We start from the raw sequence: 114,033 nt of genomic DNA on the forward strand, positions 1-114,033 counted from the left end.
ATCTGGAACGTGGCCCGATGAGGCTGACCGGGATCGCGGGCCTTCCGACCTACAACCGCGGGATCGCCGACCACCAATATCTCTTCGTCAACGGGCGCCCGGTGAAGGACCGCCTGCTGACCGGCGCGGTGCGAGGGGCCTATTCCGACATGCTCGCGCGTGACCGGCATGCGGTGCTGGCACTGTTCCTCGACCTGCCGCCGGAAATGGTCGACGTGAATGTCCATCCGGCCAAGACCGAGGTGCGCTTTCGGGATTCACAGGCCGTGCGTGGTTTCATCGTATCGGGTCTGCGCAATGCCCTCGCAACTGGTGACAAGCGCAGCGCTCAGTCGCCCGATGCAGGTGCCATGTCGCGCTGGCAGCAAGAGCCTGTGCACGAAGAGCCTTCTCCGGCGCTCCGCTCGATATTCGAAACCCGCGACTGGTCGGCGCCGCAGCAGCGTATCTCCGAAGCCCCCCAGCAATGGCGCGGGGCCGATACCGATGTGATGGCCGAACCGCGTGGCCGCGCGGAGGAGGCGGCACCGGTCGCGGCCGAGGCACAGGACTTTCCGCTCGGTGTAGCCCGCGGACAGGTGGCGAACACCTATATCGTGGCCGAGGCGAAGGACGGGCTCGTCCTCGTGGACCAGCACGCCGCCCACGAACGCCTCGTGCTCGAACGGCTGAAAGCGGCCGGCGCGGAAGAGGCTGTTGCGAGGAGCCAGGCGCTGCTTATTCCCGAAGTCGTCGAGCTGGAAGAAACCAGCTGCGATCGTCTCGAAGAAGCCGCCGAGACACTTGCCACACATGGCCTAACGATCGAGCGTTTCGGCCCGTCTGCCATGCTGGTGCGCAGCCTCCCGCATGCCATTGCGCGCACGGATCCCGAGAAGTTGTTGCGCGATATCGATGACGACCTAGCGCTGAATGGTGAGGCACTGCACCTCGGCGAAAAGCTCGACCTCGTGCTCGCGACGATGGCTTGCCACGGCTCGGTAAGGGCAGGGCGCACTTTGCGCGTCGACGAGATGAACGCTCTCCTGCGCGAAATGGAACGCACCCCCAGATCGGGTCAGTGCAACCACGGTCGGCCGACGTGGGTCAAGCTGTCGATGGAAGACGTAGAGAAGCTTTTCGGGAGGCATTGATGCGCTGGACCTTGGTATTCCTCACCGTCGCAATCGCTGCATGTGGCCCCACGCCCGAGGAGGAAGAAACGGCGCGAAAGCAAGCTGTCGCCGAGGTGGAGGCCAACCAGGAGCCGCCGCCGGAGCAGCTCACTCTCGATCCCATTCGCTATCGCGAGATCGAGAAGCACCAGCTCTACGGCGCCGGATGCAGCCTCGTGCCTGATGGCGGTGGACTGGGCGCGGTGGTGCTGGCCTTGGCCGAGGAAGGCTTCCTGATCCGCAATGGCGAATTGTTGAGGTTTGCCGCCGATGCCGGCAGCGCCGAATTGCCGTACCTTGCCCGCCAGAGATATACCGGGCGCGAATACAGCTTCACGCTCGATCTCGACGAGGACGAGGGCAAGCAGAGCGGCGTGGAAACCACAGATTATCGAGGGCGGCTGACGGTGCGCGATAGTTCGGAGCGCGTGGTTTACCAGGCCGAGGGCCTGACCCAGTGCGGGGCTTGATCTAGTCGGCGCCGTTGGGGTCGCGCGTCCGGATGAGGCCGTTCGACACCATCTCCAGAACCAGGACATCGTCCTGGTTGAATGTCCGGATTCGGCTTTTGAAGATGCCCATCTCGGGGCGTGACGCACTGCGCCGCTTCTCGATAATCTCGGTCTCGCAGCGCAGCGTATCGCCCGGATAGACCGGCTTGATCCACCGCAGGCTGTCGACGCCGGGCGAGCCCAGTCCCGCCGACTTCTCGCCCTTCATGTTCTCGACCATCATGGCCATTGTCATTGAGCAAGTGTGCCAGCCGCTGGCGGAAAGGCGCCCGAAATGGGTTTGCGCGGCGGCATCGTCGTCGAGATGGAAGGGCTGTGGGTCGTATTTCGAGGCGAAATCCATCACCTCTTCTCGTGTCACCTCATAGCGACCGAAACTGCTCTTGCTGCCGACTTCGATGTCTTCGTAGAACTTCATGGCCACTGCTGTGGCCTAGACCATGGGGCGAAGCAACATCCAAAGACCCATGCCGATCATTGCCAGGTTCTCGGTAAGCGAGACAAAGCCCAAAGGCACATTGGCGCTGCCGCCAACACAGGCGCATTTGATATCGCGCTTCTGGACATAGACTGCATAGAACACGCTGACCGCGCCCACCGTGCCGATGAAGAGTGCAATCGGGATCGAGAGCCATGGCAGGATCCGGCCCGCCATCAGCACGGCCGCCGTCGCCTCCAGGAACGGGTAGGCATAGGCATAAGGCACCCATCGCCGACCGAGCAGGTCGTAGCCGATGAACATGCTGGAAAACTGCTCGACATCCTGCAGCTTGAGCATCGCGAGCATGGCCATGGAGAAGGCTATGAACCATTCGGCTGTGCGGATTGTGAAGGGCGCCTGATAGGTGAAGAGGCTCAACGCCACTGCCAGCGCAGCACCCACTGCGAAGACCGCGATAACGGGCGTGTAGCTGGTGTCGCCGTCCTTCTTTCGATCAAGCCCGAAATGCTTGCGCAAATCGGTGTAGCCGCCGATCCTCTCGCCATCGAGAAAGGCTTGCGGAGTAGTTTTTACTCCGTGCTCTTCCTTGAAGGCATCGGTTGCCTCGCGCGAAGTGAGGGGATGGTCCTCGACCGTGTAACCCTGTCGTTCGAGCAGCCACTTGGCCTTGATGCCATAGGGACAGACGTGCTTGTCCATCACCATCCGGTAGAGTTTCGCGCTCTTGTCCATGACGGTCAAATATACCCCGTGGGGGTATCATTCAAGGCGTCATGCGCGGAACTTGGGCACCCCGGCGTCGCTGTCGAGCTCCGGAATGATCCGATAGCGCGCCTGGATAAGGCTGTAGATGCCGAACAGTAGAAGGCCGATCGCAGTGAGCGTGAAGACGAATCCTTCTCCAGCAAGGCTGGCAACCGCATCGCCCAGCGTCTTGATCTGCTCCGCACCGCCCGACATGAAACCGGCCTTGAACAGCGACCAGCCGATGACCGCATAGACGACCGCACGGGCGCTGTAGCCGGCGAGGCCCAACCAGCGAACCGAGCTGGGCGCCTGGGCACTGATGCGCTGCATGAATTCGCCGGTAATCCCCTTCTTCGCCTGGAATGCCGCAGCGATGAAGAGGGCCAACCCGAGCAGGCCGATCAGCACGCCTCCGAATTCCATCGAGAGCACGCCGGACGCCGCTTCCTGGGCTCCGCCGCCTCCGCCGGAACCACTCGCGGAGCCGGAATTCTTGCCGGCGAACTGATAGGCGGAATAGGCAAGGGCGAGGTGGCCGATGCCGCTGCCGGCGTGACCGATGCGCTTGGCCCATCCTTTGGTATCGGACCCGTTGTTCTCGACATCGAAGAGCGGCGAGCAGAAGCGGAAGAGGGCGTAGGCGAACAGGCCGACGACCATGATCCAGAGCAGGACATTGCCGCCCGTGAAGTCGTCGATCGCCCGGAAAATTCCGTTGGTCCCCTCGGCGATCTTGTCTGCGCTGGTAAGGGCCACGAGGCCGAGCACGAAATACAGGATAGCGCGGCTGAGATACCCCACGCGAACCAGCCAGTTGAACTTCTCGGACTTGTCTACCACCAGAAAACTCCCCTTGTTTGAAGGCCTAACGGCAGGGGAGGGCGATGCGTTCCGGCTTGACTGCTACTTGTCTTCGGCCAGCGCCGAGAAAAGCGTGTCGTGCGGGCTGTCACCCTGATCGCTTGGCGGCAGGCCGATGAGGTGCCGCAGCAGCGGAGCAACCGCGGTGTTGTCGAAAATCGGCAGGGTCGTGCCGGACCGGAAATCCGGGCCGTTGCCGATGAAGATGGCCTCCATTTCCGGGGCGAAATTGTCATAGCCATGATTGCCACCGGTCCAGCTCGAACCGGGCGCGCTTGTGGTGATTGTCCAGCCTGTTTCTGGAAGGCAGAAATAGGGCGGGATGCGCCGGTGCGTGCCGTAATTATAGCGCTCCGGAATGTCTTCCTTTGCCCAGCATGTCATGTGCTCGTGATCGGCGAGGATCGCCTCGCGGAATGCCGCTTCACTGCCTTCGGTGGGTTCGAAGGTCGCATAGGCCCCCGCTTCGACGAGGCGGTAGAGCGAGCTGTCGAGCACCTGGTCCAGCGCGATCACACGTTCGGAACTGGTCGGGGCCATACCGTGGTCCGACACCACAACGATGTTGGCCGGCTGCCCTAGTGCTTCGAGACCGGACATGAGGTTGCCGACATGCTGGTCGACATCGCGCAGCGCCTCGTCCATCTCCTTGCTATCGGGGCCGCCATCGTGTCCGGCCGTATCGACGGTGTCGAAATAGAGCGTCACGAACTCGGGTCGGATGTCGGCGGGGCGGCGGAGCCAGTCGAGCACCGAATTCACGCGCTGTGTGTTCGATATCTGCATCGAGAACTGCTGCCAGTCGCTCGGCAGAATACCATCGTCGACCGGACCCCATCGCTTCGCAGTGCCACCCCAGGGGACAGCAGATCCCGGCCAGAACATCGCCGCGCTGCGGATACCGGCTTGCTCGGCCTCGACCCACAACGGCTTGGCCTCGCCCCACCAATAGGGATCGACATTGGCCTGCGTAAAAACGTCACCCGGCCGCGAGGCATCTTCCATGCGGTTGGCGGTGATGCCGTGATTGTCAGGCACCAGCCCGGTCACCAGCGTGTAGAAATTGGGGAAGGTCTTGGTTGGGAAGGATGGGCGCATGGGCGCGCGGACACCGTTCTCGGCGAGACCCGACAGGGTCGGGGTCAGCCCGCGATCGAGAAACGACGGATGAAAACCGTCGATAGCCACAAGGATCGTAACCGGCTCGCGCATCTCCATCTGCGCCGCAACCGGGGCAGGGGTGCTTTCGAGCGGCTGCGTACAGGCAGGCAGCACGGACACCAGGGCGACCATGGCGGCAGAGAGAAACGCTTTGTTCATCGTCGAGATCAACCCTTTGTATTGCATTGTGCTTCAGTCATGCCTGACCGTGGAAGACTTGGCGGTGCGCCTTGGCAGCTATGCCCGTGGGTGCAACACCAAGCTGGGGATTTTATCAAGGGGTCGATCCATGAAATTTCTGAGAATGCTTGCGGCGCTGTGCGCCTTTTCGCTCACGCCGCATGTCGCGGCGCAAGACGATGCCGGCGAACCGGCCATGACGCCGGAGATGGTGGAGTGGATCGAGCAGCTCGATCCACAGAGCGGTACGGTCTCTATCGAAGGAGCACAGGCGACGCTCGATCTGGGCGAGGACTATATCTACTATGGGGCTGGTGACACGCGCCTGATCCTGACCGAGGCATGGGGCAATCCGCCCGACGCAGCGATCGGTGTCCTCGGCATGGTTATGCCCGCCGGTAGCACTCCGTTCGACGATGCCTGGGGCGCTGTCATTTCGTTCGACGATGTCGGCTATGTCGAGGACGACGATGCCGCCGAGGTCGACTACGACGAGCTCCTGGAACAGCTCCAAGAAGAGACCGCGGCATCAAACGATGCACGGCGGGAAGCGGGCTATGAGGCGATCGACCTGGTGGGATGGGCGGCACGCCCGGCTTACGACCGTTCGACCCACTCCGTCGTCTGGGCCAAGAACCTCAAGTTCGAAGGCTTCGAAGGGCCCAACACGCTCAACTATGATTTGCGGACGCTCGGTCGTTACGGCGTGCTCAGCGTCAACATGGTCTCGAGCATGGACCAGCTGGATTCGGTGCGCATTGCCGCCAACACGCTCGCGCAGCATGCCAAGTTCGATGCCGGGGCGCGCTACAGCGATTTCGATCCGACGAGCGACCGGGTGGCAGAATACGGCATCGGCGGGCTGATTGCCGCAAGCGCGGGCGTCGCAGCGGCCAAGAAGCTGGGCTTCTTCGCGATCCTCTTGAAGTTCCTCAAGCCGATCCTCATCGGTCTGGCGGTCCTGCTTGCTGCATTCCGCAAGCAGATCGGCAGGCTTTTCGGCTTCAAGAGCGAAGAGGACTATGAGGCGGAATGGGAAGAAGAGGTCGCAGCCCAGAAAGCTGAAGCCGAAGTCCAGCAGGCTCCCGACCGGCCCGTTTTCGGTCGCAAGGAAGTTTGAGCTATCCCGGGCCGCAGTCGCAAGTCTGCGGCCCGAATTTCTTGACCGTCGGCCCTAAACGTTGAACTTGAACAGCATCACGTCGCCGTCCTTGACCAGGTATTCCTTGCCTTCCTGGCGCAGTTTGCCCGCTTCGCGCGCGCCGCTTTCGCCGTTCAGCGCGATGTAGTCTTCATAGGCAATCGTCTCGGCGCGGATGAAGCCGCGTTCGAAATCGGTGTGGATTTCGCCGGCGGCCTGCGGGGCCTTGGCGCCTTCGGGGAAGGTCCAGGCGCGCGATTCCTTGGGACCGGCGGTGAAGAAGGTGTTGAGGCCGAGCAGCTTGTAGCCAGCCTTGATGACCCGGCTGAGACCGCTTTCCTCAAGGCCGAGCTCGGCGAGGTATTCGGCGCGGTCCTCCGCTTCCATGGCGACGAGTTCGCTCTCGATAGCCGCCGAAACGACAACCGCCTGCGCACCTTCTGCTTCAGCCTTTGCGAAGACGAGCTCGGAGAAGGCATTGCCCTTGGCAGCATCCTCTTCGCCAACATTGCAGACGTAGAGAACCGGCTTGGCTGTCAGCAGCTGTGCCTGGCGCAGGACGCGCGCTTCTTCCTCGTCGTTCGGTTCGGTCAGGCGGGCGGGCTTGCCATCGCGCAGCAGGGCCAGCGCCTGCCCCAGCACGCTGGCAGTGATCTTGGCTTCCTTGTCGCCTGCCGTTGCACGCTTCTCCGCAGCCGGGACCCGCTTTTCGAGGCTCTCGAGGTCTGAGAGCATCAACTCGGTCTCGACCACTTCGGCATCGGTGATCGGATCGACCTTGTTGGCGACGTGCTGGATGTCGTCATCCTCGAAACAGCGCAGGACGTGGACGATGGCATCCACCTCGCGGATATTGCCGAGGAACTGGTTGCCGAGCCCTTCGCCCTGGCTCGCGCCCTTCACGAGGCCCGCGATATCCACGAAGGCGAGCTGCGTCGGGATGATCTTGGCCGAACCCGCAATCGCAGCGATCTTGTCCAGCCGCTCGTCGGGCACGGAGACTTGGCCCACGTTCGGCTCGATTGTGCAGAAGGGATAGTTCGCGGCCTGCGCAGCCTGCGTCTCGGTCAATGCATTGAAAAGGGTGGACTTGCCGACATTCGGCAGGCCGACGATCCCGCAACGGAAACCCATCGATAACTCCGGAAAATATGTGTTGCGCGCGCCCTTAGCGGGTCTGCGCCAAGAGGGAAAGCGCGATGGCTCGACAGTATTGCGCTTGGTGATAGTGTGCGCAGCACTTCAGGGGAGATACCGAACATGCGCCACCTCGCACTTGCCGCGTGCCTTGCTGCATCCACCGCTTTGGTCCCGGCCGTCTTGTCAGCCCAAGAAGACATGGTCGAAGTCGAAGCAAGCGTGACCGACGGTGCGATCGTCGTGACCTTGCCGGCGCCTGACGACAGCGGAGTTGCTGCACGTTATCTCTATGCCGCTCAGATCGAGACGGGCGTGGGTTCGGCGGCGACCAGCGTTGACCGGGGAGCGCCACTGTCGACCGGGATCATCCGCTTCCGCCGGATTGGCAAGAAAGTCATTGCCGAGCTCGAGAATACCGGTTTTTACGCGCCAAACGGCAGCGACCTGCAACAGGCATCGATCGAGAACAGCTTCCCCACGGCGACGCTTTGGTCGGGCGACATCACCGAAACGGGCAGCGACGGCAGTATCAGCTTCGACTTCGCGCCCTTCCTGGCGATGGATCACTTCGGCTTCGCACAGCAACTGGGTGAGGGCTACTCCCTGAGCAAGGAGGGGTCGCTCGCCGATCCTTCGCGGGTGAAGGTCTTCCCCGAGAATGCCGAATTCTCCGCGATGCTGACTTTCAAGGCGAAGCAGGCCGATGCGAGCCTGCGCAATGTCTCCCCGGATGGTGGTACGATTGCCCTATGGGTCCGGCACTCGCTCGTCGAATTGCCACAGGACCCGATGCAATTGCGGACCGACCCCTACGGCTTCGCTTTCGGACCGCAGCGATACGATTTCTCTGCCCCCCTCGGGCACTCGATGCTGCAGAAACTCGTCGCGCGTCACAGGCTGGAGAAAGTCGATCCGACCGCTGCCCGTTCGCCGGTCAAGGAGCCGATCATCTTCTATGTCGATGGGGCCGCGCCCGAACCGGTGCGACAGGCACTGATCGATGGCGTTGGCTGGTGGGCAGAAGCCTTCGACGAGGCAGGGTTCGTCGATGCCTTCCAGGTGGAGGTACTGCCGGAAGAGGTGGATCCGTTCGACATTCGCTACAATGTCGTGAACTGGGTCAATCGGGCGACGCGAGGATGGTCCTATGCCTCCAGTATAGTCGATCCGCGCACAGGTGAGATGGTCAAGAGCAGCGTCATGCTCGGATCGCTCCGCGTGCGTCAGGACATATTGATTTTCCAGGCTTTGATGGGGGCCGGGCTGACGAATACGGGCGACCCCAACGATCCTGTCCCGGTGGCGCTGGCACGCATACGCCAACTCGGTGCGCATGAGGTTGGCCACGCACTCGGCCTCGCACACAATTTCGCGGCAAGTTCGCAAGGGCGCTACTCGGTGATGGATTATCCCGCGCCGCGTGTCGAACTGGTCGATGGCAAGGTGTCGATTGCCGACGCCTATGGGGAAGGCCTCGGCGTCTGGGACAAGTTCGCCATTCGCTATGTCTACGGAGCTCGGACCGACGAGGAGGCCCGCGCCATGGTGCAGGAGGCACAGGCGCAGGGACTCCGGTTTGTCGGAGATGCGGACGCGCGCGGAACCTCGGCCGCAAATCCGCAAGGGTCGCTATGGGACGATTTTGCCGATCCGGTTTCCGAACTTGGCCGCGTGATGGCGGTGCGCAAGGCAGCGCTCGCCCGGTTCGATGTCGATGCGATCCCTGGCGGACAGGATCTCGCCTCGCTCCGCCGGGCTTTCGTGCCGATCTGGCTATTGCACCGTTACCAGGTCGAAGCTGCAGCCAAGGCGTTGGGCGGGATGGTCACGCCGCACGGGCTGGCTGGTGATAGTGTGGTGGTCAGGCAGGTTGCGGCGGCCGACCAGCGCGCGGCGCTCGATGCCTTGCTGGATGCAATGTCTGTGGAGGCCTTGAGCGTCCCGGCGCGCCTGCAGCCGCTGCTCTCCTACGGGCCGGCGACTGACTACGATTACTCGACATCCATCGAGATCATGCCGATGGCGGGCGGGCCTGTGTTCGATACGCTGCGCGCGACCGAAATCGGTGCGGTGCATGTGCTCGACAGCCTGCTCGACCCGCAGAGACTGAACCGGCTTGAAATGCAGCATGCGGGCGACAGCGGGGTGCCATCGGCGCACGATGTCGCAATGCGGTTGATCGCGCGTGCCGATGGTCTCGCGGCCGAAGGTGCGGTGGGCCGGAGGATCGCCACGACCATCGCGCTCGATCTGGCCAAGACGGCGAGGGAAGGCGCTCTGTCCCGCTCCATAGCGTTCCAGATCGAAGGCCAGCTCGCTCGCTGGGGCGAGCGGCTCGCGCGATCCAAGGGCGGAAGCGAGGAAGCCGACTGGCGGCGCGGATTGGGTGCGATGCTGACCGACGGTGACCGTCTTACGCGGGCCCTCGCCGATAGAGCGCTGCTACCCGATGTGCCGCCGGGAATGCCTATCGGCTGAACGAATGCTCAGACGTTGTGTACTGCCTTTATGAGGGGACCGTAAGGACTTTCGCCAAGCCAGCCGACCTGTACCTTTGCGCTGACTTCGTTGATCGGAATTTGTGGCTTCGGCCCGGGATGAACCGGCTTGCGCAAGGGGCGAGTTCCAGCAGGCATGGCGATGATCGCGGCAATGGCGTTCGGAATATCCATCGGATCGGTATTGCCGCCACCGCCACCGCCGCTGCGACGCATTTGTTCGATCATCGCCGTATAGCCGGAAGTATGCTTTTCTTCCGCTCGTTCCAGTAGCTCCAAGGTGAGTGCGTTGGCATTGTCCCAGATCTCGGTCGGATATCCGCCCGGCTCGATGATCGTGACCTCGATCCCATGAGGGACCAATTCGTAGGCCATCTGTTCGCTCATCGCCTCGAGCGCGAATTTGGTCGGCGAATATTGCCCGAAACCCGGAACCATCACGCGTCCAAGTTGCGAGGTGACGTTGAATATCTGGCCGGACTTGCGGGCGCGCATCCCGGGGAGTGCAGCGCGTGCGAGGCGATGCGGTCCATAGACGTTGGTATCGAATAGCAGGTGCGTGGCTTCCATGTCCTGGATTTCGATCGGGCCTGCAGTCGAGATGCCTGCGTTGTTGACCAACACATCGAGCCCGCCACCAGCCAGCCGTTCCGCCTCGGCAACGCCGGCGACCACTTGGGCATCGTCAGTCACGTCGATCTCGATGACGTGGAGATCGAGCGATTCCGTTTCGGCCAGGGCGCGCAATTCGTCAGCTTCGGGGCGAGGGAGATTGCGCATCGTTGCGAAAACCTTGGCGCCTTTGCGCGCAAAGCTTTCCGCCATCAGCCTGCCAAAGCCCGAGGAACAGCCGGTGATCAGCACCGACTTGCCGTTCATATCTGTATCGTGCGAGGCTCCGTGTTCGTGCGAACTCGCGGTCGTTGCGGCCAGTGCGCCGGTGGCGGCTACGCCTGCCAGCAGTGTACGGCGATTGATCTGGGGCATGGGGGTCTCCTCTCGAACGGGTGCGACCCTCAGCAAATCATTCCTGCATGCGCAGCGCAACATCATTCATGAAGCGCGCGTCGTCGCCCTTGGCAAGCCAGTCTGCTTCCGCACCGATCGCGCCGAGCATGTCGGCAAGGCTGTCCATCTCGCTCTTGGCGTAATTGCCGAGCACGTGGCCGGTCACCCGGTCCTTGCTGCCCGGATGGCCGATCCCGATCCGCACGCGGCGAAAATCGGGCCCCAGATGCTGGTTGATCGAGCGCAGGCCGTTGTGCCCCGCAAGCCCGCCGCCGCGGCGGACCTTCACCTTGAAGGGCGCGAGATCGAGTTCGTCATGGAAAACGGTCAGGTCCTCGATATCGAGCTTGTAGAAACGCATCGCCTCGCCAACCGCGCGGCCGCTTTCGTTCATAAAGGTCGCGGGTTTCAGGAGAATGATCTTCTCGTTGCCGATCCGCCCTTCCTGCACCCAGCCGGAAAACTTCTTCTGCACCGGACCGAAGCCATGGATTTCGGCCAGCGCGTCGCAGACCATGAAACCGATATTGTGTCGGTGCATGGCATATTGCGGTCCGGGATTTCCAAGGCCTGTCCAGATTTGCATGTGTGCCACCTAGCCCGACCGGGCCGAAAAACAAGAACGCCGGCCTCTTTCGAGACCGGCGCCCTGGTGATTTCCGCAAGGGAGGAGCGAATTAGTCTTCGCTCTTCTCTTCCTGCTCTTCCGCAGCATCGGCGTCTTCGCCCTGCTCGGTTGCGGGGACGCCGTCGGCATCCACGTCTTCTTCACCCTCGGCGGTCGTGTCGCCTTCGCTCTTCTTGAGAGCGGACGGTGCGACCAGCGTGGCGATGGTGAAGTCGCGGTCGGTGATGGCGCTTTCGGCGCCAGCCGGTAGGGTGACTTCGCTGATGTGGATCGAATCGCCGACTTCCTTGCCAGTGACGTCGATTTCGATCTCGCCAGGGATCTTGTCGTTTTCGCAGATCAGGTCGAGTTCGTGGCGAACGATATTGAGCACGCCGCCCTTCTTGAGGCCCGGCGAATCTTCTTCGTTGATGAAGACCACGGGAACATGGACTTCGATCTTGCCGCCCTTGGCGAGACGGAAGAAGTCGACATGCTCGGGGCGGTCGGTGACGGGATGAAGCGACACGTCCTTCGGAAGCGTTTTCACCTTCTTGCCACCCAGTTCGATCTCGACGATCGAGTTCATGAAGTGGCCGGTGCCGAGCTGGCGGACCAGTTCCTTGGCTTCGACGTGGATCAGGGTGGGTTCTTCCTTGCCGCCATAGATGACAGCGGGGACACGGCCTTCGCGACGCAGTGCACGGGAGGCTCCCTTGCCAGCCCGTTCGCGCGTCTCGGCCGGAAGTGTCAGAGCATCGCTCATGTCGCTTACCTTTCGAAATGCATTGATTTACACCTTCGGTCCGCCACGCCTCCAGGGATGACCATGACGCCGAAGCGCGCGCCTATAGCGTGTGCGTCGCGAAAAGCAAGCGAGGCGTGTGCCGCCTTAGCCGTTACTGGATGCGCGTAATAACATTGCCTTTGCGCGCGAGGAAGTCCTGCACACTCTTCTCGCCAGCGAGGTGGGCAGAGCCGACCGCGATGAAGACAACGCCGGGGCGGTTCATGCGCGCATCGATCCATTCGGCCCAGCGCTGGTTGCGATCATAGAGGAGGGCCTTGGCCAGGACCGGGTCGGTCATTTCCTCATTGAGCAGCTTCACCAGCTTAGCCGTATCGCCCGCGCGCCAGAAGTTCACCATCTCGTCGACGCTCGCCACCATCCGGGCGGGATCTTCAGCCGAGGAGATCATCATCTCGATCTGGCTGGCGAGCGGCAAGTTGTCGAGCATGCCGATCTGTTCGTCCATGGTCTCCAGCGCGCCGCGGTCCATTTCCGGTCCGGCGAGCACTTCGAGAACCTCCTCGACGCCGCTGTTCGGATCGTACCCGGCCTGGATGAGCGGCAGGAGCGAGAGATTGATTCCCACGAACCACGGCTTGTAACCGTCGAAGGCAGGTGCCGGGATGCCAAGGCGAGCCAAGGCACGCTCATAGGTCTTGCGCTGACCTGTGCCGAGAAGGCTCCGTAGCGTCCTTCCGCCGCCGAGAGCGGCCCTGCGCATGATGCTCGCCTGGGCCGCCGGTGATTTCCCTGCGTCTGCCGGGATTTCGGTCATCAGCATGTCCGAGGATGCGAGCGCGCGCTCGATCGGTTCGTTGTACCACGTAACGTTGCGCGGAAGCAGGTGGATCGTGCCAAAAAGATAGATCGTGGTGTCTTCGTCCGCCACCGCCCACAGAGCCGGACCTTCGCCGGTTCCCGCGTCTTGCGAAAGGGCAGCTGCCCCGAGGTTCTGCGACTGCGCCTGCTCCTGCGGAAGAGCGGGAGTCGCCGGTGCGAATGCCAGCGCCAGTGCAGCGCAGTACCTCGAGATCAGTCTTTTCATATTAGCCCCTTGAATTGCGGGGCTTTGTTACTGGATTCGGGTTACCGAGATGTTACGCTCTGCCAGGTAATCCTGCACGCTCTTCTCGCCCGCAAGGTGACCCGCGCCCACGGCCATGAAGACCGAGCCTGGAGTGTCGAGCCGTTCGTCGATCCATGCAGCCCAATTGGCGTTGCGGGCGTAGAAAAGGCGCTCAGTGAGAATCGGATCCGCCTCTGCCGTTTCCTGCAGCATCTCCGCGAGTTGATCGATATTGCCGACTTTCCATTCATCGATGATGCGACCAAGCATTGCTGCGCCTTCATCCGGGTTTTCGACTGTCTCCAGGAGGAAGGGAATCTGCGCCTCGATTGGCAGGGAGTCGAAGATGTCGAGCTGGAATTCGACAGTTTCCAGTGCGTCGCGTTCGGTGCCTTCGGGAACGGATCCCTCAAGCACGGTTTCGACCCCGTTTTCTCCGGAGATGCCCGCCTTCTGGAGGGTGATCTGGACGAGATTGATGGCCGCGAACCAAGGTTCGAAGCGGTCCAGAGCCTCTGCAGGAACACCCATCTTGGCAAGGCCTGCCTCATAGGCGGTCCTTTGTTCGTCATTCATGAGGCCGCGCAAGGTTTGACCCTCTGGCAGCATCGCCTTGCCCAGCACAAGCGGACCCATCGACGCCATGGATTCGGGCGTCATGTCGATCTCGGTGACGAGGGTCTGCGAACTCTCAATCGCCGACTTTACGGGGCCGCTGTTCCAGTCGACATCGGCGGGAAGGGCATGGACCGTACCGAATATGTAGATCGTTGTGTCCTCGTCGGCGACCTTCCACAGGGCGGGTCCTTCGCCAGTGGGAACGAATGCTTCGGCGACCGGTGCCGGCGCGTCGTCCGTGCCGGTTGCGCACGCCTGTAGCCCGAAGGCGAGAGCCGCGGCTGACAGCGTGGTGGACAGGGTTCGTTTGAGGTTACGCATATGAAATCTCCTCGGGAGTTGTCTAATCTAAGATGGAAGCAGGTCTCGCAGTTTCGCGAGCAGGAAGCTGGCGATCATGCCGCCATAGGAAAGCAGGAACACGCCGAAGGCATGAGGGTAGGGCGCAAAGCCGCCCGCGTAGAGCATGACCCAGATCGGATAGCCGCTGATGACCGCAATGCAGCCGCCGGCAAGGCCAACCATGTTCTGTTTGCGCAAAAGCTCGTCGATCTGCGTGAAACACCAGACAGGAAAGATCACGAAGGCGAAGAACAGCGCAACCGAAATGGCGATGGCGAGATTGGGATCGAGCGAGAGGCCTGCAAAATCGCGGGAGAAGAAACTGCCTTCGCCCTCCTCGGACAGGGCCAGGACCAGCCCGATGGCTCCGCCGATCGCGACAGAGGCGAGCATATATATGACCATCCGCATCTGTCTGCGGCGGGTGTTGGTTTCACCGGGATTGCGTTCGGTTGGTTCGGTCATCGGTCAGTCCTCTGAGAACTCGAAAATGTCTTCGATCGGCATGTCGAACAGGCGCGAGATACGAAACGCGAGCGGGAGCGAGGGGTCATGCTTGCCGGTCTCGATCGCGTTGATTGCCTGGCGCGAGACGTCGAGCCTGCCGGCCAGCTCTGCCTGGCTCCACTCGCGTTCCGCCCGGAGTACCCTCAGACGGTTCTTCACAGGCCGGTTCCCCGGGCACGGTAGGTGAAGTAGCCAATCGACCAGCTGCCCAGCATGAGCGCCTGTACCTGGTTCAGACTTGGCTCCCCCAGCCAGCGACCGAGCAGGAGGTCATTCGACCACGCGAAGGAGACGATCAGAGAGGTCATGATGGAAACTACTGCCGCATTGGCCATGATCTGGAAGGTGTATTCCTCCGAACGCTTCCGATCGAGGCTACTCAACCTTGTGACGACAAGGGCAATCACGATCATGAGAGCTGCGGCGGCGATCCCGGTCAGCCAGGGGTCGGGAGCATAGGCCGGCGAAGGGGTGGTGTCGAAAGAATCGGCTACCAGCCCGATGACGCCGATCAGGCCCATCAGGCCGAAGCTTATGTCGGCCACCTGCGCTTGGCGATCTCGGTTTATCGTGCCGGACATTTGCCTTCTCCTTGTCATCCGCCGCGATTGCGGCGTGCGACCACGGTGTCATGTATACCTGACTATATGTCGCGATTCGCTGACAATGTCAAGAACACCTGACACAATGTCGAGAGGACCTGTCTATGTGCAGGTCCTACTGCACCCGTTTCACCTCGAATCCGCGTTCCTCCAGCATCGATTGCACGGACAGATCGCCGGCGAGGTGAGCGGCGCCCACGGCGAGCAGGACCGAGCCGGGCCGTTCAAGCCGTTCCTCCAGCCACAGCGTCCAGGCGCGGTTACGGTCTTCGAGAAGCACTTTCTCGAGCTGGCGCTCGTATGGCGTTTGGCCCAGTCCCAGCTCGCCAAGAGTTTCGGTCTTGCCCTGGGCCCAGAGATGCTCGCCGGCGAACGGATCGCTATTCTCGTTCCCCTGTTCTTCGAGCCCGAGGCCAAGCGTATCGAGGTTCTCACCGTCCCAGACCAGCAGTTCCTGCTCGAGCTCGAACAGCAGCAGCGCTTCGTCGATGGCGAGAAGGTTGTCGAGAACCTTGATCGCGTCCTCGATTGAGCCGATCGGCTTCCCGGCCTCGGCGAATTCTGCCTCCAGTATCGTCTCGACGCCATAGTCGTGGCGCGATCCCTGCTGCTCCATCAGTTGAATGCCCACGCTGAGGATTGCGAGGAAAGGAGGCAGCTTGTCGAAAAACTCCTGCGGCATGCCCCCGAGCTCAGCGATCTTGAACCATTTCTCTGCGGCATCCGCGGTGAGGCGCTCCGATGTGGGCTGCCGGGTGAGCGAATCGGCAACCAGCTTCATTGCCCATGCTTCGGTCTTGGCATCGAAGTCGTCATCGCTGCTTTCGACCACCAGTTCATCGACCCCGGCAACCACCGCATCGAACGTGTCAGTCCGCCAGCGAAACTTGCGCGGAAGCACGTGAAAGGTGCCGAACATGTAGATCTTGGTGTCCTCGTCCTCCAGCAACCAGATTGCTGGGGCCGGTTCGTAGTCCTGTACAACTTCGGGATCGTTGTCCTCGTTCGCGGCTTCCGCGACGTTCGTAGGTCGCTCCTTGGCCGCCGGGAGGTCCTTCTTGAACTGCTCGTCATTCGGCGCAGCGTGCAGGCCTGCCTGTCCAAATCCCAGGCACGCAGCGAGAAGGAAAGCGATGAATTTTTGCATTGGACCCCCGATACTTCGTCTCCCCGACATATTACGGACTGTCGCTAACCGCAAACTTGCTGCGCTGCGGCATTGACCGTTTTTCACGCTTCCGCCATTGCGCCGCTCCATGGACCGTAATCCGCGCCAATCCTTCCAGGACATGATCCTCGCGCTCCACGATTTCTGGAGCGCGAACGGGTGCCTCATCCTGCAGCCTTACGACATGCGTATGGGCGCGGGCACCTTCCACACCGCCACAACGCTTCGCGCGCTGGGGCCGGAGCCGTGGAACGCGGCCTTCGTGCAACCCTGCCGCCGGCCGACTGATGGGCGCTATGGCGAGAACCCGAACCGCCTGCAGCACTATTACCAGTACCAGGTGATCCTGAAGCCGAGCCCGGCGAACATCCAGGACCTCTATCTGGAAAGCCTGCGTGTGATCGGCATCGACCCGCTCAAGCACGATATCCGCTTCGTTGAAGACGACTGGGAAAGCCCGACGCTGGGCGCTTGGGGCCTTGGCTGGGAAGTCTGGTGCGACGGGATGGAAGTCACCCAGTTCACCTATTTCCAGCAGATGGGTGGCTTCGACTGCAAGCCGGTTGCTGGAGAGCTGACCTACGGCCTCGAACGCCTCGCCATGTACATCCAGGGCGTCGACAACGTTTACGATCTCGATTTCAACGGGCAGGGTGTGACGTACGGCGACGTCTTTCTCGAGAACGAGAAGCAGATGTCGAAGTGGAACTTCGAAGTCGCCGAGACCGACGCGCTGTTCGACCTGTTCAACAAGGCCGAGGCCGAGTGCAAGAACGCACTCGCGCACAATGTCCCCATCGCCGCTTACGAGCAGGCGGTCGAGGCTAGCCACATCTTCAATCTCCTCCAGGCGCGCGGCGTGATCAGCGTGCAGGAACGTGCGAGCTACATGGGCCGGGTGCGCGATCTGGCGCGCGGATCGTGTGAAGCGCATTTGGAGAAAGAAGCCGCGGTCTGGGCCGAGAAGTATCCGGAGTGGTCGAAATGAGCGACTTTCTCCTCGAACTGCGTAGCGAAGAGATCCCTGCCCGCATGCAGGCCGGTGCCCGCGCCGAACTCGAGAAACTGTTCCGCCGCGAGATGGACGCTGCTGGTGTCGAAGCTGGCGAGATCACTGTCTGGTCGACCCCGCGCCGCCTTGCGTTGATCGCACGAGGACTGCCGGAAGCCACGGAGGCAGTGAGCGAGGAACTGAAGGGCCCGCCGGTCGGCGCTCCCGACGCAGCGCTCGAAGGTTTCTGCCGCAAGGCGGGTGTCGACAAGGGCCAGCTCGAAACGCGCGATGTGAAGGGTAGGGCAACCTACTTCGCCGTGAAGAACATACCGGGCCGAGCCACGAAGGACCTGCTGGCCGAGGCGATCCCTGCGGTCATCCGCGACTTCAGCTGGCCCAAGTCGATGCGCTGGGGCGCCGCTTCGATCAGCACCGAGAGCCTGCGTTGGGTTCGCCCGCTGTCGGGTATCGTCGCGCTGCTGGGCGACGATTTGGTCGAGTGCGAGATGCATGGCGTTACGTCCGGCGCTGTCACGCTGGGCCACCGCTTCCACCATTCCGGTGACATCACCATCGGTAACGCCGACGACTACGCGATGAAGCTTCGCGCCGGTCATGTCATTGTCGATCACGAGGAACGTCAGGACCTGATCCGTTCGGGTGCTGCAAGAGTTGCGAGCGAAGCAGGCCTCAAGCTGGTGGAGGACGAAGGTCTCGTCATCGAGAACGCCGGCCTCACCGAATGGCCCGTCCCGCTGCTGGGCCGCTTCGAGGAGGATTTCCTCGAAGTCCCGCCCGAGACGATCCAGCTCACTGCACGCGTGAACCAGAAGTACTTCGTCTGCGAGGACGACAAGGGCGAACTCGCCAACGCCTTTATCTGCACCGCCAATATCGAGGCCGAAGATGGCGGGGCTCGCGTGGTCGACGGCAACCGCAAGGTTCTCGCCGCCCGCCTGTCCGACGCGCGCTTCTTCTGGGACGTCGACCGCAAGAAGACCCTCGCCGAGCACGCTCGGGGTCTGGAGCGGATCACCTTCCACGAGAAGCTGGGCACTGTCGCCGACAAGGTCGACCGCGTGGCAAAGCTGGCTGATTGGCTGGTCTTCGACGCCAAAGCACCCAACGGCGATCACAAGCTGGCGCGTCAGGCCGCCGAACTCTCGAAGGCCGACCTCGTCACCGAAATGGTCGGCGAATTTCCTGAATTGCAGGGTCTCATGGGCGGCTATTATGCCAAGGCGGAAGGCCTTCCGGTCGAAGTATCAGAGGCAATCCGCGACCACTACAAGCCCGTAGGCGCGAGCGACGAGGTTCCGACCGCACCGACGACGGTTGCGGTCAGCCTTGCCGACAAGCTGGACAACCTCCTCAGCTTTTTCCGCATCGGTATCCTGCCGACCGGCTCGAAGGACCCCTTCGCACTTCGCCGGGCGGGGCTTGGCTATTTGCGACTGGTGCAGGCGAACGGCCTAAAACTGGAACTGGACCAAGTCGTCCATGCATGGGCTAGCCAGCGCGTTGCAGGTTTGCCCGAAAAACTCGGTGAATTCCTGCTCGACCGCCTCGCCGTGCAACTGCGCGATGAAGGCGTACGACACGACTATGTCCAGGCCTCGCGCAGTTGGCAGGGCCGCCCCGACATGCGTGTCGACCGCGTTGAAAGCCGGGCGAGGGCGCTTGCAGCATTCCTCGACACCGAAGACGGCACCAACCTGCTTGCCGGCTATAAGCGTGCTGCCAACATCCTCAAAAAGGAAGACTGGCACGGCATCGAAGGCGAAATCTCCCGTACTGGGGAGGAAGATCCGCTGGCGCTGGTCGACGATCCCGACATGCGCGCCGTGGTCGAAGCCAAGATGGCCGAGCGCCATGCGAAAGAGCTTTCCTACGAGTTCGAACCTGCCGAAAAGGCGCTCATGGATGCTCTGGCAAATGCGGAACCGGCGGCGGCCCAAGCCATTGAAGCGGAAGATTTCTCCGGCGCAATGGCGGCACTCGCCAGCCTTCGCGCACCGATCGACCGCTTCTTCGACGAAGTGACGGTAAACGCAGATGAAGAAAACAAGCGGGCACATCGCCTGGACCTGCTTGCGAACTTCCGTGCTGCAGTGCACAAAGTCGCCGACTTCAGCCGGATCGAGGGCTGACGATTTGATCTTTAGGACCGTGTTCCAAGTGTTCCACGGTTCAGACTAGCAGGGATGGACATGAACGATACGGTCTTCACCTTCGGCGGCGATGCTCCGCATTCGAATGCGCGGCAGAAGGACAAGACGGTCACCGGCGGCAAAGGGGCAAACCTTGCCGAAATGGCGAGCATCGGCCTGCCGGTCCCTCCCGGCTTCACTATCGCAACCGAGGAATGCCTGAAGTATCTCGCGGGCGGCAGCGACTTCAGCGAGAAGCTGCGCTCGGACGTGATGCAAGCGCTGGCCCATGTCGAAAGGACGGTGGGCAAGGGCTTCGGCGACGCTTCCGATCCGCTGCTCGTATCCGTCCGCTCGGGTGCGGCGATCTCGATGCCGGGAATGATGGACACGGTCCTCAATCTCGGTCTCAATGACGAGACGGTGCAAGGCCTTGCTCAGACCAGCGGCGATGAACGCTTCGCCTGGGACAGCTATCGCCGCTTCATCCAGATGTATGGCGATGTCGTGCTCGGCGTCGATCACGGGCTGTTCGAGGAAGCTCTCGAGATCGCCAAGGAAGATAATGGCTATTACGCCGATACCGAGCTTTCGGCAGAGGAATGGAAGACCCTCGTCGCCGAATACAAGTCGATCGTCGAAGACGAACTGGGCAAGCCGTTCCCGCAGGACCCGGTCGAACAGCTCTGGGGCGCGATCAGCGCTGTGTTCGACAGCTGGGATACCGAACGCGCCAAGGTCTATCGCCGCCTGAACGACATCCCGCACGACATGGGCACGGCCGTGAACGTGCAGGCGATGGTGTTCGGCAATATGGGCGACAGCAGCGCCACCGGCGTCGCCTTCACCCGCGATCCGTCGACCGGCGAGAAGGCCTATTACGGCGAATGGCTGGTCAACGCGCAGGGCGAGGACGTGGTGGCGGGTATCCGCACGCCGCAGTATCTGACCAAGGCTGCCCGCGAGGCGGCCGGAGCCGACAAGCCGAGCATGGAAGAGGCCATGCCCGAAGCCTTTGCCGAGTTGGCGCGTCTCTTCGACCTGCTCGAGCGGCACTACACCGACATGCAGGACATCGAATTCACCGTGCAGCAGGGCAAGCTGTGGCTGCTCCAGACGCGCAGCGGCAAGCGCACCGCCAAGGCGGCGCTCAAGCTGGCGGTCGACATGGTGGGCGAGGGGCTGATCGACGAGCGGACCGCGATCCTGCGCGTCGATCCGATGGCATTGGACCAGCTGCTCCATCCGACGCTCGATCCCGATGCACCGCGGGATGTGCTGACGACGGGTCTTCCGGCATCGCCCGGCGCAGCCAGCGGCAAGATCGTGCTCGACGCCGACACCGCAGAGCTATGGGCCAATCGCGGTGAGAAGGTCATTCTCGTGCGCGTCGAGACCAGTCCGGAAGACATCCACGGCATGCATGCTGCCACCGGCATCCTGACGGCGCGCGGCGGCATGACCAGCCACGCCGCCGTGGTTGCGCGCGGTATGGGTCGCCCGTGCGTTTCGGGTGCGTCCCAGGTCTCGATCGCGCGGGAAGGGCGTACGCTCACCATCGGCAATCGCGAGTTGAAAGAGGGCGATGTGATCACGCTCGACGGCAGCAACGGCCAGGTGATGGCAGGCGAGGTCGCGACCATCGAGCCTGAACTTGCAGGCGACTTCGGTACGCTGATGGAATGGGCGGACAAGCACCGCCGCATGCGCGTGCGCACCAATGCCGAGACCGAGACCGACTGCCGCATGGCGCGCCAGTTCGGGGCTGAGGGCATCGGTCTGTGCCGCACCGAGCATATGTTCTTCGACGCCGACCGCATCAGCGCCGTGCGTCAGATGATCCTCGCCGACAACGAGGCCGGTCGCCGCGAGGCGCTGGCCAAGCTCCTGCCCGAACAGCGCGCCGACTTCGTGAAAATCTTCGAGGTCATGACCGGCCTGCCGTGCACGATCCGCCTGCTCGACCCCCCGCTCCACGAGTTCCTGCCGCATGGCGATGCCGAGTTCGAAGAGCTTGCGAAGGTGACCGGCAAGAGCGTCGATCAGCTGAAACGCCGTGCGGGTGAATTGCACGAATTCAACCCGATGCTCGGGCATCGCGGCTGCCGCCTCGGGGTAACCTATCCCGAAATTTACGAGATGCAGGCGCGCGCGATCTTTGAGGCGGCTTGCGAGGTCGCGAAATCGAGCGGCGAGGCGCCGGTGCCCGAAGTGATGATCCCGCTCGTGGCCACGCGCAAGGAACTCGAACTGCTCAAGGCAGTGGTGGACCGTGTCGCGGGCGAGGTGTTCGAGACGTCGGGCTGCAAGGTCGACTATCTTGTCGGCACTATGATCGAACTGCCGCGCGCCGCACTGATGGCTGGCGAGATCGCGGAAGTTGGCGAGTTCTTCAGCTTCGGCACCAACGATCTTACCCAAACGACCCTAGGCGTCAGCCGCGACGATGCGGGCCGTTTCCTCACCGACTATGTCGACAAGGGCATCTTCGCCCGCGATCCCTTTGTCAGCCTTGATGTCGATGGGGTTGGGCAACTGGTCGAGCTAGCCGCCGAACGTGGTCGCAAGACTCGCGAGAACATCAAGCTCGGCATTTGCGGCGAACATGGCGGTGATCCGGCCAGCATCGCCTTCTGCGAGCAGACCGGCCTCGATTACGTCAGCGCCTCGCCCTACCGCGTGCCGATTGCCCGGCTTGCAGCGGCACAGGCAAGCCTTCGCTAGTCTTTCCAGCCGGTTAGAGTCAGTATCTCGAAATTCTCGACCACGCGGCCCTGGTCGTTACGGGCCATGAGAAACGCCTCCCGAGCTCTTCCCAGCGCGGCCTTGCCAAGGGGTGGAGGCGTGTTGGCAAGCGAAGAAGAAAGTCCCTGGTCTCGCAGGTCGGAGACCAGCCTGTCGAGCGATCGATAAGCTACCTCAAGGCTACGGCTGTCGACCACCTGCCGCTTGAAGAGCGCCCTCTGCATCAGGGCCGAGGCCGCTGCATTGTCGATGAGCGGATGCATCCGCGCTGCAGGTCGATCGGGCTCCGCCGCGATCATCGCCCGGCGCAACTCGGCAAGGCTACCCGCACCGATCACCGAGGCGATGAGCATGCCGCCTTCGGCCAATGCTGCCCGCAGGTGCAGGAGCGCTCCGGGCAGATCGTTCACCCGGTCGAGCGAGGAGAGGCTGACGATCAAGTCGTAGGGTCCGCCTGCAAGGGGCTGTTCCTCGTCGACGGTCCGGACGTTCTCCTCCTCGACCAGCGACCCCCGGCCGCGCAAGGAAAGCGCGAGGGTGTGCGTCCAGTCGCCGATCACCAGCACTCGCGCGGGTTCGAACCGCATGAACTCGAGCCGGTCGAGCACGTCCTCGACCATATCGTCCAGCACATAGCGCGCGGCGTCGCGTTGCGACTGGCGGACCATTGCGCGGCGATAGCCCGCCTTGCGGCGGTCACGACTGAAAATGCGGGGAGGGCTCTTCGAATCCATCGCGCGACCACCTGCCCCGCTTGCCAGAACCATGCAAGCCGTGCAGCAGGAAGTAATGGGGAGAATAACCACGTTGCGACGGGCACTTGGCGATGGATTGGCGCCGTTCGTGGACATGGTCTACCCGCCGCGCTGTCCCGCTTGCGGGGAAGGGATCGGAGACCAGGGAGGGCTGTGCGCGGCTTGCTGGTCTGATCTCGCCATCCCGGGTGATCCCAGCTGCACCGCCTGCCAACGCCCCTTCGGCGAGGCCGGCCCGCCCGAAGGCTCGATCTGCGTGCCCTGCATGGCCGATCCGCCAATCCATGACGGGATTGCAGCCGGCACGCTCTATACCGAAACCTCGCGGAAACTGGTGCTGGCGTTGAAGCACGGACGCCGGATTGCGCTCGCCCCGATGCTGGCCAGGCTGATCGCAGCGCGGGTTCCGCGTGGCGACGAAGAACGCCTCGTCATTCCCGTTCCGCTTCATCGCTGGCGGCTGTGGCAACGCGGCTTCAACCAGGCAGCACTGCTCGGGCGCGAGCTCGAAAAGGCAGGATACGGTGAGTTGCTGGTGGATGGTCTTCATCGGACGAAGCGCACTCCCAGCCTCGGCGGAATGGGCGCGAAAGCCCGCGCCAAGGTGCTGTCGGGAGCAATCGTGGTCCCGAGACCCGAACTTGTCCGGTCGCGCGATATCCTGCTGGTCGACGACGTTCTTACGAGCGGCGCGACGAGCACGGCCTGCGTGAAGGCACTCAAGAAAGCGGGCGCCAAATCGGTCGTCATCGCCTGCTTCGCCCGCGTGCTGGACGAAGCCGTGCAGCATTCCCGATAAACGAAACGCCCGGAGTCCGAAAACTCCGGGCGCCACGTGACGAAATTTACCGGGCCTGTCTTGCGACTAAGTGCAGCCCCCCAGCATGCACCAGACCCTATCCCTCATCGTTACCGGATGCGCCGCTTGAAACCCCCATGCGGCTGCGGATCCGGGACCCCCTTGAACCTGGCGCTTCTCTGGCACCGCGTCCTGGCGGGCAGGCCTCACAAAACCTGCGAGTAGGTACATCTCCCAAGTTCGGCTTTCATCAAACAGCGAATAGGCGCTACTGTTGATTTTGGACACTCCTTGTGGTGATCCTGCAACAACCTGTCGCTTCTATACAATTTTGTGGAGCAATCGTGTCTTCCGAACCATCAACTCGCGAAACCGGATCGGTCTTCATGCCCAAGTTCGATGCAAGTGGGCTGCTCAGTGCGGTCGTGCAGGACAGCCAGAGCGGTCGAATCCTCATGGTCGCATTCATGGACCATGAGGCAGTGGACGCCACCATCGCGACGGGCATCGCCCACTTCCACTCGCGTTCTCGCGGAAAGCTCTGGAAGAAAGGCGAGACCTCCGGAAACGTGCTTCAGGTCGAGGAGATTCTCGTCGATTGCGACCAGGATGCGCTTGTGTTGCGCTGCAAGCCTGCGGGGCCGACCTGCCATACCGGGGCCACCAGTTGCCTTTACCGCAAGCTTGAAGATGGCATTCTCCAACCCGTCAACTCTTGACGCTTACGTAAACGTTGGGGTAGGGGACGGTCATGAACCAGCCGTTTCCCCATGCCGAGAATGATCGCCGCCATGCAGGGGCGCATCTCGATCGGCCCGACAAGCTCGAACGCGAACAATACTCTATTTCCGATCTCACCAGCGAGTTCGGTTGTACCGCGCGTGCGCTCCGCTTTTACGAGGACGAAGGCCTGATCGCTCCTTCGCGCGTCGGCCTGACCCGCATTTACTCCAAGCGGGACCGTGCGCGGCTCGCCTGGATAATGCGCGCCAAGAATGTCGGCTTTTCGCTCACAGAGATCCGCGAGATGATCGATCTCTACGATCTCGACGATGGCCGCGCCGAGCAGCGCCGTGTCACACTCGAGAAATGCAGGAAGCACGTCGCCAAGCTCAAGGCCCAGCGCGCTGACATCGATAGCTCGATCAAGGAACTGACCGAGTTTATCTCGCTTGTTGAAGAACAGGTCGAATAGCTTTCCAAACCTCCCCGGCGAGACGCCACCACAACGATACTCTCTCCAAGGACAAACAATGCCCACCTATACCGCACCCACCCGCGATACGCGTTTCATCATCAACGAAGTGCTGGAACTTGCCAGCTACGGAAACCTGCCCGGTTTCGAAATGGCGACCGACGATGTGACCGACGCGGTCATCAACGAAGGTGGCAAGTTCTGTGCCGAAGTTCTCGCACCGCTCAACCGCATTGGCGACGAGCATGGCTGCGTGCGCAATGACGATGGCTCGGTCACCACCCCTCCGGGTTTCAAGGAAGCCTTCGACCAGTTCCGCGAGGCAGGCTGGGGCACGATCGCCCATGACGAACAGTTCGGCGGGCAGGGCATGCCGCATGTTCTCGGCTTCGTGATGGAAGAATTCATCTCTGGTGCCAACCAGGCTTTCGGCATGTATCCGGGCCTCACCAATGGCGCGATCTCGGCGCTGGTGGCCAAGGGTTCGGAAGAGCAGAAGGCTATGTATGTGCCGAAGATGGTCTCGGGCGAATGGACCGGCACCATGAACCTGACCGAGCCGCATTGCGGCACCGATCTCGGCATGATCCGCACCAAGGCGGTGCCGAATGGCGACGGCTCCTATGCGATCACCGGGACCAAGATCTTCATCTCGGCCGGCGAACACGACATGAGCGAGAACATCATTCACCTCGTCCTCGCCAAGACCCCGGGCGCGCCCGACAGCACCAAGGGCATTTCGCTCTTCGTGGTGCCCAAGTTCATTGTGAACGAGGACGGCACTCCGGGCGAGCGCAACGGCGTGATGTGCGGCTCGATCGAACACAAGATGGGCATCCACGGAAACTCGACCTGCGTGCTGAATTACGACGGCGCCAAGGGCTGGATGGTCGGCGAGGAGAACAAGGGTCTCGCCGCCATGTTCATCATGATGAATGCCGCGCGTCTTGGTGTCGGCATCCAGGGCCTCAGCCAGGCCGAAGTCGCCTATCAGAACGCAGTCGCCTATGCGCTCGACCGTCGCCAGGGCCGCGCTCTGACCGGTCCGGCAGAGCCCGAAGCGCAGGCCGATCCGATCTTCGTCCACCCCGACGTTCGCCGTATGCTGATGGACGCCAAGTCCTTCACCGAAGGCATGCGTGCACTGGCCCTGTGGGGCGGCCTGCTCGTCGATTTGACGCACAAGGCGCAGACGGAGGAAGAGCGCGAGGAAGCCGACATGCTGCTCGGCCTCATGACCCCGGTCATCAAGGGCTACGGCACCGACAAGGGCTATGAAGTCGCCACCAACATGCAGCAGGTCTTCGGCGGCCACGGCTACATCGAGGAATGGGGCATGAGCCAGTTCGTCCGCGATGCCCGCATTGCCCAGATCTACGAAGGCACCAATGGCGTGCAGGCAATGGACCTGTGCGGTCGCAAGCTTGCCAGCAAGGGCGGCGCTGCGATCCAGGCCTTCTTCAAGCACGTCGGCGACGAAATCGCCGCGGCCAAGGAGGTCGACGAACTGAAGGACATGGCAGAGCAGCTCGAAAAGGCGCTCGGCCAGCAGCAGGCTGCGACCATGTGGTTCATGAACAATGCGATGCAAAACCCGAACCACCTCGGCGCGGGCGCGCATCACTACATGCACATCATGGGCATCGTGACGCTCGGCCTGATGTGGTTGAAGATGGCCAAGGTCGCCGCCGCCAAGGTCGGCAGCGCGGGCGACGAGAAGGCGTTCTACGAACAGAAGCTCGCCACGGCGCGCTATTACATGGATCGTTACCTGCCCGACGCCGGCGCCCTGCGCCGCAAGCTCGAAGCAGGCAGCGACAGCCTGATGGCACTGGGCGAGGACGCGTTCGCTACGGCCGCATAAGTCCAAGCCGCAGCATCACGCTGCTGGCCGATTGACGAGTTTGAGACGCGGGGTACCCCTTCCATAGGGCATCCCGCGTTTTGCCGTGATACTCGGGATTGAAAGAGCCGATGCGAGGCTAGCGTCGGTGGGGCGTGTAGGAAAATGGGATGTCTGCAAATGGGTGGAAAGCGGACGTTAGCTCTGAACTCGAAATGGATGGTTCGGGTTTTGCCGAACGAACTCTTCGACATCCTTCAGACGCTCGGGATACGGCTCGACATCTCGCCAACCAGTGTTGGGAAAAAATCGAAAGCCAGCACTCCAAAGCCTCTCGACTTTTTTCCATTGCTCTATGTCCGATTTCTTCGGTGCCTTAAACGCTCTGCCCATGCAGTGTGCTGGTTCTGCGCATTGAGGACAAATGGCCGCGCTATTTTCGGACAGTTTCCAAGACTTTCGGCACTCGAAACACACGTGAGCGGTAAGGTAATCCGGCCCACGATGCGTAGGCGGCACACTTGGACCGGGAATAGACCGGTTGCCAATCTCTTTGCGAATTTCCATGCGCTCAGACTTGGAGGGCGGTTTCTTCACTCGGAGGCAGATGCCCGAACATCTGAATGGCCGCAATCGGGTCGTTAGCTGTCGTTCAGTATTCCCTTACTCCGTCGGCAGGAAATCCGGCACCGAGAGATACCGCTCGCCCGTGTCGTAGTTGAAGCCCATGACACGGGTGCCCGCATCGAGCTCCGGCAGCTTCTTAGCAATCGCCGCGAGCGTCGCACCGCTCGAGATGCCGACCAGCAAGCCCTCGGTCGCCGCGCATTTGCGGGCCCATTCCTTAGCATCTTCCGGCTCGACCTGGATGGCACCGTCGATGGCTTGGGTGTGCAGGTTCTCAGGGACGAAGCCCGCACCGATGCCCTGGATCGGGTGGGGGCCGGGCTGGCCGCCGCTGATGACCGGGGAGAGGGTCGGTTCCACCGCATAGGCTTTCATGCTCGGCCACGTCTCTTTCAGCACTTCGGCACAGCCGGTGAGGTGGCCGCCGGTGCCGACGCCGGTGATCATCACGTCGATCGGGCTGTCGGAGAAGTCGGCGAGGATTTCCTTCGCCGTGGTGCGCTTGTGGACTTCGAAATTGGACGGATTGTCGAACTGGCTGGGCATCCATGCGCCTTCGGTCTGTTCGACCAGTTCCTCTGCGCGCGCGATGGCGGCCTTCATCCCGCCTTCCTTGGGCGTGAGGTCGAAGGTAGCGCCATAGGCCAGCATCAGGCGGCGGCGTTCGAGGCTCATGCTCTCGGGCATGACGAGCACCAGCTTGTAGCCCTTCACCGCAGCGGCGATGGCAAGGCCGATCCCGGTGTTGCCGCTGGTCGGCTCGATAATCGTGCCGCCGGGCTTCAGCTTGCCCGCCTTTTCAGCATCCTCGACCATGGCAAGCCCGATACGGTCCTTGATCGATCCACCGGGATTGGCGCGCTCGTTCTTCACCCAGACCTCGTGATCGGGGAAGAGGCGCGCGAGACGGATATGCGGGGTGCCGCCGATGGTTTCGAGTACGGATTGGGCTTTCATGGCATCTGCTCCTGGAGCTTTTCCTCTGGGGGTCGTTCTTGTAATTCTTCAGGCGGATCGAAGGTCCGCGTGGTCCTGAGAACCGGGAATAGTTTCGTCCATGCCGCAACGGTCACGATGGCGCCTGCGCCGCCGGTAACCACTGCTGCTACCGGACCTATCGCATAGGCGAGGCTGCCGGAAAAGAAGTCACCGAATTCATTCGAGGCGCTGATGGTCAGAAGGCTGACCGAAGAGACCCGGCCGCGCTTCTCGTCAGGCGTATGCAGCTGGATCAGCGACTGGCGGATATAGACGCTGAACATGTCCGCCGCACCGACGATGAAGAGCATGGCGAGGCTCAATGGCATCGATGTCGAGAAACCGAAGACGATGGTGGCGAGGCCGAATATGGCCACCGCCCAGAGCATTTTGGGTCCGACGTTGGTCTTGAGCGGACGGAAGGAGAAGTAGAGCGCCGTGATCGCTGCCCCGACGGCAGGAGCCATGGCGAGCTGAGCAAGGCCGGTCTCGCCGACCTCGAGGATATCGCGCGCATAGACCGGGAAGAGCGCCGTCGCCCCGGCAAGGAATACCGCAAACAGGTCGAGTGTAATCGCGCCAAGCACCATCTTGTTGCGCACCACGTAACGCACGCCCTCGACCATGGCATGAATTGGCCTTTGGTTTTGCGGGCGCGGCGGCTGCGGGACCTTGCCGATGAAGGAGAGCGAGGTGATCGAAACGAGGAACAGCCCAACCGCTGCGGCATAAGGCAGGGCGGGGAGAACCGCGTAAAGATAGCCGCCAAGCGCAGGTCCCACGATCATCCCAACCTGCCAAGATATGCTCGACAGCGCGATCGCGTTGGGCAGGATCGCCTTGGGGACGAGATTTGGGGCGAGCGCGGAGAATGCAGGGCCAGCAAAGGCGCGGGCAACTCCGAGCAGCACCGCGATCCCGAAGATCCACGGCAGGCTGAGCGTTCCACTCCACGTCAGCCAGGCAAGCAGGGCAGCACACACGAGCTGCAGGGCCACCATGAGGCGCCCGAGGTTGCGTCGGTCGAAATGGTCGGCAGCCCAGCCGGAGAAGGGCGTCAGCAGGAAAAGCGGGACGAATTGCAGGAGGCCGATCAGGGCGAGTTGGCCCGAAGCCTCCGCCACACCCATGCCGCCATCGCGGGCGATATTGTACGTCTGCCACCCGATGATCAGCATCATCGCATATTGCGCCAGCGTCATCGTGAGGCGCGAAATCCAGTAGGCTCGGAAGTTTGCTATCCTAAGCGGCGATGTCTCGGGGGAGGGCGCGGTGTCGGACGTCACCCCAAACGCATGGCAGGCGCCCCTTCGCTTGTGAAGAGACGCCTGCTTGCTCGTTTAGAAACGAATGTTGGCGCTCAGCGCATCTTCCGCAGGCGCGGATTGGGCTGGATCGTGTCGATCAGCGAAAGGAAATCGTCGACGCGGATGATACGCTCGAACTGGAAGCCCGCGCGATTGTCGCGGCACCAGATGCAATAGGCTTCGATCCGTCCGATAACCGGCAGCCGCACCACGACGCGCTCGCCGCGTGCGATGTTCTCCGCATCGTCGATCATGAAGCCGTTCGCAGAGATATTCGCGATATGCATGCGCATATCACCCTTGCCGTAATGCTCGGCAATGACCGGGTGGTCGACCGGGTGGCGCGCCATGCGGCGCTGATCGGTGACGCTGAGTTGTGCTCCGGCGCTCATGCGGTGTGAACCCTTTTCTATGTTCTCAAGACCGTCCCCCTATTCGCGCAGAAAGCCGAATATTTGGTAAACCGGGTCGAAAGATCGTCGAAAAGCGCGTTGTCCCGAGGCCGATCAGCGGCGGATGATGGCGTGCTTCTTCTTGCCCAGCGAGAGCTTGAGTTCGCTGCCTTCGGCGACCTCCACCAAGTGGCCCGGATCGGACACGGCCTCGCCATCGATCTTCACCGCGCCTTCGGCCAGCTTGCGCTTCGCCTCGCCATTGGAAGCGGTGAAGCCGAGCGCGGTCAGGACCGCGCCGATGCGCATTCCTTCAGGCCCGACATCGATCGCAGGCAGGTCTTCACCAGCGCCGCCACCGGCGAAAGTCTCTGCTGCGGTTCGTGCGGCCATTTCCGCCGCGTCGCGCCCGCGGACCAGCGCCGTGACCTCGTTCGCCAGCACGGTCTTGGCATCGTTGATCTGCGCACCCTCGAGCGATTCGAGACGGGCGATTTCGTCAAGCGGCAAGTCCGTAAACAGGCGCAGAAAGCGGCCCACGTCGCGGTCGTCGGCATTACGCCAGTATTGCCAGAAGTCGTAACTCGGAAGCTGCTCTTCATTGAGCCAGACAGCCCCGGCGGCAGTCTTGCCCATCTTCGAACCATCTGCAGTGGTCAGCAGCGGTGTGGTGAGTCCGAACAGCTCGCTCCCGTCCATGCGCCTGGCCAATTCCATACCGTTGACGATATTGCCCCACTGGTCGCTGCCGCCCATCTGCAAGCGGCAGTCATATCGCTGCGCCAGCTCGCGGAAGTCGTAGGCCTGGAGGATCATGTAGTTGAATTCGAGGAAGGTCAGCGGCTGTTCGCGCTCGAGCCGCAGCTTCACCGAATCGAAGGTCAGCATGCGGTTGACCGTGAAATGCGGACCGACATCGCGCAGCAGCTCGATGTAGCCCAGCTGGCTCAGCCACTCGTCATTGTTGACCATTACCGCATCGGTCGGCCCGTCACCGAAGGTCAGCAGACGTTCGAACACCTGGCGGATGCCCGCAATGTTTGCCTCGATGCCGTCATTGGTGAGCATCTTGCGGCTTTCGTCCTTGCCCGAAGGATCGCCCACCTTGGTCGTGCCACCGCCCATCACCACGATCGGCTTGTGGCCGGCCTGCTGGAGGCGGCGCAACATCATGATCTGCACCAGGCTCCCGATGTGCAGGCTGGGCGCGGTGGCGTCGAAACCGATGTATCCCGGCACGATCTGTCGCGCGGCAAGGGCGTCCAGTCCCTCCGCATCGGTAATCTGGTGGATATAGCCGCGCTCTTCGAGCAGACGCAGGAGATCGGATTGGTAGGTGCTCATGATGGAGCGCCCGCTAGCATGGGGATTCGGCTTTGGAAACGCATGAACTTGTCCCCCACCCGGCCTATCCGCCGCTGGAGGTGACCTCGGTTGCGGCGCGGATCGTTTCGCGCGACGAAAACTGGTTGCGGTTGCGCTGGCGGATTGAGGGATCCGGGAAGCTCATGGTCCCAGGCTTTGCCGGGAAGGGCAGGGCTGACGAGCTGTGGCGCACCACATGTTTCGAGCTGTTCCTCAAGCCCGAGGGCAAGGATGCCTATATCGAGTTCAACCTCTCGCCATCGGAGCGTTGGGCGGCCTACAACTTCACTTCCCGCCGCGACGGGATGACCGACCGGCCGGTCCCCCGAGAGCCCGAATGCACCATGCGTCAGGGTAGCAGCTTTGCGATATTCGACGCGGCGATCCCCGCTGCAGCCCTGCCGGATGGCGAATGCGCAGCGGGTCTGACCTGCGTTCTTGAGGAAGAAGGCGGGATCAAGAGCTTCTGGGCGCTCGGTCATCCACAGGATGAGCCCGATTTCCACGATCCGGCTTGCTTCACCGCGCGGCTTGATGCACCGACAACCGCATGAAATTCGGCATAGACGGCCTGATCACCGACAGCGAATTGCGCGCCCCGCTTGAAGGCAAGCGCGTCTCGCTGATCGCCCATCCCGCTTCGGTTACGGCACAGCTCGACCACTCTCTCGATGCACTGATCGCGCGTGGGATCAACGTGACTTCCGCCTTCGGACCGCAGCACGGCCTCAAGGGCGACAAGCAGGACAATATGGTGGAGACCGCAGACGAGACCGATCCGCGCTACAACATACCGGTCTTCAGTCTCTACGGGGAGGTGCGCCGCCCGACCGGCCAGATGATGTCGACTGCCGACGTCTTCCTCTACGACCTCCAGGATCTCGGTTGCCGCATCTACACCTTCGTGACGACGCTGCTCTACTTGCTGGAGGAAGCAGCGAAGTCAGGCAAGTCGGTCTGGGTTCTTGACCGGCCCAACCCGGCAGGCGGCCCGGTCGAAGGCACGCTCCTGCTCGAAGGGCAGGAAAGCTTCGTCGGTGCAGGGCCGATGGTGATGCGGCACGGCATGACCATGGGCGAAATGGGCCACTGGTTCGTCGAGCACTTCAATCTGGACGTCGACTACAAGGTGATCGAGATGGAGGGCTGGAAGCCGGGCAAGTCACCCGGCTTTGGCTGGCCGCAGGAACGCGTCTGGATCAATCCGAGCCCCAATGCCGCAAACCTCAACATGGCGCGGGCCTATGCCGGAACGGTGATGCTCGAGGGGACCACGCTGAGCGAGGGCAGGGGGACGACCCGCCCCCTCGAAGTCCTGTTCGGCGCCCCGGATGTCGATGCACTTGCGGTGCGCGAAGAAATGCACCGGCTAGCACCCATCTGGTTGCGCGGCTGCCATTTGCGCGAATGCTGGTTCGAACCGACCTTCCACAAGCACGCAGGAACGCTCTGCAACGGGTTGATGATCCACGCAGAAGGTCCGTTCTACGATCATCACGAATTCAAGCCATGGCGGCTGCAAGCGCTCGCTTTCAAGGCGATCCGCAATCTTTATCCGGATTACGAAATCTGGCGCGACTTTCCCTATGAATACGAGTTCGACCGGCTCGCGATCGACGTCATCAACGGTGGGCCCTCGCTGCGCGAATGGGTCGACGATGCTGAAGCCGACCCGCAGGATCTCGACGATCTTGCCGGAGCCGACGAACAGCAGTGGCGCGAAACCATTGCGCCGCACCTGATCTACAGCTGATCAGGCGGTTTTCTGATTGGCGAGACCAAGCTCACCAACACGAAACTGATGAGCATAAGGAGGTACCAGCTGCCCAGCTTGGCGACCGAAACCATCTCCCAGCCGTCTTCCTGCCCGGGATAGTTCCAAGCATTGGCGAAGGTCGCGATATTCTCCGCGAACCAGATGAACACCGCCACCAGCAGAAAGCCGAGCAGCAGCGGCATCCAGCGATGGACGCGCCAGTTGCGAAAATGGACCTTCGTGTGGCGGAATAGCCAGAAAGTGAGCGCGAAAAGCGCCAGCCTGATATCGGGCAGCCAGTGATGGGCGAAGAAGTTGACGTAGATGGCCACTGCCAAGGCGTAGGTCGCCCAGCGCGCAGGATAACCGGAGTAACGAAAATCGAAGATGCGCCAGACGCGCGCGATATAGCTGCCGACGCTGGCATACATGAAGCCGGAAAATAGCGGGACGCCAGCGATGTGGAGGAAGCTGTCTTCAGGGTAGATCCACGACCCCGCGGCCGTCTTGAACAGCTCCATCACCGTCCCGACGATATGGAAGATCAGGATTACCTTGGCCTCGTCCCAGGTCTCGAGCCGGAACAGCAGCATCCCGGCCTGTATCGCAATCGCAGCTAGAGTGAGAAAATCGTAGCGGTGGAGGAGAGCGTCGTCGGGATAGAAGAGATGGGTTGCCAGCAGAAGGGCCAGCAATAGTGCGCCGAAGAGACAGGCCCAGCCTTGCTTGAACCCGAACAGCAGGAATTCGTAGAGCCACAGTCGCCATCCGCTGCCGGGATCGAAGGACTCGAGGCGCTGCCGGATTGCCTCGAAGCGTGTGTGCTTCAACCGTTCACCCCTGCTTGCGGCTCAATTCGCGCATGGCATCGTCCAGCCCGTCGAGCGTGAGCGGGTACATCCGGTCGTTGACAAGATGCTTCATCACCTTGGTCGACTGCGAGTAGCCCCATTGCTTTTCGGGCACGGGATTGAGCCAGACAGTGGCGGGATAGGTGTTGACCACGCGCTGCATCCAGGTGGCGCCGGCCTCCTCGTTCATATGCTCGACGCTGCCGCCCGGGTGGGTGATCTCATAGGGGCTCATCGCCGCGTCGCCGACGAAGACGATCTTGTAGTCATGCCCGTATTTGTGGAGCACGTCCCAGGTCTTGGTCCGCTCCTGCCAGCGGCGGCGGTTGTCCTTCCACACGCCTTCGTAAAGGCAATTGTGGAAGTAGAAGAACTCAAGGTTCTTGAACTCGCTGGTCGCGGCGCTGAAGAGCTCTTCGGTTACCTTGATGAAGGGGTCCATCGATCCGCCAACATCGAGGAACAGCAGCAGTTTAACCGCATTGTGCCGCTCCGGCCGCATGTGGATGTCGAGCCAGCCCTGCTTTGCCGTACCTTCGATCGTGGCATCGAGATCGAGTTCGTCTGCGGCACCTTCGCGTGCGAAACGGCGCAGGCGGCGCAGCGCCATCTTGATGTTGCGGGTCCCGAGTTCCTTCGTGTTGTCGAGGTTCTTGAACTCGCGCTTGTCCCACACCTTGATCGCGCGCTTGTGCTTGCTCTCCCCGCCGATGCGCACGCCTTCAGGGTTATAGCCCGAATTGCCGAAGGGAGAGGTGCCACCCGTGCCGATCCACTTGTTGCCGCCCTGGTGGCGCTTTTCCTGCTCCTCGAGCCGCTTCTTGAGCGTTTCCATGATCTCGTCCCAGTCGCCCAGGCTCTTGATCTTCGCCATCTCTTCCTCGGAGAGAAACTTCTCGGCGACGGCCTTCAGCCAATCTTCCGGAATATCGACCGGATTCTGGCCATAATCGGTCATGATCCCCTTGAAGACCTTGGAGAAGACCTGGTCGAAACGGTCGAGGAGGCCCTCGTCTTTCACGAAGGTGGCGCGGCTAAGGTAATAGAAGTTCTCGGGCGATTGGCCGATCACTTCCTTGTCCAGCGCCTCCAACAGGGTGAGGTGCTCCTTGAAGCTTGCGGGAATACCTGCGGCGCGCAGCTCGTCGACGAAATTGAAGAACATGGAATAGCCCTATCGCGCAGCGCGGTTCTGCGCCAGTCCCTGCGCGCGCGTCAGATGGGAAATAGGGACAGGTTTAACGTGTCGCTAACCATTACTGCCTAGGAGGTGGACCCAGAAAAGACCAACGAGGGGTCACACGACAATGGAATTGAGCGCAATCGATGCACGGGGAGCATCGGCTCTTGATCGCATTCCCGAAGCCTGCGGCAAGGTAACTGTCGGCTGTTCCGACGTTGCCGGCATCGTCCAGGCAGTTCTCGATAGTTCGGGCGTCCTGCGTGCCGAGCATATCGAACTGCAGGGTACCGTCCGCGAACTGGAAGCAGACCAGCGCAAGGTTGCCGAAGCCAGCGACGAGGCGCGCATCCTGTCCGCCCGCGCAATCGAACGCCTCAACGAGGGTACGGCGCAGATCCAGTCGTCGCTATCGCAGATCACCAATCTCCTCGACCTCGTCGAGACCCTGGCCACGCATGTGACCGGATTTGCCGCGGCCATGGACCAGGTGAAGCGCTGCTCGCAGGACATCGAGCAGATCGCGGAGACAACCAATATCCTCGCCCTTAACGCTACGATCGAAGCAATGCGCGCTGGCGAGGCGGGACGCACCTTTGCCGTCGTGGCGAATGAAGTGAAGACTCTGGCAGGTGAAACCCGAAAGGCCACCGACGAGATTTCGGACGTAATCGAAACGCTCGGCAGCGAAGCCTCGATGGTGATCGAGCGCATCGAAGCCGGTGCTAAGGCCTCCAACGAAGCCAAGACCTCGGTTGCCAGCATTGATGCCACCATCTCCGGCGTGAGCCAGCTGGTGGAAGAAGTCGACCAGCAGAACGACCAGATCACGCGCGCTACGGGCATGATGACCGAACACGTCGACCGCGTTTCTTCGGTCCTCAACAGCTACGACCGTGCTGCCAACGAGAACGAGCAGCGGCTCGAAACCGCGCACGAGCGGATCGGAGAGCTGGAACTGACTGCGAGCGAGATGTTCGATCGCATCGTCAAGGCCGGGCTTTCACCGCAGGACAGCCAGCTCGTCGAGCGGGCCGTCAATCACGCGGCCAACCTCGCCCGTATCGCCGAAGAGGCGATCGACAGTGGCGAGCTTACTCTCGACGAGTTGTTCGACGACAAATACGTCCCAGTTCCAGGCACCAATCCTCAGCTCTATCGCAGCAAGGCTAGTGATTGGGCGGACCGCAAATGGCGCCCGGTGATCGATGCCGTCGTCGCCGAAGGCGGGCCGGTGAAGATGTGTTCGCCTGCCGACATGAACGGCTTCCTGCCGACCCATGTGTCCGAGCGATCGCGCAAGCCCACTGGCGATCTCACCCATGACACGAACTATTGCCGCAACGGGCGCATCATTCTCGAGCCTATCGATAAGAAGGCAAAGCAGAACTCCGACGACTACATGATGGCGGTTTATCGCCAGGAGGGTGACGGGAAGAACTACGTCGTGGTTCGCAACGTCTATGTACCTCTCGTCATCAAGGGCCGTCGATGGGGAGATTCCGAACTGGCATATACGCTCGGCTAGGGCAGGGAGCCACTGCAGCTTCGCCCGCAAGAATGCCCTTCCGTTCCGTCGGCATTCCATCGGCTGAAATCCGCAAAGGATGGTCAAACCTCGGTTAACCATTTTCGGTTACGAGATCAGGGTCGCGAAGAAATCCTGGAGTAGCTCTTGGACATTGCACCTTTCGAGAAAGACACCGCGCGGATCCTGGAAGATATTCCCGAAAGCTGCGGGAAGGTTGCGCTAGGGTGCAGCGAGGTTGCAGGTATCATCGATGCGGTGAGCCAATCCTCCGCGAACCTGCGCAGTGAACATGCGAAACTCGCGCAGACCATCTCGGAACTTGAAGCGGATCAGGATCGCGTAGCGCAAGCGAGCGACGAAGCGCGGTTGCTGTCCGAACGAGCCATCGTGCATCTGGGGGAAGGCACCAGCCTGATCCAGTCCTCGCTGGGCAAGATCAATTCCGTGCTCGAACTCGTCGAAACGCTTTCCCACCATGTCACCGGCTTCGCCGCGGCCATGGACCAGGTGCGGCGTAGCGCGAAGGATATCGAGCAGATTGCCGAAACGACCAATATCCTAGCCCTCAACGCGACCATCGAGGCAATGCGGGCGGGGGAAGCCGGCCGGACATTCGCGGTCGTGGCCGGCGAAGTCAAAGCGCTGGCCAGCGATACGCGCAGGGCCACCGACGAGATCACTGAAACGGTAGAGGCACTGGGTCTCGAAGCGGCGAACGTCATCGAACGGATCGATATAGGCACGAACGCCAGCGATGGTGCCCGCCAGTCCGTCAGCGAGATCGAGCGCTCGATCGTGGGCGTCGGCGATCTGGTGGAGGAGCTCGACAAGCAGAACGACCAGATCACGCGCTCGACGACCACGATCAGCACTCATGTCGACCGGGTACGGGGCGTGCTGGACAGCTTTGATGCTGCAGCCCGCCAAAATGAGGAAAGCCTCGGTCGATCGGTCGAGCGCATGCGCGCACTCGAAGGCACTGCCAGCGACATGTTCGATACCGTCGTCAGCTCGGGACTGTCGCCGTCGGACAGCGCGATGATCGATGTCGCCACGCAGTATGCCGAGAGAGTGAGGGCCGTCACTGAACAGGCGATTGCAGAAGGAAGGCTCCAGCGTTCGGCTCTCTTCGACCAGGATTACGTCGAGATTCCCGGCAGCAACCCGGTCCGCTACCAGACGTCGCTCACAAGATGGGCGGACGAGAACTGGCGACCGATCATTGATGATTGCCTCTCGCGCGGTCGACCGATCAAGATGCTTGGCCTGTCCGATACACAGGGCTTCATGCCGACCCACGCCACCGAGCGATCGCGCAAGCCGACCGGTGATCTGGAACACGACACTGTCTTTTGCAGGAATGGGCGCAAGATCCTTGGCGTTTCAGAACGACGGGCCAAGTCGAGCAATGCACCGCATATCATGGCGGTACATCGGCAGGAGGCCGCCAATGCGGGCTTCTACGTCGTACGCACAGTCTATGTCCCGATCCTGATCGCCGGCGAGCGCTGGGGCGATGTCGAACTGGCATATATCCTCGACGACAATGCCTGGCCGAAGCAATAACTACGACACCTGACCGTCTTCGCGAGGCGCCCGGACTTCAGGCCAGTCCGTTCATTCCTTGTCTGCGTGTTGCATACCAACGCGTCGAAGCGTGAATGGCCATCGCCAGCCAGCCCAGGGCGATCGTAGTGGTCGCCAGGGGTGCGAGCCCGAAGGGATCGAGCCCACCGGGGATCATGAGCAGTGGTGCCGGAATACAGAGCACCATCAGGACCCAGCGGCGCAACTTGGCAAAGGCGATCGCGGCGCCCGCGCAGGTTACGGCAAGCAATCCGAACTTCGTCCAGACGAACCAGGGAAGGAATGCTATTTCTCCGAGTACGTCGGCGCCGCTCAGGAAATCTCCCACCATCGAAAACATGATCGCGTTCTCGACTGCATCGGCCATTGCAGCGACAAGGCCGAGAACCCCGAAAATAAGCCAGCCCCGGTGCTGCAACTCCCGCGCCATGCAGGAGAAGAATGAGAAGATAAGCAGGCCGTAGGACACCATCAGGAGATAATCGATGGCATTGCCAGTATTCATCCCGCGCACCCGTGCCTCGCGCAGGGGATCACCTTGCTCGCCAAAAATATGGACCAAGTGACCGGGCCGGTCGGCGAACTCGAGCAGGAGCACTGGCCGGATATCACTGCCGTGAAGCGGGATAGCCAGTTCGGAGGGAAAATACTCCCTCATCACCAATAGGATGGCGATAGTCGCGAAGAAGAGGATGACCGTCAGGCGATGGCTTGCAAACCGTCCTGACATTGCGACCTGACCCTCCCAGAACTCAGCTTGGATTGCGCCGGGCCATGAAGGCGAGGCGTTCGAACATCATCACGTCCTGCTCGTTCTTCAGAAGCGCACCGTGCAGGGGCGGGATGGCGCTGTTCGGGTTGCTGTCTTGCAGCACTTCCAGCGGCATGTCCTCATTCAGCAGCAGCTTGAGCCAGTCGAGCAGCTCGCTCGTGCTCGGCTTCTTCTTGAGGCCGGGGACGTCGCGCAGCTCATAGAAGATTTCCATCGCCTTGGTGACGAGGTTCTTCTGGATGTCGGGGAAGTGCACTTCGATGATATCGCGCATCGTGTCGCGGTCGGGGAACTTTATGTAGTGGAAGAAGCAGCGGCGCAGGAAAGCGTCGGGCAGTTCCTTTTCATTGTTCGAGGTGATGACCACGATCGGGCGCTCTTTGGCCTCAATCCGCTCATGCGTCTCGTAGACATCGAAGCTCATGCGATCGAGTTCCTGCAACAGGTCGTTCGGAAACTCGATGTCGGCCTTGTCGATCTCGTCGATCAGGAGGACGGGAAGCTCGGGCGAGGTGAAGGCTTCCCACAGCTTGCCCTTCTTGATGTAATTCGAGATGTCGTGGACGCGCTCGTCACCGAGCTGGCCGTCGCGCAGGCGAGCCACCGCGTCATACTCGTAGAGACCCTGCTGCGCCTTCGTGGTCGACTTCACATTCCATTCGATCAGCGGCGCATCGATGGCCTTGGCGATTTCATGTGCGAGGACCGTCTTGCCGGTGCCAGGTTCGCCCTTCACCAGCAACGGACGGCGGAGCGTCACTGCTGCGTTGACTGCGACCTTGAGGTCGTCGGTCGCGATGTAGGAGCTGGTACCTTCGAAACGGGTGGGTTCGGACATGAGTTTTCCCTTGCAACTTTACGTGTGCGTTAGGGGGTGGACCGAATGAGGGCAAGACCTGCGTTGTGCAGCATGGCGGCCGACATTGTGAAAACTGCAGGAAGAGGCGGCTAATCCTCGCGGGTCATGGAGAAGTAACGCAGGACATCGATCCGGCGACCCATCATGTCCCCGGTGAAGTGGAGCAGGCCGAAGCCATGGTTCTCGCTGGGAAAATTGGTGATCACCTTCATGTTCATCGTGCCCATGCCATAGAGGTCGTAGGTGATGTCACCAATGAAGCCCGGCATGTCCTCCCAGTCGCAGGGAAGCTTCTCGGCAACATCGACTTCCTCGATCTTTCCATCGATCTTCATGTGGAAGTCGGTCGGCAGGTGTTCGGCAATTTCCTGTGGCTGCAGCTCCATCCGTTGCGGGCCCTGGTCGTTGATGCCCAGCATCACCAGCACACCGTCCCCGCCATACTCGAACTCGATGTCCTCCTCATCCTCGCCCGAAAGACCTATCTCGCGCGATCCTACCGTACCGCCTCCATCGCGGTTCACGGCTTCCCACTCTCCGGCCAAAGGCTGCGCGATGTCCTTTGCCAGCTTGTTGCAGAGGTCACCCGGGATGACGAACTCCTCATCCTTTTCCTCGGACACGGCAGCGGCGGGGGCCAGTGTGACCAAAGCGGCGATTGCAATACTCAGGCTGCGCATGATGCCAATCTCCCTGCAGGATCGTTGGGAGAATATCTCACAGAGCCGCAGGCCGCGCAAATCGCGCCGGTTCCATCTGGCGAGTGTAATCTGTAGCCCTATTCGAACGAAGTGCGGAAGCAGGACCATCCAGGAGCAACCAATGCCGACCGAGAATATCGCCATCCGTACCGACGCAGGTCATGAACTTACCGGCTCGCTCGAACTGCCGACAGGGCTGGTACGCGGGGCGGCGCTGTTCGCGCATTGCTTCACCTGTACGAAGAACAGCAAGGCCGCGGTGGCGGTGGCGCGAGCCCTGGCACGCGAGGGGATCGCGACGCTGCGTTTCGACTTTACCGGCCTTGGCGGGAGCGGCGGTGACTTCGGGCGGGCCGGTTTTGCTGCCGATGTGTCGGACCTTGTGTCGGCGGGCGAAGAACTGCTCGAGCGCTTCTCATCGCCGATTCTCCTCATCGGCCACAGCCTTGGCGGCGCGGCGGTACTGGCTGCGGCGGACGAGCTGGGTTTCGACAGGATCGCCGCGATCGCTACGATCGGCGCGCCTTCGGACGTGCCCCATGTCCTCCACAATATCGACGGTGATATCGAAGCGATCCGGAAGGAAGGGCAGGGCGAAGTCAGGATTGGCGGGCGTGAATTCACGCTCGGCCGCGAGTTCATCGAGAAGGTCGAGAACACCGACCTGCTCGCCGAGGTTGCACGGCTGAGGAAACCGCTGATGTTCCTCCACTCGCCGACCGACGCCGTGGTCGGCATCGCGCACGCCAGCGCGCTGTTCCAGGCGGCCAAGCACCCAAAGAGTTTTGTCAGCCTCGAGGGGGCGGACCACCTGCTGCTCCGCGAAGAAGACGCGCAATTCGTCGCTAGCGTGATCGCAGGCTGGGCGCATCGCTACCTGCCGCTGCGAGAAGATTGGCCCATGCCCGAAGAGGGGATCGTCGCCTGCACTGGTCATGGCAAATTCGGCACCGAGGTCCACACCACCTCGCACCGCTTCGTCGCAGACGAGCCCAAGAGTTATGGCGGGGATGACACCGGCCCGACGCCCTATGACCTGCTCAACGCAGCGCTCGGTACCTGCACGGCGATGACGATGAAGATGTATGCCGATCGCAAGGGCTGGCCGCTTGAGGGTGTTAGCGTCGAGGTCACGCATGTGCGCAACCACAAGGAAGAATGCGATCATGTCGAGGCGATGGAGGACGGCAAGCAGATGCAGGCGCTCAATCGCGTGATTTCGATCCGCGGTGATGACCTCGACGACGAGCAGCGCGCGAAGCTGATCGAGATAGCCGACAAGTGTCCGGTACACCGTACGCTCGAGGGCGAACTGCATGTTCACACCGAGGCGAGCCAATGATCATCATTACCGGATCAGCGGAAATCCCGGAGGAGAACCGCGAGGAAGCCTTCCGGCTCGGCTGCGAACACTCCGCCCGTTCGCGTGGCGAACCCGGTTGCCTCGCGCATAATTGCTATCAGGATCTGGAATCGCCGGGTCGGATGCACTTCTTCGAACAATGGGAAAGCGTTGAGGCGGTCAGGACGCATTTTGCCGTGCCTGAATCCGGCAATTTCATCAGGCAAGTCATGGCGCTGGCGTCGGCACCACCGGAGATCGCAATCTACTCAGCCGAAGCGGTCGACCTGCCCGCCGCTTAAGCGTCGATCATGTCGCGGTCCATATCGCCCGCGTTGTTCTGGATGAAGTTGAAGCGGTGCTCGGGGTTCTTGCCCATGAGCTCGTCGACCAGCCGCGCAACTCCTGCGCGGTCTTCGAATTCCTGAGGCAGCGTGATGCGCACGAGGCTGCGGGTTTCCGGGTCCATGGTGGTTTCGCGCAGCTGCGCCGGGTTCATTTCGCCGAGGCCCTTGAAGCGGCCTACGTCGACCTTTTTGCCCTTGAAGACCGTTTCCTCCAGCTCCTTGCGGTGCTCGTCGTCGCGGGCGTAGCGGCTCTCCTTGCCAGCGGTCAGGCGATAGAGCGGGGGTTGGGCGAGGTAGAGGTGCCCGCCGCGCACAATCTCGGGCATTTCCTGGAAGAAGAAGGTCATCAGCAGCGTCGCAATGTGTGCCCCGTCCACGTCCGCGTCGGTCATGATGATGATCCGGTCGTAGCGCAGATTTTCGGGGTCGCAGTCCTTGCGCGTCCCGCAGCCCATGGCGAGGCTGAGGTCGGCGATTTCGCTATTGGCGCGGATCTTGTCGGCGGTCGCGCTGGCGACGTTGAGGATCTTGCCGCGGATCGGCAGGATTGCCTGCGTCTTGCGGTTACGGGCCTGCTTGGCACTGCCGCCTGCCGAATCGCCTTCGACGATGAATAGCTCCGTCTCGCCATCGCCATCGCCCGAACAATCGGTCAGCTTGCCTGGGAGACGTAGCTTCTTGGCATTGGTCGCGGTCTTGCGCTTGATTTCGCGTTCCTGCTTGCGGCGCAGGCGTTCGTCCATCCGCTCCATGACCTGTCCCAGCAGCGCCTTGCCACGTTCCATATTGTCGGACAGGAAATGGTCGAAATGGTCGCGCACCGCATTCTCGACGAGGCGTGCCGCTTCGGGCGAGGTTAGGCGGTCCTTCGTCTGGCTCTGGAACTGCGGATCGCGGATGAAGACCGACAGCATGACCTCGGCGCCGACCATGATGTCGTCCGCCGTGAGGTCCTTGGCCTTCTTCGTGCCGGTAAGTTCGCCGAATGCGCGCAGCCCCTTGGTCAGTGCAGCGCGAACACCTTGTTCGTGCGTTCCCCCATCGGGCGTCGGCACGGTGTTACAATACCAGCTTGTCGATCCGTCGGAATAAAGCGGCCAGGCGATGGCCCATTCGACGCTGCCCTGCTTCAGGCCCTGATCGTTGTCGGGGAAGTCCTGCTTGCCCGCAAACGGCTGCGCCGTAACGCATTCGCGCCCGCCGAGTTGTTCGCTCAGGTGATCTGCAAGACCGCCTGGAAATTTGAAGACGGCTTCGGCAGGCACTTCCTCCGAGGCGAGGCTTTCCGCGCATTTCCAGCGGATCTCGACCCCGGCGAAGAGATAGGCCTTCGAACGGGCCAGCTTGAATAGCCGTTTGGGATTGAACTTGCGGTCGCCGAAAATCTCGGTGTCGGGGACGAACGTGACAGTCGTCCCGCGCCGGTTGGGTGCGGAGCCAATCTCCTCGATCCCACCCTTGGGCGCGCCCTTGGAAAATTCCTGCGCATAGAGCGTCTTGTCGCGCGCCACCTCGACGCGGGTATAATCGGACAGTGCATTGACGACGCTGACGCCCACGCCGTGGAGGCCCCCGCTGGTGGCATAGGCCTTGCCCGAGAACTTGCCGCCCGAATGGAGCGTGGTGAGGATGACTTCGAGCGTCGACTTGCCCGGATATTTCGGATGCTCATCGACTGGCATACCGCGACCGTTATCGGCGATGGTGATGCGGTTGCCTTCATCGAGGCGGACTTCGATCCGGCTCGCATGCCCGGCAACCGCCTCGTCCATCGAGTTGTCGAGCACTTCGGCGACAAGGTGGTGCAGCGCCCGATCGTCCGTGCCGCCGATATACATGCCCGGGCGGCGGCGCACGGGTTCGAGTCCCTCGAGGACTTCGATGGAAGAAGCATCATAGTCGCCGGAGGATGTCGGCGTGTTTTCGAACAGATCGTCGGACATGGCTTCAGGCTATATCGCGTGCCTTCGCCCCGGCAAGGAGGCGGAGAATGTTATCCGCCTGTCAGAAGCCGCGCGGAGCTGCAGAGACGGTTTCCACCGAAGCGTTGCCCACCTGGCGCACTTCGAATGCCCGCTCCACCACGCCGTTGCGCTGGAAGCGGAAGGGGCCATCCACACCGTCGAAACCGCCAGACTGGAACAGGATACTGGTTGGGAATGGACGTCCGACCTTCCAGTCGCGCGCGGCGCGCAAAGTCAGGAGGACCGCGTCATATCCCAGCGTGGCAACCCGATAGGGCTGCCCGCCGAAGCGTTCCTCATAGCTGCGCACGAATCCGCCGTAACGCGCATCGCTGACTGCCGAGAACAAGGCCCCACGAAGCGATGGCGAGCGCAGGACAGCTCCGTCGCCGCTCCAGCGTTCGGTGCCGAGGATTTGGAGGTCATCGAACTTGACCGCACCGGCCCCGCGAATGGAATTGCTGCCGCCATCCGCGATCAGGACCGTATCGAAGCCGCCGCGCTGCTTGAGGCGGCCTGCAGCGCTGACGACCGAGGTGTTGCTGGGCGTATAACGCTCGCTAGCAACCAGGGAGCCGCCGTGGCGCGTGAGTGCCGAACGCAGTGCAGCCTCAGCGCGATTGCCGTAATCGCCCTCGGGCGCAAGGATGGCGAATTCGCGCGAACCCTTGTCGCCCGCATATTCGACGCTGCGGGCGATCGACTGTTCGGGGATGTGGCCCATAACGAAGACGCCCGGTCCGGCAACGCTGGCATCATTCGAGAAACTGATGATCGGGACATTGGCCGAGCCCGCCTCTGCTCGGACCGACACGACATTGCTGCCCAGAAGCGGGCCGAGGATCAGCCGGTTGCCGTCCGCAATCGCCTTGCGCGCCGCAGCCTGCGGGCCCTGTGCGGTATCATAGGTGGTGATCCGCAGATTGTTCGCATTGGTGTCGAGTATTGCCATGGTCGTCGCATTGGCGATCGACTGGCCGACCTCGCCATTCTGGCCGGATAGCGGGACCAGCAAAGCGACGCGATGAAGCTTGTCATCCTGCGGGAGAGATGTCGAACTCGGCTCTGGCGTCGGAGTGCCGCTTGTGGGCGTCTCGGCACCCTTGGGAATGACCGCACAGCCCGAAAGCAGCACAGCGCCCGTCATCATCACCATGTTGCGCCGGTTCACAAATCCGCGTGTCATCTTGCCGCGTCCCTCATTCCTAGTTCATGGAAGGCACGTGAGCGAACCACTGCCTAGCCCTGACGAGGCCCTTACACCGGGACTCTACCTTGTCGCCACCCCTATCGGTAATCTTGGCGATATCACGATGCGCGCAGTCGATGTGTTGCGACGCTGCGACGGCGTGGCCTGCGAAGACACGCGCGTGACGGGCAAGCTGCTGAAGCATCTCGGTATCTCGAAACCGCTGTGGCGCTACGATGACCATAGCGAGCATCGCGACCGTTCCAGGCTGGTCGAATCGATGCGCGAACGGGCTGTGGCGCTCGTCAGCGATGCAGGAACGCCGATGATTTCGGACCCGGGCTACAGGCTGGTCAACGACTGCCGGCTCGAGGGAATTCCGGTGACCAGTATACCCGGCGCCTGCGCCGCTGTGGTCGGTCTCACGCTGTCAGGCCTCCCGAACGACCGCTTCCTGTTCGCCGGCTTCCTGCCTGCAAAAGACAAGGCGCGTCGCGAAGTGCTGGAAGAATTTGGGTCAATCGATACGACGCTGGTCTTCTACGAAACGGGTCCGCGACTGCTGAAATCACTGGCTGCCTTGCGAGAAGTGATGCCGGAACGCGAGATTGCCGTGGCCCGCGAACTGACCAAGCTGCATGAGGAATGTCGCCGCGGGCTGGGGGATGGGCTCATCGCCTATTACGAGGCCAATCCACCCAAGGGCGAAATCGTACTCCTCGTCGGTCCGCCCGAAGAGCAGGTCGCCAGCAATACTGATGCGGAGGCTATGTTGCGCGAGGCGATGGAGACGATGAAACCCTCGCAGGCTGCTGGCCATGTAGCCAAGGCCACGGGCCTCGACCGCAAGACGCTTTATGCGCGCGCGATGGAGTTCAAGGCTGAATGAAGCGCCAGCTGGCCGAGCGGCAAGGGCGATCGGGCGAGGCGCGGGCGGCACTCTGGCTACGCGCGAAGGGCTGGCGCGTCCTCGACCAGCGGGTGAAAACACCGGCAGGTGAAATCGATCTCGTGGCGAAACGTGGAAAGCTGGTGGCGTTCGTCGAGGTCAAGTGGCGCAAGGAGCGCAAGGACCTCGACCATGCTATCGACGAGCATCGCCTGGCGCGGGTTGCGGCTGCTGCGGAAGCGGTCGGGCATCGCTACGTCACCGAAGGCGAGGACATGCGGGTCGACGTGATCCTGCTTGCACCGGGCGCATTCCCTCGCCACATCGCCAATGCCTGGCAGCCATAAGGATTACCCATGAGCCTACGCGTAGCCGTCCAGATGGACCCGCTGGAGAGCATCAAGATCGCAGGCGACAGTTCGTTCGCGCTGATGCTGTCAGCCCAATCGCGCGGTCACGAGGTGTGGCATTACGACGTCAAAACGCTGGCGTGGCAGAGTGATGGCACTCCGGCAGGCAGGATCACGGCCCATGCCGCGCCGGTAACGGTGCAGCGCGTCGAAGGCGATCATTTCACCGCTGGTGAACGCCGGCGGATCGACCTTGCGAAGGATATCGACGTTGTCCTGATGCGGCAGGACCCGCCGTTCCATCTCGGCTATATCAGCTCCGCGCTGCTGCTAGACCGGCTCAAGGGCACGACACTGGTGATCAACGACCCTCGAGAGGTCGTGAATGCGCCTGAAAAAATGTTCGTGCTCGATTATGCGCGGTTCATGCCGCCGACCATGATCGCGCGGCATCTCGATGACCTTCGTGCCTTCCAGCAAGAACATGGATCGGTCGTCGTGAAGCCCCTCCACGGTAATGGCGGAAAGGCCATCTTCCGGCTCGATGCAGAGGGTACAAACCTGTCGGCGCTAAGCGAGGTCTTCGATCTCACATGGCCAGAACCGCACATGCTTCAGCCCTTCCTCCCCGAAGTGAGCGAAGGCGACAAGCGCATAGTCCTTGTCGATGGAGAATATGCCGGTGCAATCAATCGCTTCCCCGGTGAAGGTGAGTTCCGTTCGAACCTCGCTCAGGGCGGCCACGCCGAAGCGACCGACCTCACCGACCGCGAGCAGGAGATCTGCAAGGCGATGGGCCCCGAGCTCAAGAAGCGTGGCCTCGTCTTCGTCGGGATCGACGTGATCGGCGGCAAATGGCTTACCGAGATCAACGTGACATCGCCCACCGGCATCGTTGCGATCGACAAGTTCAACGGCACCGACACGCCGGGCCTGATCTGGGATGCGATCGAGCGGCGTCACGCAACGATGTGATCAGTCCTTCTCGCGCGGGTGGGCGCTGCGATAGGTTTCGAGCAAGCTCGCCGCGTCGACTTTGGTGTAAATCTGTGTTGAGCCGAGGCTGGCGTGGCCGAGCAGTTCCTGAAGGCTCCGCAAATCCGCGCCCGCGCCCAGCAGATGTGTCGCAAAGCTGTGGCGCAATGCGTGGGGCGTCGCGGTATCGGGCAGGCCCAGCGCCTTGCGGGCTCGCGCGGTGGCTTTCTGGACGACGCCTTGGGAGAGCGGCCCTCCCTTGATGCCCCGAAAGAGCGGCGCTTCCGGTTCGATAGGCCAAGGGCAATGCCTCACGTACTCGCTTACCGCCTCGCGGATCAGCGGTACGAGCGGCACCACGCGCTGTTTGTTTCCTTTGCCGGTTACAGTCAGCGTCTCGCCGAGTGGAAGGGCGCTCCCCTTGAGCGCAAGTGCCTCGGAAATACGCAATCCGGCACCGTAGAGCAGCAGAAGCACGGCCCGATCGCGCGCGCCGACCCATTCGTCGGCCGCCAGATCGTCGACCGTCTTGGCCAGCGCGATGGCGTCATCGGGCGTGACCGGTCGTGGCAGGCCCTTCTTCAGCCGTGGCCCGCGAAGGCGCGGCGGCTCTGTGACTTCATGGCCCGCCTGCGCCCTTGCAAAGCTGATGAAGGCCTTGAGAGCGCTGAGTTCGCGCGCCGCCGAGGCGTTGGACAAGCCATCGCTGCGCCGTGAAGCGAGATGGGTGCGCAGTTTACCGGAGGACAGGGTGGCGATTGCCTCGAAAGTACCAAGGTCGAGCCGGGTCAACAGTCGCTCGGCGGCCTTGTGATAGGCGCGCACTGTATGCGGCGAGCGGCGCAATCCGAGGGCGAGGTGATCGTGCCATGCGCCGAGGATTTCCTGGCGGCTCACTGCGCCACCAGTTCTTCAGGGACCAGCTCGCCAAGCAGGGCGTCGAGCAGGGGCATGCCCGCATCGGTGACGGCAAGGTGGTCATCCTCCCGCGCGATAAGTCCCAGATCGCTGTAGAGTGCCAGTTTCTCAGAGTTCACCAGTCCTTCGCGAGGGATCGAGAAGCGTCGGGACAGATCGGCAAGGTCGATCCCCTCGGTCAATCGCAGCCCCATAAGCAGCGCCTCTGAAGCCTGTTCGCGTATGCCAAGACGCCGCTGCTCGGACATGCCGCTTCCGTGCCGTTCGACCGCGGCGAGGAAGTTCTCCGGCTTCTTGTGCCGCAAGGTAGCGATCCCGGCCCGGCGGCCGTGCGCGCCCGGACCGATGCCGTGATAGTCGCGGTAGCGCCAGTAGGTGAGGTTGTGTCTGCTTTCCTCGCCTGGCCTCGCGTGGTTGCTGATCTCGTATGCCGGCAAACCAGCCTTCGCGGTCATTTCGCGGGTGAGGGCGAAGAGATCGGCAGCAGGGTCGTCGTCCAGCGGGTCGAACACGCCGCGCCGCACATCGGTGGCAAAGCGCGTCGTGGGTTCGATGGTGAGCTGGTAGAGCGACATATGCGAAGTGCCGAGTTCCAGCGCTTCAGACAGTTCCTGGTGCCATTGCTCCGGCGTTTGCTCCGGTCGGGCATAGATCAAGTCGATGGAAACGCGGCTGAAATGGCGGTTTGCGGTCTCGATCGCTGCCAGAGCCTCTTCGACCCCGTGCAGCCGACCGAGAAAATGCAACGCCTCGTCCCGCAAACTCTGCACGCCGAGCGATACGCGGTTGATCCCGGCGCTGGCAAGGTCGGCGAAATTGGCTGCCTCCACCGAGCTTGGATTGCCCTCCAATGTGATCTCGATGTCGGGTGCAAAGCCCCACAAGCGCTCGGCCTCGCGCAGGAGTGACGCCACGAGCTTTGGCGGCATGAGGGAGGGAGTTCCCCCGCCAAAAAAGATACTTATCAGCGGTTCGTGAGAAACGGTCGCATCATACTCCGCGCGCATATCGGCAAGCAGGGCGGCTTCCCACGCAGCCATATCGGTACGTTCGCGTACATGGCTGTTGAAGTCGCAATAGGGGCACTTCGCGAGGCAGAACGGCCAGTGGATGTAGAGCGATTGCGCCAAGTTGCATTTCACCGGAAATTAAGCGAGGCAACCGTCAATAAGTCGCCATGAACGGGTCGAAAATCATCCTCGCGGCCGTCGCCGCAGCATCCGCGCTCTCTGCCACGGGGCTCACTGTCGCCGCAAGTGCGCAGGAGAGAGTTGCATACAACCCTGCACCGCAGCGTGCCATGTATGAAAACCGGATGAGCGACCGGCTCGCGGTTCGCATGCTGGCCGCGCACAATCGCGAACGCCAGCGACTTGGCCTGCCGAAACTCAAATGGAACCGCGCGCTGGAGCGTGAGGCAAGGGATTGGGGTCACGTCCTCGCACGCAAGGGCCGCCTCCAGCATGCCGATCAGCGCGTGCGGAACGGTACAGGCGAGAATCTGTGGATGGGCACGCGCGGACAGTGGGACGTGCTGGTCGGGATCGAGCTGATGCTCGATGAGCGGCGCCTCTATCGCCACGACAACTTCCCCAGGATCTCGCGCACTGGCCAGTGGAAGGACGTGGCGCATTACTCGCAAATTGTCTGGCGCGACACGCAGGAGGTCGGCTGTTCGGTGGTCAACGACCACGGGTGGGATGTGCTTGTGTGCCGCTATTGGCCCGCCGGCAATGTCTGGGGCGAGAGGGCCTACTGATCCCGCATCATCGGGCGCAATCCTTGATGGTTAATTTCAACTTTCCTTAACGTTCCGGGTCCAGCTTGAAGCCATGAAACGGCGCCACATATTCTCACTCCTGCTATCGACCGCGCTTATCGCAAGCTGCGGTACAGAGGATGGCTCTTCAGGTCCTTCGACAGGGGGCGGGTCGGGCAGCGGCACTCCTGCGCCGAGCCCGACACCCAGTCCGTCTCCTTCGCCAAGCCCGTCCCCGTCGCCAACGCCCACTCCCACGCCGCCGAGCACGGGCGACGCGCGGCAGGATTCGATGCTATCGGTCATGCTCGCCACGCATAACGAGGCGCGGGCCGAAGTTGGCGTACCCGACCTCGTCCTCGACAACGACCTCAACCGCCAGGCACTGGCCTATGCCGAGGAAATGGCCCGCACCGGCATGTTCCAGCACAGCAAGGGCAGCGACCGGCCCGGGCAAGGCGAGAACCTGTGGGCCGGCACCGCCTCGGCGTTCCCCTATGAACGCATGTCGGGCGCATGGATCGACGAGAAACGGTTCTTTATCGATGCCGAATTCCCGAACGTCAGCACCACCGGTAACTGGCAGGATGTCGGGCATTACACCCAGATCGTGTGGCGCGACACGACGCGGTTCGGTTGCGGGATTGCGACTGGACTGGGCCGTGATTGGCTGGTGTGTCGCTATTCGCCTCCAGGCAATGTCCTCGGGCGGCGCGTCTTCTAGCGATCAGCTGCCGAACTGCTCGGCAACCAGCTTGGCAAAGGCATCGGCGCGGTGGCTGATCGCGTGCTTCTCCTCGGGCGCGATCTCGGCGAAGGTTTGCTCACGGCCCTTGGGGACGAAGACCGGGTCGTAGCCGAAACCCAGCTCGCCGCGGGGCGGCCAGGTGAGTGTGCCGGGCGCCGTCCCCTCGTAAACGGCCTGCTCGCCATCGGGCCATGCGAGCGCGAGGACACAGTGGAAGGCGCAGCTGCGATCGACATCGGCGCCCTTCTGCTGGAGCATCCCTTCGACCTTGCCCATCGCCATATACCAATCGCGGCCAGGCTCACCCTCGAAATGTTGTCGCTCTGCCCAGTCGGCTGTGTAGACACCGGGACGGCCGTCCAGCGCATCGACTGACAAGCCGCTGTCATCGGCGAGGGCCGGGAGGCCAGAAGCCTCCGCCGCAGCCCGCGCCTTGATCAGCGCATTCTGGACGAAAGTCGTCCCGGTTTCCGGCGGTTCGGGCAGGCCAAGCGAGCCGGCGGAAATGCACTTGACCCCATAGGGATCGAGAAGCGCGGAAATTTCCTTGAGCTTGCCCGCATTATGCGTGGCGATCACGAGGCTGCCCGAACCGAGACGGCGTGTCATTTGCGAGGCCTTCCTTTTCTTGGCAACCCGTACGTGGATAATCGCGCCTTGGCGAAATCGATGACGAGTGGATCAACCTGCGACTTGGGAATCAGGTAAGCCTGCATGCTATTGGGGTGCATCAGAAAGACGTTCTCATCCTCATCCCACATGTAGAGATCAGCCCATTTGGCGCGCGCGCTTCCTGACTCTTGAGAGACTGAAAATCCCTCTTCGTCCAAGAGGTACTCCTGCCTTTCTCCAAGGCTGGCGGTTTGGGAATATATCTTCCGAGATCTTCTTGGAAGGGTCAGGTAGGTTAAGCCAAACACAAGTCCCAACATTAGAATCATCAGCGTTAGGAAACTTGCGATCTCGAACGCACTTGCCCCACTGGTCAAGAGGAGCACGACTAACAATGAGGACCCGACGAGCCCGGCCACGATGCAGGTTCGCAGCGATTGTCGATTTAGGCTCATCCTGCGCCACATCTGGAGATGCTCCTCCTCTGTGATCGAAATCTCGGCGACTATTGGCGCATTGGTCAACGCGTTGCCTCGTCCTGCGCGCGGAAGATGTCGGCGCAGCCCATTTGGGCGAGGCGCAGGAGGCGCAGGAAAGCTTCCTCGTCATAGGGCGCGCCTTCGGCGGTGGCCTGGGCCTCGGCGATCTTGCCGCCTTCGATCAGCACGAAGTTCGCATCCGCATCGGCATTGCTGTCCTCGGGATAATCGAGGTCGAGGACCGGCGTGCCATTGTAGATGCCGCAGGACACGGCTGCGACCTTGGCGGTGATTGGATCCTCGACGATGTCGCCCGACTTCATCAACTCGTTGACGGCAAGGCGCAGCGCGACCCATGCACCCGAAATCGAGGCCGTGCGAGTGCCGCCATCGGCCTGGATAACGTCGCAATCGAGCGTGATCTGCCGCTCACCGAGCTTTTTGTGATCGACCACGGCGCGCAAACTCCGTCCGATAAGGCGCTGGATCTCCTGTGTCCGTCCGCTCTGCTTGCCCTTAGCCGCTTCGCGCTGGCCGCGCGTGTGCGTGGCGCGGGGGAGCATCGAATACTCGCCCGTCACCCAGCCTTCGCCCTTGCCGCGCAGCCACGGCGGAATGCGTTCTTCGACGGAGGCCGTGCACAGTACCTTGGTCTCGCCGAAGCTGATCAGGCAGCTGCCCTCGGCGTGCTTGGTGTAACCGGTCTCGATGGTGATGGCGCGCATTTCGTCGGGCGCGCGTCCTGAAGGTCGCATGTTTTCTCCAATGCAGTCGAATCTCTGGCGAGCGGGTTAGGCCCAAGGCACTTGAGGCCGCAAGGGGAGTGGTTAGATAGGGCACATGAATTCTCCGCCGCTCACCGATTTGTCAGACCGCGCCCGAGAGATTTTCCGGCTCGTTGTCGAAGGCTACCTCGAGAGCGGCACACCGGTTGGCTCGAAAGCGCTTGCGGGAGAGGGTGGGGTGAACCTGTCGCCCGCCTCGATCCGCTCGGTCCTCGCCGAGCTCGAACAGCGGGGCTTGCTGGCGGCGCCGCACACAAGCGCGGGCCGGATGCCGACCGATAGCGGCTTGAGACTGTTCGTCGATGCCATGATGCAGGTGGCGGAGCCCACCGCAGCCGAACGTGCGGCAATCGAGCAGCGCCTCGCCGAACCGGGACCGATCGAGCGCGCGCTTGAACGGACGAGCGCGCTCCTGTCCGATCTCTCGGGTGCCGCGGGCATGGTCATGGTTCCCCGCCGCGAACCGCGTCTGGCGCAGGTGAGCCTCACCGCGCTTGATGCGAACCGCGTGCTGGCGGTCCTCGTTGGCGAGGACGGACAGGTCGAAAACCGCATCGTGGCGCTCCCGGCGGAGGCCCTGGGGACGTCGCTTGAGCAGGCGAGCAATTTCCTCACCGCCAAGGCTGCTGGCCGCACACTGGCAGAGGCGGCGCAACTGGTGGCGCACGAGATCAGCAGCGGTCGCAGTGCCCTGGACGAGGCAAGCCGCGACCTTGTCGAGCGCGGTATTGCGACCTGGACCGAGGATGCTTCGAACCGCCCGGTGCTGATTGTGCGCGGGCAGGCGAACTTGCTCGACGAAGGTGCGCTTTCCGACATCGAGCGCGTACGCTCACTCCTCGATGACCTCGAAAACAAGCAGTCGGTAGCAAGTCTCCTCGAAAGTGCGCGCGAGGCCGAGGCAATGCGCATTTTCATCGGCAGCGAGAATCGCCTGTTCTCGCTTTCCGGGTCTTCGGTGATCGCCGCGCCCTATCGCGACAGTGAGGGAAAGGTGGTCGGAGTGCTGGGTGTGATCGGTCCGACGCGGTTGAATTACGCGCGGGTCGTCCCCATGGTGGATTTCACGGCCCGATCATTGGGCAAGAGAATAGGCTGACAGGGTTTCCAGGTGAACGACGAGAACACGAAAGAACCGCAGGACAAGGCGGTCGACGAAGAAGTAGCGCGCGAGATGGAAGGCGTGCCGGAGCACCTGCGCGAAGGTGCGGGTGATGAAGAAGCAGCGGACGAGGCGCTCGAGGATGCGCTCGCCAGCCTGCGCGGTGATCTCGAGGCGGCGAAGCAGGACGTGCTTTATGCGCGCGCCGAAACGCAGAATGTGCGCCGCCGGATGGAGAAGGACGTTCAGGACGCGCGCAACTATGCCGCTACCGGCTTTGCCCGCGATATCCTGAGCGTGGCCGACAATCTTGCCCGCGCCCTCGATGCGATTCCCTCGGATCAGCGCGAAGACGACAAGCTCAAGGGCTTCATTGCCGGGATCGAAGCCACCCAGCGCGAGCTGGAGAAGGTCTTCAACCAGAACGGCATCACGCGCATCGCCGCCAAGGGCATGCCGCTCGACCCGAACCAGCACCAGGCCATGATGGAAATCCCGACCGACGACGCGGAGCCGGGTACGATCGTGCAGGAAATGCAAGCAGGGTACATGCTGAAGGACCGCCTCCTGCGCCCCGCCATGGTGGGCGTGGCAAAGAAGCCGGATTGATACCCAACCCTATTTCATGCAGTTTTTTGGCTTCCTCGTCTTCGCGATTGCCATAGCTGTAGTTTGGTATCTGGCGAGGTTGGGTCAGTCACATTCAGCAATGGCTGCTGATCGTCCCGACATCCCCTATCGCGCGTTCACTACAGAGTTCGACCTGGAAATCAGAGCAGAGGAGCTTCCCGATCTTCTCCTCGCAGATGGAGAAGTGGACGTATTGCCACGCGGCAAGGGTCCAACGGAATTTGAGGGGCGCCTCCGAGAAATGCAATCGGCGCACGCTGCGGCAGTTGCTTGTCTTGAGGAGGTTTCTCCGCCGTTGCCTATTAATACATTTGTCTTGCTCGACATGTCTGGATCTATGGCCGAGCGGATGCCCCGCTTGGTTGGCGAACTGAAAGCTCTCCATGAATGGAGCGTAAATCGCGGATTTCCTTTGGCCATTGGTGGATTCACGACCAGAGGCTGGCGTGGGGGGCTAGCTCGAGAGAAATGGATAAATAGTGGAAGGCCTGACTATCCGGGACGGCTATGTGCACTGCTCCACTTGAACATCGCGGAGTCTGGAGTGAGCGCGCATGATGACGCATGGCACGCGATCATACGCGCTGACGCATTACGTGAGAACATTGACGGCGAAGCCATTAGGTGGGCCGCAAGGAAGTATCCAAAGGGCAACTCGGCGCACACCATTCTAATTGTCGTCTCAGACGGAGCCCCAGTCGACGACAGCACTTTGATGCAGAACGGCCCCAACTATCTATGGCGTGATCTCGAGGCCGCGATTTGCGAGATTGAGGGCCGCACTGACATCTCACTAAAGGCAATCGGAATCGACCACCGAATCGACGACCTGTACGAGGATTCGACGTTCATATCCGATGAGGATGAGTTGGTTGCTGCTCTGTTGCACGCTTTCAACTCGCAGAATGCATGAACGCTTTGTTCGGTGTGACCTTTCGCAGATCACACCGAAGCAAACCTAATCAGACGACCTGCGCGCGGTTTTCGTCGCGGTGCTTCTTCAGGTACTTCATGAAGGGCGTGCCGCCGGTACCGACATCGGGGTCGTTGCCCGCGATCGAACCCGCCTGCTTGTTGATATAGCTCGCCGCGTATTCGAGGTGCCGCGTGCGGAAGCGGGCCGATTGTTCGAGGCAGGCGTTGAAGGCGTCCTTCAATTCCTGATTGTCACTGGCAGACACGAAATCGCGCAGCGTCGATTGCCTCGCGAGATCCTCGATAAAGCGGCGATGCTCGACCGGGCGGTACTGGTGCAGCTCGTCGAGGAACTGGCGCAGCGGATCGTCGCTATGGCCGACCTGGAAGAGCGCATCCATTGCCGGGACGATCGATGACTGCGATCCGGTCTGGCCGCGGAAAGCCTGTGGCTTGCCGTCGAACTTGTCGATACCTTCGTAAACGAGCCCGCCACCTTCGAGTGCAGGATTGTTGGCCCAGCCATGGATGTAGGGCCGCACGCGGTGGAAGTAGATGTAGGGATCGCACTGTTCGGGCATGCGCGCGAAATGCTCGTAGATGCGCTCCCACGCATCGTCCATTTCCCTGAGCAGGCGAATTGCTTCCGCCTCATCGCCATCTCTGGCGATGGTCACCAGCCGGGTGGCATTGTCGAGGAGCACGCCTGCCTCAGCTTCGATCGCGACATGGACCAGCACGAACCAGTTCTCATCCGCGCCGCCGAGGAAATTCTGGTGCATGACGATGTTGTCGAGCGTGATTGGGCCCGATTTGTCGAGGCGATACCAGTTGTCGAGCACATAACCCGAATAAGGCAGGAGCGGGGCCTGACCGAGCCGGTCGGCCAGCGCGCACATCGGGCGGCTGAGGTTCGCTGGCAGGTGCTTTGGCGGAAGCGGTTCGCCCCAGACATAGGCCTGCACGAGGAAGGAATAATGCACCATCGCGGTGCGGACTTCTTCTTCAGGGGCGGTCTTCGCCCATTCCCCGATTTGAGGATCGGGCAGGGCGTCGAGCCAGTGGCGCACACGGCCGGACGTCAGCAGGTCGGTTAGGATTGCTCCGGCTTCCACGATCGGCGTGAAGCGTTCGGGAAGGGTAATTTCGTCAATTTCGTAATGCGAAAGGTAGCCGCGCTCGCGGCTCATACCGTAGTCTTTAAGCTCCATTGTGATGACTCATCGCCGGGCGCGGGTTGGGCCGCCCGGTCAACGCGTGCATTCGTATCCATTGAAACCGGTTTGCTCAAGCCGGAGCGGTGGATAACCCATTCCGTAACGTCAATCGAGCAGGCGCGCCATCTGCAGATTGCAACGCTCGTAAGGCGTCGGCCAAAGTTCCCCGCATTCCAAGCTGCGGAATCCCTTGCGTTCGTAAAGCCGTGTGGCGGCCCCGAGCCGGTCATTGGTTTCGAGCCAGATGGCATCGAATCCCTGCTGCCGCGCTGCATCGAAGAGGAAGTCGAGAACTGCAGAGGCAACGCCGCGTCCCTGCGCGGAGGGATCGGTCGCCATCTTGACCAGTTCGAGCCATTTGCGTCCGTCTTCGGGAACATGATGCGGCGGAACCAGCGCACCGCAACCCACGATACTCCCGTCGAGTTCCGCGATTGCAATGGTGCCGCCGGGATCGAGAATTGTCGCTCGCGGATCGTCGAGCTGCTTGCTGTCGCTTTCCTCGACGCCGAAATGTTCCCTGATCCAACGCAGGTTGAGCTCGCGGAACTTCGCGGCATCTCCTGGCGCGAAATGGCGGATCGATACGGTCATCGGGATGCTCCGGGGAAGTTCACCAGCAGATCATAGGCAGCGGCATTCTCGACACCCGCGAGCTTCACCCCGTTGCGGAGCCAGAAGGCGTGTTTCACGATCTCGGCCTGCTGCTCGATCCCGTAACGCGTCAGAGACCAGCCGGGCTTGAGCGCATAGTCGTAACGGGCCCACGGCATGCGATGGGTAACCAGGTACCACGCACCCTTGGTTTGTGTCTGCCAGACATGCACCAGCTCGTGGATCAGCAGGCCCTGCCGGATAACGCTCTCCTTCGAAAAATCCTCGCAATAGGCGTCACCCTTGGGGTGGAAATGCACATGGCCGCGCGGGGCCATGGTGATCCGGCGGGGCTGGAAAGGAAACCACTTGCGCCGTCGGATAGTCACACGATCATAGTCGATCGCGTCGCCGAAGACAGTGCGGGCCAGCGCGATCTCGCCCGGGGTGAGGGGACGTTCGCCGCCAACCGGACAGCTGGACGGAACCGGCTCCTCATGGCTATCGACCCCGAGCGTGTCGCGCAGATCGTTCAGCGATCATCCCCCGCGGCGCGAGCCGAGGCTTCGAAGGTGTGGCGCTTGCCGCCCGCGACGATGAGAGTGACCTTGGTCGTATCTCCGGCTGCAAAGCCCTCGGCCAGCTCGAAAGCCATCACATGCTTGCCGCCCGGCGCAAAGGTTTCTTTCCCACCAGCTTCGACAAGGATCGGCGGCGCTTCGCCCATGACCATCTGGCCGTCATATTCCATGCTGTCATGCACCTCTGCCCGCGCAGCCTTTTCCACCTCGGCGCTGCGGAAAGCGAGGTTGCGGTCAGAATTGTTGGCAAGCTCGAAATAGATGGCGGCGGGATTGCCAGCCACCGGCGGCAGGACAAGCCGCGCATCGGAAATCTCGAGCCCTTCGATCGTCTCGGCACCAGCTTCTGCGGCAGGCTCGTCTGCAGAACCACCACCACATGCAGCCAGCCCCAGCGAGGCTCCGGCGAGCAGGAGTGCGGCATAAATCGGCTTCTTCATTGCGAATTTTCCCTCTCGTGACAGGCCGAAAAAACTAGCGCGGTGCATCCCTTGTGCCAAGGAAAAGCGCTCCTATATCGCCCCTGTAATACACCGTTTTATCGAGCTGCCGACCGGTTTCGCCAATTACGGGAAACCAGCTGAGCAGCGTCCAACGACCTGTAAGAGATGGGGAAACCATGAGCAAAGTAATCGGTATCGACCTTGGCACCACCAACAGCTGTGTCGCCGTGATGGATGGCGGCAAGCCCAAGGTCATCGAGAATTCCGAAGGCGCGCGTACCACGCCCTCGATCGTTGCCTTCACCAAGGACAACGAGCGCCTGATCGGCCAGCCGGCAAAGCGCCAGGCGGTCACCAACCCCGACAATACGCTGTTCGCGATCAAGCGCCTTATCGGCCGCCGCTTCGACGATCCGATGACCAAGAAGGACATGGACCTCGTCCCCTATGACATCGTCAAGGGCAAGAATGGCGATGCATGGGTCGAAGCCGGTGGCGAGGAATACAGCCCCAGCCAGATTTCGGCCTTCATCCTCCAGAAGATGAAGGAAACCGCTGAGAGCTATCTTGGCGAGAACGTCACCCAGGCGGTCATCACCGTTCCGGCATACTTCAACGACGCGCAGCGCCAGGCGACCAAGGACGCCGGCCAGATCGCCGGTCTCGAAGTCCTGCGCATCATCAACGAGCCGACTGCCGCCGCACTCGCCTATGGCCTCGACAAGCAGGATGGCAAGACCATCGCGGTTTACGACCTCGGTGGCGGCACCTTCGACATCTCGATCCTCGAGATCGGCGACGGCGTGTTCGAAGTGAAGTCGACCAATGGCGACACCTTCCTCGGCGGTGAAGACTTCGACAGCGCAATCGTCGAATGGCTGGCCGACCAGTTCAAGAAGAGGGAAAACATGGACCTGCGGACCGACAAGCTCGCTCTGCAGCGCCTCAAGGAAGCCGCGGAGAAGGCGAAGATCGAGCTGAGCTCTGCGCAGACCACGGAAGTGAACCTGCCCTTCATCACCGCGCGTATGGAAGGTGGTTCCTCCACACCGCTGCACCTTGTCGAAACGATCAGCCGTTCGGACCTCGAAAAGATGGTCGGCGACCTGATCAAGCGCACGCTTGAGCCTTGCAAGAAGGCGCTGGCCGACGCCGGCGTCTCGAAGGACGAGATCGACGAAGTGATCATGGTCGGCGGTATGACCCGCATGCCCAAGGTTCGCGAGACGGTCGAGGAATTCTTCGGTTCGAAGCCGCACACCGGCGTGAACCCCGATGAAGTCGTGGCCATGGGTGCTGCCATCCAGGCCGGCGTCCTGCAGGGCGACGTCAAGGACGTGCTGCTGCTCGACGTGACCCCGCTTTCGCTGGGTATCGAAACGCTTGGCGGCATCATGACCAAGATGATCGATCGCAACACGACGATCCCGACCAAGAAGAGCCAGACCTACTCGACTGCCGAAGACAACCAGCAGGCGGTGACGATCCGCGTGTTCCAGGGCGAGCGCGAGATGGCTCAGGACAACAAGCTGCTCGGCCAGTTCGACCTGGTCGGTATCCCGCCCGCACCGCGCGGCGTGCCGCAGATCGAAGTCACTTTCGACATCGACGCCAACGGCATCGTCAACGTGTCGGCCAAGGACAAGGGCACTGGCAAGGAACAGCAGATCCGCATCCAGGCCTCGGGTGGTCTGTCGGACGCCGACATCGACCAGATGGTGCAGGACGCGGAGAAGTTCGCCGACGAGGACAAGAAGCGCCGCGAAGGTGCTGAGGCCCGCAACCAGGCCGACAGCCTCGTCCACGCGACCGAGAAGCAGCTCGAAGAGCATGGCGACAAGATCGACGCTTCGCTGAAGAGCGAAGTGGAAGAGAAGGTTGCAGCGCTCAAGACCGCGCTCGAAGGCGACGATGCCGCTGGCATCAATGCCAAGGCTCAGGACCTGTCGCAGAGCGCGATGAAGATGGGCCAGTCGATCTATGAGCAGGAGCAGGCCAAGGCTGCTTCGGACGCACCGGAAGGCGGCGACGCCGGTTCGGATGCTCAGGAGGAAGAGGTGGTCGACGCCGAATTCTCCGAAGTCGACGAAGACGCGAAGAACTGAGACGCCTGATGAAACCAACGCCCCCACCGGTGCCGATGCGCTCCGGTGGGGGTTAGGTTTTGGGACGGGGACCCCATGTCAGCCACTGAAATCGATTTCTACGAACTGCTCGGCGTGAGCCGTGACGCCGATGGTGCGACGATCAAGAGCGCCTATCGCAAGCTCGCGATGAAGCACCACCCGGACAAAAATCCGGGCTGCACCGACAGTGAAGCCAAGTTCAAGGCGATCAGCGTGGCCTATGATTGCCTCAAGGACCCGCAGAAGCGCGCGGCCTATGACCAGTATGGCCATGCCGCGTTTCAGAACGGCGGCCCCGGCGGCGCGCATGGGAATGCCGATTTCGGTGACATCGGCGACATCTTCGAGACCATCTTCGGTTCCGCCTTCGGTGGCGGTGGACGGTCTCGCCCCCGTCGCGGCGCGGACCTGCGCTACGACATGCAAATCGGGCTCGAGGATGCCTTCCACGGCAAATCGACCGAGATCGAGATCGAGGTCAGCAAGGCCTGCGACACCTGCCATGGTTCGGGCGCACAGCCCGGTACGCGGGCGCGGACCTGTAATTTGTGCGGCGGACAGGGCAATGTGCGGGCGAAGCAGGGCTTCTTCGTGGTCGAAAGGCCATGCCCCAACTGTCACGGCGCAGGCGAGGTTATCACCTCACCCTGCCGCGATTGCCGCGGGGAAGGGCGGGTCGACGTCCCTCAGAAGCTTGAAGTCGATATCCCGCCCGGCGTCGATACCGGCACACGCATCCGCCTGTCGGGCAAGGGCGAGGCTGGGCCGCGCGGCGCACCTGCGGGCGATCTCTACATCTTCGTCCACGTGCAACCGCACGAGATTTTCCAGCGCGAAGGCACAACGCTCGCCACGCGCGTTCCGATCAGCTTCACCAAGGCGGCGCTCGGCGGATCGATCGAGATCCCCGGCATTGATGGCGAGGAGCTGACGCTCGAGATCCCCGCCGGCATCCAGTCAGGCAAGCAGCTGCGCCAGCGCGGCGCCGGCATGCCTGTCCTTCAGGGACGCGGTCGCGGCGACATGGTGGTCGAGATCGCAGTCGAGACGCCGACCAAGCTCAGCAAGGAACAGCGCGCAATTCTCGAACAATTCCGGGAGACCGAAACCGGTGACGAATGCCCGCAGAGCAAGGGCTTCTTCGATAAGATCAAGGACGCTTTCGGGGCTTAGTGGCCGAGATCGCCGCGTATCCCGATCTCGGGGTCGTGGATGCCGGTCATCATGTCGTCGACGACGCCGGACGTTTCGTAGGCACGCTCCTGAATGGCCGACACGGCGAACTCGCGAGCGACCGGCGTCACAATTCTCAACGCCGCGACCTGCCGCCTGTCCGGGGCCTCATCGGATACGGGCGCAAGGCAGTCAGTCTCCAGCGAGACATGAGTCTCGGCTTCGGGCTTCACAGTCACATGGCAGATGATTTCCTGGTCCGTGTTCATGCGTTGGATCACGACCTCGACTTTGTCGGCACCAAGCCGCTCGCCGGAAATACGCAGGCCACCAAGCCCCGTCCCGAACACATCATCGCTCTGCCCATCAAGGGCTGCTAGCGCCTCCGACTGCGAAGCTTCAACAAGCACAGTGTTGAGTTGGTCGGGTTCGAAGGAGAGGGCGGCATAGGCAAGGAGACCGATGCCACCTAGCGCCCATACCGGGAGACTATCCACCTACTCGGCTCCCCAGCCGGCATCCTGCAGTTCCATCTGGCTTGCTGCCTCGGACATCATTGCCTCCGCGTCCTCGTCGGTATCGTAGACACCGGCCTGCGCGCGGTCGTAGTTTTCGAGCGCTTCTTTCGTGTTCGCATCGAGGTTCTTGTGCATTACCCCGGCCTGTTTGAGGACCACAGCGCCATAGTTGAACGGCCTGCCTGACAGGTGGGCGTCGACGAACTCCATGACCGAAGCTTCATCGAGTTCCTCCATGGTCCTCGATTGAGACGATGACCCCGCACCACGATTGCAGTCTGCCTGCACCTTCGTGCTGCTGTCGTCGACAGCGGTGAACTTGAGCAGACAACTGCGCGAGTATTCTCCGCCATTTGATGAAGACAGCGACAGGCGAACGCTATCGTTCACAATGCCATTGCCGCTGATGGTCTGTGTGGCACCTGTCGGGTTCGGCTTGTAGGAAATGGTTGCGCTTCCCAGTTCGGCGCGAAGCTGAGCCGGAGTCATGGAGTATACCCCGGGTTCTTCTCCGCAAGACGCGAGCAGGATGCTCGTCAGCAATACGGGCGCAAATCCCTTTAATACTTTCATCGTCAGATCTCTCACAGTTTCAGTATGTAATAGATTGAAAAAGTTGAGAGAAGGTTTTTACTTCAGACGATCGACGACTTCATTGCGGATTTGCCCGATGAGTGACGACGAACAGCGAGACGCTGCCTCTTCCTCATCCAGGATGGCCAGGAATGCGCGCCGCTTGAAATCGCGGCAGGCAGGCTCCGGCAGGTTGTGATCGATGGTCGAGCAGACGATGTCGATCATCCGCTCGGCCCCGTGGAGGCGGCCCCAGAGATAGTCGTTCTCGCGATAGGCGCGGCTGAAGAAGGCTCCGAAATTGTAGAATTCGATCCCGCGCAATGTCGCCAGCGTTCCACCTTCGCGAATGCTGCGGGCATCGTCCGGGCTGATCCGGTCTACCTTCACTGGGTCGAATTCTGTCAGACCCTCGTTCCGGAGTAGTGGGAGCGTCGCCACGTCGTAGAAGGGAAAGCCGAGATAGGCGAACAGCATGCGGCGCTTGAGGTTGGCGGGCATGTCCGCCAGCGCTTCGGCCAGCATCTCCTCCGCCCTGTCGTCGATATCGGGAAGGAGGCGCTTATCCTCGACCAGGTCGAGCAAGGCTGACGGATCGCCAAGGGCACCCTCGGCCGCTTCGGAGAAGGTATCGCCGAGGGCCCGCAATCCCTCTTTCTCGAAATAGAGTGACAGGATCTGGTAGATCGTCTCGCGGCCGGCCTCGAGAGCGTCGTCAGGTATCTCAGGATCGGCTTCCCAATCCCGCGCGAGGCGGCGGGCGAGCAAACGCAGGCGGCGAATGCGAAACCCGATGTCATGTTCGCGGAAGAACATGATCGCCTCGGGCGTGGCGCCGCCCTTTTCGCTCGCCAGGTTATCCAGCCCCCGGCGGCTCAGTTCGGCCCGCAGCGCGTCTTCGATCGGGGCATGGTCCGTAAGGTGCAGCGTGGGTGCCGCTTCCCAGGCGAGCTTGGCAAGTCGGGTGACGATCCCGCTCACCTTGGCCTGCGCATAGGACTGGAAGGCATAGCCTGCCTGTTCCGCTGCGGCCTGCTGGGCCTTCTGGCGCCAGGCCTTGAGCCGTTTGGGCGTCGGGTTGTCGAGGAAGAGCGTGTAGCCGAACAGCTTTTCGACCGTCCGCTCCACCTCGGGTCGAAGCGCGGTCACGATCCGCGTCAGGCGCTGTGCTTCTCGGCTATTTTCCTCGAGCTGTTCGAGGTTGTCGCGGATCGGCTGCTCGCGCGGGATGGTCGACAGCGAACCGAAAATGGCCGGGAAGAAGCCAACGTCCCCCTTGCGCCGTGCATGGCGTTCCCCGAAGCGGTCGGGGCGCGGATCGACATAGACGAAGCGGCGATCCACCTCGCGCTGGGCCGGGCGACCACGCAGGGCAGCCATCGCGCCGCCAAAGGGCTTGTTCACCAGAACCGACCCGTCGATCAACGAGACATTGTCGATGTTCTCCCGCATGACATGGACGGGCATGATCTGCTCGAGGAACTCCTCGCGGGACTCCCAGTCGTGTCCCAGTTCCTCGGACAGCCGGTCGATCTCTCCAACCTTCAGGGGCGGGAAAGCTCCCGGGAAACTGGCGGTGGCGCGCGCGGCAAAGACCATCTCCATAGGATCGGCGAGGTTCTGCCCGCCCATTGCCGGCGTAAGCTGGCGAAAGGCGATCGGCATGCGATGTTCGCTGTCCTCAACCACCGGTGGGCTGTGGAGGCGCAGCAGCTCGAGATAGCCGTGGAAGTCCGTTGCCGTCACGAACAGGTCGAGCGGGTGGCGCGGCGGGAGAAGCGGGGCCTCACGTGGCGAGGCGGCCATGGACTCGAAGGCACGGGCGAGGAGTTTCGAGAAGCCCAAGCCGGAGAAGGGCGGTTCGAACCAGCGCCCGCGGATGAGGTGCGAAACCTTGCGGCGGACTTCTGCGCGCGTTTCGGGAGCGACTTCGTTCGCGATTTCGGTGCCCGGTCGGCTCAGGAGCCAGGATGCGAAGGGCTGGGCCCATATCTTCCCGCCCGACCAGCGCAGCTTCGCATCGGGATCGGTCAACTCGTCGACATCGGCGACTTCGAGCCAGAGATCGGTCAGTGGTTCCAGGCTCTGGCCGGAGAAGATGGCCTGGGCAAGGAACACCGCGTTGATCCCTCCCGCGCTCGCCCCGCTCGCGATATCGGGCAAGACCCGCAGGCGAAGGCCCTCCCGCGCCTCGATCTGGGCGAGCAGGTCGAGATAGACCGCGTGGACACCGCCCCTTTCGCCGTGCCCGGAGTGAAAGTCTCGGCTCGCACGGGCAAGTTGCCAGAGCTCGCGCGTAACGCCGTGCATGTAGACCGCCAGGCTGATCCCGCCGTAGCAGATGAGGGCGATCCGGAGTTCTTTCTGCCGCATTGCCTTATCGTTGTGCACACTTGGCCCCGTAAGGCAATTGCGTTCTGCAAATGTTCTGCTAGGGAATCGGCATGGCGAAGCCGAAGAAACGTTATGTCTGTCAGGCCTGTGGGTCTGTTTCGCACCGCTGGCAGGGCCAGTGCGCAGACTGTGCCGAGTGGAACACGCTGGTCGAAGATGCACCCGCAACGGTGTTCTCCCTGAAGCACGATTTGTCGAGCGGGGGCAGGGCGGTCGAGTTCGTGGATCTCGACAAGCCAGGCGAGATCCCGCTGCGCCAGAAGACAGGGCTTGCCGAATTCGACCGAGCGCTGGGCGGCGGGTTGGTACCGGGCAGCGCCATACTGATGGGCGGCGATCCGGGCATCGGCAAGTCAACCTTGCTGCTGCAGGCCGCCGCCAAGGTGGCGCGCGAAGGGCACGGCGTGGTCTATGTCAGCGGTGAAGAAGCGGCCGGCCAGGTTCGCATGCGCGCCGGTCGGCTTGGACTGGCGGATGCCCCGGTCAAACTCGCGGCGGCTACAGGCGTGCGCGACATCCTGACCACGCTGGGCCAGATGGAAACGCCCAAGTTCCTCGTGATCGATTCCATCCAGACGATGCATTCGGACACGATCGAGGGGGCGCCCGGCACGGTCAGCCAGGTGCGCGGCTGCGCCTTTGAGCTGATCCGCTATGCCAAGGAAAACGGCGTCGCGCTGGTGCTGGTCGGGCACGTGACCAAGGATGGCAATATTGCCGGGCCGCGCGTGCTCGAACACATGGTCGACGTGGTGATGAGCTTCGAGGGCGAACGCAGCCACCAGTATCGTATCCTGCGCGCACTCAAGAACCGCTTCGGCGCGGTCGACGAGATCGGCGTTTTCTCGATGGCAAGCGAAGGGCTGGAAGAGGTGGCCAACCCCTCCATGCTCTTCCTGTCAGGGCGCGAGCAACCGATGGCGGGTAGCTCGGTATTCCCGGCGATGGAGGGTACGCGTCCCGTACTGGTCGAGATACAGGCCCTTATCGTCCGCCTGCAATCGGGAGCGACACCCCGTCGTGCTGTGGTGGGCTGGGACAATGGCCGACTTGCCATGTTGCTGGCTGTGCTGGAATCGCGCTGCGGTCTGTCGTTCAGTTCGGCGGAAGTCTACCTGAACGTTGCGGGCGGCTATCGCCTTTCGGACCCGGCCGCCGACCTTGCGGTCGCGGCGGCGCTTGTCAGCGCGCTGGCGGACAAGCCGCTGCCCGATCGCAGCGTCTGGCTGGGCGAGGTCAGCCTTGCCGGCGAGGTCCGCCCGGTCGCGCATGGCGGCATCCGTCTGCGCGAGGCTGCAAAGCTCGGATTTTCCAAGGGCTTCGGCCCGACCGATGCGAAACACGGTTCGGCGGAACTCGACTATGCGGGGCTGGGACAACTTTCCAACCTCGTTGACCGGGTGGTAAGCAGTTAATAAACCCATAAGCCCTAAGGGTTAGTAGGGCGATATGACGGGTTTCGATTTTCTGATCCTCTCCATCGTGGGCGTAGCCGCGATCGGCGGGTTCATGCGCGGGTTCCTGCAGGAAGTGCTTTCGGTGCTTTCGTGGGTCCTTGCGGCATTTGCCATTCGTTTCCTGCATACCCCTTTCACCATCCAGTTGCAGGAATTCATCGGGTCGAGCGTCACTACCTCGGTGCTCGCCTTCACTTTCCTCCTGCTCATTCCCTATGCCGCGATGAAGGTCATCGCGAACAATGTCGGCAAGGCTTCGCGCAGTTCGGTGCTGGGCCCGATCGATCGGGTGCTTGGCTTCGGCTTCGGCGCTCTCAAGGGGCTCCTGATCGCCATCATTGCCTTCTCGGTGCTGGTGCTCGGTTATGACGCCGTGTGGGATTATCGTGGCCGTCCCGTCTGGATCACCACCGCCCGCACCTATGAGCTGGTCGATGCAGGCTCGCGTTCGCTGGTCGAGGTGCTGGCGCAGCGGCGCGCAGCACTGCGCGGCGAAGAGGTTGAAGAACCCGCAGAGCCCGAAGCGCAGTGACCGACAGGCCCGGCGGCGCGCTATACTCCCCGCAATTGCTGGCGCTCGCCGTGGAGTTGGCGCAATATCCCTTCAAACCCGACGCAGCCTATCTCGGAGAGGCGCATTCACGCAGTTGCGGCAGCTCCATCGAGCTTTCCTGCAACGCAAATCTTCATGGCCTTGGCCTCCGGGTAACGGCCTGCGCAGTTGGACAGGCTGCTGCGGCGATCTTTGCACGTCATGCTGTCGGTCGCGATAGCGACGCGATCGGCGTGGCCCTCTTGCAGATCGAGCAATGGCTGGCCGGCGCACCCGATATCCCTGCTTGGCCCGACTTCGGTGCATTGGCGGCGGCGCGGGAATATCCTGGCCGGCACGGCGCCATTCTCCTTCCGTGGAAGGCTGCCCTCGATGCGCTTTCCAAGCAATCGGTGACGGGCTAAGTCGGCGAACCAAGCTCAAGAGAGGGGAACCGGGCGAATGGCAGGCGGCACGACGGCATTGCAACGCGAACCGAGTGACAAGGAAATTAAGCTCGTCATCGGTGCAAGCAGCGCTGGCACGATCTTCGAATGGTACGATTTCTTCATCTACGGCACGCTCGCCTACATACTGAAGGACGCATTCTACGACGTCGATAACGAGACGCTGGGCTTGTTGCTGGTCTGGTCGACCTTCGCTGTCGGATTCGCATTCCGCCCGATTGGCGCGATCCTGTTCGGGTTCCTCGGGGACAGGCTGGGGCGCAAGTACACCTTTCTTGTCACGGTCACCCTGATGGGTATCGCAACGGCCGGCGTCGGCCTTATCCCAACGGTTGCCACCATCGGCATCGCCGCGCCGATCATCGTGATCATCCTGCGGGTCTTGCAGGGGCTGGCGCTTGGCGGCGAATATGGCGGGGCGGCAATCTATGTTGCCGAGCACGCGCCCCCGGAAAAGCGGGGTTTCTATACCAGCTTCATCCAGGCCAGCGTGGCAGGCGGCTTCGTCCTTTCGATCGCAGTCGTGCTCGCGTGCCGCTTCCTCATCCCCGAGGATGATTTCGCAGCGTGGGGCTGGCGCGTCCCTTTCCTGCTCTCGATCATCCTGCTTGGAATTTCGCTGTGGATGCGGCTCAAACTGTCGGAAAGCCCGGTCTTCCAGGCCATGAAGGAAGCCGGAGAGACCGCGCATAATCCCTTCGTCGAGAGCTTCACCTATCGGGGTAACAAGAAGCGGATTTTCGTGGCCTTGTTCGGCATCACCGGCATTCTCACGACGATCTGGTATACCGCATTCTTCAGCGGGATGAGCTTCCTGCGCGGTCCGATGCATGTCGACGACCTGACGGTGGAACTGATCCTCTTCGTCTCCGGTTTGATCGCGATGACCTTCTACATCATCGTCGGCAAATGGTCCGACCGCGTGGGTCGCAAGAAGCCGATCATCATCGGAGCGCTCGCATCTCTGGTGTTGCTCTTTCCGGCGTTCTGGACGCTGGGCAGCCTTGCCAACCCAGCTCTCGCAGACGCAGCGAAGCGAACGCCGATTACCGTTGCCGGACCCGACTGCTCGACCGATCCCTTTGCCGATCTCTTCGACCGGGAGCAGAGCGATTGCGGCAAGATCCTCGAGACCCTCACCGCATCGGGCGTTCCCTACGAATTGAGCGAAAGCGACGCCATCTCGCTGGCTGCTGGCGGCGAGGCCGTCGCGATCGATCCGGCGTGGTTTACCGACGGTACCGCGCGCCGTGATGGCATCCGCACGGCACTGGGCGACTACGGCTTCGATTTCAGCAAGCAACAGCCCGGCTTCGCGAATATCCTCGGGATTGTTGGAGTACTGCTCGGCCTCGGCGTGCTTTCTGCACTGACTTACGGATCGGTTGCGGCACTCTTGTCCGAGATGTTCCCGGCCAGGATTCGGTACAGCTCGATGTCGATCCCCTATCACATCGGTGCAGGCTATCTCGGTGGCTTCCTGCCCCTGATCGCAGGCGTAATCGTGGCCAGCACCGGCAATATCTATTCGGGGCTCTGGTACACCTGGATCGTGGTTGCCTTCGGGGTGGTGGTTGCCTGGTGGGGCATTCCAGGCGGCCCTCCGCGTGATTTCGAAGAATCGGGTGAGGTGCCACCCGTCAGCCCTGCCACACCGTGATCGAAGCGCCCCCGGCCACCCTCAGACTCGCGATCGACCGCGAGGCGCTCGCAGCGAACTGGCGCATGCTCGACGCAATGTCGGGCGGCGCTCGGGCGGGGGCAGCGGTGAAGGCCGATTGCTACGGTCTAGGAGTGGAGCATTGCGTACCGACGCTGGTCGAGGCGGGTTGCCGCGACTTCTTCGTCGCTCATTGGAGCGAAGTCGCCCCGCTTCTGGAGCACGTGCGAGCGAAGCAAATCGCCGTGCTCCACGGGCCGATCAACCGCGCCGAGGCGAACTATGCCCGCCAAACCGGCGCGATCCCGGTCATCGATTCCATCATGCAGGCGAAGCTCTGGACGGAGACCGGCGGTGGACCGTGCCATCTAATGGTCGATAGCGGGATCAACCGGCTCGGAGTCGCGCTTCACGAGATCGGCGATCCGGCCATTCAGGCGCTCAACATCCAGGTGCTGATGAGCCATCTCGCCTGCGCGGACGAGGACAGTCCGAAGAACGAGCAGCAGCTTGCGGGTTTCCGTGATATCCTGGGTGCAGTCTCACACCGCGAGGCGAGCCTTGCGAATAGCGCCGGGATAGCGCTCGGCGGCGCATATCACTTCGACCTGACCCGGCCTGGCCTTGCTCTCTATGGCGGCGTGCCGCGTACCGAATTCACCGATTGCATCCGGCAGGTTGCTTACCCGCGCGCATCAATCTTGCAGGTGCGCGCATTGGAGGCAGGACAGACAGTCGGCTACAACGCCACCTTCACCGCGCCTGCCAAGATGCGGGTCGGCGTGCTGTCGCTTGGCTATGCCGATGGCATCTTGCGCAGCTGGGGAGGGGCCGCTTTCCAGAGCGGAGAGAAGGTGCTTCCGATCCTCGGCAAGGTTTCGATGGACATGATCGTGGTCGATCTTGCCGAAGCGCCCAATCTTGCCGAGGGCGACTGGGTGGAGCTACCCTATTACCTGCCCTATGCTGCGCGGCAAACTTCTGTTTCGCAATACGAATTGCTTACCGTTCTGGGACACCGCTTCCAACGTTAAGCCAAGCGTGTTGCGCTGCACATTGTGCAAGTGCTAAGCACCCCGCGTTGCACAAAACAGGGCGCCACCGGGGGAGTGAATACATGGCAAAGCGGACCGCCGAAGGCGAACCGATCATCATCAAGAAGTACGCCAACCGGCGTCTCTACAACACCGATACCTCGAGCTACATCACGCTCGACGATCTGGCGAAGATGGTTCGCGACAATGTCGATTTCCAGGTCCTCGACGCCAAGACCGGCGACGACATCACCCACACGATCCTGACGCAGATCATCGTCGAGGAAGAAAGCAGCGGGGCACAGCAAATGCTTCCTGTCAGCTTCCTGCGCGATCTGATCTCGATGTACGGCAATTCGATGCAGTCGATGATGCCGAGCTATCTCGAAGCGAGCATGGCCAATTTCCGCAAGAATCGCGAACAGTTGCAGGCTGCTTTCGCCAAGGGCATCGAAGCGAACCCGCTGGCCAAGATGGCCGAAGCCAACTTCAAGATGATGCAGAACGCCGCCGAAGCCTTCATCCCCGCGACCCGCAAGAATGTCGATAGCGCCAAGAAGGAAGCCGATAGCGAACTTGCCCAGATGCGCGAACAGATGGCCGCGATGCAAAAGAAGCTCGACGAGCTGAGCAAATAGTCGACCCCGCTGGCACGAGACGCTAGGGGCGGGCGCAAATTCAATCTTGAAGTGAGATTCGCCCCGTGGCTCAGATCCGCCATGCACTAAACACCAAGCGCGAAGACGATTTCGCGGCGTGGTACCAGGAAGTCATCTCCGCTGCCGAAATGGCCGAGGAATCGGGTGTTCGCGGCTGCATGGTTATCCGGCCCTGGGGCTACGGCATCTGGGAGCGCATGCAGCGCCTGCTCGATGACCGGATCAAGGCGACCGGCCATTCGAACGCCTATTTCCCGATCTTCATCCCGCTCTCGAACTTCGAGCGCGAGGCAGAGCATGTCGAAGGCTTTGCCAAGGAAATGGCAGTCGTCACGCATCACCGCCTGATTGCGGGGCCCGATGGCGGGCTCATCCCCGATCCTGAAGCCAAGTTGGAAGAACCTTTGGTGGTTCGTCCGACTTCGGAGACGATCATCGGGGATGCCATGGCGCGCTGGGTACAGAGCTGGCGCGATCTGCCCCTGAAGCTCAACCAGTGGGCCAATGTCGTGCGCTGGGAAATGCGTACCCGCATGTTCCTGCGCACCAGCGAATTCCTCTGGCAGGAAGGCCACACGGCGCATGTCGACGAGGCTGAGGCCAAGGAGCACACGCTCACCATGCTCGAAGTCTATCGCGCCTTTGCAGACGAGGATCTCTCACTGGCCGTGATCGCGGGCGAGAAGCCCGAGAACGAGCGTTTCCCAGGCGCGGTCGAGACCTGGTCGATCGAGGCCATGATGCAGGACGGCAAGGCCCTGCAGGCCGGTACCAGCCATTATCTCGGCACGAACTTCGCTCAGGCCAGCGGGATCAAGTACCAGAACAAGGACGGCGGCGAGAGCTTCGCCCACACCACCAGCTGGGGCGTCTCGACCCGTATGGTCGGTGGTGTCATCATGACGCATGGTGATGACGATGGCCTGCGCCTGCCGCCCAAGATCGCGCCGCAGCAGGTCGTCATCCTGCCCATGCTGCGCGACAAGCCCGAAGACGAGGCACTGATCGACTATTGTGAGGTCCTGCGCGCAACGCTTGCCAGCCAGCACGTCCTCGGCGAACCGCTGCGCGTGCTGCTCGATACCCGGCCCGGCAAGGCTGCGGCCAAACGCTGGGACTATGTCCGTAAGGGCGCGCCCATCATCGTCGAGGTGGGTGGGCGCGACATGGAAAATGGCGCCGTATCGATGCTGCGCCGTGACCGGCTGTGGGACGCTGAAACGGGCAAGCCTGCCTTCCAGACGCCGACGCGCGAAGTAGCAGGCCAGACCATTCCCGACGTGTTGGCCGATATCCAGGCTGCCTTGCTCGTCGAGGCGCAGGAACGGCGCGATGCCAATCTCACACGCGGCGTGACCGATTTCGCCGAGGTCGAAGAGCACTTCTCCGCGTCACGCTATCCGGGCTGGGTCGAGGTCCAGTGGTCGAAGCCCACTGGCGATGCGCTGGAAAAGGTCGTCGAACGGCTGAAGGAGCACAAGCTCACCATCCGCAACGTGCCGATGGATGCGGCGCCCGTCGACGGGGCCTGCATCTTCACGGGCGAGGCAGCAGTCGAGCGCGTCCTCTTGGCGAAGGCCTACTAAGCAGGGCGTTAAAGCGCAGCCCTGCCTTCAGGCCGACCAGCCTATTCCCCGCTGGCCAGTTTGCGTTTCAGCGCATCGGCGTTGACCGGTCGGCCGAGGAAATCCTCGATCAGTTCCGCTGCGGGCTTGCTGCCTCCACGCCCAAGGACCAGTTCGCGATAGGCGCGCGCCGTTTCGGGATCGCGCAGGCCTGCCTGCTGGAACCGCGAGAACAGATCGGCAGCAATCACACGCGACCAGCCATAGGTGTAATAGCCCGCACTATATCCGTTGAGGTGGCCGAAAGCTGCTTCGCTGTGGGTGTCTGCGGGTATCTCGTAGGGCGCGAAGGCTCCTGAATACTCCTTGTAAGCGCCGGAAATCGCTTCGGCAGAAAGGTCATCCGGCGCACCCATGTGATAGCGCAGCGAGGCATTCGAATACCCCAACTGAGTGGCTTCGTAGATGCCCTGACCGAAATAGCGCGCAGCATTCATCCGATCGACGAGCGAGCGCGGGATCACTTCGCCCTGTTCGTTGCGAGCGAACTTCGCGAGCGTATCGTAATCGTAAACCCATTCCTCGAGCATCTGCGAGGGCGCTTCGGTGAAATCGCGCTCGTTCGCCACGCCGCTGAGGCCCGCCCAGCGCTGGTTTCCGCCAAGGATCGAATGGATGAGATGGCCGAATTCGTGGAGGAAAGTCTCCACCTGCCCGTGTTCCATCAATCCGGTGTCGTAGCCACCCTTGGGCAGGTTCATCGTGAGTACCGAAACGGGCAGTGTTTCGCCCGAGATACCCTGACGAAGCGCGATATGGTTGGCGTGCTTGTACTTGCCGTCACGCGGATGGGAATCGAGGTAGAAGCGGCCGATGACTTCGCCATTGTCCACGATTTCGAAGCTTTCGACATCGGGGTGCCAGAGCGGCGTTTCCCATGGCCTGATTTCATAGCCGAACAGATCTTCGGTAAGTTCGAAAACGCCCTGCCGCACGTTGTCGAAGGTGAAATACTGCCGGACTTCCTGCTGGTCGAGATCGTACTTCGTCTTGAGTGCATGTTGCCGGGCGATTCCAGAATTGAACCAGCTCAGTTCCTGACCGGGTCGGATTTCGGCGAGCGCCGCCCGGTATTCGGCCAGGTCCCGGGCCAGGGCCGGCTGTGCCGCCTGGTCGAGATCGACCATGTGGGCGATGACTTTCTCGGGCGTGTCGAGCATCCGGTCTTCAAGCAGCAGCGTGGCGAAGTCCGGGCGTCCCAATAGTTCGGCGAGTACCTGTCGCTTGGCGAAAATCTTGCCCAGCAGTTCGCTGTTCGCAGGGTAGGCCCGCGAGAAATAGACGCGCGCCAACCGTTCGCGCAGCGCATCGCTCTGCGCATAGGACATCACAGGCGAGAAGTCGGGTCCATCGGTCGAAATCTCCACCAGCCCATCGGGACCCGGCGGGTGGCTGGCAATCCAGTCTGCGGGCAGCCCTTCGAGTTCAGCAGGCAATGCCTTGATGGTTCCACGCCCGTTGGCAATATTCTGGCTGAACTCGCTGCCGAGATCCGTTAGCTCTTTCTGCAGCGCTTCGATCTGCGCGCGCTTGGCTTCGTCAAGGCTTACGCCAGCCCGATCATAGCCTTCGATCACCTGTGCAAGGTAATATTGCGTCGCCGCGTCTTCGCTACTTGCGTCGATGGCGGCGAGGCGATCGTAGGCTTCTCGCGAGAGGCCGAATGCGGTGCCGACCTCGCTTAGCCTGGTGTAGCAGGCGATTCCGGCGGCTCGTTTGTCTGCCGTGCTTGCCGATTGGCTGTAGCTGTAGAATTCGGCGCCGGTCGAATAGGAGAGGGCGGAGATCTCGTCATAGGCGACGAGAGTGTCCGCCACGGTGTAGGGGCCGGCGCTGCTTTCGAACTCTGCGATGCGTCGTTCCACTTCTGCGAGAAGGTTATCGCATCGTGCATTCAATGTCTCGGCATCGGCTGCATCGGCCTTGATCGGACCGGCAAATGCCCCGGCAGTGCGGTCCATCCCCAGCGCTGGTGCGGCATGGAAGGTGGTAGCGAGCAGCAGGGCTGCGATCTGCATGCGCATAACTTGACCCCCTCAAAAATCCATTCGATTTTGAACCAGCATGGCATAGGTGATGTGGGAAATGCTGCCAATGCGGCTCGTCGAGCGAGGTTGCACCCTCGTCGGCTTGCGCGGGCCATTGTGCAGGACCATATGACGCCCATGAAAAAACAGAACAGAACCGGGAGGCCGCAAGGGCTCCCCTCGAAGACACAGATACTCGAATTCATCCAGAGCTCCGACCGTCCGGCAGGAAAGCGCGAAATCGCCAAGGCCTTCGGCATCAAGGGGCAGGAAAAGATTGCGCTGAAGAAGCGTCTCAAGGACATGGCCGAGGAAGGCCTGATTGATGGTCGGAAGACGGCCTTCCACAAGATGGGCGGGCTGCCCAAGGTGACTGTCCTCAAGGTCACCGAGATCGAGGATGGCGAACCGATCGCCACTCCCGAGAGCTGGGATCCGGATGCGCCGAACAAGCCGCCGCGGATCGTGGTCAAGGAAAGCAAGAAGGTTGCGGCACTGAAGCGCGGCGACCGCTTCCTTGCGCGCACCGAAGAGCGCGGGAAGGGTTGGATTGCCCATCCGATGAAGAAGCTCCCCGCGCGGACAGAGGGCATGATGGGGGTCGTCGAATTCGATGGCGGCGGCAAACCCTGGCTCGCGCCGGTCGACAAGCGTGTGCGCAACAGTGCACCCATCGGCGATGTTGGCGCAGCGAATGAAGGCGACCTCGTACTTGCCGAACTCATGGGCAAATCGCCCCGAGCGAAGGTCAAGGTAGTCGAGGTGATCGGCGATCCGCTGGCGCCCAAGAGTTTCAGCCTGATCGCCATCGCCAAGCATGGCATTCCGCATATCTTCCCGCAGGAAGCGCTCGACGAGGCGCAGCGCGTGGCCGAACTGCCGCTCAGCGAGGACAGGCGCGAAGACCTGCGCGATGTGCCGATCGTGGCCATCGACCCCGCTGATGCGCGCGACCACGACGATGCGATATGGGCCGAACCCGACGGCGAAGGGGGCTTCAAGGCGATCGTCGCGATTGCCGATGTCAGCTTTTATGTCCGCCCAGGCGGCGCGCTCGACAAGGAAGCAAGGAAGCGCGGCAACTCAGTTTATTTCCCAGACCGCGTTGTACCGATGCTCCCCGAGCTGCTCAGCGCCAACATCTGCTCGCTGGTCGAGAACGAGGACCGCGCGGCGATGGCCTGCCACATCCGTATCTCGCCAGAGGGCAAGGTCACGAAGTGGCGCTTCACCCGCGCCATCGTACGGCTTGCGGCGAACATCGCCTATGAGGACGCGCAGAAGGCCATCGACGACGGCAGCGCTGACGAGGTGTTGAAGAACCTCTGGGGCGCGTGGAAGCTGCTGCACAAGGCCAGGGAGGCGCGTGATCCTCTCGACCTCGAATTGCCCGAACGGCAGGTGCGCCTCAACGATGCGGGCCAGATCGAGGAGATCGCCATTCGCGAACGCCTCGATGCGCACCGTGTGGTCGAGGATTTCATGATCGCGGCCAATGTCGCTGCGGCCAAGGCGCTCGAAGAAAAGGCCGCACCCGTGGTCTACCGCGTCCACGAAACGCCGAGCCGCGAGAAGCTGATGTCCTTCAAGGAATACCTCGCCAGCCAGGGCCGAAGCTTCGCCATGGGGCAGGTCATCACCCCCGGCCTGTTCAATCGCATGCTCAAGGACATCGTCGATCCGGCGGAAAAGGCGCTGATCATGGAGGCGGTGCTGCGCAGCCAGACGCAGGCCTATTACGGTCCGGCCAATGCAGGCCACTTCGGCCTTGCGCTCGGCAGCTATGCGCATTTCACCTCGCCGATCCGCCGCTATGCTGACCTGTTGGTCCACCGCGCGTTGGTCGATGCCTACAAGCTCGAGCAGCCCAGACCCAAGGGGAATATCCCGGAGAGTTCGGGCCTGTCGGACAGGGACAAGACCGCGCTCAACCAGATTACCGATGCAATCAGCCAGACCGAGCGCCGTGCGATGGAGGCCGAGCGCGATACGATTGATCGTTATGTCGCAGCATGGCTCTCGGGCCGGGTGGGCGAGGTGTTCGACACGCGCATCACCGGCGTTCAGGGCTTCGGCTTCTTCGCCACGATCGAGAACCTTGGTGGAGACGGGCTGGTGCCGGTCACCACGCTCGGCCGCGAGTATTTCCGCTATGACGAGGGCGCCCGCGAACTCGTGGGAGAAGACACGGGCACGACCTATGCGGTGGGCGATCGGCTCAAGCTGCGGCTTGCCGAATCCAACCCTCTCACGGGTGCGCTCAAGTTCGAACTGCCCGACGGCGGCGGCGCGTCCATCGAGAAGCGCGGGGATCGCCCGCCGCCGAAGAAAAAGAAGTTCCACAAGGGCAAGGGCGCACCTCGCCAGCAACATGCGCAGGGACAGCGTGGTCGCCCGAAGAACATCCGCCACCAGGGGCGCGGGAAGAAGCGCTAGGCGAGCTCTTCCAACTGCTCGCGGCTGAGCGAGCCGGGCACGATGTAGAGCGGGCAGGGCAGGTCGTTCGCACGCGAGGCGAAATGCGTCACCAGCGGATCCTTGCCGCCGTCCTTCGCCGTGCCGAGCACCAGCGCCGCGATCGAGCCGTGCTCGTGGAGATACTTGCCGATCACCTCGGCCGGTGAACCCGGGCGCACGGCGATTACCGGCATCTTCCCCATTTCTGCAAAGATATTACCCGCGGCATTGTTGGCCATCACCTCGGCCCGCTCGCGCGCTTCCTGCTCGATCGTCGCCTGCACGCCGCCGAAGGCATTGAAGGTCTGCTGCGGCACCAGCGCGAGGATATGCACCGAACCCCCGGTCTTGCTCGCACGCATGGAAGCAAAGCGCAGCGCCTGCTTGGCTTCCTCGGTCTCGTCCATCACGACCAGGTATATTCTCAAAGGTCCCGCTCCCGTATTTGCCCATGCGGTTACCCGCTAATTCGTATTCTGCGCAAGAACCTTGCGGGCGACGGGCAAATTGGCCAGAGACCAGCGAAACAACTTCCCAGCGAGGACGTAACGTCAACAATGCCCACGCCGATCAAGATGCCCGCCCTGTCGCCCACCATGGAAGAGGGCACGCTCGCCAAATGGCTGGTGAAGCCGGGTGACACGGTTTCCGCTGGCGACATCATGGCCGAGATCGAGACCGACAAGGCGACGATGGAATTCGAAGCCGTGGACGAGGGCACGATTGCCTCGATCGCTGTCGAAGAAGGTACCGAGGGTGTGAAGGTAGGCACGGTCATCGCGATGCTTGCCGAGGAGGGCGAGGATCTGGACGAGGCTGCGGCTGCGGATAGTGGAGCCTCCGCGAAGGCGGAGGCCTCAGGAAGCGAAGACAAAGCGTCGGATAAGCCGACGGAGACCCCCGCCTCCGCGGGGGATCAGGCAAAGGCCGCACCTGCCGCTCCGAAGAGCGACGACGGCAACCGCATCAAGGCGTCGCCGCTCGCCCGCCGCATTGCCGAGCAGAAGGGTCTCGATCTTTCGAGCATTACCGGCTCAGGTCCGAGCGGCCGCATCGTGAAGGCCGATGTCGAGGATGCGAAGCCCGGCGCTGCTCCTGCCAAGGAAGCTGCTGCGGCCCCCACACCCGCTCCGGCCAAGCCCGCCACCATGGGCGGCGACCTCGACGCGCCTTACGAAGCGCAGAAGCTCAACAACGTCCGCAAGGTCATCGCGCGTCGCCTCACCGAAGCGAAGCAGACCATCCCGCATATCTACCTCACCGTGGACGTGCGCCTCGATGCGCTGCTCAAGCTGCGCAGCGAACTCAACAAGAGCCTCGAGGCGGACAGCATCAAGCTGTCGGTCAACGACCTGCTGATCAAAGCACAGGCCCGCGCTCTGCAGCGTGTTCCGCTGTGCAATGTCAGCTTCCAGGGCGAGGAGCTCTACCAATACACGCGCGAGGATATCTCGGTCGCCGTGGCCGCGCCTTCGGGCCTTATCACGCCGATCATCCGCGATGCCGGCCGCAAGGGCCTCGCGCAAATCAGCACAGAGATGAAGGAGCTTGCAGGCAAGGCACGCGACGGCAAGCTGCAGCCGCATGAATTCCAGGGCGGCACCGCCTCGCTCTCCAACCTCGGCATGTTCGGCACCAAGCAGTTCGACGCCGTGATCAACCCGCCGCAGGCGATGATCCTCGCTGTCGGTGCAGGCGAGCAGCGTCCGCACGTCATCGACGGCGCGCTGGGCGTCGCCACCGTGATGAGCGCCACCGGCAGCTTCGACCACCGCGCCATCGACGGCGCGGACGGCGCGCAGTTCATGCAGGCCTTCCAGCAGCTGGTGGAGAACCCGATGGGGCTGCTGGTTTGAGCCACGCATGGCGAAATTTAGCTCTCATTTCGCGAGGCCTAGTCGCTGCCGTCCTGTTCTTTCCGGTTGCTTTCTTGGCGATGATGTTGATCGCGGGCTTGGTCGCCGGAGCGAGCGGGAATGACATTTTCACCTCACCCTTGTCGTTTGCATGGGTGCTATCCAGCTTCGCAGCAATCGGATACGCTTTTTATGGCAAGCGCGAATGGCTACGCTGGATTGCTTTGGTTATTCCACTTGGCGGAGTGATCTATGGGTTCTCCTGACCGCTCCCCTCTCATCCGCGTCACGGCCATGCCGGCCGACACCAACCCCTATGGCGGGGTGTTCGGCGGGTGGCTGATGAGCCAGATGGCGCTCGGCGCGGGTTCGCTCGCGAGCCGGGAGGGGAAAGGCAAGGCGGTGGTCGTCTCGGCAAGTGACTTCGCCTTCCCCGGCGCGATGGAGGTGGGGGACGAACTCTCGGTCTATTGCGACATCGCGGCGAGGGGCAACACCTCGCTCACCATCACCGCCGAAGCCATCGCCCGCGAGCGCAATGGCGAGGCCGAGACCAAGGTGGCGCAGGGCACGTTCAAATTCGTGCTGCTCGACGAAAACAACCGCCCTCGCGCCGTGGCGGAGCGGTGGGCGTGAGCACTGTCCTACTCGGCCCCTCGCATGGCATGGCGGGAACCATGACCCGCACCGCAGCCCACCCGAATACCTATTCCATTTCCCCTCACGGCTTTCCCGCGCTTTTTAGCGCCAGGACCGTGTTCCATCTGTTCCATCCTGTCGGACAAACCGAAGGCTAAATCCAAATGGCTACCAATTACGACGTCATCGTTCTCGGCTCCGGACCCGGCGGCTATGTCGCGGCAATCCGCTGCGCGCAGCTGGGCCTCAAGACCGCCATTGTCGAACGCGAACTACTCGGCGGCATCTGCCTCAACTGGGGCTGCATACCGACCAAGGCGCTGCTGCGTTCGGCCGAGATCCTGCACTATGCGCAGCATGCCAAGGACTACGGCCTCAAGATCGCGGGCGAGATCGAGGCCGATCTCGAAGCGGTCGTTAAGCGCAGCCGCGGCGTGGCGAAACAGCTCAACCAGGGCGTCACGCACCTGATGAAGAAGAACAAGATCACGGTGCACATGGGCGATGGCACGCTGACCGGCCCGACCAGCCTCACCGTGAAGGGCGAGAAGGGCGAGGAGAAGCTCACCGCCAAGCACGTGATCGTCGCCACCGGCGCGCGTGCCCGCGACCTGCCGTTCGCCAAGGCCGACGGCAAGCGCGTGTGGACCTATCGCCATGCCATGACGCCACCTGAAATGCCGAAGAAGCTGCTCGTGATCGGCTCGGGTGCAATCGGCATCGAGTTTGCCAGCTTCTACAACGACATGGGCTGCGATGTGACCGTGGTCGAAATGCTCGACCGCATCGTGCCGGTGGAGGACAAGGACGTCTCCGCCTTCCTCGAGAAGAGCCTGGCCAAGCAGGGTATGACGATCATGACTGGCGCTGGTGTCGAAGCGCTCGACGTCTCCGACAAAGGCGTGAAGGCCAAGATCAAGGACAGCAAGGGCAAGGTTTCAGAGACCGAGTTCACCCACTGCATCACTGCCATCGGCATTGTCCCCAACACCGAGAATGTGGGTCTGGAAAAGCTGGTCGAAATGGACCGCGGCTTCATCCAGATCGACGACTACGGTCGGACGAAGTCGAATGGTCTGTGGGCCATTGGCGACTGCACGCCCGGGCCGTGGCTGGCGCATAAGGCGAGCCACGAGGGCGTCACCTGCGCCGAGGCCATTGCCAAGGAGCTGGGCAACAAGGACGTCCACCCGCACCCGCTCGACCGCGGGAACATCCCGGGCTGTACCTACTGCCACCCACAGATCGCCAGCGTCGGCCTGACCGAAGCGAAGGCCAAGGAAGCGGGCTACGCGGTCAAGGCGGGCACATTCCCCTTCATCGGCAACGGCAAGGCCATTGCGCTGGGCGAGGCGGAAGGCTTCGTGAAGACCGTGTTTGATGCCAAGACCGGCGAACTGCTCGGCGCGCATATGGTCGGTGCGGAAGTCACCGAGATGATACAGGGCTTCGTCGTCGGCAAGACGCTGGAGACCACCGAGGCGGAGCTGATGAACACCGTCTTCCCGCATCCCACGATCAGCGAAAGCATGCATGAGAGCGTGCTTGCGAGCTACGGGCGCGCGCTGCATATCTGATGTGTTCTGAGGGGAGGGCGAGAATACAGTGACCGGGTTCCTGATCCTCGCCTTCCTGATCCTCGTCGCAGGGATCGTCGCCGTGCCGCTCGCGAGCCGGTTCGGGCTCGGTTCGGTGCTTGGATACCTTCTTGCGGGCATGGCGATCAGCCCCGTGCTGCTGGCGCTGAACGTCGACGTCGAGGCGCTACAGGTCTTTGCCGAATTCGGCGTGGTAATGATGCTCTTCATCATCGGCCTCGAGATGGAGCCCAGGCGCCTGTGGGCCATGCGCGGAAAGCTGCTCGGGCTCGGTGGAGGGCAGGTCCTCCTCACCACGCTCGCGATCACCGGCATCGCCTTGCTCAACCAGAACCCCTGGCAGACCGCGCTCGCCATCGGCATGGTCCTCGCGCTCTCCTCGACGGCCATCATCGTCCAGACCTTGACCGAAAAGAACCTGATGAAGAGCGAGGGAGGGGAGGCAAGTTTCTCGGTCCTCCTCGTGCAGGACGTGGCGGTCATTCCCATCCTCGCACTCTTGCCCGTCCTGGCGATGCCGGAACTCTACGATGGCAGCGGCGGCCATGGGGAGGGCGGGCACGGCGGGCTCGACCTGACGGCCGCGATGCCCGTGTGGCTGGCAGCCTTGTCCCGCGTTGCTGCAGTGGCAGCCGTCATCGGCATCGGCATCTTCGCGATCCGACCGCTGTTCCGATACATCGCGGCAGCCAATTTGCGCGAACTCTTCACTGCCGCCGCACTGGGAGTAGTGATCGGCATTGCACTTCTCATGTCCCTGGTCGGCCTGTCGCCGGCCCTTGGGGCCTTTGTGGCAGGGGTCGTTCTGGCAACAAGCGAGTATCGACACGAGCTCGAAAGCGACATCAATCCGTTCAAGGGCCTCCTTCTCGGCCTGTTCTTTATAACGGTGGGTGCAGGGATAGACTTCGTCCTTGCGGGCGAGATCTGGCGCGAGGTCGTGTTCTGGGCCGTGGTGACCATCGCGGCGAAGTTTGCCGTGCTGCTGCTGGTGGGTTGGCTCTATGGACTGCGCCGTCAGGCACTCTGGTTGTTCTGCCTCAGCCTGCCTCAGGCAGGCGAGTTTGCATTCGTGTTGATCGCCTTCGCCGTAGGCAATGCGGTTTTTCCCGAGCAGCTAGCCGATCTGTTGCTGCTGATCGTGGCGCTGACGATGCTGGTCACACCGCTGCTCTTCATCCTCTACGACAAGGTCATCGCCCACGCCTATTGCACCGAGGACGAACGCGAGGCGGACGAGATCGAGGAGGAAAACGAGGTCATCATTGCGGGCCGCGGGCGTGTTGGCGGGATCGTCGATCGCATGATCCAGGCGGCAGGATTTTCTACCACCGTCATCGACTACGACAGCAAACAGCTCGAGATTGTCCGCAAGTTCGGTTTCCGGACATACTTCGGCGATGCCACGCGGCCGGATCTGTTGCATTCGGCAGGGATCGAGAAGGCCAAGCTGCTGGTCGTCGCGCTGGATGAGCGCGAGCAGATCGACAAGCTGGTGAAGCATGTCGCCCAGCATTATCCCAAGGTCCACATCATCGCGCGCGCGATCGATCGCAACCATGTCTACGAGCTGTGGGCCTATGGCTGTCGCGACATCATCCGCGAAACCTACGACAGCAGCCTGCGCATGGGGCGCTCGGCCTACGAGGCTTTGGGAATGGACCGCCAGCAGGCCGAAGCTGCCAAGGATGCGTGGGAGGAGATGGACCGCAGGTTCATGCCCGAGGTCGCCAATCTATATCGGCTCGATATTCCCTACCACGAGAACGAGCCGCTGATGGAGCGGGTCAAGGAACTGCGCAAGGAGTGGGATCCGATCCTGCGCGACCAGATGGAGGAAATCCTGAAGAGGGGTTCCTAGACACTGCGAACGAGGGCGGCTGCTGGCGGACAGGGTGGGATTCGAACCCACGAAGGGCTTGCACCCTTGCCGGTTTTCAAGACCGGTGCATTCAACCGCTCTGCCACCTGTCCGCGAGCGAGTTGCGCGCTAGCCAAAAGAAGGGACGATGTCATCAACCAATCTCGGAACTTCGGAGGCAGTCGCGGCGTAGCGCCCAAATGACACTTGCCATTCATATTCGTCCTGCGAGAACAGGGGCATGAGCCTACGAAAAGTCCTCCTGCTAGCTTGCGCCTCCCTTCTCGGTGTCCCGGCTGCACCCCTTGCTGCGCAGGACATGTCCTTCGAAGCCTATCTCCAGCTCCTTATCGCCCGCGCCCGCGCAGAAGGCGTGTCCGAAGCGACCTTGCAGCGCATGACGGCAGGTCTTGGGCCGAACAACAGGGTGATCCAGCTGGATCGGAATCAGCCTGGGTCCTCCAGCACGCCCGGCTATCCCCCGCTCGCCCCCTATATTGCGACCCATGTCGACAGCGTTCGAATCGCAGGAGGCCGCCGCGAATTGGCCAATTGGCGAAGCACGCTGGCGCGAATTGAGCGCGAGTATGGCGTGCCCGCGGAGATTATCGTTGCGATCTGGGGCCACGAGACTGCCTATGGCCGGGTGAAGGGCGGGTTCGACCTGTCCGAAGCGCTAGCAACCCTTGCCTGGGAGGGACGTCGCCGGGACCTGTTCTCGAGCGAATGGGTCGACCTGATGAAGGTAGCCGACAAAGGCTATTCCCGGAGCGAGCTCAAGGGCAGCTGGGCAGGCGCGTTCGGTAATCCGCAGTTCCTTCCCAGTGTCTACCTGCGCCTCGCCACCGACGGCGATGGCGATGGACGCGCAGACATCATGAACAACAGCGCCGATGCACTGGCATCGATCGCCAATTACTTCCGTGACGCTGGTTGGCGGGAAGGGCAGCCCTGGGGCGTGCGCGCCTATGTCCCGGGCGGCTTCGACGTGGACCAGTACCGCACCAAGCTGGTCGCTCCCGTCTGCCCGCGGGTCCACGAGCGTCACAGCGTCTACAAGACTGCCGCCGAATGGCGGGCGCTCGGCATACAGCCGCAGATTCCGCTCGCCGATGATACGCTGGTCACGCTGTTCCAGCCCGATGGACCGGGGACACCCGCTTGGCTACTGACCGGGAATTACCGGGTCATCCTCGAGTACAATTGCTCGAATTACTACGCGATGAGTGTGGGCCTGCTTGCGGACGAGATAGCGCGCTGATCTTCTGCGGTGGATAGCCGGGTACGGCGCTCGCCTTGGGCGAGCCTCGTAGTTATAGCAGGGCGCAACCTAAACCTTCGAGAGGGAAGCGCCCGTTAGGCGGCGCTGCGAACTGCTTGCATCCGAACCTGAGACTCCTGACCGTTGGCCTATCCCTGGCAACCATGGTGGCAGCTCCAGCTCTGGGGCAGCGGGAGCCTCTTGCTCCCCCCGCAGCCTCCGACGCTCCGATCGCCTATCTCTATGACGTGACCAGCGGCCAGGTCCTGTTTGCAAGAGAAGCAAACCGCCGGTTCATGCCCGCTTCGATTACAAAGGTCATGACGACGTTCCTTGCCTTCGAGTGGATGGAGGAAGGCAGGATCGTCCCGCAGCAGACCTACACGCCGAGGCTCGAAACATGGCGCAGGTGGAAGAATGTCGGATCGACCATGTTCCTGCCCCATGATGCGCAAGTCAGCTTCGACGACTTGTTGCATGGCGTCACGACGGTCTCGGCCAACGATGGTGCGGCCGCGCTGGCGGAAGGGGCCGCCGGTTCGGTCGAGGAATGGGTTGCTGCGATGAATGCCAAGGCTTCCGAAATCGGCATGGCGGACAGCCACTTCGGCACTCCCAATGGCTGGATGGACGAAGGTCGCACCTTCACCACTGCCAGTGACCTCAGCACGCTGGCGACGGCCATGCTTCGCCGCCATCCGAGCAAGTACCGGCATTACGTTGGCCGGCCGGAGTTCACTTACAACGAGATCACGCAGCCCAATCATGATCCGATCAGCGGCGTGGTTCGCGGCGCGGACGGGATCAAGACCGGATTCACAAATCAGGCGGGCTACGGCTTCCTCGGAGCTGCCGAGCGTAATGGCCGCAGGCTCGTGATGGTGGTCGCCGGAAGCCCGCGGGCCAGGGACCGCAACCGGGCCGCGCGCGAGTTGATCGAATGGGGGTTCGCCGCCTTCGACCAGCGCCGACTCTTCCCTCCCAATGCTCGGGTTGCAAAGGCCGAGGTGCAGGGTGGGTCGCGCACGCAGGTACCGCTAGTCGCGCCGTATGGGATTTATGCCGACATTCCCGCGGGCGGAAATGGGGATGTCAGGCTCTCGGTGAGTTACGAGGGACCTGTCCAGGCTCCGATATCCCAAGGCGAGGAAATCGCCGAGCTGGTGGTTTCGGTAGAGGGTATGCCCGACTACCGCGTTCCGCTTGTCGCAGGACAGGACGTGGGTGAAGCAGGATTGGTGCGCCGCGCCCTGAACGGTGTATTGGGCTGGTTCTCATGACACGCGGCAAATTCATCGCTTTCGAAGGCGGGGAGGGCATGGGCAAGTCCACCCAGGCCCGTCTCCTTCGCGATGCCTTGATCGCTAGAGGTATCGAAGTAAAGCTCACGCGCGAGCCCGGTGGAACACCGGGCGCCGAAGCCATCCGCGACCTGCTGCTTCACCCGCCGGGCAAGGGATGGGGTGCAGAGGCCGAAGCCCTGTTGTTTGCAGCCTCGCGTGCTGATCACGTGGCCAGCCTTATCCGCCCCGCGCTCGCTGAGGGGAAATGGGTAATATGCGACCGCTTCGTCGATTCGAGCAGGGCCTACCAGGGCATTGCCGGCAAGCTCGGCGACGAGGCCATACGGACGCTTCATGATATCGGGAGCGACGGACTCTATCCCGACCTCACCATCCTTATTGCTGTCGAGGGATTGGAGGTGGCCGACCGACTTAGGGCACGCGACGGGGACACGTCCGACGCAATCGGTGGGCGCGATGAAACCTACCATTCTAGCGTGAATGCCGCTTTCGACGCCTTTGCCCAAGCAGAGCCGGGTCGCTTTGCGAGAGTCGATGGCGCAGGATCTGTCGAGGAGGTGCAGGCAAGAGTGCTCGGGGCCATCGCGCCCCTGCTGCACGAGGCGGCTTCCTGATGCTGGTGGGGCATGAGGCAGCCTGGGATGCATGGCGCAGCGCCATGGCGGGTTCGCGGATGCATCATGCATGGTTGCTGGCGGGCAAAAAGGGGCTGGGCAAGGCCAGCTTCGCACAGGCTGCAGCAAGGGAGTTACTTGGTGCAGAGGGGAGTGGAGACCACCCCGATATCCTGACCCTCACCTATGGCCCCAAGAACAAGGACGAGGCCAAGAAGCGCGACGACGGGAAGCCATACGAACTCGCGCGCGGGATAAAGGTCGACCAGGTTCGCGCAATTCAGCGGCGGTTGACGACGCGCCCGACGCTAGGATCGAAACGCGTGGTCATCATCGATCCATCGGACGACATGGAGGTCTCCGCCTCCAACGCCTTGCTGAAGAGCCTCGAGGAGCCGCCCGAGGGGACCTACTTCCTCCTCGTTGCGCACAGCCCAGCCCGGTTGCTCCCTACCATCCGCTCGCGCTGCAGGACCGTGCGGTTTCCGGCCCTCCCTCCCGAGGCAATGGACGAACTCCTGCGTGACCTTGCCCCGCAAGCCGATATTGCCACGCGCGATGCCGCCATTGCCGCAGCGGCAGGATCGCCCGGTGCCGCGCTCGCTTTCGTGGAGCTCGAACTCGGCAAGGCCGCCCAGCTTATGCGGCGTATCGCGGAAGAAGGCGACCGGGATTTCTCGCTTCGAGGTCAACTTGCAGGGGTTATCGGTGCGAGGCAGGACATCCCCCGGCTGCAGGCAGTGCTCGATCTCGCCCGGGCAATTCTTGCAGAAAAAGTGGCGGAAAGCCTCTCCGATCCACGCAAGCTCGTCGATACGCATGCCGAACTCGTCCGACTGACAGGCGAACAGCCGACATATAACTTCGATCCCGGATTGCTCGGGATGGAAATAGGAACCTTGCTCGCAAGTGCAGGCGCGGCTAGCGAGCGCGGCAATGGCTGACCCTTATTACATCACCACTGCGATCCACTATCCCAATGGCAAGCCGCATATCGGCCACGCCTACGAAACCATCGCGGCCGACGTCATTGCACGCTTCCAGCGCCTGATGGGGCGCGACGTGCGCTTCCAGACGGGCACGGACGAGCATGGCCTGAAGATGGCACAGAAGGCGCGCGACCTCGGCAAGACCCCGCGCGAGCTGGCCGATGAGATGTCGGGCGCGTTCAAGGACCTCTTCGACCGGCTCGATATTACCTACGACCGCTTTATCCGCACTACGGACGAGGATCATCACAAGGCGAGCCGCGCGATCTGGGAAGCGATGGAGACCAAGGGCGATCTCTATCTCGACCGCTACGAAGGCTGGTATTCGGTTCGCGACGAAGCGTACTACGACGAAAAGGAACTGATCGAAGGGGAGGGGGGCGAGAAGCTCTCTCCGCAGGGCACCCCGGTCGAATGGACCGAGGAGGAGACCTGGTTCTTTCGACTGTCAAAATACGCCGAGCCACTGCTGGAGCTCTTGAGGAAGCCCGGCTTCCTCGAGCCGGCAAGCCGCCGCAATGAGATGATCGCTTTTGTCGAGGGCGGCCTCAAGGACCTTTCCGTAAGCCGCACCAGTTTCGACTGGGGTGTAAAGGTGCCCGGACATGACAACCATGTGATGTACGTCTGGGTCGATGCGTTGACCAATTACATCACCGGTGTCGGCTATCCCGATGGCGGCGAGATGTGGGACAAGTACTGGCCCGCGAGCCTCCACCTCATCGGAAAAGACATCGTGCGCTTCCACACGATTTACTGGCCGGCATTCCTCATGAGCGCGAATATTCCCGTCCCGCGGCACGTTTTCGGGCACGGATTCCTGCTCAACCGCGGGGTCAAGGAGTCGAAATCGGCGGGCAATGTCACCGACCCGAACGAACTTGTCGATTTGTTCGGAGTGGATTCCCTTCGCTACTTCCTGATGGCCGAAGTCGTATTCGGGAAAGATGGCAGCTATTCCGCCGAAGCGCTTGTAAACAAGGTAAATGCTGAGCTCGCAAACAGCTTCGGAAACCTTGCGCAGCGCACGCTGTCGATGATCCACAAGAACATGGACGGCAAGCTCGAGGCCTTCGAAACGAACGGAGACGACAAGACCCTGCTCAATACGGTGCAGGAGGCTTGCCGCGATGTCTTGCCGCGCGAATTCGAGGCTCTGAACTTCAGTGTCGGCATCGAGGCATGGTTGAAGGCCGTCTTCGCCTGTAACGCCTATGTCGACGAGCAGGCCCCCTGGGGCCTCAAGAAAACCGACCCGGAGCGGATGAAAGCAGTCCTCCAGACACTGTTTATCGCCATCCGCGATCTGGCCATCGCAATTCAGCCCGTCGTGCCGACCAAGGCGGCTGCGGTGCTGGACCAGCTTGGCGTCACGGTCGAGCGCCGCACTTATGCCGACCTGTCGGATGAAGGCTGGTTCGGGGCGCTTGTTGCCAGCGGTTTCGTCGTGGAGAAACCGACACCCGCTTTCCCGCGCCTCGAAATGCCGGAAACCGAGGCGGCTTGATGCTGGTCGATAGCCACTGCCACCTCGAATACGAAGGGCTGGTCGAAAACCAGGCCGACGTGCTCGACCGCGCGCGCGGGGCGGGGGTGGGGGCCTTCCTCAATATTTCGACCAAGCGCGCAGAGTGGGGACAGGTTGTCGGGACTGCCAACGCCAAGCCCGATGTCTGGGCCAGCGTCGGCATCCATCCGCACAATGCCGATGATCATCCCGACCTCACCCGCGAAGAGCTGCTGGAGGCAACACGCGATCCGCGCGTGATCGGTATCGGCGAGACGGGGCTCGATTATTACTACGATCACTCGGACCGCGCCGAGCAGCAACGCCTTTTTCGCATCCACATAGACGTGGCGCGCAAGACTTGCCTTCCAGTCATCATCCACACTCGCGATGCCGAGGACGACACGATCGCAATCCTTGCCGAAGAGATGGAGAAGGGGGCTTTTCCGGCTCTCATCCACTGTTTCACCGCTTCGCAGGATTTCGGGAGGCAAGTGCTCGATCTCGGCTTGTCGATTTCGCTTTCGGGTATCGTGACCTTCAAGAACGCCAAGGAATTGCAAGACGTTGCAAGGTCGGTACCGCGTGAACGTCTGCTCGTGGAGACCGACAGCCCGTTCCTCGCTCCGGTCCCGCACAGGGGCAAGAAGTGCGAGCCCGGCTTTGTGCGAGACACGGCCGCCTTCATCGCCGGACTTCGCGGCGAAACGCTGGAGAAACTCGCCAGCTACACGACCGCGAACTTCTACCGACTGTTCAGCAAGGCAGTCGCGTGAAGCTGATCATGCTCGGCTCGGGCACGTCGACCGGCGTGCCCAGGATCGGAGATGACTGGGGCGACTGCGATCCCAATGAGCCGCGCAATCGGCGGACCCGCGTATCGATCATCGTTGAGAATGACGCGGGTCAGCGGATACTGGTCGATACTTCGACCGACCTGCGCGCGCAGCTGCTGGCGAACAAGATCGACAAGGTCGACGCGGTTTTCTGGACGCATGATCACGCAGATCACTGCCACGGCATCGATGACCTTCGCGTGATGCGGTATGATCGCAGCAATCCGCTGCCGGGATTTGCAACGCGTGTGACGTGCGAGCGCTTGCGGCGACGGTTCGACTATGTTTTCGAAGGACAGTTTGGCTATCCGACAATCGTCGACCTAAAGGAAACGTCGCAAGTACAGTTGGTTGCAGGCTTTTCCTTTGATGACGTGGTAATGCCTCATGGCCCTGCCAAGAGCACGGGTTTCCGGTTCGAGGCGGACGGTAAATCGATCGTTTACGCTACCGATTTCAGCGAGATCACACCGGCCATGGTAAAGACCTTCAAGGATTGCGATCTTCTGGTGGTCGATTGCCTTAGGGAGCGGCCACATCCCACGCATGCGCACCTCGATATGGCTCTCGATCTTGCGCGCAAGTGCAGATCGCGGCGTACGGTGCTCACACATATGGACAAGTCGATGGATTACCGCAGGCTCTGTGCAGCCGTGCCGAAAGGTGTCATCGTCGGATATGACGGTTTGGAGGTGGCTCTATGAATGTTGGCGGAGGTGAAATTGCCTGGGCGGCGCTGATGGCGGCGTTGGTGGTTGCCTATATGGTGGGATTGAAGCGTGACGATGGACTGCGTGCGAACCAGATTGTGAAGATGGCGTTGATCTGGGTCGGGATCATTGGCGCGGCCTACTTCCTTGTTAGTTGGTTCACTGGAATGAGTTGATTGGACGGGGGAGACCTGCCTCTCTCGCTAAGTTCGCACTTAACATAATATATATTATCATTCCTTTATTTGGCGAGTGGAGATCTGGATTCCAATCCTTCCCCTCTCACTCATGGCAGTCTAGTCATCAGATATGTCGGAACAACTGGACAGACTTCTCCGCATCATGGCTCGCTTGCGAGATCCAGAGCGCGGCTGCGAATGGGATACGGCGCAGAACTTCACCACGATCGCCCCCTATACAATCGAAGAAGCCTATGAAGTGGCCGACGCAATCGAACGTTCGGACATGGCTGATCTCGAAGGTGAACTCGGCGACCTGCTGTTCCAGGTCGTCTTCCATGCCAGGATGGCCGAGGAAGCTGGTCATTTCACCTTCAAGGATGTGGCGAAGAACATCGCCGACAAGATGGAAGCCCGCCACCCCCATATCTTCGGTAACGAAGGCGGGGTGATGGAAGAGTCTCGCTGGGAAGACTTGAAAGCGGCCGAACGCGAAGAAGCGGGTGCGAGAGGCGCATTGGACGGCGTCGCCCTGGCATTGCCGGCATTGCTCCGCGCCCAGAAGCTGCAAAGACGTGCGGCACGCCATGGCTTCGACTGGCCTGACGTCACTGGGCCGCGCGCAAAGGTTCTCGAGGAAATTGAAGAACTTAAAGAAGCTTCCGATGGAGAAATCGAGGAAGAGGCAGGAGATTTTCTCTTTGCTGCCGTCAATCTCGTCCGCGCCTATGGCGTCGATGCGGAAGGAGCGCTTCGTGCTGCCAACACCAAATTCGAGCGTCGCTTCAGGGCCATGGAAGAACTGGCTGGCGGTGACTTCTCCGACCGGAATCTCGATGCACAGGAAGAGCTATGGCAAGAGGTCAAACGGCGTGAAAAGGCCGCGTTATAGGCTTTCGAACTGACCCGCCTCTTTCGGATTGAGCCGCACGACAAACCGACGCACCGGCCCGTCAACGCCCTCGCCGGCATCTTCTTCGACCAGAACCTCGCCATGGGCGTGCAACCATGCGATGCGTCTGCCGTCGCTGACGGGCAATTCGAACTCACGGATCGATGCCTTGGCCGTCAGCATCTCGCCGAGTTTCTCGAGGAGCGTATCGACGCCCTCGCCCGTCATTGCCGACACACCCACAATATCCTCGTTGGAAGCTGCCACTTCGCCCAGTTCGCCGGCGCGATCCTCGTCGAGCAGGTCCCACTTGTTCCAGACTTCGAGGATCGGAATCGATGAAGTGCCCCCCTCCCCGTCGATAACGTCGAGGTCGGTCAGGACGCGCAGGACCTGCGCTTTCTGTGCGTCAGCGCTCGGGTTCGACATATCGCGAACATGGCAGATCACGTCGGCTGCAGTAACTTCTTCCAGGGTAGCGCGGAAAGCGGCCACAAGCTGCGTTGGGAGATCCGAGATGAACCCGACCGTGTCCGAGAGGATGGCTTTCTCGACACCGGGTAAGCTGATCGCGCGCATCGTCGGATCAAGCGTAGCAAAGAGCAGGTCCTCGGCCATGACTTCGGCGCCCGTCAGCCGGTTGAACAGCGTGGACTTCCCGGCATTGGTATAGCCGACCAGCGCCACCACCGGCCAAGGGGCACGCTCACGCCGCTCGCGGTGCAATCCGCGAGTCTTCCGGACTTGCTCCAACTCCTTGCGCAGGCGCCCCATCCGCTGGCGGATCATCCGCCGGTCGGCCTCGATCTGTGTCTCGCCGGGTCCGCCAAGGAAACCGAAGCCACCGCGCTGGCGCTCGAGGTGGGTCCAGCTGCGCACCAGGCGGCTCTGCTGGTAGTCCAGATGGGCGAGCTCGACCTGCAGGCGCCCTTCCGCTGTGGCTGCACGTTCGCCAAAGATCTCGAGGATCAATCCCGTCCGATCGATCACCTTGCGCGAGAGCTTCTCTTCCAGATTGCGTTGCTGGATCGGGCTGAGAGCGCCATCGACCACCACGAGTTCCGCCTCGTGCTGCTCGCAGGCTATCCGGATGTTCTCGACTTGTCCGGCGCCGAACAGCAGGTTCGGCCTTACCTCGCGCACGGGCAGAGTGAAGCTGTCCTCGATCTCGATGCCGATGGCGAGCGCAAGCCCCTCGGCCTCACGCAGACGGCTGTCCGCGTCAAGATCATAGGCCTGCCCGCGGATATCGGGGCAGATGACGAGCGCCCGCGCACCGCGCGAGACTTCGCCAAGCAGGTCGTCGTCGAAACTCAGCTGTCGTCCTCGTCCCATTCCTCGGTCAGGTCGACCGGGGTTGCAGGCTGGATGGTAGAGACTGCGTGCTTGTAGGCCAACTGTACATAGCCGTCGCGCTCGAGCATCATGCAGAACAAATCGTAGGCTGCGATCTTGCCCTGAAGCATTACGCCGTTGACCAGAAACATCGTCACTTGCGCTTCCGCCTCGCGCACGCGGCTGAGGAACACGTCCTGCAGAAGCCTCTGCTTGGCGCCCGATCCGGTGCTGGCAAACTGATCTGCGTCGATCGGTTGACCAGGCATGATGGTGCTTACCGCATGCTTGTATACCAGTTGCGATTGCCCATCGCGGCGCAGCAGGATCGAGAAATTATCGAACCAGGTCACGATCCCCTGCAATTTCACGCCTTTCACGAGGAAGACGGTCACCGGGGTCTTGTTCTTGCGCAGCATATTGAGGAATGCATCCTGCAGGCTCGGCTGCTTGCCCTTTGGAGCGGCCGGTTTCTCCGGCCTCGGGCGGGCGGTAAGGGTGCGTTCGCCAGACATCTTGCGTGTCTCCTGTTGTTGGCGGCCGCTGTCACGGTCCGCGATCTGGACGCTCCCACCGCGTCCGGGCACCGGAGGTTAGTCCGGATTTGAAACGCAATGTGGCGATTGCGGTGCCCGTGCGCAATAAATAAATGTTTGGAGGGTGTTGGCGCGAAACTGTGCGCGCTACTTGCGCTCGTTGCCCTTGCGCTCCGCCATGCCCAACAGTTTGAGCTTTCTATGAAGGGCTGACCTTTCCATCCCGATAAAGCTCGCCGTCTTGGAGATATTGCCCGAGAAACGCCGGATCTGGATAGCGAGGTACTCGCGCTCGAAGCTCTCGCGCGCCTCGCGCAAGGGTGCCCCCATCAGCGCAGCCATACCGCCGTTGCCCCCGGCCTTGCCCCCGGCGACTTCTTCCGAAAGCATGGCGGCCTCGACGGTATCGAGCTGGTCGCGAGGAGTGAGGATGATCGTCCGCTCCACGACATTGCGCAGCTGGCGGACGTTCCCCGGCCAGTCGTAGGCCTGGAGGGCCGCCATGGCTTCCTCGCTGATTGCCGGAGGCCGCAAGCCCTGCTCCGTCGCATAACGGGCGAAGAAATATTGTGCGAGCTGCGGAATGTCGTCTCGGCGTTCCGCAAGCGATGGGATCTCGACCGGTACAACATTGAGGCGATAGAACAGGTCTTCGCGGAATTTCTTCTCTTCCATTTCCTTGGCAAGGTCGCGTGCTGTCGAGGAGACAACACGGACATCGACCCCGATCTGGCGCGATCCCCCGACGCGCACAAAGCTCTGCTCGGTAAGGACGCGCAGGATACGAGCCTGTGTCGACAGTGGCATGTCCGCGACTTCATCGAGATAGAGCGTGCCACCGTCGGCGGTCTCAAGCAGACCCGGTCGGACGAGTTTGCCGTCCGCCTCTTCACCGAAGAGTTCCTCCTCGAAGCGTTCCGGAGTGATGCGCGCCGAGTTCACGATTACGAAGGGCTTGTCGGCGCGGGTTGACCAGCTGTGGAGCAGGCGCGCCGCCACTTCTTTGCCCGAACCCGCAGGCCCGCTGATGAGGACGCGGCTTCCGGTTTGCGCCACGCGCTTCAACGTCGCGCGAACATTATTGATCGCGGCCGAGTTGCCGGTGAATTCGCCGCCCTCGCCCAGACCTTCGCGCAGACGGGTATTCTCGCGGCGAAGACGCTCGGTTTCGGTCGCGCGTTCGACCAGGTGAAGCAGGCGCTCTGCTTCGAATGGCTTTTCGATGAAATCCATCGCGCCCCTGCTGACGGCGCTGACCGCGGTATCGATATTGCCGTGGCCGGAGAATATGATCACGGGCAATTCGGGTTCGCGAAGCTTGATCGCGTCGAGCACCTCGAGGCCGTCCATCTGGCTACCGTGGAGCCACACATCCAGCAGCACGAGGCTCGGACGTTTCTCGTCGACTGCATCGAGCGCGGACGCGCTGTCACCCGCCGTGCGGCACTCATAGCCCTCGTCGCTCAACACGCCCGCCACCAGTTCGCGGATGTCGCGCTCGTCGTCGACGATGAGGATGTCCAAGGCCATGTTCAGCTTCCCGTTCTTTCTTCAATCCTTGCGTCCGCATCATCGGATCGGATTCCGTGCGGATCGCGCGCAAAGCGCAGGGTCACCCGCGTGCCGCCGCCTTCAACGGAGGAGAAGCTCATTTCCCCTCCGTGTTCTTCGACAATCTTGTTCACGATTGCCAGCCCAAGGCCGGTGCCCTTGGCTCGTGTCGTTACATAGGGTTCGAGGATGCGCTCGCGGTCCTGCGGCAGTCCGATACCATTGTCAGTCACCGCGACCGTGATCGATTCCTCGTCCTCGAATACCTCGACGCCGATCCGGCCGCGATAATCTTCGGGTGCGTGCGCCACCCTCGCCTCAATGGCCTCTGCAGCATTCTTGAGGATGTTGGTGACGGCCTGCCCCAGCTGGTGGCGATCGGCCTGGATCTTGAGTGGCCCTTCGATCTCGGTTGCCATCCCATAGTTGATCTCTGGGTTGGCGACTTCCTGGAGGAACAGCGATTGGCGGATCAGGTCCAGCGCGTCCTCCGGACGGAACACCGGCTTGGGAAGCCGGGCAAAACTCGAGAACTCGTCCACCATTTTGCGCAAGTCGCCGACCTGCCTCACGATCGTGCTGGTCAGCTCGTCGAACAGCTCGCCATCCTGCTCGATCTGCTTGCGATACCGACGCTTCAGACGCTCTGTGGCGAGTTGGATAGGGGTCAAAGGGTTCTTGATTTCGTGGGCGATCCGGCGCGCGACATCGGACCAGGCCGCTTGCCGCTGGTCGAGTAGCTGCCTGGTGATGTCCTCGAAAGTGATCACGTGGCCCTCGCCCTCGGGTACGAGTTTTACTGCCAGAGTCATCAGCTCGCCATGGCGAGAATGACTGACCACGCCTCGGTCGAGCCCTGCGATCACCATGGCTGCTATCTGTGGTGCCATCTCGTCGAGCGTGGCCGGAGGTTTGCTCCCCTGCCCTCCCTCAAGCAGCGTATTCTGCGCAGGTGCGTTCATGAGAAGCACGCGCCTCTCACCATCGATTGTGATCACACCCGCGCTGACCGATTCCAGCACGGCCTCGATGAAGCTGCGGCGATCTTCCAGCTCTTCATTGGCTGTCACCAGCGCGTCGGTTTGCTTCTCCAGTTGCGCTGTCATGCGGTTGAAGGCGCGGTTCAGCATGCCGATTTCGTCTGCGCCCGTCCGCCCCTCCACACGCATGCCGAAATTGCCCGCACCGACCTTGCGCGCAGCGGCTACGAGGTCGGTGAGCGGCTCGACCTGGCGATCCGCGAAGCGCAGCGCGAACCACACAGCGATCCCGACCAGCGCGAGGCTGACGAAGAAGAGGGCGAGGTTGAAACGCAGTTGCAGCGCGCGGGCGCGCGATGTGAGCTCTTCATAGGCCCCTGAGATCGAGCGCGCGCGCTCCCAGCTGCGGAAGCTTGCGCCTTCAGCATTGCGTGCCGTGTAGAGATAAATGCCCGCCGCACGGTCGATCGGCGCGACCGCCTCGATACGCTCGGGGCTGCCCTGAACCGCCACCTGTTCCCCGCGACGGAGGCTGTTGAGGCTAGCTTCGGTGAAGGTCACCGGATCGCTGTCTTCCGAGATGTTGTAGAGAACGGCCGTGCGCGCGCTGCCATCGGGCATGGCCTGCAGGATCGCGCTTTCTACGACGTCACGGGGCTGCGCCTGGTATTCATAGACCAGCATGAAGTCGGGATCGGTGACCGAGATGCGTTGCAGGTTCGAGCGCATGTCCATCGCCATCGAAATGGTCTCTTCGGCGAGGTCGAGCTGGTTATCCTCGTAATAGCTCTCCGCCAGCGCATTCGCGTTCTCCATCAGGCCGCGCGAATTGTCGGAGAACCAGAAATCGACGCCCGACTGGAACAGGACGGCGGCGAAAGCTGCCACCAGCAGCGTCGGCACGGCAGCGACCATGGAGAAGAAGAAAACTAGGCGGACGTGGAGCCGGGCTGTGCTCCCCGCTGCACGCCTCAGAGCGAGGCGGCGCCCTGCAAGGACCAAAAGCGCCATGGCGGGGATCAGGGTCCCGATGAGCAGGACGGCGACCTGGCTGCTAGGCAACAATTGGCCATCCGGCGGCGCACCGGAGAATGCCGCGTAAGTCATCCCGACCATGATCAGGAAAGCCGCAACCGCTGCGATTTCTATCATCGTGAAGAAATTGGCGCGGCGCGATGCCACCACGAACCTTCGCCACCAGCGCGGCGTTCTTTGGGACTGGGGGGCGACGCGGCTAGCCATCGTGTCCCTCTTACATCGCTACTGTTGCAAATTTGCAAGAGTAAATGCGACGAACCGCCAATCAGCCCCGCCGGACGAAGTTCTCAGGACGTATATCAAGCTCGCCTAGCTTCTTGCGCAGGGTGTTGCGATTGATGCCGAGCAACTGCGCTGCTTTCACCTGATTTCCCTGCGTTTCGCGCAAGGCATGCTCGAAGAGCGGGCGTTCGAAGGCCGATAGCGCTTCGTGATAAACCGTGCCGGCTGCGGGTCTTTCTGCAATCAGCCATCCTTCCATCGCGCGCTCGACAGCGCTGCCCTGGGAACCTTCTTCGGACGACACACGACGGGGTAGTAAGTCGGTCACGAGGTCGGCATCGATCGCTTCGTCTCGGGCCATTAGCGCGAGCCGGAAGACGACGTTACGCAGTTCGCGTACATTGCCGCGCCAGTCATGGTCAGAGAGGGCGGCGACCGCATCTTCGCTTACCGTGTGGTGAGGCAGGCCCTCTTCGCGCGCCTGCCCAAGAAAATGTCGGGTAAGCGCCCCGATATCCTCGCGCCTCTCGCGCAACGGCGGAAGGTGGATCGGCACGACATTGAGCCGGTAGAACAAGTCCTCGCGGAAACGTCCGTCGGCGATCATGGGTGCAAGATCGCGATTGGTCGCCGCCACGATGCGCACGTCGACACCGATCTCCTGACGGCCGCCAACACGGCGTATCCGCCCGGACTGAAGCGCACGAAGCAACCGGGTCTGGGCCTCCGCAGGCATGTCGCCGATCTCGTCGAGGAACAGCGTGCCACCATTGGCCTGTTCGAACTTGCCGATGGCTTGCGAATGCGCACCGGTGAAGGCTCCACGTTCGTGCCCGAACAACTCGCTTTCGAGCAGGTCATGCGGGATCGCCGCCATGTTCACGGCAACGAACGGTCCGGTCCGCCGCGAGCCGAGCTGGTGGATTGCCTCGGCGACAAGTTCCTTCCCCGTCCCGCTCTCGCCAGTGACCAGGACAGTGAGATCGTTGCGCAGGACACGGGTGATCATGCGATACACATCCTGCATCGCCCGGCTTCGACCGATCAGGGGAAGCTCGCTCCCCTGCCCCGCTTCTTCCTCGTCATCACGCTTGGGTGCGCGCGCAACAGCCTGGCGAACAGCTTGCGTCAAATCATCGAGATCGAATGGCTTGGGGAAATATTCGAAAGCGTCGCTGTCGCTCGCGCGCACGGCCGTATCGAGCGTGTTCTGAGCCGAGAGGACGATGACCGGCATCCCCGGCGCTGCCTCGCGCACGCTTTCGATGCCGTCCAGACCGTCCCCGTCTTCCAGCATGATGTCGGTCAGCATGACGTCGTAACGTCCGCTCGCGAGCAGTTCGTCGCGCTTCGCCACTCTCGTGCAGGAGGTAACGTCATAACCCTCATCGCGGAGTGCTTCGGTTATCACTGTGGCGATGGCGCGGTCGTCTTCGACCAGCAGGATCTTGTGGCTCATGACTCGTTCCTGTCGGCTACCGGCAAGTTGATGCGGAAGTGGGTAAGGCCGCCGCGTTCATCACGTTCGTGTGCGATACGCCCGCCCATGTCGCGAAGCAGCTTCCGCACGAGGGCGAGACCGAGGCCCTGGCCATTCTTCTTACCGGATACGAAGGGCTCGAAAGCATGGTCGTGCAGATCGGGTGGCAGGCCGGGCCCGGGGTCGATGACGGTGATTTCGATCGGCATGCGCACCGCCTTGCCCAGCCGGATCGCGGAGAACACAAGCCCGCTCACGAAACGCGTGCGCACTATCACCTGCGCGTTCTCGACATCACAGCAGGCATCGCAGGCATTCGCCAGAAGGTTGATGAGCACCTGCTCGAGCGCGCCCTGATCCGCCTCCACTGCGGGGAGCGAGGGATCGAACTCTTCAACCAACTCGCAGCCATCATCCCGCCCTGCCCGCACTGTCGCCATGGCATTTCGGATGGCCTCGTGGAGATTGCAGGGGCCTGTCTTTACCGGGCTGCTACTACCGAGCTGCTGCATGCGATCGATCAACTGGGCGATGCGGTCGACCTCGCCTTCGATCATCGTGGCGAGTGGCCTGTCACGCTCCGATGCGCGCCTCGCAAGAAGCTGGCTGGCACCCCGGATCGCCGATAGCGGGTTCTTGATCTCGTGAGCCAGCACGGCTGGCGCACGCAGTTCGACCCGCTCCTCGTCCCCGCGATCATTGCCCTCCTGGCCAACCTCGGACAGCGAAATCACGCGCCAGCCCGGGTGGGCCTGCATGGGCGAGCTCGTCAGGTTGACGCGCCGCGTTCCGACCCCGGTCTCAAGCGAAATCCCGCGGGCAATAACCCTGCTGTCGCTCTTGCCCAGCCCCTCCCTAAGGCGTTCGTCCTCGATCGCTACCGCTTCGTGAAGCGACATCTCCTCGAGCCGGCGCGCGCTCCTGCCGAGCAGTTCTTCGGCCGCCGGATTGGCTTCCACGATCCGATCCTTGTCGTCGACCAGCAACACCGCAAAGACCAGTCCGGAAATCTGCGCGGCGGCGTCGGGCGCACCCGGACTCAAGCTCATGCCGCGCGCCGGTGCAGAAAAGGCTCGTAGAACCTCTCGAGTTCACCAAGAACTTCAGTGGTATCGTCGAGAAAGTTCACCCGATTGCGGAACTCCGCCGAACCGTGCATCCCCTTCGTATACCAGCCCAGGTGTTTGCGTGCGATCTTGACGCCAACCTGCTCGCCATAGAGCTCGAGCATATCACGATAATGCTCGACCACGACCTCGTACTGCTCGTCGAAACTCGGGCTCTCGAACCTCTCGCCAGTCCGCCACCAATGCATTACCTGCGCAAGGAGCCACGGCTTGCCATAGGCACCGCGCCCGATCATCAGACCGTCGGCGCCAGACTGATCCAGCGCCTTGCCTGCATCCTCGATCGTGCAGATGTCGCCATTCACGATAACCGGGATCGACACGGCGTCCTTTACCTTGCGCACGAACGCCCAGTCCGCGCTTCCCTTGTACATCTGGTTGCGCGTGCGGCCGTGCACGGTGACCATCTTGACGCCAAGGTCCTCGGCGATCCGGGCCAATTCGGGCGCGTTGAGGTCGGCATGGTCCCAGCCCATGCGCATCTTGACCGTGACCGGGACGTCGACTGCCTTGACCGTCGCTTCCATCAGCTTGGTCGCAAGCCCGACTTCCTTCATCAGCGCCGAGCCTGCGAGCTGGCCCACGACCTTGCGTACAGGGCAGCCGAAATTGATGTCGATGATATCGGCGCCATTACCCTGCTGGAGCTTGGCAGCCTCTGCCATGCTTGAAGGATCGCAGCCGACAAGCTGCATCGAAACCGGCTCTTCGATGGGATCCCAGGCAGCCTTCTGCACAGACTGGCGCGTCTCGCGGATCGCAGCTTCGCTCGCGATCATCTCCGTGACATTGAGGCCCGAGCCATATTTGCGCACGAGCTTGCGGAACGGTAGGTCCGTCACGCCCGTCATCGGCGCCAGTATTACCGGCGTGTCGATAGCGACATTGCCGATATGAATCGGCTTCGGCGGGGCCGGAGGAGAGGGTTGCGCGCTCATGATCGTGGGTGTGCCTAAATATTGGGCAGGCACATAGTGCGTTGCGGCGAAAACGGCAAGCCGCTAGCGGGCGGCATAGCTATGCAGGATGCAGCCCCCCTTCCCTCCTTCGCCGCCGTGGTCGTCGCCGCCGGAAAAGGGCTGCGTGCTGGGCAACCGCTGCCTAAGCAATTTGCGAATTGGCGCGGAAAAGCCGTCCTTCACCATTCGGTCGAAGCGCTGCTTGAAGCTGGCGCCAATCCGCTGATCGTGGTTATTCCGCAAGGAGGCGAGCCAGCTACTGCGACTGCGCTGAAAGGACTGGCCGGTTGGCAGATGGTCGTCGGCGGTGAGACACGTCAGCAATCGGTTGCGAATGGCCTGCAAGCCGTGGGCACAGCAGAGCGCGTGCTTATCCATGATGCCGCGCGCCCCGATCTACCTCGTGCGGTGATGGCTCGCTTGCTCGGCGCATTGGAGGGCTATCCCGGCGCGATCCCCGTGCTTCCGGTCGTCGACAGTCTTGCCATCGATCATGATGGCGTGATGGACGGTAGCGCAGAACGCGAAAAGCTTCGCCGAGTGCAAACCCCGCAAGCCTTCCGTTTCGATGCCATCCTTGCGGCGCACCAAGCGTGGGGTGGCGACGCTAATGCAGGCGACGACGCGCAGGTACTGCGCGCCCATGGCGGCGATGTTGCACTGGTCGAGGGCGACGAACGCCTCGCCAAACTTACATTTGCGGAGGATTTCGTGACCGACTTACCCGTTGTCCGGATCGGTACCGGCTTCGACGTCCACAAGCTTGCTGCTGGTGAAGAACTGTGGCTCGGCGGTGTGAAAATCGACCACGACAAGGGCCTTGCCGGTCACAGCGATGCTGACGTGGCGCTCCATGCCATTGTCGATGCCCTTCTCGGAGCGATCGGCAATGGTGATATCGGCAGCCACTTCCCCCCGTCCGACCCGCAATGGAAGGGCGCGAGCAGCGACCGTTTCCTTATGCATGCCGCCAAACTGGTCGATGAGGCCGGCTATCGCACTGGCAACATCGACCTCACGATCATTTGCGAAGCGCCGAAAATCGGTCCCCATCGAGAGGCCATGCGGGTGCGGATCGCCGGTTTACTCGGCGTTGACACCAGCGCCATATCGGTGAAGGCGACGACCACCGAGAGACTCGGTTTCACCGGTCGCGGCGAAGGGATCGCCGCCCAGGCCGCGGCAACCGTAGTCAGGAAGTGAACAATTAGAGACGCTCATGACCATCGAAAACTTGCTCCCGGACGACGTCGATGAACTCGCGCTGCGAGTGATCGAGGCCAACAAGGTTGCAGGGCGCACGGTTGTGCTGGCGGAAAGCTGCACGGGCGGTCTCGTCTCGGCTGCGCTCACCGAAATTCCCGGCTCTTCTGCCGTACTCGATCGCGGCTTCGTCACCTATTCGAACGAAGCCAAGATGGAGATGCTGGACGTTCCGCTGGACATCATCGAGACGTTCGGAGCGGTGTCGGTCGCCTGCGCCTGGGCGATGGCGAAGGGAGCGCTTGCGAAGAGCAATGCCGATGTTGCCGTCGCGATAAGCGGTGTTGCTGGACCAACCGGCGGGACTGCCCTCAAGCCCGTTGGAACCGTAGTTTTCGCCCGTGTCGTTCGCGGTGAGGAAGGCGAGCCCGAGGGGGAACTCAAGAAGTTCGAACCGACCTCTCGCGCGGACATCCGCCGCGAAGCGACAATCTGCGCGCTTGAACTCTTGATGCCCTAGAGGTTGGCCGCGGCGTTCTCGCGACCGTACAGCTCGTCGGCACGCTTCTCGAAGGCTTCTACCATTTTGCGAAAGGCGCGGTCGAAATATTGGCCGGCCAGCGCTTCGAACATCGCATTGCGGAAGCTGAACTCGACACAGAAATCGATCTCGCACCCGCCATCTGGCAGGCAGGTGAAATGCCAGTTGTTGTCGAGGTCCTTGAGCGGGCCATCGACATAGAAAACCTCGATATGCTCGGGGCGATTCTTGATGACGCGTGAGGTGAACTTTTCACGGATCGCCTTGAAGCCGACCAGCATGTCCGCCGTCATTTCGGTATCGCTATCGCTGCGAATGCGAGTGGCGACGACCCAGGGCAGGAACTTGGGATAGCTCGCGACATCGGCCACGAGATCGAACATCTGTTCGCAGCTGTAAGGAAGGCGCCGCGTTTCGCGAATGCCCGGCATTAGCCGTCGGCCCTCGCCTGCGCCTTTGCAAGCTTCTCCTCGCGTGCGGCCTTCATCACGGCGAAGTCGTCGCCAGCGTGATAGCTCGAACGTGTAAGTGGGCTGGACGCGACCTGCAGGAAACCCTTGGCGCGGGCGATCGAGCCGTATGCCGCAAACGCCTTGGGCGTCACGAAGTCTTCGACCTTGGCGTGCTTCGGTGTGGGCTGGAGATATTGGCCCATGGTGATGAAATCGACATCGGCGCTGCGCATGTCGTCCATCACCTGGTGAACTTCGAGCCGCTGCTCACCGAGACCCAGCATGATACCCGACTTGGTGAAGATCATCGGATCGTGGCTCTTCACCTCTTCGAGCAACCGCAGTGACGCGTAATAGCGCGCACCGGGACGGATGGTCGGGTAAAGGCGCGGCACGGTTTCGAGGTTGTGGTTGTAAACGTCAGGGCCCGCCTCGCAGATCTTCTCGACCGCAGCGCGCATCTTGCCGCGGAAATCGGGAGTGAGGATTTCGATCGTCGTGTCGGGCGTTTCGCGGCGCAGCGCCTTGATCACTTTCACGAACTGGTCCGCACCGCCATCGGGAAGATCGTCGCGATCCACCGACGTAATCACGATGTGGTTGAGGCCCATCTGGCCGGCAGCAATGGCGACATTCTCCGGCTCCATGGGATCGACGATCCGCGGCATGCCGGTCTTCACGTTGCAGAAGGCGCAGGCCCGCGTGCAGACATCGCCCAGGATCATCACGGTGGCGTGCTTCTTGTCCCAGCATTCGCCGATATTCGGACAGGCCGCTTCCTCGCACACCGTATTGAGCGAGAGGTCGCGCATCAGCTTGCGCGTCTCGTGATAGCCCTTGCTGACCGGAGCCTTCACACGGATCCAGTCTGGCTTGCGCTGCCTTTTCGGCTGTTCGCCTTCGGGCTTCGGCGGGGAGGATAGATCATTCATCGCGCGGCCCATCTAGGCGCGCGAGGCCAAGTGAGCAAGGCGTGGATAGCTATTCGCCTGCCTACTTGGCAGGTGTCGCGCTGCGAGCTATCGGCAAGGCCATGGATGCTGCGACCCTCCAGACGTTCACCTCCCCGGTGATCCTCTTCTTCGTCCTTGGCATGCTGGCCGCTTTCGCGCGGTCGGAACTGGCCGTCCCGGAAGCCCTGGCCAAGGGGATGTCGCTCTACCTGATGGCGGCCATTGGCCTCAAGGGCGGTGTCGCGGTTTCGGAATCCGGCGTCGATGGCACTGTCGCACTGGCGTTGCTCGCCGGTATCGGCGCAAGCTTCCTCATGCCGCTCTTCGCCTTTTGGGTTCTGCGCGGCTTCGGCAGGCTCGACCAGATCAATGCCGGGGCGGTGGCGGCGCATTATGGCTCGGTCAGCGTCGTGACATTCGTCACGGCTGTCGAGATTTACGAGCTGCGCGGGACGCCGCCGGGCGGTTTCATGGTGGCGGTGATGGCAGCAATGGAGACTCCCGCAATCCTCACCGGCCTGCTCCTCGCCCGCAAGGCAATCGACGGGCAGACGGCCAAGTCCAGTCAAGCCACCGGGGAGCTGCTGCACGAAGTTTTCTTCAACGCCTCGGTCGTCTTGCTGCTGGGAGCCTTTGCAATCGGCGTAATCAGCGGTGCGAGCGGGTTCGATGACGTCGCGCCCTTCTTCCAGGCAGGATTCAAGGGCGTGCTGTGCCTGTTCCTGCTCGATATGGGCCTGATTGCCGCTCGCAGGCTGATGGATGCCCGCGCCATGACATGGCGTCTCGGAGCGATCGCCATCGCCCTGCCCCTGATAAACGGCGCGATCGGTACCCTGATAGGGACGATGATCGGCCTCGATGTCGGTTCGGCGGCTGCGCTCGGCGTTCTATGCGCCAGTGCAAGCTACATTGCGGTTCCGGCGGCCATGCGACTCGCCCTGCCTCAGGCCGATGCGGGGATCTACCTCACCATGTCGCTGAGCGTGACCTTCCCCTTCAACATCCTGATCAATATCGGGCTCATCGGTGCGCTGGCGAGCGCCCTGGCGCGCGGCTGAGGAGGCTTTCCATGATCGAAACCGTCATTCGCAAGCGTATCGAGATACTCGCCGACGTCGCGCTAGTCCGCCGCGTAACCGAGGCAATCGATCGCGCCGGGATCACCGGCTGGACCGTCACCCCCGTGCAATCGGGCAAGGGCCGGGATGGACACTGGCGCGAGGAGCGCGTCATGGGCACCGACAAGGTATTCGTCCTGACGATCGCAGCGCAGGACAAGGCCATGGCTCTGGCTGAGGACCTCGCCCCGATTTTGACCAGCCACGGCCTTCTCCTGACCATGTGGGATGTCGAGGTCATCCGCGGGGAGCGCTTCTGATGCCTGAGTTCACAGAACTTCTCCGCGGCTATCACCGGTTCCGTGCAGACGGGTATCCCGAGCAGAAAGAGCGCTACGATCAGCTCGTCGCAGAGGGTCAGCATCCCAAGTTGATGATCATCGGCTGTTCCGACAGCCGCGTCGATCCGGCGCAGATATTCGATGTCGATCCGGGAGAGATATTCGTTGTTCGCAATGTCGCGGCTCTGGTCCCTCCCTTTGAAACCACACCTGGCCAGCACGGGGTCTCCGCAGCGGTCGAGTTTGCTGTGAACTTCCTCGAAGTGCGGCAGATCGTGGTCATGGGGCATGGCATGTGCGGTGGCTGCAAGGCGGCTCTTTCTCGCGACTTGCACGGCTCGGCTCCCGGAGAAGGCGGGTTCATTGCCAATTGGGTCAATCTCTTGGACGATGCACGCGACGAAGTCGTTGCGAAGCATGGGTGCGAAGGTGAAACCGCAGAACGCGCTATGGAAATGGCCGCCGTCGGGGTGAGCCTCGAGAACCTTCGCAGCTTCCCAAATGTGCGGGCGCGGGAAGAAGAAGGGTCGCTCAAACTGCGCGGCGGCTTCTTTTCGATTGCCGAGGGTGTTCTCTACGTGCTTGACGAAGAAACCGGGCAATTCCAACCTGCGAAGTGACTTGCGCCGGCGCCCCGCGCCCTGCATGTCAGCGCGCATGCCAGAAAAAGAACTGAAAAACATCGCCCTGCTGATCGACGCGGACAACACGACACCGCGCGGGATCGATCCGGTCCTCACCGTCATGGCCGAACTGGGCCAAGTCAATATCAAGCGGGCCTATGGAAATTTCGCCAAGAACAACTTGGCCAAATGGGACACGATCACGCACAAGTTCGGCATTCGCCCGCAGCAGCAATTCGACCTGACCGCAGGCAAGAATGCCACCGACATGGCCATGACGATCGATGCGATCGATCTGCTTTACCAAGGCAAGGTCGATGGTTTCGGTATCATGAGTTCGGATAGTGACTTCACCCCGCTCGCCACGCGGCTTCGGCAGGATGGCCTGATCGTCTATGGTTTCGGCAGCAAGAACAAGACTCCTGATGCGTTCAAGAGCGCCTGCACGCGCTTTATCGATATCGACGCGCTGATCGCGGGCGCGTCGGATGAACCGTCGCCTGCCAAGTCGAAGGGAGGCAAGGACAAGTCCGCCATCGATGACGAGCTCGTCGAGCTGCTTGGTACGGCTTGGAAAGCCGCCAACCGCGATGAGGACGGCTATGCGCAGATGGGCGAAGTCGGAAGCCTTGCCGGCAACCGTTCGAGCTTCGATGTTCGCAACTACGGTTTCAAGCGCCTGTCCGACCTCTTCCAGTCGATGGACCAATTCAAGGTCGAGCGCCGCGACAACACGCTTTGGGTCAAACGCCTTCGCTAGATGCAAGAACGGCGCGGTCCCCGGGGAACCGCGCCGTCTTTCCAGCCCGAGAGGGGCTGAACCTTAGGAACCGACCTTCGAAGTCGCGTAAAGCGCCCACAGGCTGGCGATATCCTTGCGCGCACCTTCGACCTTCTTGAAGGTCTCGATGGCTTCGGCGTATTTGCCCTGATCGTACTGGGCTATACCCAGACGGGTAAGGACCTGCGGCGTTTCAACCCCGGTCATGGTCAGGGCCTTGGTGTAGAACTCTTCGGCTTCGACCGGCTGGTCGTAGCTGAGGAAAGTATCACCTGCGACGACCAGAGTCCTCAGATCGGCACTCGGCTTGCGCGCATCGGCCGCCAGTTCACCGAGGCTGGCCTTGTCGGAAGCCAGGCGGGAATCCGCTTCCTTGCGGCGTTCGGCGATATAGGGATCGCTACGATCGACGACGCCCAGCGCATAGCCCTGGTCGATCACTGCAACCACCTCGCCGGGATAACGGCGCGAGTCGAGCATCTCGACATATTCGCTCAAGACTTCCTTGGCATTGTAATGGTTGAGCCGGCGCGAAAGGCGCAGAAGGTCGAGGATGTCGGGATTGGCGTATTCCGCCGAATTCAGCGTGATGATCACGGCGTCGGCCCAGACTTCGGGGCTTCCGTAATCGCTCGCCAGCCAGCGTACGAACTTCGGCGCCTGACCCGCAACCGAGTTGTTGTATGCGCGCGAAAGACCCGTGCGGATCCAGTTTTCAGGCACTGGTTCGCCGGCGGCCTTCTTGTTCTCGATGATCTCCGCGATGTAGTTCACGCCTTCAGCGTACTGATCCTGCTCGAAGTACAGGTCTGCGATCATCAGGCGCATCTCGTCAGCCCCGAGCGCACGGCTGGTGCCGTCAGCCATCGTGGCGTTGAACGAATAGTTCGCATCGATGGCCCGTTCGAGAGCGGCACGCGACTTCGCGATATCGCCATTGCTGCGATAGATCTGGTAAAGGGCGACGTTGATCTGACCGCCACGCTGTGCGTCGAGCTTGCCCGACGACTGCATCATTTCGAGGCCCTGCAGTTCCATGGCGTCGTCATCGGTCTGACGCGAGAGATTGAACAGGAGGCCGCCCGCCGCGTTGCGATCGTCATCCGTCGATACGGCAGCGAGGACTGCGGGGATCATGGCCTTGACCGCTTCGAGGTCGGCGTTCTCCGCATTGAGAGCAGTGTTTGCCTCGTTATAAGCCGCGATGAACTCCTGCGTGTAGTCCGGGCCCTCCGCTTCTTCCTTGTCCTTCTTCTTTTTCTTCTGGGCGAATGCCGGCTGCTCGAGAGCAGCAGCGCCAAGCGTGCCGGTAGCCGCGAGAACAAGCGCCATGGCAATGGCCGACGACGGACGCGAAGCCTTGTTGAGACGGGTGAAGATCATTGGTAACTCCCAAGAGTGGATAGGGATGAAAGCGCCGTGGGGCGCCGGAATACGGTCATGCACGCGGCCTTTGCCGCTTCTGCGCTCTCATTGCAAATCATGTAGCCGAACGGCGCTGAATGGTGATTGAATACCGACATATCCCGTCGTTCATGGTTACCAATCGCACAGTGACCACCCATATGTGGAAAAAGCGCGTGAAACTGCCATTCGGTTCCCGCAATCGGTGGCGCTACAAGGGCACTTCGCCTAAGCTTTTCTGCCTGATTACCTGTCTTACACAGCATACGGATTACCAGAGTTTTGGCTGACGACATCGACACGATCGATACCCCCGCACCGGGCGGCGAAGAACATACCCGCATCGACATCGTCGAGGAAATGAAGACGAGCTATCTCGATTACGCGATGAGCGTGATCGTGAGCCGCGCACTGCCCGATGTTCGCGATGGATTGAAGCCCGTCCACCGCCGTATCCTCTTTGCCAGCAACGAAGGCGGCTTCGTGGCCGGACGTCCGTTCCGCAAGAGCGCCAAGATCGTCGGTGACGTGATGGGTAACTACCACCCTCACGGCGATGCTGCGATTTACGACGCATTGGCCCGCATGACCCAGAACTGGTCTCTGCGCGTGCCGTTGATCGACGGCCAGGGGAACTTCGGTTCGATGGACCCCGATCCACCGGCTTCGATGCGTTACACCGAGGCACGCTTGGCCCGGGTGGCAAACTCGTTGCTGGATGATCTCGACAAGGACACCGTCGATTTCGCCGACAACTACGATGGCTCCCGCCGTGAACCGACGGTCCTCCCTGCCCGCTTCCCCAACCTTCTGGTCAATGGCGCAGGCGGTATCGCGGTCGGCATGGCAACGAACATCCCGCCGCATAACCTCGGCGAGGTCATCGACGGCTGTTTCGCCTACATGGACAACCCCGCCATCACGAGCGAGGAACTGTTCGAGATCATTCCGGGTCCGGATTTCCCGACTGCACCCCTAATCCTTGGCAAGTCAGGTGCGCGTGCGGCCTATACCACGGGGCGCGGATCGATCCTCCAGCGCGCACGTCATACGATCGAAGAGAAGCGCGGCGATCGCAAGTCGATCGTGCTTACCTCCATTCCCTTCCAGGTCGGCAAGAGCGGCCTGGTCGAGAAGATCGCCGAGGCGGCCAAGGACAAGCGCATCGAAGGCATCTCGGACATTCGCGACGAGTCCTCACGGCAGGGCGTGCGCGTGGTCGTGGACCTCAAGCGCGACGCCTCGCCCGAAGTCGTGCTCAACCAAATCTGGCGCTACACGCCGGCACAGGCGAGCTTCCCGGCCAACATGCTGGCCATCAGCGGCGGCCGCCCCGAAGTCCTGACACTGCGTGAATTCATCCAGGCCTTCATCTCCTTCCGTGAGGAAGTAATCACCCGCCGCACGAAGTTCGAGCTGAACAAGGCGCGCGACCGAGCGCACATCTTGCTCGGCCTTGTGGTCGCTGTCTCGAACCTCGACGAAGTCGTGGCCATGATCCGAGGGGCACCTACGCCTGCGGAGGCGCGCGCACGACTGCTCGCCAAGGAATGGCCGATCGGCGATATCGCGCGGTATATCGCGCTGGTCGAAGCCATAGAACCGAGCGACGAGCAGACCGGAGGCACCTACCGCCTGTCCGAGCGACAGGTGAAGGCCATCCTCGACCTGCGACTGCATCGCCTCACCGCGCTTGGCCGCGACGAGATTGGTGACGAGCTCAAGGAACTCTCACTTTCTATCGAGGAGTATCTCTCGATCCTCGCAGACCGCGTGAAGCTTTACGGCGTGATGCGCGGCGAGCTCGAAGAGATCAAAGCGGCCTACGCCACACCTCGCGTCTCCGAGATCGCTCCCGCATGGGACGGGATCGAAGACGAGGACCTCATCGAACGCGAAGAGATGGTCGTGACCGTCACGCACGGCGGTTACATCAAGCGCACCCCACTCGATGCCTTCCGTGCGCAGGCTCGCGGCGGCAAGGGCCGTAGCGGCATGGCGACGAAAGACGAAGATGCCGTCGTCGAAATGTTCGTAACTTCGACGCATAACCCCGTGCTATTCTTCACCAATACGGGCCGCGTCTATCGCATGAAGGTGTGGAAGCTGCCGGAAGGCGGGCCGCAGACTAAAGGCCGCCCGATGGTCAACCTTCTGCCCCTGGGGGACGACGAGCGCGTGACCAATGTGCTCGCCCTGCCCGAGGACGAGCAGGAATGGGCCAAGCTCAACATCGTATTCGCGACCGAGCAAGGCATGGTGCGCCGTAACTCGATGGATGCCTTCACCAACGTCCCCAGCAACGGCAAATACGCAATGGGCTTCGTGGAAGGCAGCGGCGACCGCCTGATCGGGGTTGAGCTGCTGACCGAAGAGCAGGAAATCTTCCTCGCTTCGGATTCGGGCAAGGCGATCCGTTTCTCCGCCACCGACGCGCGCGAAACCAAGAGCCGCACCGGCATCGGTGTTCGCGGCATGAAGCTGAAGGACGGCCAGAAGGTCGTCTCCATGGCCGTGCTCGCTGCAGGCGAGCGCGATACGGAGGTACGCGACGCATATCTTCGGGCCGCGGATTGGAAGAACAACGAGAACGAACCCACGCTCGATGCGGACAAGGTTGGCGAAATGGCCGATGCGGAGGAGTTCATCCTGACGCTGACAGCCAATGGATATGGCAAGATCTCCTCGGCCTATGAGTACCGCACCATCGGGCGCGGCGGGATGGGCCTGACCAATATCGGCGAACCTTCCAGCAATCCGGAACGCAACGGCCCGGTCGTGGCGAGCTTCCCGGTCAAGCATGGATCGCAGCTCATGCTGGTGACCGACCAGGCCAAGCTGATCCGCCTGCCCATCACCTTCCGTCACATGATAGACGGCGGCTTCGAGAACCACGAAGGCTTCTCGATCTCCGGCCGTGGATCCTCGGGTGTCCGCATCTTCAACGTGGCCAAGGGCGAGCAGATCGTCGGCGCCGCACTGATCGACGAGACCGAAGATCCGGAGAACGAGGCCGAGGAACTGGTCCAGGACGAAATTGCCGCGCGCGGCGGGCTCGAGAAGACCGAACCCTACACGACCAAGCACTCGGACAAGAACATCGACGATGAGCCGGGCGGATGAACCTGACGGTCGAGCCTAGCGGCCAGGCGTGCGGAGCACGCGTGACCGGGCTCGACCTATCGCAGGACATCCCGGCCGACCTCGCTGCAGAAATCCGTGCGATCTGGCTCGAACACAAGGTGGTCGCTTTTCCCGGCCAGCGAATGGATGACGATGCGCTGGAGCGGTTCACCCTCTCCATGGGTGGGTTCGGGGAAGACCCCTTCTTCGCTCCCATTGCCGGCCGCAATAACATCGCTGCGATCTTGCGCGAGGCGGACGAGACCAGCCCCCTCTTTGCCGAAAACTGGCACAGCGACTGGAGTTTCCTCGATCACCCGCCTGCCGGGACGTGCCTATTGGCGATCGATATCCCGCCCATGGGGGGAGACACGCTGTTCGCCGACCAGCAAGCGGCCTTCGCTGCCCTCCCCGAAGAACGTAAGGAGCAGCTGCGTGGTTTGAACGCGATCCACAGCGCCAAGCTCGCCTACGCGCCGGACGGCACATATGGCGAGCGCGACGAGGGCCGCTCCATGGCCATTCGTCCGAGCGAGGCCGCCAATGACTGCCGGACGCATCCCCTTATCCTGACGCATCCCGAGACCGGCAGAGAGGGCTTCTTCTCGACGCTGGGCTACATCATCGGGATCGAGGGCATGGAGCAATCTGAGGCTATCTCCCTGCTCTCCGAACTCGCGCAGTGGCAATCGCGCGAAGATTTCGTCTACCGACATCAATGGGAAGACGACATGCTGGTGATGTGGGACAACCGCGCCGTCTTGCACAAAGCAACGGGCGGGTATGAAGGCCACCGGCGCGAATTGCACCGCACGACCATTGCTGCCTTTCGCGGTTAGTCCTTTCCCTTGCGGATCGTCTGGATGACTCCCGTCACAATCAGGAACTGCGCCGAATAATAGAGCGGCCAGACCAGCCACTCGGCCAGTTCCAGCGGAATACGCTCGGCCTCGCGCGCGAAGATAGCGAGGTCGCTGACCACAAAGAGGACTGCCCCTACGCCAACGCGATAGCGCGGGAAACTGCTCGTCCAAGCGCTACCGGCCATGATGCCAAGGATCAGGGCGTAGAGCGCGGCGAGATACCAGTTCTCGAGCGGATAGGTCAGTAGTGCTGCCAGCAGGGGGGTTCCGATGAGCAGCGCCACACCGGCCGCATTCTGACTCCCCGTCGGACGCTCTCGCCGGTTGGAAAGGAACAGCCAGATAGCGATGAGATGCGCTACTCCGAATAGCGCACCGCCTGCGAGGAAATTGAACTCGATCACGACATCGGCAAGCGCACCGAGTGTCATCACCGAGGCGATCAGCGCACCTTCCCGGCCCATCCCGCGATGCGCCGCGTAGACCGCAAGAAATCCGACCCCGGCGCCTTTCCACAAGGCGAGCCAGCTGCCGCCGACCTTGCCGTCCATCACGAAGAAATAGGTGATCGCGAACAGCAGGCTGAGCAGCAGATAAGGTCGATGCTCGATCAGAGCGCGTTTCGGCATGGTGCAATTTCCCTCGTGAAGCCCCGCGCATCGCGCAAACACAGCGCCGTTGCAAGCGGCCAGATGGGCGACTAAACGCCGCCACGCAATGACACACGACATCCAGATCATCGGTGGCGGGCTCGCCGGAAGCGAGGCCGCGTGGCAGCTTGCGCGGAGGGGTTTCAAGGTACGCCTGTCCGAAATGCGCGGCAGCGGAGAAATGACGCCGGCGCACCAAACCGACGGACTTGCCGAACTGGTTTGCTCGAACAGCTTCCGTTCCGACGATAGCGACAAGAATGCGGTCGGCCTGCTCCATCACGAGATGCGCCGGCTCGACAGCCTCGTCATGCGCGCTGGCGAAGTGGCCCGCGTTCCCGCCGGCAGCGCCATGGCAGTGGACCGCGATGTTTTCTCAGCCGAAGTCCAACGGACCCTCGACGAGCATCCCAACGTCACCGTCGTGCGAGAGCGGGTGGATGCCCTGCCTTCCGCAGGTCCCACAATCGTCGCCACCGGTCCGCTGACGGCCCAGTCGCTTGCCGAAAGCATTGTGAAATCCACCGGGCAGGACAGGCTGGCCTTCTTCGACGCCATCGCACCCATCGTCCACCGCGACAGCATCGACATGTCGAAATGCTGGATCCAGAGCCGGTGGAACAAGCGGACCGAGGCATCGAATGAGGATGGCGATTACATCAACTGCCCGATGACCAAGGAGCAGTATCTCACCTTCCACCAGGGCCTGATGGATGGCGAAAAAACCGAGTTCCGCGAATGGGAAGCCGACACGCCCTATTTCGATGGCTGCATGCCGATCGAGGTAATGGCCGCTCGCGGTGTCGAAACGCTGCGCTATGGTCCGATGAAGGGTGTCGGCCTCGACAATCCCTATGACACGACGGACGAGCATCCGCAGGGTCGCTGGCCCTATGCGGTGGTACAGCTGCGCCAGGACAACAAGCTCGGCACGCTGTGGAACATGGTCGGCTTCCAGACCAAGCTAAAGTACGGCGCGCAGATTGAGCTCTTCCGCACGATACCGGGCCTGGAGAATGCCGAGTTCGCACGTCTCGGTGGCCTGCACCGCAATACATTCATTAACTCGCCGCTGGTTCTTGATCGCCAGCT

At 61.9% G+C, this 114,033-nt stretch carries 109 protein-coding genes and 1 tRNA gene (2 of these 110 running past the window's edge); 57 read left to right on the forward strand and 53 right to left on the reverse strand.

The genetic code is table 11. From position 1 onward, the window contains the following. Positions 1-1,133, forward strand: partial view of a DNA mismatch repair endonuclease MutL gene (gene mutL, locus K3146_RS03665; RefSeq protein WP_221544819.1) — the 3' portion only. Its footprint begins 670 nt before the window's first position; the window shows 1,133 of its 1,803 coding nt (coding positions 671-1,803); the start codon falls outside the window, past its left edge; the stop codon is at positions 1,131-1,133. Beyond that, positions 1,133-1,624: a hypothetical protein gene (locus K3146_RS03670; RefSeq protein ID WP_221544820.1), complete on the forward strand. Its 492-nt coding sequence runs from the start codon at positions 1,133-1,135 to the stop codon at positions 1,622-1,624. The genes mutL and K3146_RS03670 overlap by 1 nt, the downstream gene beginning before the upstream one ends. 1 nt (position 1,625) lies before the next feature. Here K3146_RS03670 and K3146_RS03675 read toward each other — a convergent pair whose 3' ends face one another. From K3146_RS03675 to K3146_RS03690, 4 genes are all read right to left on the reverse strand, one after another. Further along, positions 1,626-2,084, reverse strand: a complete 459-nt coding sequence (locus K3146_RS03675) for a MaoC family dehydratase (protein ID WP_221544821.1) — start codon at positions 2,082-2,084, stop codon at positions 1,626-1,628. A 15-nt stretch (positions 2,085-2,099) separates the two neighbouring features. After that, on the reverse strand, positions 2,100-2,840 hold the full coding sequence (locus K3146_RS03680; RefSeq protein ID WP_221544822.1) for a MauE/DoxX family redox-associated membrane protein: 741 nt from the start codon (positions 2,838-2,840) through the stop codon (positions 2,100-2,102). 39 nt (positions 2,841-2,879) lie between these two features. Then, positions 2,880-3,695 (reverse strand): DUF1206 domain-containing protein, encoded by an 816-nt coding sequence (locus tag K3146_RS03685; protein ID WP_221544823.1) that lies wholly within the window; start codon positions 3,693-3,695, stop codon positions 2,880-2,882. Between the two features lie 63 nt (positions 3,696-3,758). Further along, complete coding sequence (locus K3146_RS03690) at positions 3,759-5,036, reverse strand: alkaline phosphatase family protein (RefSeq protein WP_221544824.1); 1,278 nt, start codon at positions 5,034-5,036, stop codon at positions 3,759-3,761. A gap of 130 nt (positions 5,037-5,166) precedes the next feature. On the opposite strand from K3146_RS03690, the gene K3146_RS03695 reads away from it, so the two are divergent. Next, on the forward strand, positions 5,167-6,177 hold the full coding sequence (locus tag K3146_RS03695; protein ID WP_221544825.1) for a DUF2167 domain-containing protein: 1,011 nt from the start codon (positions 5,167-5,169) through the stop codon (positions 6,175-6,177). A 54-nt stretch (positions 6,178-6,231) separates the two neighbouring features. On the opposite strand, the gene ychF is transcribed toward K3146_RS03695, so the two are convergent. After that, positions 6,232-7,332, reverse strand: a complete 1,101-nt coding sequence (ychF, locus tag K3146_RS03700; RefSeq protein WP_221544826.1) for a redox-regulated ATPase YchF — start codon at positions 7,330-7,332, stop codon at positions 6,232-6,234. Positions 7,333-7,458: 126 nt separating this feature from the next. Here ychF and K3146_RS03705 point away from each other — a divergent pair, with 126 nt between their 5' ends. After that, positions 7,459-9,816: a zinc-dependent metalloprotease gene (locus tag K3146_RS03705; RefSeq protein ID WP_221544827.1), complete on the forward strand. Its 2,358-nt coding sequence runs from the start codon at positions 7,459-7,461 to the stop codon at positions 9,814-9,816. A gap of 8 nt (positions 9,817-9,824) precedes the next feature. On the opposite strand, the gene K3146_RS03710 is transcribed toward K3146_RS03705, so the two are convergent. The 9 genes from K3146_RS03710 to K3146_RS03750 form a co-directional block, all read right to left on the reverse strand. Then, entirely contained in the window at positions 9,825-10,823 is a 999-nt protein-coding gene (locus K3146_RS03710) for an SDR family oxidoreductase (protein WP_221544828.1), read from the reverse strand. A 37-nt stretch (positions 10,824-10,860) separates the two neighbouring features. Next, positions 10,861-11,430: an aminoacyl-tRNA hydrolase gene (pth, locus tag K3146_RS03715; RefSeq protein ID WP_221544829.1), complete on the reverse strand. Its 570-nt coding sequence runs from the start codon at positions 11,428-11,430 to the stop codon at positions 10,861-10,863. A 91-nt stretch (positions 11,431-11,521) separates the two neighbouring features. After that, entirely contained in the window at positions 11,522-12,217 is a 696-nt protein-coding gene (locus tag K3146_RS03720; protein ID WP_221544830.1) for a 50S ribosomal protein L25/general stress protein Ctc, read from the reverse strand. Positions 12,218-12,350: 133 nt separating this feature from the next. Continuing rightward, complete coding sequence (locus tag K3146_RS03725) at positions 12,351-13,286, reverse strand: TraB/GumN family protein (protein ID WP_221544831.1); 936 nt, start codon at positions 13,284-13,286, stop codon at positions 12,351-12,353. Positions 13,287-13,313: 27 nt separating this feature from the next. Then, the gene (locus K3146_RS03730; protein WP_221544832.1) at positions 13,314-14,246 is read right to left on the reverse strand and encodes a TraB/GumN family protein; all 933 of its coding nucleotides are present in this window, start codon (positions 14,244-14,246) and stop codon (positions 13,314-13,316) included. A 27-nt stretch (positions 14,247-14,273) separates the two neighbouring features. Next, complete coding sequence (locus tag K3146_RS03735; RefSeq protein ID WP_221544833.1) at positions 14,274-14,732, reverse strand: hypothetical protein; 459 nt, start codon at positions 14,730-14,732, stop codon at positions 14,274-14,276. A gap of 3 nt (positions 14,733-14,735) precedes the next feature. Then, positions 14,736-14,933, reverse strand: coding sequence for a helix-turn-helix transcriptional regulator (locus tag K3146_RS03740; RefSeq protein ID WP_221544834.1), 198 nt, complete (start codon positions 14,931-14,933; stop codon positions 14,736-14,738). After that, positions 14,930-15,355 (reverse strand): hypothetical protein, encoded by a 426-nt coding sequence (locus K3146_RS03745; protein WP_221544835.1) that lies wholly within the window; start codon positions 15,353-15,355, stop codon positions 14,930-14,932. Before K3146_RS03745 ends, K3146_RS03740 begins: the two co-directional genes overlap by 4 nt. A gap of 136 nt (positions 15,356-15,491) precedes the next feature. Beyond that, positions 15,492-16,523, reverse strand: coding sequence for a TraB/GumN family protein (locus tag K3146_RS03750; RefSeq protein WP_221544836.1), 1,032 nt, complete (start codon positions 16,521-16,523; stop codon positions 15,492-15,494). A 109-nt stretch (positions 16,524-16,632) separates the two neighbouring features. Here K3146_RS03750 and K3146_RS03755 point away from each other — a divergent pair, with 109 nt between their 5' ends. From K3146_RS03755 to ppdK, 3 genes are read left to right on the forward strand one after another with little or no spacing between them, the layout of a single operon-like run. After that, on the forward strand, positions 16,633-17,532 hold the full coding sequence (locus tag K3146_RS03755; RefSeq protein WP_221544837.1) for a glycine--tRNA ligase subunit alpha: 900 nt from the start codon (positions 16,633-16,635) through the stop codon (positions 17,530-17,532). Beyond that, entirely contained in the window at positions 17,529-19,688 is a 2,160-nt protein-coding gene (glyS, locus tag K3146_RS03760; RefSeq protein ID WP_221544838.1) for a glycine--tRNA ligase subunit beta, read from the forward strand. Before K3146_RS03755 ends, glyS begins: the two co-directional genes overlap by 4 nt. 60 nt (positions 19,689-19,748) lie before the next feature. Then, positions 19,749-22,412, forward strand: a complete 2,664-nt coding sequence (gene ppdK / locus K3146_RS03765) for a pyruvate, phosphate dikinase (protein ID WP_221544839.1) — start codon at positions 19,749-19,751, stop codon at positions 22,410-22,412. Here ppdK and K3146_RS03770 read toward each other — a convergent pair. Next, entirely contained in the window at positions 22,409-23,167 is a 759-nt protein-coding gene (locus K3146_RS03770) for a methyltransferase domain-containing protein (protein ID WP_221544840.1), read from the reverse strand. The two genes, ppdK and K3146_RS03770, sit on opposite strands and share 4 nt — an antisense overlap. A 115-nt stretch (positions 23,168-23,282) precedes the next feature. Here K3146_RS03770 and K3146_RS03775 point away from each other — a divergent pair, with 115 nt between their 5' ends. The 4 genes from K3146_RS03775 (at position 23,283) to K3146_RS03790 (ending at position 27,046) form a co-directional block, all read left to right on the forward strand. Continuing rightward, a complete protein-coding gene (locus K3146_RS03775) occupies positions 23,283-23,987 on the forward strand; it encodes a ComF family protein (protein ID WP_247711072.1) in 705 nt (234 codons plus the stop codon). Between the two features lie 344 nt (positions 23,988-24,331). Next, positions 24,332-24,706, forward strand: a complete 375-nt coding sequence (gene hisI / locus K3146_RS03780; RefSeq protein WP_221544842.1) for a phosphoribosyl-AMP cyclohydrolase — start codon at positions 24,332-24,334, stop codon at positions 24,704-24,706. A 32-nt stretch (positions 24,707-24,738) separates the two neighbouring features. Then, a complete protein-coding gene (locus K3146_RS03785) occupies positions 24,739-25,182 on the forward strand; it encodes a MerR family transcriptional regulator (RefSeq protein ID WP_221544843.1) in 444 nt (147 codons plus the stop codon). Positions 25,183-25,240: 58 nt separating this feature from the next. Next, positions 25,241-27,046: an acyl-CoA dehydrogenase C-terminal domain-containing protein gene (locus K3146_RS03790; protein WP_221544844.1), complete on the forward strand. Its 1,806-nt coding sequence runs from the start codon at positions 25,241-25,243 to the stop codon at positions 27,044-27,046. A 642-nt stretch (positions 27,047-27,688) separates the two neighbouring features. Here the strand turns inward: K3146_RS03790 and cysK are convergent. From cysK to tyrS, 4 genes are all read right to left on the reverse strand, one after another. Next, positions 27,689-28,609 carry a cysteine synthase A gene (cysK, locus tag K3146_RS03795; protein WP_221544845.1) on the reverse strand — a complete coding sequence of 307 codons (921 nt, stop codon included), beginning with the start codon at positions 28,607-28,609 and terminating at the stop codon, positions 27,689-27,691. Beyond that, a complete protein-coding gene (locus K3146_RS03800) occupies positions 28,606-29,832 on the reverse strand; it encodes an MFS transporter (protein WP_247711074.1) in 1,227 nt (408 codons plus the stop codon). The genes cysK and K3146_RS03800 overlap by 4 nt, the downstream gene beginning before the upstream one ends. Positions 29,833-29,990: 158 nt before the next feature. Continuing rightward, positions 29,991-30,329 (reverse strand): PilZ domain-containing protein, encoded by a 339-nt coding sequence (locus K3146_RS03805; RefSeq protein WP_221544846.1) that lies wholly within the window; start codon positions 30,327-30,329, stop codon positions 29,991-29,993. A 114-nt stretch (positions 30,330-30,443) separates the two neighbouring features. Beyond that, a complete protein-coding gene (gene tyrS, locus K3146_RS03810; RefSeq protein ID WP_221544847.1) occupies positions 30,444-31,673 on the reverse strand; it encodes a tyrosine--tRNA ligase in 1,230 nt (409 codons plus the stop codon). A 32-nt stretch (positions 31,674-31,705) separates the two neighbouring features. Between tyrS and K3146_RS03815 the strand changes: the two genes are divergently transcribed. Together K3146_RS03815 and K3146_RS03820 are read left to right on the forward strand one after the other, a co-directional pair. After that, positions 31,706-32,248: a DOMON-like domain-containing protein gene (locus tag K3146_RS03815; protein ID WP_221544848.1), complete on the forward strand. Its 543-nt coding sequence runs from the start codon at positions 31,706-31,708 to the stop codon at positions 32,246-32,248. Beyond that, positions 32,245-33,447: an exo-beta-N-acetylmuramidase NamZ family protein gene (locus K3146_RS03820; RefSeq protein ID WP_221544849.1), complete on the forward strand. Its 1,203-nt coding sequence runs from the start codon at positions 32,245-32,247 to the stop codon at positions 33,445-33,447. Before K3146_RS03815 ends, K3146_RS03820 begins: the two co-directional genes overlap by 4 nt. Here K3146_RS03820 and K3146_RS03825 read toward each other — a convergent pair. Together K3146_RS03825 and K3146_RS03830 are read right to left on the reverse strand one after the other, a co-directional pair. Beyond that, complete coding sequence (locus K3146_RS03825; RefSeq protein ID WP_221544850.1) at positions 33,438-34,280, reverse strand: DUF817 domain-containing protein; 843 nt, start codon at positions 34,278-34,280, stop codon at positions 33,438-33,440. The genes K3146_RS03820 and K3146_RS03825 overlap by 10 nt on opposite strands. A 4-nt stretch (positions 34,281-34,284) precedes the next feature. Further along, positions 34,285-35,466, reverse strand: a complete 1,182-nt coding sequence (locus tag K3146_RS03830) for a vWA domain-containing protein (protein WP_221544851.1) — start codon at positions 35,464-35,466, stop codon at positions 34,285-34,287. A 142-nt stretch (positions 35,467-35,608) separates the two neighbouring features. Between K3146_RS03830 and K3146_RS03835 the strand changes: the two genes are divergently transcribed. Both K3146_RS03835 and K3146_RS03840 read left to right on the forward strand, forming a co-directional pair. Next, on the forward strand, positions 35,609-37,009 hold the full coding sequence (locus K3146_RS03835; RefSeq protein ID WP_221544852.1) for a methyl-accepting chemotaxis protein: 1,401 nt from the start codon (positions 35,609-35,611) through the stop codon (positions 37,007-37,009). 147 nt (positions 37,010-37,156) lie between these two features. Next, positions 37,157-38,578, forward strand: coding sequence for a methyl-accepting chemotaxis protein (locus K3146_RS03840; protein WP_221544853.1), 1,422 nt, complete (start codon positions 37,157-37,159; stop codon positions 38,576-38,578). Positions 38,579-38,615: 37 nt separating this feature from the next. Here the strand turns inward: K3146_RS03840 and K3146_RS03845 are convergent, their stop codons facing one another. From K3146_RS03845 to K3146_RS03855, 3 genes are all read right to left on the reverse strand, one after another. Next, entirely contained in the window at positions 38,616-39,329 is a 714-nt protein-coding gene (locus K3146_RS03845; RefSeq protein ID WP_221544854.1) for a hypothetical protein, read from the reverse strand. Between the two features lie 22 nt (positions 39,330-39,351). Then, entirely contained in the window at positions 39,352-40,209 is an 858-nt protein-coding gene (locus K3146_RS03850) for an AAA family ATPase (RefSeq protein ID WP_221544855.1), read from the reverse strand. 110 nt (positions 40,210-40,319) lie between these two features. Next, complete coding sequence (locus K3146_RS03855) at positions 40,320-40,910, reverse strand: hypothetical protein (RefSeq protein ID WP_221544856.1); 591 nt, start codon at positions 40,908-40,910, stop codon at positions 40,320-40,322. 142 nt (positions 40,911-41,052) lie between these two features. Between K3146_RS03855 and K3146_RS03860 the strand changes: the two genes are divergently transcribed. Continuing rightward, positions 41,053-42,273, forward strand: coding sequence for a bifunctional alpha/beta hydrolase/OsmC family protein (locus K3146_RS03860; protein ID WP_221544857.1), 1,221 nt, complete (start codon positions 41,053-41,055; stop codon positions 42,271-42,273). Then, positions 42,270-42,575 (forward strand): putative quinol monooxygenase, encoded by a 306-nt coding sequence (locus K3146_RS03865; protein WP_221544858.1) that lies wholly within the window; start codon positions 42,270-42,272, stop codon positions 42,573-42,575. Before K3146_RS03860 ends, K3146_RS03865 begins: the two co-directional genes overlap by 4 nt. Here K3146_RS03865 and parE read toward each other — a convergent pair. Then, positions 42,572-44,563, reverse strand: coding sequence for a DNA topoisomerase IV subunit B (parE, locus tag K3146_RS03870; RefSeq protein ID WP_221544859.1), 1,992 nt, complete (start codon positions 44,561-44,563; stop codon positions 42,572-42,574). The two genes, K3146_RS03865 and parE, sit on opposite strands and share 4 nt — an antisense overlap. Before the next feature lie 61 nt (positions 44,564-44,624). Then, positions 44,625-45,770 carry a penicillin-binding protein activator gene (locus K3146_RS03875; RefSeq protein WP_247711000.1) on the reverse strand — a complete coding sequence of 382 codons (1,146 nt, stop codon included), beginning with the start codon at positions 45,768-45,770 and terminating at the stop codon, positions 44,625-44,627. A gap of 37 nt (positions 45,771-45,807) precedes the next feature. Between K3146_RS03875 and rsmI the strand changes: the two genes are divergently transcribed. The 3 genes from rsmI to gshB are packed head-to-tail and all read left to right on the forward strand — an operon-like array spanning position 45,808 to position 47,987. Further along, the gene (gene rsmI / locus K3146_RS03880; RefSeq protein ID WP_345723668.1) at positions 45,808-46,662 is read left to right on the forward strand and encodes a 16S rRNA (cytidine(1402)-2'-O)-methyltransferase; all 855 of its coding nucleotides are present in this window, start codon (positions 45,808-45,810) and stop codon (positions 46,660-46,662) included. Continuing rightward, positions 46,659-47,009 carry a YraN family protein gene (locus K3146_RS03885; RefSeq protein ID WP_221544860.1) on the forward strand — a complete coding sequence of 117 codons (351 nt, stop codon included), beginning with the start codon at positions 46,659-46,661 and terminating at the stop codon, positions 47,007-47,009. Before rsmI ends, K3146_RS03885 begins: the two co-directional genes overlap by 4 nt. A 9-nt stretch (positions 47,010-47,018) precedes the next feature. Then, the gene (gene gshB, locus K3146_RS03890) at positions 47,019-47,987 is read left to right on the forward strand and encodes a glutathione synthase (protein ID WP_221544861.1); all 969 of its coding nucleotides are present in this window, start codon (positions 47,019-47,021) and stop codon (positions 47,985-47,987) included. On the opposite strand, the gene K3146_RS03895 is transcribed toward gshB, so the two are convergent. Further along, entirely contained in the window at positions 47,988-48,884 is an 897-nt protein-coding gene (locus tag K3146_RS03895; protein WP_221544862.1) for a tyrosine recombinase XerC, read from the reverse strand. Continuing rightward, complete coding sequence (hemW, locus tag K3146_RS03900) at positions 48,881-50,035, reverse strand: radical SAM family heme chaperone HemW (RefSeq protein WP_221544863.1); 1,155 nt, start codon at positions 50,033-50,035, stop codon at positions 48,881-48,883. Before hemW ends, K3146_RS03895 begins: the two co-directional genes overlap by 4 nt. Positions 50,036-50,082: 47 nt before the next feature. Between hemW and K3146_RS03905 the strand changes: the two genes are divergently transcribed. Next, a complete protein-coding gene (locus K3146_RS03905) occupies positions 50,083-50,664 on the forward strand; it encodes a CAP domain-containing protein (protein WP_221544864.1) in 582 nt (193 codons plus the stop codon). 36 nt (positions 50,665-50,700) lie between these two features. Here K3146_RS03905 and K3146_RS03910 read toward each other — a convergent pair whose 3' ends face one another. Then, positions 50,701-50,970: a hypothetical protein gene (locus K3146_RS03910; RefSeq protein ID WP_221544865.1), complete on the reverse strand. Its 270-nt coding sequence runs from the start codon at positions 50,968-50,970 to the stop codon at positions 50,701-50,703. On the opposite strand from K3146_RS03910, the gene K3146_RS03915 reads away from it, so the two are divergent. Next, the gene (locus tag K3146_RS03915) at positions 50,957-51,388 is read left to right on the forward strand and encodes a CAP family protein (RefSeq protein WP_221544866.1); all 432 of its coding nucleotides are present in this window, start codon (positions 50,957-50,959) and stop codon (positions 51,386-51,388) included. The two genes, K3146_RS03910 and K3146_RS03915, sit on opposite strands and share 14 nt — an antisense overlap. Before the next feature lie 3 nt (positions 51,389-51,391). Here the strand turns inward: K3146_RS03915 and rdgB are convergent, their stop codons facing one another. The 3 genes from rdgB to rph form a co-directional block, all read right to left on the reverse strand. Continuing rightward, positions 51,392-52,021, reverse strand: coding sequence for an RdgB/HAM1 family non-canonical purine NTP pyrophosphatase (rdgB, locus tag K3146_RS03920; protein WP_221544867.1), 630 nt, complete (start codon positions 52,019-52,021; stop codon positions 51,392-51,394). Beyond that, positions 52,018-52,242, reverse strand: a complete 225-nt coding sequence (locus K3146_RS03925) for a YcxB family protein (protein WP_221544868.1) — start codon at positions 52,240-52,242, stop codon at positions 52,018-52,020. Before K3146_RS03925 ends, rdgB begins: the two co-directional genes overlap by 4 nt. A gap of 302 nt (positions 52,243-52,544) precedes the next feature. Continuing rightward, the gene (gene rph, locus K3146_RS03930) at positions 52,545-53,258 is read right to left on the reverse strand and encodes a ribonuclease PH (protein ID WP_221544869.1); all 714 of its coding nucleotides are present in this window, start codon (positions 53,256-53,258) and stop codon (positions 52,545-52,547) included. Positions 53,259-53,343: 85 nt separating this feature from the next. Here rph and hrcA point away from each other — a divergent pair, with 85 nt between their 5' ends. From hrcA to K3146_RS03945, 3 genes are read left to right on the forward strand one after another with little or no spacing between them, the layout of a single operon-like run. Continuing rightward, positions 53,344-54,387 carry a heat-inducible transcriptional repressor HrcA gene (gene hrcA, locus K3146_RS03935; RefSeq protein ID WP_221544870.1) on the forward strand — a complete coding sequence of 348 codons (1,044 nt, stop codon included), beginning with the start codon at positions 53,344-53,346 and terminating at the stop codon, positions 54,385-54,387. Positions 54,388-54,399: 12 nt separating this feature from the next. Continuing rightward, positions 54,400-54,999, forward strand: a complete 600-nt coding sequence (grpE, locus tag K3146_RS03940) for a nucleotide exchange factor GrpE (protein ID WP_221544871.1) — start codon at positions 54,400-54,402, stop codon at positions 54,997-54,999. A gap of 16 nt (positions 55,000-55,015) precedes the next feature. Continuing rightward, positions 55,016-55,933 (forward strand): cobaltochelatase CobT-related protein, encoded by a 918-nt coding sequence (locus tag K3146_RS03945; RefSeq protein WP_221544872.1) that lies wholly within the window; start codon positions 55,016-55,018, stop codon positions 55,931-55,933. Between the two features lie 49 nt (positions 55,934-55,982). Here K3146_RS03945 and K3146_RS03950 read toward each other — a convergent pair whose 3' ends face one another. The 4 genes from K3146_RS03950 to K3146_RS03965 form a co-directional block, all read right to left on the reverse strand. After that, the gene (locus K3146_RS03950) at positions 55,983-57,146 is read right to left on the reverse strand and encodes a PrnB family protein (protein WP_221544873.1); all 1,164 of its coding nucleotides are present in this window, start codon (positions 57,144-57,146) and stop codon (positions 55,983-55,985) included. A gap of 111 nt (positions 57,147-57,257) precedes the next feature. Further along, a complete protein-coding gene (locus tag K3146_RS03955) occupies positions 57,258-57,746 on the reverse strand; it encodes a GNAT family N-acetyltransferase (RefSeq protein WP_221544874.1) in 489 nt (162 codons plus the stop codon). Beyond that, positions 57,743-58,183 (reverse strand): vgr related protein, encoded by a 441-nt coding sequence (locus tag K3146_RS03960; RefSeq protein ID WP_425594592.1) that lies wholly within the window; start codon positions 58,181-58,183, stop codon positions 57,743-57,745. Before K3146_RS03960 ends, K3146_RS03955 begins: the two co-directional genes overlap by 4 nt. Before the next feature lie 95 nt (positions 58,184-58,278). Continuing rightward, positions 58,279-58,767 (reverse strand): copper chaperone PCu(A)C, encoded by a 489-nt coding sequence (locus tag K3146_RS03965; protein ID WP_221544875.1) that lies wholly within the window; start codon positions 58,765-58,767, stop codon positions 58,279-58,281. Between the two features lie 179 nt (positions 58,768-58,946). Here K3146_RS03965 and dnaK point away from each other — a divergent pair, with 179 nt between their 5' ends. Both dnaK and dnaJ read left to right on the forward strand, forming a co-directional pair. After that, a complete protein-coding gene (dnaK, locus tag K3146_RS03970; protein ID WP_221544876.1) occupies positions 58,947-60,875 on the forward strand; it encodes a molecular chaperone DnaK in 1,929 nt (642 codons plus the stop codon). A 75-nt stretch (positions 60,876-60,950) separates the two neighbouring features. After that, on the forward strand, positions 60,951-62,069 hold the full coding sequence (gene dnaJ / locus K3146_RS03975; RefSeq protein ID WP_221544877.1) for a molecular chaperone DnaJ: 1,119 nt from the start codon (positions 60,951-60,953) through the stop codon (positions 62,067-62,069). Here the strand turns inward: dnaJ and K3146_RS03980 are convergent. Genes K3146_RS03980 through K3146_RS03990 form a run of 3 tightly spaced genes read right to left on the reverse strand, consistent with a single transcriptional unit; the run spans position 62,066 to position 65,533 of the window. After that, positions 62,066-62,566 carry a hypothetical protein gene (locus tag K3146_RS03980; RefSeq protein WP_221544878.1) on the reverse strand — a complete coding sequence of 167 codons (501 nt, stop codon included), beginning with the start codon at positions 62,564-62,566 and terminating at the stop codon, positions 62,066-62,068. The two genes, dnaJ and K3146_RS03980, sit on opposite strands and share 4 nt — an antisense overlap. Continuing rightward, entirely contained in the window at positions 62,567-63,160 is a 594-nt protein-coding gene (locus tag K3146_RS03985) for a hypothetical protein (RefSeq protein WP_221544879.1), read from the reverse strand. 57 nt (positions 63,161-63,217) lie between these two features. Beyond that, on the reverse strand, positions 63,218-65,533 hold the full coding sequence (locus K3146_RS03990; protein ID WP_221544880.1) for a patatin-like protein: 2,316 nt from the start codon (positions 65,531-65,533) through the stop codon (positions 63,218-63,220). A gap of 71 nt (positions 65,534-65,604) precedes the next feature. Between K3146_RS03990 and radA the strand changes: the two genes are divergently transcribed. The 7 genes from radA to proS all read left to right on the forward strand — a co-directional run bounded on the left by radA (position 65,605) and on the right by proS (position 72,949). Beyond that, on the forward strand, positions 65,605-66,969 hold the full coding sequence (gene radA, locus K3146_RS03995; protein WP_221544881.1) for a DNA repair protein RadA: 1,365 nt from the start codon (positions 65,605-65,607) through the stop codon (positions 66,967-66,969). Positions 66,970-67,003: 34 nt separating this feature from the next. After that, positions 67,004-67,543: a CvpA family protein gene (locus tag K3146_RS04000; RefSeq protein ID WP_221544882.1), complete on the forward strand. Its 540-nt coding sequence runs from the start codon at positions 67,004-67,006 to the stop codon at positions 67,541-67,543. Continuing rightward, positions 67,540-67,968 (forward strand): iron-sulfur cluster assembly scaffold protein, encoded by a 429-nt coding sequence (locus K3146_RS04005; RefSeq protein ID WP_221544883.1) that lies wholly within the window; start codon positions 67,540-67,542, stop codon positions 67,966-67,968. The genes K3146_RS04000 and K3146_RS04005 overlap by 4 nt, the downstream gene beginning before the upstream one ends. A gap of 37 nt (positions 67,969-68,005) precedes the next feature. Beyond that, the gene (locus tag K3146_RS04010) at positions 68,006-69,670 is read left to right on the forward strand and encodes an MFS transporter (protein ID WP_221544884.1); all 1,665 of its coding nucleotides are present in this window, start codon (positions 68,006-68,008) and stop codon (positions 69,668-69,670) included. Further along, complete coding sequence (alr, locus tag K3146_RS04015) at positions 69,667-70,704, forward strand: alanine racemase (protein ID WP_221544885.1); 1,038 nt, start codon at positions 69,667-69,669, stop codon at positions 70,702-70,704. Before K3146_RS04010 ends, alr begins: the two co-directional genes overlap by 4 nt. An 83-nt stretch (positions 70,705-70,787) precedes the next feature. After that, positions 70,788-71,342, forward strand: a complete 555-nt coding sequence (gene phaR / locus K3146_RS04020; RefSeq protein WP_221544886.1) for a polyhydroxyalkanoate synthesis repressor PhaR — start codon at positions 70,788-70,790, stop codon at positions 71,340-71,342. Between the two features lie 65 nt (positions 71,343-71,407). Next, positions 71,408-72,949: a proline--tRNA ligase gene (proS, locus tag K3146_RS04025; protein ID WP_221544887.1), complete on the forward strand. Its 1,542-nt coding sequence runs from the start codon at positions 71,408-71,410 to the stop codon at positions 72,947-72,949. Between the two features lie 41 nt (positions 72,950-72,990). Here the strand turns inward: proS and K3146_RS04030 are convergent, their stop codons facing one another. After that, on the reverse strand, positions 72,991-75,012 hold the full coding sequence (locus K3146_RS04030; protein ID WP_221544888.1) for a M3 family metallopeptidase: 2,022 nt from the start codon (positions 75,010-75,012) through the stop codon (positions 72,991-72,993). Positions 75,013-75,144: 132 nt separating this feature from the next. On the opposite strand from K3146_RS04030, the gene rnr reads away from it, so the two are divergent. Further along, complete coding sequence (gene rnr / locus K3146_RS04035) at positions 75,145-77,451, forward strand: ribonuclease R (protein ID WP_221544889.1); 2,307 nt, start codon at positions 75,145-75,147, stop codon at positions 77,449-77,451. Here the strand turns inward: rnr and K3146_RS04040 are convergent. Beyond that, positions 77,448-77,900 carry a universal stress protein gene (locus K3146_RS04040; RefSeq protein ID WP_221544890.1) on the reverse strand — a complete coding sequence of 151 codons (453 nt, stop codon included), beginning with the start codon at positions 77,898-77,900 and terminating at the stop codon, positions 77,448-77,450. The genes rnr and K3146_RS04040 overlap by 4 nt on opposite strands. Positions 77,901-78,029: 129 nt before the next feature. Between K3146_RS04040 and K3146_RS04045 the strand changes: the two genes are divergently transcribed. From K3146_RS04045 to K3146_RS04060, 4 genes are all read left to right on the forward strand, one after another. Then, entirely contained in the window at positions 78,030-79,328 is a 1,299-nt protein-coding gene (locus K3146_RS04045) for a pyruvate dehydrogenase complex dihydrolipoamide acetyltransferase (protein WP_221544891.1), read from the forward strand. 252 nt (positions 79,329-79,580) lie between these two features. After that, positions 79,581-79,964 (forward strand): acyl-CoA thioesterase, encoded by a 384-nt coding sequence (locus K3146_RS04050; RefSeq protein WP_247711001.1) that lies wholly within the window; start codon positions 79,581-79,583, stop codon positions 79,962-79,964. A 167-nt stretch (positions 79,965-80,131) separates the two neighbouring features. Beyond that, positions 80,132-81,544, forward strand: a complete 1,413-nt coding sequence (gene lpdA, locus K3146_RS04055) for a dihydrolipoyl dehydrogenase (protein WP_221544892.1) — start codon at positions 80,132-80,134, stop codon at positions 81,542-81,544. A 28-nt stretch (positions 81,545-81,572) separates the two neighbouring features. Next, positions 81,573-83,426 carry a cation:proton antiporter domain-containing protein gene (locus tag K3146_RS04060; protein ID WP_221544893.1) on the forward strand — a complete coding sequence of 618 codons (1,854 nt, stop codon included), beginning with the start codon at positions 81,573-81,575 and terminating at the stop codon, positions 83,424-83,426. 23 nt (positions 83,427-83,449) lie between these two features. On the opposite strand, the gene K3146_RS04065 is transcribed toward K3146_RS04060, so the two are convergent. Beyond that, positions 83,450-83,539 (reverse strand) — tRNA-Ser (locus K3146_RS04065). Positions 83,540-83,667: 128 nt separating this feature from the next. Here K3146_RS04065 and K3146_RS04070 point away from each other — a divergent pair. The 9 genes from K3146_RS04070 to mazG all read left to right on the forward strand — a co-directional run bounded on the left by K3146_RS04070 (position 83,668) and on the right by mazG (position 91,718). Next, the gene (locus tag K3146_RS04070; protein WP_221544894.1) at positions 83,668-84,687 is read left to right on the forward strand and encodes a lytic murein transglycosylase; all 1,020 of its coding nucleotides are present in this window, start codon (positions 83,668-83,670) and stop codon (positions 84,685-84,687) included. Positions 84,688-84,851: 164 nt separating this feature from the next. After that, positions 84,852-85,967 carry a D-alanyl-D-alanine carboxypeptidase family protein gene (locus tag K3146_RS04075; RefSeq protein ID WP_221544895.1) on the forward strand — a complete coding sequence of 372 codons (1,116 nt, stop codon included), beginning with the start codon at positions 84,852-84,854 and terminating at the stop codon, positions 85,965-85,967. Continuing rightward, entirely contained in the window at positions 85,964-86,605 is a 642-nt protein-coding gene (tmk, locus tag K3146_RS04080) for a dTMP kinase (RefSeq protein WP_221544896.1), read from the forward strand. The genes K3146_RS04075 and tmk overlap by 4 nt, the downstream gene beginning before the upstream one ends. Continuing rightward, positions 86,605-87,549, forward strand: coding sequence for an AAA family ATPase (locus tag K3146_RS04085; protein WP_221544897.1), 945 nt, complete (start codon positions 86,605-86,607; stop codon positions 87,547-87,549). Before tmk ends, K3146_RS04085 begins: the two co-directional genes overlap by 1 nt. Further along, positions 87,542-89,101, forward strand: a complete 1,560-nt coding sequence (gene metG, locus K3146_RS04090) for a methionine--tRNA ligase (RefSeq protein WP_221544898.1) — start codon at positions 87,542-87,544, stop codon at positions 89,099-89,101. The genes K3146_RS04085 and metG overlap by 8 nt, the downstream gene beginning before the upstream one ends. Beyond that, positions 89,101-89,877: a TatD family hydrolase gene (locus tag K3146_RS04095; protein WP_221544899.1), complete on the forward strand. Its 777-nt coding sequence runs from the start codon at positions 89,101-89,103 to the stop codon at positions 89,875-89,877. Before metG ends, K3146_RS04095 begins: the two co-directional genes overlap by 1 nt. Then, positions 89,874-90,641 (forward strand): MBL fold metallo-hydrolase, encoded by a 768-nt coding sequence (locus K3146_RS04100; protein ID WP_221544900.1) that lies wholly within the window; start codon positions 89,874-89,876, stop codon positions 90,639-90,641. Before K3146_RS04095 ends, K3146_RS04100 begins: the two co-directional genes overlap by 4 nt. Then, a complete protein-coding gene (locus K3146_RS04105) occupies positions 90,638-90,823 on the forward strand; it encodes a hypothetical protein (RefSeq protein WP_221544901.1) in 186 nt (61 codons plus the stop codon). The genes K3146_RS04100 and K3146_RS04105 overlap by 4 nt, the downstream gene beginning before the upstream one ends. Before the next feature lie 133 nt (positions 90,824-90,956). Further along, on the forward strand, positions 90,957-91,718 hold the full coding sequence (mazG, locus tag K3146_RS04110) for a nucleoside triphosphate pyrophosphohydrolase (RefSeq protein ID WP_221544902.1): 762 nt from the start codon (positions 90,957-90,959) through the stop codon (positions 91,716-91,718). Here the strand turns inward: mazG and hflX are convergent. The 7 genes from hflX to dusB form a co-directional block, all read right to left on the reverse strand. After that, positions 91,713-93,053 (reverse strand): GTPase HflX, encoded by a 1,341-nt coding sequence (hflX, locus tag K3146_RS04115; protein WP_221544903.1) that lies wholly within the window; start codon positions 93,051-93,053, stop codon positions 91,713-91,715. The two genes, mazG and hflX, sit on opposite strands and share 6 nt — an antisense overlap. Beyond that, entirely contained in the window at positions 93,032-93,568 is a 537-nt protein-coding gene (gene hfq, locus K3146_RS04120) for an RNA chaperone Hfq (protein ID WP_221544904.1), read from the reverse strand. Before hfq ends, hflX begins: the two co-directional genes overlap by 22 nt. Positions 93,569-93,736: 168 nt before the next feature. Next, complete coding sequence (ntrX, locus tag K3146_RS04125) at positions 93,737-95,119, reverse strand: nitrogen assimilation response regulator NtrX (RefSeq protein WP_221544905.1); 1,383 nt, start codon at positions 95,117-95,119, stop codon at positions 93,737-93,739. Positions 95,120-95,121: 2 nt separating this feature from the next. After that, positions 95,122-97,362: a sensor histidine kinase gene (locus K3146_RS04130; protein WP_221544906.1), complete on the reverse strand. Its 2,241-nt coding sequence runs from the start codon at positions 97,360-97,362 to the stop codon at positions 95,122-95,124. Between the two features lie 61 nt (positions 97,363-97,423). Next, positions 97,424-98,839, reverse strand: coding sequence for a nitrogen regulation protein NR(I) (gene ntrC, locus K3146_RS04135; protein WP_221544907.1), 1,416 nt, complete (start codon positions 98,837-98,839; stop codon positions 97,424-97,426). After that, positions 98,836-99,909, reverse strand: a complete 1,074-nt coding sequence (locus tag K3146_RS04140) for a two-component system sensor histidine kinase NtrB (RefSeq protein ID WP_221544908.1) — start codon at positions 99,907-99,909, stop codon at positions 98,836-98,838. Before K3146_RS04140 ends, ntrC begins: the two co-directional genes overlap by 4 nt. Continuing rightward, complete coding sequence (gene dusB / locus K3146_RS04145; RefSeq protein WP_221544909.1) at positions 99,906-100,925, reverse strand: tRNA dihydrouridine synthase DusB; 1,020 nt, start codon at positions 100,923-100,925, stop codon at positions 99,906-99,908. Before dusB ends, K3146_RS04140 begins: the two co-directional genes overlap by 4 nt. Before the next feature lie 81 nt (positions 100,926-101,006). Between dusB and K3146_RS04150 the strand changes: the two genes are divergently transcribed. After that, positions 101,007-102,149, forward strand: a complete 1,143-nt coding sequence (locus K3146_RS04150) for a bifunctional 2-C-methyl-D-erythritol 4-phosphate cytidylyltransferase/2-C-methyl-D-erythritol 2,4-cyclodiphosphate synthase (protein ID WP_221544910.1) — start codon at positions 101,007-101,009, stop codon at positions 102,147-102,149. Positions 102,150-102,165: 16 nt separating this feature from the next. Then, positions 102,166-102,669, forward strand: coding sequence for a CinA family protein (locus K3146_RS04155; RefSeq protein ID WP_221544911.1), 504 nt, complete (start codon positions 102,166-102,168; stop codon positions 102,667-102,669). Here the strand turns inward: K3146_RS04155 and K3146_RS04160 are convergent. Both K3146_RS04160 and lipA read right to left on the reverse strand, forming a co-directional pair. Beyond that, entirely contained in the window at positions 102,666-103,121 is a 456-nt protein-coding gene (locus K3146_RS04160) for a type II toxin-antitoxin system RatA family toxin (RefSeq protein WP_221544912.1), read from the reverse strand. The genes K3146_RS04155 and K3146_RS04160 overlap by 4 nt on opposite strands. Next, positions 103,121-104,074: a lipoyl synthase gene (lipA, locus tag K3146_RS04165; RefSeq protein ID WP_221544913.1), complete on the reverse strand. Its 954-nt coding sequence runs from the start codon at positions 104,072-104,074 to the stop codon at positions 103,121-103,123. Before lipA ends, K3146_RS04160 begins: the two co-directional genes overlap by 1 nt. Before the next feature lie 41 nt (positions 104,075-104,115). On the opposite strand from lipA, the gene K3146_RS04170 reads away from it, so the two are divergent. Genes K3146_RS04170 through K3146_RS04185 form a run of 4 tightly spaced genes read left to right on the forward strand, consistent with a single transcriptional unit; the run spans position 104,116 to position 106,880 of the window. Then, on the forward strand, positions 104,116-105,156 hold the full coding sequence (locus K3146_RS04170) for a sodium-dependent bicarbonate transport family permease (RefSeq protein ID WP_345723688.1): 1,041 nt from the start codon (positions 104,116-104,118) through the stop codon (positions 105,154-105,156). A gap of 11 nt (positions 105,157-105,167) precedes the next feature. Then, positions 105,168-105,476 (forward strand): P-II family nitrogen regulator, encoded by a 309-nt coding sequence (locus K3146_RS04175; protein WP_221544914.1) that lies wholly within the window; start codon positions 105,168-105,170, stop codon positions 105,474-105,476. Further along, entirely contained in the window at positions 105,476-106,117 is a 642-nt protein-coding gene (locus tag K3146_RS04180) for a carbonic anhydrase (protein WP_221544915.1), read from the forward strand. The genes K3146_RS04175 and K3146_RS04180 overlap by 1 nt, the downstream gene beginning before the upstream one ends. A 37-nt stretch (positions 106,118-106,154) precedes the next feature. Continuing rightward, on the forward strand, positions 106,155-106,880 hold the full coding sequence (locus tag K3146_RS04185; protein WP_221544916.1) for an NYN domain-containing protein: 726 nt from the start codon (positions 106,155-106,157) through the stop codon (positions 106,878-106,880). A gap of 63 nt (positions 106,881-106,943) precedes the next feature. On the opposite strand, the gene K3146_RS04190 is transcribed toward K3146_RS04185, so the two are convergent. Then, positions 106,944-108,284: a tetratricopeptide repeat protein gene (locus K3146_RS04190; RefSeq protein WP_221544917.1), complete on the reverse strand. Its 1,341-nt coding sequence runs from the start codon at positions 108,282-108,284 to the stop codon at positions 106,944-106,946. 303 nt (positions 108,285-108,587) lie between these two features. Here K3146_RS04190 and gyrA point away from each other — a divergent pair, with 303 nt between their 5' ends. Both gyrA and K3146_RS04200 read left to right on the forward strand, forming a co-directional pair. Continuing rightward, a complete protein-coding gene (gene gyrA, locus K3146_RS04195) occupies positions 108,588-111,428 on the forward strand; it encodes a DNA gyrase subunit A (protein WP_221544918.1) in 2,841 nt (946 codons plus the stop codon). Continuing rightward, entirely contained in the window at positions 111,425-112,267 is an 843-nt protein-coding gene (locus K3146_RS04200; RefSeq protein WP_221544919.1) for a TauD/TfdA dioxygenase family protein, read from the forward strand. The genes gyrA and K3146_RS04200 overlap by 4 nt, the downstream gene beginning before the upstream one ends. Here K3146_RS04200 and K3146_RS04205 read toward each other — a convergent pair. Beyond that, positions 112,264-112,920 carry a lysoplasmalogenase gene (locus K3146_RS04205; RefSeq protein WP_221544920.1) on the reverse strand — a complete coding sequence of 219 codons (657 nt, stop codon included), beginning with the start codon at positions 112,918-112,920 and terminating at the stop codon, positions 112,264-112,266. The two genes, K3146_RS04200 and K3146_RS04205, sit on opposite strands and share 4 nt — an antisense overlap. 88 nt (positions 112,921-113,008) lie before the next feature. Here K3146_RS04205 and trmFO point away from each other — a divergent pair, with 88 nt between their 5' ends. Then, on the forward strand, positions 113,009-114,033 hold the 5' portion of the coding sequence (trmFO, locus tag K3146_RS04210) for a methylenetetrahydrofolate--tRNA-(uracil(54)-C(5))-methyltransferase (FADH(2)-oxidizing) TrmFO (protein ID WP_221544921.1). The gene runs 343 nt beyond the window's last position; only the first 1,025 of its 1,368 coding nucleotides appear in the window; it begins with the start codon at positions 113,009-113,011; its stop codon lies off the right edge, out of view.

The organism is Qipengyuania vesicularis, assembly GCF_019711415.1.
GTDB lineage: Bacteria > Pseudomonadota > Alphaproteobacteria > Sphingomonadales > Sphingomonadaceae > Qipengyuania > Qipengyuania vesicularis.

Bases quoted from the DNA above. Each gene is read 5' to 3' on its own strand.
- K3146_RS03670 (WP_221544820.1), top strand. From the start codon at position 1,133: ATGCGCTGGACCTTGGTATTCCTCACCGTCGCAATCGCTGCATGTGGC.
- K3146_RS03675 (WP_221544821.1), bottom strand. From the start codon at position 2,084: ATGAAGTTCTACGAAGACATCGAAGTCGGCAGCAAGAGCAGTTTCGGT.
- K3146_RS03680 (WP_221544822.1), bottom strand. From the start codon at position 2,840: ATGGACAAGAGCGCGAAACTCTACCGGATGGTGATGGACAAGCACGTC.
- K3146_RS03690 (WP_221544824.1), bottom strand. From the start codon at position 5,036: ATGAACAAAGCGTTTCTCTCTGCCGCCATGGTCGCCCTGGTGTCCGTG.
- K3146_RS03695 (WP_221544825.1), top strand. From the start codon at position 5,167: ATGAAATTTCTGAGAATGCTTGCGGCGCTGTGCGCCTTTTCGCTCACG.
- ychF (WP_221544826.1), bottom strand. From the start codon at position 7,332: ATGGGTTTCCGTTGCGGGATCGTCGGCCTGCCGAATGTCGGCAAGTCC.
- K3146_RS03705 (WP_221544827.1), top strand. From the start codon at position 7,459: ATGCGCCACCTCGCACTTGCCGCGTGCCTTGCTGCATCCACCGCTTTG.
- K3146_RS03710 (WP_221544828.1), bottom strand. From the start codon at position 10,823: ATGCCCCAGATCAATCGCCGTACACTGCTGGCAGGCGTAGCCGCCACC.
- pth (WP_221544829.1), bottom strand. From the start codon at position 11,430: ATGCAAATCTGGACAGGCCTTGGAAATCCCGGACCGCAATATGCCATG.
- K3146_RS03720 (WP_221544830.1), bottom strand. From the start codon at position 12,217: ATGAGCGATGCTCTGACACTTCCGGCCGAGACGCGCGAACGGGCTGGC.
- K3146_RS03725 (WP_221544831.1), bottom strand. From the start codon at position 13,286: ATGAAAAGACTGATCTCGAGGTACTGCGCTGCACTGGCGCTGGCATTC.
- K3146_RS03730 (WP_221544832.1), bottom strand. From the start codon at position 14,246: ATGCGTAACCTCAAACGAACCCTGTCCACCACGCTGTCAGCCGCGGCT.
- K3146_RS03735 (WP_221544833.1), bottom strand. From the start codon at position 14,732: ATGACCGAACCAACCGAACGCAATCCCGGTGAAACCAACACCCGCCGC.
- K3146_RS03745 (WP_221544835.1), bottom strand. From the start codon at position 15,355: ATGTCCGGCACGATAAACCGAGATCGCCAAGCGCAGGTGGCCGACATA.
- K3146_RS03750 (WP_221544836.1), bottom strand. From the start codon at position 16,523: ATGCAAAAATTCATCGCTTTCCTTCTCGCTGCGTGCCTGGGATTTGGA.
- K3146_RS03755 (WP_221544837.1), top strand. From the start codon at position 16,633: ATGGACCGTAATCCGCGCCAATCCTTCCAGGACATGATCCTCGCGCTC.
- glyS (WP_221544838.1), top strand. From the start codon at position 17,529: ATGAGCGACTTTCTCCTCGAACTGCGTAGCGAAGAGATCCCTGCCCGC.
- ppdK (WP_221544839.1), top strand. From the start codon at position 19,749: ATGAACGATACGGTCTTCACCTTCGGCGGCGATGCTCCGCATTCGAAT.
- K3146_RS03770 (WP_221544840.1), bottom strand. From the start codon at position 23,167: ATGGATTCGAAGAGCCCTCCCCGCATTTTCAGTCGTGACCGCCGCAAG.
- K3146_RS03775 (WP_247711072.1), top strand. From the start codon at position 23,283: ATGGTCTACCCGCCGCGCTGTCCCGCTTGCGGGGAAGGGATCGGAGAC.
- K3146_RS03785 (WP_221544843.1), top strand. From the start codon at position 24,739: ATGAACCAGCCGTTTCCCCATGCCGAGAATGATCGCCGCCATGCAGGG.
- K3146_RS03790 (WP_221544844.1), top strand. From the start codon at position 25,241: ATGCCCACCTATACCGCACCCACCCGCGATACGCGTTTCATCATCAAC.
- cysK (WP_221544845.1), bottom strand. From the start codon at position 28,609: ATGAAAGCCCAATCCGTACTCGAAACCATCGGCGGCACCCCGCATATC.
- K3146_RS03800 (WP_247711074.1), bottom strand. From the start codon at position 29,832: ATGACGCTGGCGCAATATGCGATGATGCTGATCATCGGGTGGCAGACG.
- K3146_RS03805 (WP_221544846.1), bottom strand. From the start codon at position 30,329: ATGAGCGCCGGAGCACAACTCAGCGTCACCGATCAGCGCCGCATGGCG.
- tyrS (WP_221544847.1), bottom strand. From the start codon at position 31,673: ATGAGCACCTACCAATCCGATCTCCTGCGTCTGCTCGAAGAGCGCGGC.
- K3146_RS03820 (WP_221544849.1), top strand. From the start codon at position 32,245: ATGAAATTCGGCATAGACGGCCTGATCACCGACAGCGAATTGCGCGCC.
- K3146_RS03830 (WP_221544851.1), bottom strand. From the start codon at position 35,466: ATGTTCTTCAATTTCGTCGACGAGCTGCGCGCCGCAGGTATTCCCGCA.
- K3146_RS03835 (WP_221544852.1), top strand. From the start codon at position 35,609: ATGGAATTGAGCGCAATCGATGCACGGGGAGCATCGGCTCTTGATCGC.
- K3146_RS03845 (WP_221544854.1), bottom strand. From the start codon at position 39,329: ATGTCAGGACGGTTTGCAAGCCATCGCCTGACGGTCATCCTCTTCTTC.
- K3146_RS03850 (WP_221544855.1), bottom strand. From the start codon at position 40,209: ATGTCCGAACCCACCCGTTTCGAAGGTACCAGCTCCTACATCGCGACC.
- K3146_RS03855 (WP_221544856.1), bottom strand. From the start codon at position 40,910: ATGCGCAGCCTGAGTATTGCAATCGCCGCTTTGGTCACACTGGCCCCC.
- K3146_RS03860 (WP_221544857.1), top strand. From the start codon at position 41,053: ATGCCGACCGAGAATATCGCCATCCGTACCGACGCAGGTCATGAACTT.
- K3146_RS03865 (WP_221544858.1), top strand. From the start codon at position 42,270: ATGATCATCATTACCGGATCAGCGGAAATCCCGGAGGAGAACCGCGAG.
- parE (WP_221544859.1), bottom strand. From the start codon at position 44,563: ATGTCCGACGATCTGTTCGAAAACACGCCGACATCCTCCGGCGACTAT.
- K3146_RS03875 (WP_247711000.1), bottom strand. From the start codon at position 45,770: ATGACACGCGGATTTGTGAACCGGCGCAACATGGTGATGATGACGGGC.
- K3146_RS03885 (WP_221544860.1), top strand. From the start codon at position 46,659: ATGAAGCGCCAGCTGGCCGAGCGGCAAGGGCGATCGGGCGAGGCGCGG.
- gshB (WP_221544861.1), top strand. From the start codon at position 47,019: ATGAGCCTACGCGTAGCCGTCCAGATGGACCCGCTGGAGAGCATCAAG.
- K3146_RS03905 (WP_221544864.1), top strand. From the start codon at position 50,083: ATGAACGGGTCGAAAATCATCCTCGCGGCCGTCGCCGCAGCATCCGCG.
- K3146_RS03915 (WP_221544866.1), top strand. From the start codon at position 50,957: ATGCTATCGGTCATGCTCGCCACGCATAACGAGGCGCGGGCCGAAGTT.
- K3146_RS03910 (WP_221544865.1), bottom strand. From the start codon at position 50,970: ATGACCGATAGCATCGAATCCTGCCGCGCGTCGCCCGTGCTCGGCGGC.
- rdgB (WP_221544867.1), bottom strand. From the start codon at position 52,021: ATGACACGCCGTCTCGGTTCGGGCAGCCTCGTGATCGCCACGCATAAT.
- rph (WP_221544869.1), bottom strand. From the start codon at position 53,258: ATGCGACCTTCAGGACGCGCGCCCGACGAAATGCGCGCCATCACCATC.
- hrcA (WP_221544870.1), top strand. From the start codon at position 53,344: ATGAATTCTCCGCCGCTCACCGATTTGTCAGACCGCGCCCGAGAGATT.
- K3146_RS03945 (WP_221544872.1), top strand. From the start codon at position 55,016: ATGCAGTTTTTTGGCTTCCTCGTCTTCGCGATTGCCATAGCTGTAGTT.
- K3146_RS03950 (WP_221544873.1), bottom strand. From the start codon at position 57,146: ATGGAGCTTAAAGACTACGGTATGAGCCGCGAGCGCGGCTACCTTTCG.
- K3146_RS03955 (WP_221544874.1), bottom strand. From the start codon at position 57,746: ATGACCGTATCGATCCGCCATTTCGCGCCAGGAGATGCCGCGAAGTTC.
- K3146_RS03965 (WP_221544875.1), bottom strand. From the start codon at position 58,767: ATGAAGAAGCCGATTTATGCCGCACTCCTGCTCGCCGGAGCCTCGCTG.
- dnaK (WP_221544876.1), top strand. From the start codon at position 58,947: ATGAGCAAAGTAATCGGTATCGACCTTGGCACCACCAACAGCTGTGTC.
- dnaJ (WP_221544877.1), top strand. From the start codon at position 60,951: ATGTCAGCCACTGAAATCGATTTCTACGAACTGCTCGGCGTGAGCCGT.
- K3146_RS03985 (WP_221544879.1), bottom strand. From the start codon at position 63,160: ATGAAAGTATTAAAGGGATTTGCGCCCGTATTGCTGACGAGCATCCTG.
- K3146_RS03990 (WP_221544880.1), bottom strand. From the start codon at position 65,533: ATGCGGCAGAAAGAACTCCGGATCGCCCTCATCTGCTACGGCGGGATC.
- radA (WP_221544881.1), top strand. From the start codon at position 65,605: ATGGCGAAGCCGAAGAAACGTTATGTCTGTCAGGCCTGTGGGTCTGTT.
- K3146_RS04000 (WP_221544882.1), top strand. From the start codon at position 67,004: ATGACGGGTTTCGATTTTCTGATCCTCTCCATCGTGGGCGTAGCCGCG.
- K3146_RS04010 (WP_221544884.1), top strand. From the start codon at position 68,006: ATGGCAGGCGGCACGACGGCATTGCAACGCGAACCGAGTGACAAGGAA.
- phaR (WP_221544886.1), top strand. From the start codon at position 70,788: ATGGCAAAGCGGACCGCCGAAGGCGAACCGATCATCATCAAGAAGTAC.
- K3146_RS04030 (WP_221544888.1), bottom strand. From the start codon at position 75,012: ATGCGCATGCAGATCGCAGCCCTGCTGCTCGCTACCACCTTCCATGCC.
- rnr (WP_221544889.1), top strand. From the start codon at position 75,145: ATGACGCCCATGAAAAAACAGAACAGAACCGGGAGGCCGCAAGGGCTC.
- K3146_RS04045 (WP_221544891.1), top strand. From the start codon at position 78,030: ATGCCCACGCCGATCAAGATGCCCGCCCTGTCGCCCACCATGGAAGAG.
- K3146_RS04050 (WP_247711001.1), top strand. From the start codon at position 79,581: ATGGGTTCTCCTGACCGCTCCCCTCTCATCCGCGTCACGGCCATGCCG.
- lpdA (WP_221544892.1), top strand. From the start codon at position 80,132: ATGGCTACCAATTACGACGTCATCGTTCTCGGCTCCGGACCCGGCGGC.
- K3146_RS04070 (WP_221544894.1), top strand. From the start codon at position 83,668: ATGAGCCTACGAAAAGTCCTCCTGCTAGCTTGCGCCTCCCTTCTCGGT.
- K3146_RS04075 (WP_221544895.1), top strand. From the start codon at position 84,852: ATGGTGGCAGCTCCAGCTCTGGGGCAGCGGGAGCCTCTTGCTCCCCCC.
- tmk (WP_221544896.1), top strand. From the start codon at position 85,964: ATGACACGCGGCAAATTCATCGCTTTCGAAGGCGGGGAGGGCATGGGC.
- K3146_RS04085 (WP_221544897.1), top strand. From the start codon at position 86,605: ATGCTGGTGGGGCATGAGGCAGCCTGGGATGCATGGCGCAGCGCCATG.
- metG (WP_221544898.1), top strand. From the start codon at position 87,542: ATGGCTGACCCTTATTACATCACCACTGCGATCCACTATCCCAATGGC.
- K3146_RS04095 (WP_221544899.1), top strand. From the start codon at position 89,101: ATGCTGGTCGATAGCCACTGCCACCTCGAATACGAAGGGCTGGTCGAA.
- K3146_RS04105 (WP_221544901.1), top strand. From the start codon at position 90,638: ATGAATGTTGGCGGAGGTGAAATTGCCTGGGCGGCGCTGATGGCGGCG.
- mazG (WP_221544902.1), top strand. From the start codon at position 90,957: ATGTCGGAACAACTGGACAGACTTCTCCGCATCATGGCTCGCTTGCGA.
- hflX (WP_221544903.1), bottom strand. From the start codon at position 93,053: ATGGGACGAGGACGACAGCTGAGTTTCGACGACGACCTGCTTGGCGAA.
- hfq (WP_221544904.1), bottom strand. From the start codon at position 93,568: ATGTCTGGCGAACGCACCCTTACCGCCCGCCCGAGGCCGGAGAAACCG.
- ntrX (WP_221544905.1), bottom strand. From the start codon at position 95,119: ATGGCCTTGGACATCCTCATCGTCGACGACGAGCGCGACATCCGCGAA.
- K3146_RS04130 (WP_221544906.1), bottom strand. From the start codon at position 97,362: ATGGCTAGCCGCGTCGCCCCCCAGTCCCAAAGAACGCCGCGCTGGTGG.
- ntrC (WP_221544907.1), bottom strand. From the start codon at position 98,839: ATGAGCCACAAGATCCTGCTGGTCGAAGACGACCGCGCCATCGCCACA.
- K3146_RS04140 (WP_221544908.1), bottom strand. From the start codon at position 99,909: ATGAGCTTGAGTCCGGGTGCGCCCGACGCCGCCGCGCAGATTTCCGGA.
- dusB (WP_221544909.1), bottom strand. From the start codon at position 100,925: ATGAGCGCGCAACCCTCTCCTCCGGCCCCGCCGAAGCCGATTCATATC.
- K3146_RS04150 (WP_221544910.1), top strand. From the start codon at position 101,007: ATGCAGGATGCAGCCCCCCTTCCCTCCTTCGCCGCCGTGGTCGTCGCC.
- K3146_RS04155 (WP_221544911.1), top strand. From the start codon at position 102,166: ATGACCATCGAAAACTTGCTCCCGGACGACGTCGATGAACTCGCGCTG.
- K3146_RS04160 (WP_221544912.1), bottom strand. From the start codon at position 103,121: ATGCCGGGCATTCGCGAAACGCGGCGCCTTCCTTACAGCTGCGAACAG.
- lipA (WP_221544913.1), bottom strand. From the start codon at position 104,074: ATGAATGATCTATCCTCCCCGCCGAAGCCCGAAGGCGAACAGCCGAAA.
- K3146_RS04175 (WP_221544914.1), top strand. From the start codon at position 105,168: ATGATCGAAACCGTCATTCGCAAGCGTATCGAGATACTCGCCGACGTC.
- K3146_RS04180 (WP_221544915.1), top strand. From the start codon at position 105,476: ATGCCTGAGTTCACAGAACTTCTCCGCGGCTATCACCGGTTCCGTGCA.
- K3146_RS04185 (WP_221544916.1), top strand. From the start codon at position 106,155: ATGCCAGAAAAAGAACTGAAAAACATCGCCCTGCTGATCGACGCGGAC.
- K3146_RS04190 (WP_221544917.1), bottom strand. From the start codon at position 108,284: ATGATCTTCACCCGTCTCAACAAGGCTTCGCGTCCGTCGTCGGCCATT.
- K3146_RS04200 (WP_221544919.1), top strand. From the start codon at position 111,425: ATGAACCTGACGGTCGAGCCTAGCGGCCAGGCGTGCGGAGCACGCGTG.
- K3146_RS04205 (WP_221544920.1), bottom strand. From the start codon at position 112,920: ATGCCGAAACGCGCTCTGATCGAGCATCGACCTTATCTGCTGCTCAGC.